The organism is Paraburkholderia sp. OAS925 (assembly GCF_040543975.1).
In the GTDB taxonomy this organism is placed as follows: Bacteria; Pseudomonadota; Gammaproteobacteria; order Burkholderiales; family Burkholderiaceae; genus Paraburkholderia; species Paraburkholderia graminis.
This window is the reverse complement of record NZ_JBEUNO010000001.1, coordinates 976,602-1,091,944: the sequence shown is the minus strand read 5'-3', so window position 1 is coordinate 1,091,944 and position 115,343 is coordinate 976,602. Positions and strand designations below refer to the sequence as shown.

At 62.3% G+C, this 115,343-nt stretch carries 85 protein-coding genes and 7 pseudogenes (1 of these 92 only partly in view); 35 read left to right on the top strand and 57 right to left on the bottom strand.

Annotation, left to right across the window (positions count from 1 at the left end; genetic code table 11):
• Position 1: 1 nt before the first annotated feature.
• The 6 genes and pseudogenes from ABIE53_RS04840 to ABIE53_RS04815 all read right to left on the bottom strand — a co-directional run bounded on the left by ABIE53_RS04840 (position 2) and on the right by ABIE53_RS04815 (position 6,878).
• A pseudogene (locus tag ABIE53_RS04840) lies at positions 2–973 on the bottom strand (SOS response-associated peptidase family protein).
• Positions 974–1,085: 112 nt separating this feature from the next.
• Positions 1,086–1,641: pseudogene (locus ABIE53_RS04835) on the bottom strand (OB-fold nucleic acid binding domain-containing protein); the annotation flags it as partial.
• A 39-nt stretch (positions 1,642–1,680) separates the two neighbouring features.
• Positions 1,681–3,042 (bottom strand): MFS transporter, encoded by a 1,362-nt coding sequence (locus tag ABIE53_RS04830; protein WP_376914709.1) that lies wholly within the window; start codon positions 3,040–3,042, stop codon positions 1,681–1,683.
• A gap of 1 nt (position 3,043) precedes the next feature.
• Positions 3,044–3,598 (bottom strand): GAF domain-containing protein, encoded by a 555-nt coding sequence (locus ABIE53_RS04825; RefSeq protein WP_192700063.1) that lies wholly within the window; start codon positions 3,596–3,598, stop codon positions 3,044–3,046.
• 34 nt (positions 3,599–3,632) lie between these two features.
• Complete coding sequence (locus ABIE53_RS04820) at positions 3,633–5,045, bottom strand: MFS transporter (RefSeq protein WP_192700062.1); 1,413 nt, start codon at positions 5,043–5,045, stop codon at positions 3,633–3,635.
• 48 nt (positions 5,046–5,093) lie between these two features.
• Positions 5,094–6,878: a gamma-glutamyltransferase family protein gene (locus tag ABIE53_RS04815; RefSeq protein ID WP_192700061.1), complete on the bottom strand. Its 1,785-nt coding sequence runs from the start codon at positions 6,876–6,878 to the stop codon at positions 5,094–5,096.
• A gap of 220 nt (positions 6,879–7,098) precedes the next feature.
• Here ABIE53_RS04815 and ABIE53_RS04810 point away from each other — a divergent pair, with 220 nt between their 5' ends.
• Positions 7,099–7,776: a FadR/GntR family transcriptional regulator gene (locus ABIE53_RS04810; protein ID WP_192700060.1), complete on the top strand. Its 678-nt coding sequence runs from the start codon at positions 7,099–7,101 to the stop codon at positions 7,774–7,776.
• Between the two features lie 428 nt (positions 7,777–8,204).
• Here the strand turns inward: ABIE53_RS04810 and ABIE53_RS04805 are convergent.
• Positions 8,205–8,426 (bottom strand): annotated as a pseudogene (locus ABIE53_RS04805) (integrase); the annotation flags it as partial.
• Positions 8,427–9,179: 753 nt separating this feature from the next.
• Between ABIE53_RS04805 and ABIE53_RS04800 the strand changes: the two are divergent.
• The 8 genes from ABIE53_RS04800 (at position 9,180) to ABIE53_RS04765 (ending at position 19,427) form a co-directional block, all read left to right on the top strand.
• Positions 9,180–10,112, top strand: a complete 933-nt coding sequence (locus ABIE53_RS04800; protein WP_192700059.1) for an NADP-dependent oxidoreductase — start codon at positions 9,180–9,182, stop codon at positions 10,110–10,112.
• Between the two features lie 1,153 nt (positions 10,113–11,265).
• Entirely contained in the window at positions 11,266–12,015 is a 750-nt protein-coding gene (locus ABIE53_RS04795; RefSeq protein WP_053858961.1) for an IclR family transcriptional regulator, read from the top strand.
• 85 nt (positions 12,016–12,100) lie between these two features.
• Positions 12,101–12,856 (top strand): transporter substrate-binding domain-containing protein, encoded by a 756-nt coding sequence (locus tag ABIE53_RS04790; protein WP_006047755.1) that lies wholly within the window; start codon positions 12,101–12,103, stop codon positions 12,854–12,856.
• 15 nt (positions 12,857–12,871) lie between these two features.
• A complete protein-coding gene (locus ABIE53_RS04785; protein ID WP_006047756.1) occupies positions 12,872–13,540 on the top strand; it encodes an amino acid ABC transporter permease in 669 nt (222 codons plus the stop codon).
• Positions 13,537–14,313 carry an amino acid ABC transporter ATP-binding protein gene (locus ABIE53_RS04780; protein WP_310074190.1) on the top strand — a complete coding sequence of 259 codons (777 nt, stop codon included), beginning with the start codon at positions 13,537–13,539 and terminating at the stop codon, positions 14,311–14,313. Before ABIE53_RS04785 ends, ABIE53_RS04780 begins: the two co-directional genes overlap by 4 nt.
• Positions 14,310–15,278: a formimidoylglutamase gene (hutG, locus tag ABIE53_RS04775; RefSeq protein ID WP_192700058.1), complete on the top strand. Its 969-nt coding sequence runs from the start codon at positions 14,310–14,312 to the stop codon at positions 15,276–15,278. Before ABIE53_RS04780 ends, hutG begins: the two co-directional genes overlap by 4 nt.
• 677 nt (positions 15,279–15,955) lie before the next feature.
• The gene (locus tag ABIE53_RS04770; RefSeq protein ID WP_192700057.1) at positions 15,956–16,612 is read left to right on the top strand and encodes an arylsulfatase; all 657 of its coding nucleotides are present in this window, start codon (positions 15,956–15,958) and stop codon (positions 16,610–16,612) included.
• A 1,255-nt stretch (positions 16,613–17,867) separates the two neighbouring features.
• Positions 17,868–19,427 carry a phospholipase D family protein gene (locus tag ABIE53_RS04765; protein ID WP_192700056.1) on the top strand — a complete coding sequence of 520 codons (1,560 nt, stop codon included), beginning with the start codon at positions 17,868–17,870 and terminating at the stop codon, positions 19,425–19,427.
• An 818-nt stretch (positions 19,428–20,245) separates the two neighbouring features.
• Here ABIE53_RS04765 and ABIE53_RS04760 read toward each other — a convergent pair.
• From ABIE53_RS04760 to ABIE53_RS04745, 4 genes are all read right to left on the bottom strand, one after another.
• A complete protein-coding gene (locus tag ABIE53_RS04760) occupies positions 20,246–21,583 on the bottom strand; it encodes a dicarboxylate/amino acid:cation symporter (RefSeq protein ID WP_192700055.1) in 1,338 nt (445 codons plus the stop codon).
• Between the two features lie 109 nt (positions 21,584–21,692).
• On the bottom strand, positions 21,693–22,307 hold the full coding sequence (gene leuD, locus ABIE53_RS04755) for a 3-isopropylmalate dehydratase small subunit (RefSeq protein ID WP_192700054.1): 615 nt from the start codon (positions 22,305–22,307) through the stop codon (positions 21,693–21,695).
• Entirely contained in the window at positions 22,304–23,722 is a 1,419-nt protein-coding gene (gene leuC / locus ABIE53_RS04750) for a 3-isopropylmalate dehydratase large subunit (protein ID WP_192700053.1), read from the bottom strand. The genes leuD and leuC overlap by 4 nt, the downstream gene beginning before the upstream one ends.
• Before the next feature lie 3 nt (positions 23,723–23,725).
• Positions 23,726–24,604 carry an alpha/beta fold hydrolase gene (locus ABIE53_RS04745; RefSeq protein WP_006047766.1) on the bottom strand — a complete coding sequence of 293 codons (879 nt, stop codon included), beginning with the start codon at positions 24,602–24,604 and terminating at the stop codon, positions 23,726–23,728.
• A gap of 116 nt (positions 24,605–24,720) precedes the next feature.
• On the opposite strand from ABIE53_RS04745, the gene ABIE53_RS04740 reads away from it, so the two are divergent.
• A complete protein-coding gene (locus ABIE53_RS04740) occupies positions 24,721–25,623 on the top strand; it encodes a LysR family transcriptional regulator (protein ID WP_192700052.1) in 903 nt (300 codons plus the stop codon).
• Between the two features lie 51 nt (positions 25,624–25,674).
• On the opposite strand, the gene dhaK is transcribed toward ABIE53_RS04740, so the two are convergent.
• The 10 genes from dhaK to ABIE53_RS04690 form a co-directional block, all read right to left on the bottom strand.
• Complete coding sequence (gene dhaK / locus ABIE53_RS04735) at positions 25,675–26,664, bottom strand: dihydroxyacetone kinase subunit DhaK (protein WP_029970338.1); 990 nt, start codon at positions 26,662–26,664, stop codon at positions 25,675–25,677.
• A 14-nt stretch (positions 26,665–26,678) separates the two neighbouring features.
• Entirely contained in the window at positions 26,679–27,317 is a 639-nt protein-coding gene (gene dhaL, locus ABIE53_RS04730; protein ID WP_192700051.1) for a dihydroxyacetone kinase subunit DhaL, read from the bottom strand.
• Complete coding sequence (locus ABIE53_RS04725) at positions 27,314–28,360, bottom strand: ABC transporter ATP-binding protein (RefSeq protein WP_192700050.1); 1,047 nt, start codon at positions 28,358–28,360, stop codon at positions 27,314–27,316. The genes dhaL and ABIE53_RS04725 overlap by 4 nt, the downstream gene beginning before the upstream one ends.
• Positions 28,353–29,456 (bottom strand): ABC transporter ATP-binding protein, encoded by a 1,104-nt coding sequence (locus tag ABIE53_RS04720; protein WP_192700049.1) that lies wholly within the window; start codon positions 29,454–29,456, stop codon positions 28,353–28,355. Before ABIE53_RS04720 ends, ABIE53_RS04725 begins: the two co-directional genes overlap by 8 nt.
• A gap of 3 nt (positions 29,457–29,459) precedes the next feature.
• Positions 29,460–29,654, bottom strand: a complete 195-nt coding sequence (locus tag ABIE53_RS04715; RefSeq protein ID WP_192700048.1) for a hypothetical protein — start codon at positions 29,652–29,654, stop codon at positions 29,460–29,462.
• A complete protein-coding gene (locus ABIE53_RS04710; protein ID WP_006047773.1) occupies positions 29,651–30,604 on the bottom strand; it encodes a carbohydrate ABC transporter permease in 954 nt (317 codons plus the stop codon). The genes ABIE53_RS04715 and ABIE53_RS04710 overlap by 4 nt, the downstream gene beginning before the upstream one ends.
• Positions 30,601–31,557: a carbohydrate ABC transporter permease gene (locus ABIE53_RS04705; RefSeq protein ID WP_006047774.1), complete on the bottom strand. Its 957-nt coding sequence runs from the start codon at positions 31,555–31,557 to the stop codon at positions 30,601–30,603. Before ABIE53_RS04705 ends, ABIE53_RS04710 begins: the two co-directional genes overlap by 4 nt.
• Before the next feature lie 71 nt (positions 31,558–31,628).
• Entirely contained in the window at positions 31,629–32,957 is a 1,329-nt protein-coding gene (locus ABIE53_RS04700; protein WP_029970344.1) for an ABC transporter substrate-binding protein, read from the bottom strand.
• A gap of 113 nt (positions 32,958–33,070) precedes the next feature.
• Positions 33,071–34,090: a LacI family DNA-binding transcriptional regulator gene (locus ABIE53_RS04695; protein ID WP_029970345.1), complete on the bottom strand. Its 1,020-nt coding sequence runs from the start codon at positions 34,088–34,090 to the stop codon at positions 33,071–33,073.
• 334 nt (positions 34,091–34,424) lie between these two features.
• The gene (locus tag ABIE53_RS04690; RefSeq protein WP_006047777.1) at positions 34,425–35,246 is read right to left on the bottom strand and encodes a hypothetical protein; all 822 of its coding nucleotides are present in this window, start codon (positions 35,244–35,246) and stop codon (positions 34,425–34,427) included.
• 459 nt (positions 35,247–35,705) lie between these two features.
• Between ABIE53_RS04690 and ABIE53_RS04685 the strand changes: the two genes are divergently transcribed.
• Positions 35,706–36,470: a bestrophin-like domain gene (locus ABIE53_RS04685; RefSeq protein WP_029970346.1), complete on the top strand. Its 765-nt coding sequence runs from the start codon at positions 35,706–35,708 to the stop codon at positions 36,468–36,470.
• Between the two features lie 69 nt (positions 36,471–36,539).
• Here ABIE53_RS04685 and ABIE53_RS04680 read toward each other — a convergent pair whose 3' ends face one another.
• Positions 36,540–37,532, bottom strand: a complete 993-nt coding sequence (locus ABIE53_RS04680; protein ID WP_192700047.1) for an NAD-dependent epimerase/dehydratase family protein — start codon at positions 37,530–37,532, stop codon at positions 36,540–36,542.
• Between the two features lie 78 nt (positions 37,533–37,610).
• Between ABIE53_RS04680 and ABIE53_RS04675 the strand changes: the two genes are divergently transcribed.
• Positions 37,611–38,498 carry a LysR family transcriptional regulator gene (locus ABIE53_RS04675; RefSeq protein WP_192700046.1) on the top strand — a complete coding sequence of 296 codons (888 nt, stop codon included), beginning with the start codon at positions 37,611–37,613 and terminating at the stop codon, positions 38,496–38,498.
• A gap of 57 nt (positions 38,499–38,555) precedes the next feature.
• Here the strand turns inward: ABIE53_RS04675 and ABIE53_RS04670 are convergent, their stop codons facing one another.
• Complete coding sequence (locus ABIE53_RS04670; RefSeq protein ID WP_171800431.1) at positions 38,556–39,674, bottom strand: glycosyltransferase family protein; 1,119 nt, start codon at positions 39,672–39,674, stop codon at positions 38,556–38,558.
• 129 nt (positions 39,675–39,803) lie between these two features.
• The gene (locus tag ABIE53_RS04665) at positions 39,804–40,115 is read right to left on the bottom strand and encodes a hypothetical protein (RefSeq protein ID WP_192700045.1); all 312 of its coding nucleotides are present in this window, start codon (positions 40,113–40,115) and stop codon (positions 39,804–39,806) included.
• Positions 40,116–40,519: 404 nt separating this feature from the next.
• Between ABIE53_RS04665 and ABIE53_RS04660 the strand changes: the two genes are divergently transcribed.
• From ABIE53_RS04660 to ABIE53_RS04645, 4 genes are all read left to right on the top strand, one after another.
• A complete protein-coding gene (locus tag ABIE53_RS04660) occupies positions 40,520–42,082 on the top strand; it encodes a hypothetical protein (RefSeq protein WP_192700044.1) in 1,563 nt (520 codons plus the stop codon).
• 210 nt (positions 42,083–42,292) lie between these two features.
• Entirely contained in the window at positions 42,293–43,156 is an 864-nt protein-coding gene (ypfJ, locus tag ABIE53_RS04655; RefSeq protein ID WP_192700043.1) for a KPN_02809 family neutral zinc metallopeptidase, read from the top strand.
• 377 nt (positions 43,157–43,533) lie between these two features.
• Complete coding sequence (oxlT, locus tag ABIE53_RS04650; protein ID WP_006047786.1) at positions 43,534–44,871, top strand: oxalate/formate MFS antiporter; 1,338 nt, start codon at positions 43,534–43,536, stop codon at positions 44,869–44,871.
• A 175-nt stretch (positions 44,872–45,046) separates the two neighbouring features.
• Positions 45,047–45,679, top strand: a complete 633-nt coding sequence (locus tag ABIE53_RS04645; protein ID WP_006047787.1) for an FMN-binding negative transcriptional regulator — start codon at positions 45,047–45,049, stop codon at positions 45,677–45,679.
• A 76-nt stretch (positions 45,680–45,755) separates the two neighbouring features.
• Here ABIE53_RS04645 and ABIE53_RS04640 read toward each other — a convergent pair whose 3' ends face one another.
• On the bottom strand, positions 45,756–48,038 hold the full coding sequence (locus tag ABIE53_RS04640; protein WP_192700042.1) for a glycoside hydrolase family protein: 2,283 nt from the start codon (positions 48,036–48,038) through the stop codon (positions 45,756–45,758).
• Between the two features lie 1,034 nt (positions 48,039–49,072).
• Between ABIE53_RS04640 and ABIE53_RS04635 the strand changes: the two genes are divergently transcribed.
• Both ABIE53_RS04635 and ABIE53_RS04630 read left to right on the top strand, forming a co-directional pair.
• Positions 49,073–49,729 carry a hypothetical protein gene (locus tag ABIE53_RS04635; protein WP_029970356.1) on the top strand — a complete coding sequence of 219 codons (657 nt, stop codon included), beginning with the start codon at positions 49,073–49,075 and terminating at the stop codon, positions 49,727–49,729.
• Positions 49,730–50,449: 720 nt separating this feature from the next.
• Positions 50,450–50,935 carry a hypothetical protein gene (locus ABIE53_RS04630; RefSeq protein ID WP_310399918.1) on the top strand — a complete coding sequence of 162 codons (486 nt, stop codon included), beginning with the start codon at positions 50,450–50,452 and terminating at the stop codon, positions 50,933–50,935.
• 18 nt (positions 50,936–50,953) lie between these two features.
• Here the strand turns inward: ABIE53_RS04630 and ABIE53_RS04625 are convergent, their stop codons facing one another.
• On the bottom strand, positions 50,954–52,027 hold the full coding sequence (locus tag ABIE53_RS04625) for a glycosyltransferase family 4 protein (RefSeq protein WP_192700095.1): 1,074 nt from the start codon (positions 52,025–52,027) through the stop codon (positions 50,954–50,956).
• Positions 52,027–53,280 (bottom strand): oligosaccharide flippase family protein, encoded by a 1,254-nt coding sequence (locus ABIE53_RS04620; RefSeq protein WP_029970359.1) that lies wholly within the window; start codon positions 53,278–53,280, stop codon positions 52,027–52,029. Before ABIE53_RS04620 ends, ABIE53_RS04625 begins: the two co-directional genes overlap by 1 nt.
• A 370-nt stretch (positions 53,281–53,650) precedes the next feature.
• On the opposite strand from ABIE53_RS04620, the gene ABIE53_RS04615 reads away from it, so the two are divergent.
• Positions 53,651–54,853 carry a glycosyltransferase gene (locus ABIE53_RS04615; RefSeq protein WP_171800422.1) on the top strand — a complete coding sequence of 401 codons (1,203 nt, stop codon included), beginning with the start codon at positions 53,651–53,653 and terminating at the stop codon, positions 54,851–54,853.
• A gap of 81 nt (positions 54,854–54,934) precedes the next feature.
• Here the strand turns inward: ABIE53_RS04615 and ABIE53_RS04610 are convergent, their stop codons facing one another.
• Complete coding sequence (locus ABIE53_RS04610) at positions 54,935–56,083, bottom strand: acyltransferase family protein (RefSeq protein WP_192700040.1); 1,149 nt, start codon at positions 56,081–56,083, stop codon at positions 54,935–54,937.
• 281 nt (positions 56,084–56,364) lie between these two features.
• On the opposite strand from ABIE53_RS04610, the gene ABIE53_RS04605 reads away from it, so the two are divergent.
• Positions 56,365–57,807, top strand: coding sequence for an O-antigen ligase family protein (locus ABIE53_RS04605; RefSeq protein ID WP_192700039.1), 1,443 nt, complete (start codon positions 56,365–56,367; stop codon positions 57,805–57,807).
• Positions 57,804–59,021 (top strand): glycosyltransferase, encoded by a 1,218-nt coding sequence (locus tag ABIE53_RS04600; RefSeq protein ID WP_029970362.1) that lies wholly within the window; start codon positions 57,804–57,806, stop codon positions 59,019–59,021. The genes ABIE53_RS04605 and ABIE53_RS04600 overlap by 4 nt, the downstream gene beginning before the upstream one ends.
• A gap of 84 nt (positions 59,022–59,105) precedes the next feature.
• Here ABIE53_RS04600 and ABIE53_RS04595 read toward each other — a convergent pair whose 3' ends face one another.
• On the bottom strand, positions 59,106–60,839 hold the full coding sequence (locus tag ABIE53_RS04595) for an FAD-dependent oxidoreductase (protein ID WP_192700038.1): 1,734 nt from the start codon (positions 60,837–60,839) through the stop codon (positions 59,106–59,108).
• Between the two features lie 171 nt (positions 60,840–61,010).
• Positions 61,011–61,625 carry a DapH/DapD/GlmU-related protein gene (locus tag ABIE53_RS04590; RefSeq protein WP_192700037.1) on the bottom strand — a complete coding sequence of 205 codons (615 nt, stop codon included), beginning with the start codon at positions 61,623–61,625 and terminating at the stop codon, positions 61,011–61,013.
• Positions 61,626–61,840: 215 nt separating this feature from the next.
• Here ABIE53_RS04590 and ABIE53_RS04585 point away from each other — a divergent pair, with 215 nt between their 5' ends.
• On the top strand, positions 61,841–62,290 hold the full coding sequence (locus ABIE53_RS04585; RefSeq protein WP_370882097.1) for a hypothetical protein: 450 nt from the start codon (positions 61,841–61,843) through the stop codon (positions 62,288–62,290).
• 28 nt (positions 62,291–62,318) lie between these two features.
• Here the strand turns inward: ABIE53_RS04585 and ABIE53_RS04580 are convergent, their stop codons facing one another.
• The 9 genes and pseudogenes from ABIE53_RS04580 to ABIE53_RS04540 form a co-directional block, all read right to left on the bottom strand.
• Positions 62,319–63,650: a glycosyltransferase WbuB gene (locus tag ABIE53_RS04580; protein WP_006047801.1), complete on the bottom strand. Its 1,332-nt coding sequence runs from the start codon at positions 63,648–63,650 to the stop codon at positions 62,319–62,321.
• Positions 63,651–63,711: 61 nt separating this feature from the next.
• Positions 63,712–64,854 carry a glycosyltransferase family 4 protein gene (locus tag ABIE53_RS04575; RefSeq protein WP_006047802.1) on the bottom strand — a complete coding sequence of 381 codons (1,143 nt, stop codon included), beginning with the start codon at positions 64,852–64,854 and terminating at the stop codon, positions 63,712–63,714.
• Between the two features lie 25 nt (positions 64,855–64,879).
• Positions 64,880–65,836 (bottom strand): GDP-L-fucose synthase family protein, encoded by a 957-nt coding sequence (locus tag ABIE53_RS04570; protein ID WP_192700036.1) that lies wholly within the window; start codon positions 65,834–65,836, stop codon positions 64,880–64,882.
• 4 nt (positions 65,837–65,840) lie between these two features.
• On the bottom strand, positions 65,841–66,959 hold the full coding sequence (gene gmd, locus ABIE53_RS04565; RefSeq protein ID WP_006047804.1) for a GDP-mannose 4,6-dehydratase: 1,119 nt from the start codon (positions 66,957–66,959) through the stop codon (positions 65,841–65,843).
• A 56-nt stretch (positions 66,960–67,015) separates the two neighbouring features.
• Positions 67,016–69,251 (bottom strand): annotated as a pseudogene (locus ABIE53_RS04560) (polysaccharide biosynthesis tyrosine autokinase).
• Between the two features lie 78 nt (positions 69,252–69,329).
• Positions 69,330–70,470: pseudogene (locus ABIE53_RS04555) on the bottom strand (polysaccharide biosynthesis/export family protein).
• Between the two features lie 70 nt (positions 70,471–70,540).
• Entirely contained in the window at positions 70,541–71,926 is a 1,386-nt protein-coding gene (locus tag ABIE53_RS04550; protein WP_029970368.1) for an undecaprenyl-phosphate glucose phosphotransferase, read from the bottom strand.
• Positions 71,927–71,978: 52 nt separating this feature from the next.
• The gene (locus tag ABIE53_RS04545) at positions 71,979–73,544 is read right to left on the bottom strand and encodes a sugar phosphate nucleotidyltransferase (protein WP_029970369.1); all 1,566 of its coding nucleotides are present in this window, start codon (positions 73,542–73,544) and stop codon (positions 71,979–71,981) included.
• Positions 73,545–73,585: 41 nt separating this feature from the next.
• Positions 73,586–74,572 carry a helix-turn-helix domain-containing protein gene (locus ABIE53_RS04540; protein ID WP_029970371.1) on the bottom strand — a complete coding sequence of 329 codons (987 nt, stop codon included), beginning with the start codon at positions 74,570–74,572 and terminating at the stop codon, positions 73,586–73,588.
• Positions 74,573–75,374: 802 nt separating this feature from the next.
• Between ABIE53_RS04540 and ABIE53_RS04535 the strand changes: the two genes are divergently transcribed.
• The 4 genes from ABIE53_RS04535 to ABIE53_RS04520 all read left to right on the top strand — a co-directional run bounded on the left by ABIE53_RS04535 (position 75,375) and on the right by ABIE53_RS04520 (position 80,640).
• Positions 75,375–77,339, top strand: coding sequence for a hypothetical protein (locus ABIE53_RS04535; RefSeq protein WP_192700034.1), 1,965 nt, complete (start codon positions 75,375–75,377; stop codon positions 77,337–77,339).
• Between the two features lie 130 nt (positions 77,340–77,469).
• Entirely contained in the window at positions 77,470–77,619 is a 150-nt protein-coding gene (locus ABIE53_RS04530; RefSeq protein WP_006047811.1) for a hypothetical protein, read from the top strand.
• Positions 77,620–77,675: 56 nt separating this feature from the next.
• The gene (locus ABIE53_RS04525) at positions 77,676–78,128 is read left to right on the top strand and encodes a GDP-mannose mannosyl hydrolase (protein WP_006047812.1); all 453 of its coding nucleotides are present in this window, start codon (positions 77,676–77,678) and stop codon (positions 78,126–78,128) included.
• 115 nt (positions 78,129–78,243) lie between these two features.
• Positions 78,244–80,640 carry an RICIN domain-containing protein gene (locus ABIE53_RS04520; protein WP_044020568.1) on the top strand — a complete coding sequence of 799 codons (2,397 nt, stop codon included), beginning with the start codon at positions 78,244–78,246 and terminating at the stop codon, positions 80,638–80,640.
• A gap of 38 nt (positions 80,641–80,678) precedes the next feature.
• Here ABIE53_RS04520 and ABIE53_RS04515 read toward each other — a convergent pair whose 3' ends face one another.
• The 5 genes from ABIE53_RS04515 to ABIE53_RS04495 form a co-directional block, all read right to left on the bottom strand.
• Entirely contained in the window at positions 80,679–81,764 is a 1,086-nt protein-coding gene (locus ABIE53_RS04515) for a glycosyltransferase family 4 protein (protein WP_029970375.1), read from the bottom strand.
• Positions 81,765–82,158: 394 nt separating this feature from the next.
• Positions 82,159–83,640, bottom strand: a complete 1,482-nt coding sequence (locus tag ABIE53_RS04510; RefSeq protein ID WP_192700033.1) for an MFS transporter — start codon at positions 83,638–83,640, stop codon at positions 82,159–82,161.
• Positions 83,641–83,710: 70 nt separating this feature from the next.
• Positions 83,711–84,946: a CaiB/BaiF CoA transferase family protein gene (locus ABIE53_RS04505; RefSeq protein WP_114155818.1), complete on the bottom strand. Its 1,236-nt coding sequence runs from the start codon at positions 84,944–84,946 to the stop codon at positions 83,711–83,713.
• Positions 84,943–85,926, bottom strand: a complete 984-nt coding sequence (locus ABIE53_RS04500) for a hydroxymethylglutaryl-CoA lyase (protein ID WP_044020569.1) — start codon at positions 85,924–85,926, stop codon at positions 84,943–84,945. The genes ABIE53_RS04505 and ABIE53_RS04500 overlap by 4 nt, the downstream gene beginning before the upstream one ends.
• Positions 85,927–86,177: 251 nt before the next feature.
• Positions 86,178–87,071 carry a LysR family transcriptional regulator gene (locus tag ABIE53_RS04495; protein WP_114155817.1) on the bottom strand — a complete coding sequence of 298 codons (894 nt, stop codon included), beginning with the start codon at positions 87,069–87,071 and terminating at the stop codon, positions 86,178–86,180.
• Between the two features lie 226 nt (positions 87,072–87,297).
• On the opposite strand from ABIE53_RS04495, the gene ABIE53_RS04490 reads away from it, so the two are divergent.
• Both ABIE53_RS04490 and ABIE53_RS04485 read left to right on the top strand, forming a co-directional pair.
• Positions 87,298–87,957 carry a LysE family translocator gene (locus ABIE53_RS04490; RefSeq protein WP_006047820.1) on the top strand — a complete coding sequence of 220 codons (660 nt, stop codon included), beginning with the start codon at positions 87,298–87,300 and terminating at the stop codon, positions 87,955–87,957.
• 199 nt (positions 87,958–88,156) lie between these two features.
• A pseudogene (locus ABIE53_RS04485) lies at positions 88,157–88,946 on the top strand (sulfite exporter TauE/SafE family protein).
• Positions 88,947–88,994: 48 nt separating this feature from the next.
• On the opposite strand, the gene ABIE53_RS04480 reads toward ABIE53_RS04485, so the two are convergent.
• Positions 88,995–89,243 (bottom strand): hypothetical protein, encoded by a 249-nt coding sequence (locus ABIE53_RS04480; RefSeq protein WP_006047822.1) that lies wholly within the window; start codon positions 89,241–89,243, stop codon positions 88,995–88,997.
• Between the two features lie 343 nt (positions 89,244–89,586).
• Entirely contained in the window at positions 89,587–89,940 is a 354-nt protein-coding gene (locus ABIE53_RS04475; protein WP_006047823.1) for a BON domain-containing protein, read from the bottom strand.
• A gap of 549 nt (positions 89,941–90,489) precedes the next feature.
• On the opposite strand from ABIE53_RS04475, the gene ABIE53_RS04470 reads away from it, so the two are divergent.
• The 3 genes from ABIE53_RS04470 (at position 90,490) to ABIE53_RS04460 (ending at position 93,970) form a co-directional block, all read left to right on the top strand.
• The gene (locus tag ABIE53_RS04470; protein WP_006047824.1) at positions 90,490–92,040 is read left to right on the top strand and encodes a TAXI family TRAP transporter solute-binding subunit; all 1,551 of its coding nucleotides are present in this window, start codon (positions 90,490–90,492) and stop codon (positions 92,038–92,040) included.
• A 99-nt stretch (positions 92,041–92,139) separates the two neighbouring features.
• On the top strand, positions 92,140–92,784 hold the full coding sequence (locus ABIE53_RS04465; RefSeq protein ID WP_006047825.1) for a 2-hydroxychromene-2-carboxylate isomerase: 645 nt from the start codon (positions 92,140–92,142) through the stop codon (positions 92,782–92,784).
• 232 nt (positions 92,785–93,016) lie between these two features.
• Positions 93,017–93,970, top strand: a complete 954-nt coding sequence (locus tag ABIE53_RS04460) for a LysR family transcriptional regulator (RefSeq protein WP_006047826.1) — start codon at positions 93,017–93,019, stop codon at positions 93,968–93,970.
• 68 nt (positions 93,971–94,038) lie between these two features.
• Here the strand turns inward: ABIE53_RS04460 and xdhC are convergent, their stop codons facing one another.
• The 3 genes from xdhC to xdhA are packed head-to-tail and all read right to left on the bottom strand — an operon-like array spanning position 94,039 to position 98,609.
• Positions 94,039–94,620 (bottom strand): xanthine dehydrogenase accessory protein XdhC, encoded by a 582-nt coding sequence (gene xdhC, locus ABIE53_RS04455; RefSeq protein WP_376915751.1) that lies wholly within the window; start codon positions 94,618–94,620, stop codon positions 94,039–94,041.
• Positions 94,621–94,640: 20 nt separating this feature from the next.
• The gene (gene xdhB / locus ABIE53_RS04450; RefSeq protein ID WP_192700032.1) at positions 94,641–97,007 is read right to left on the bottom strand and encodes a xanthine dehydrogenase molybdopterin binding subunit; all 2,367 of its coding nucleotides are present in this window, start codon (positions 97,005–97,007) and stop codon (positions 94,641–94,643) included.
• A 36-nt stretch (positions 97,008–97,043) separates the two neighbouring features.
• Positions 97,044–98,609 carry a xanthine dehydrogenase small subunit gene (gene xdhA, locus ABIE53_RS04445; protein ID WP_192700031.1) on the bottom strand — a complete coding sequence of 522 codons (1,566 nt, stop codon included), beginning with the start codon at positions 98,607–98,609 and terminating at the stop codon, positions 97,044–97,046.
• A gap of 394 nt (positions 98,610–99,003) precedes the next feature.
• Between xdhA and ABIE53_RS04440 the strand changes: the two are divergent.
• A pseudogene (locus ABIE53_RS04440) lies at positions 99,004–100,216 on the top strand (MFS transporter).
• Between the two features lie 479 nt (positions 100,217–100,695).
• On the opposite strand, the gene ABIE53_RS04435 reads toward ABIE53_RS04440, so the two are convergent.
• From ABIE53_RS04435 to aspT (ABIE53_RS04420), 4 genes are all read right to left on the bottom strand, one after another.
• Entirely contained in the window at positions 100,696–101,919 is a 1,224-nt protein-coding gene (locus tag ABIE53_RS04435; RefSeq protein ID WP_006047831.1) for a pyridoxal-phosphate-dependent aminotransferase family protein, read from the bottom strand.
• A 144-nt stretch (positions 101,920–102,063) separates the two neighbouring features.
• Entirely contained in the window at positions 102,064–103,728 is a 1,665-nt protein-coding gene (locus tag ABIE53_RS04430) for a bifunctional aspartate transaminase/aspartate 4-decarboxylase (RefSeq protein ID WP_053857555.1), read from the bottom strand.
• A gap of 92 nt (positions 103,729–103,820) precedes the next feature.
• A complete protein-coding gene (gene aspT, locus ABIE53_RS04425) occupies positions 103,821–105,503 on the bottom strand; it encodes an aspartate-alanine antiporter (RefSeq protein WP_006047833.1) in 1,683 nt (560 codons plus the stop codon).
• Between the two features lie 85 nt (positions 105,504–105,588).
• Positions 105,589–107,271, bottom strand: a complete 1,683-nt coding sequence (aspT, locus tag ABIE53_RS04420; RefSeq protein ID WP_107707298.1) for an aspartate-alanine antiporter — start codon at positions 107,269–107,271, stop codon at positions 105,589–105,591.
• A 532-nt stretch (positions 107,272–107,803) separates the two neighbouring features.
• Here aspT (ABIE53_RS04420) and ABIE53_RS04415 point away from each other — a divergent pair.
• Positions 107,804–108,826, top strand: a complete 1,023-nt coding sequence (locus tag ABIE53_RS04415) for a 2-hydroxyacid dehydrogenase (RefSeq protein WP_107707299.1) — start codon at positions 107,804–107,806, stop codon at positions 108,824–108,826.
• Between the two features lie 10 nt (positions 108,827–108,836).
• On the opposite strand, the gene ABIE53_RS04410 is transcribed toward ABIE53_RS04415, so the two are convergent.
• Positions 108,837–109,451, bottom strand: coding sequence for a plasmid fertility inhibition factor family protein (locus tag ABIE53_RS04410; RefSeq protein ID WP_107707300.1), 615 nt, complete (start codon positions 109,449–109,451; stop codon positions 108,837–108,839).
• Between the two features lie 94 nt (positions 109,452–109,545).
• Between ABIE53_RS04410 and ABIE53_RS04405 the strand changes: the two genes are divergently transcribed.
• Both ABIE53_RS04405 and ABIE53_RS04400 read left to right on the top strand, forming a co-directional pair.
• The gene (locus ABIE53_RS04405; RefSeq protein WP_107707301.1) at positions 109,546–110,352 is read left to right on the top strand and encodes a crotonase/enoyl-CoA hydratase family protein; all 807 of its coding nucleotides are present in this window, start codon (positions 109,546–109,548) and stop codon (positions 110,350–110,352) included.
• Between the two features lie 165 nt (positions 110,353–110,517).
• The gene (locus tag ABIE53_RS04400) at positions 110,518–111,684 is read left to right on the top strand and encodes an MFS transporter (RefSeq protein ID WP_107707375.1); all 1,167 of its coding nucleotides are present in this window, start codon (positions 110,518–110,520) and stop codon (positions 111,682–111,684) included.
• 68 nt (positions 111,685–111,752) lie between these two features.
• Here the strand turns inward: ABIE53_RS04400 and fahA are convergent, their stop codons facing one another.
• The 3 genes in view from fahA to ABIE53_RS04385 are tightly spaced (at most 58 nt apart) and all read right to left on the bottom strand, a layout consistent with a single transcriptional unit that may run on beyond the window.
• Complete coding sequence (gene fahA, locus ABIE53_RS04395) at positions 111,753–113,066, bottom strand: fumarylacetoacetase (protein ID WP_107707302.1); 1,314 nt, start codon at positions 113,064–113,066, stop codon at positions 111,753–111,755.
• Complete coding sequence (gene hmgA / locus ABIE53_RS04390; RefSeq protein WP_107707303.1) at positions 113,063–114,409, bottom strand: homogentisate 1,2-dioxygenase; 1,347 nt, start codon at positions 114,407–114,409, stop codon at positions 113,063–113,065. The genes fahA and hmgA overlap by 4 nt, the downstream gene beginning before the upstream one ends.
• A gap of 58 nt (positions 114,410–114,467) precedes the next feature.
• Positions 114,468–115,343, bottom strand: partial view of an MFS transporter gene (locus ABIE53_RS04385; RefSeq protein ID WP_053857549.1) — the 3' portion only. Its footprint extends 489 nt past the window's final position; 876 of the gene's 1,365 nt are visible here — the last part of the coding sequence; its start codon lies off the right edge, out of view; it ends in the stop codon at positions 114,468–114,470.

Genomic DNA, 115,343 nt, shown 5'->3' with positions numbered 1-115,343 from the left:
GTCAGGCTGCGAGGCGGTGTTCATAATACGGCCGGTCCCGGTCCTCGAGTATGCCGTGCAATGCGGCAAGATTGTCGGCATCAGGATTGATGCCACGCATCCAGATTCCCCGGCTTGATAGGGATGAGGCAGCGGGTGTGGCCGACTGCGGCTATCTCAGGCGGCGGCTCGTCCGTGATAACTGCAAACGACAGTAGGTCCGGCTCACCCGGCTCCCCGGGCGCCGACCAGTGCGACCACAGGCAGGCGATGAGCATCTCGTGAGGCGGGTCCGGGCGGAATTCGAGAACCACGTCTTCGTCCTTTTCGCCGTCTGCAAGCGCGCGTTTCTCCAGCTTCGCGCAGCTCGCATGCTCATAAAAAGCGCTTGCCACGATAACGCCATGCGAATAGCCAAAAAGCGGCTTCCAATAACCTTCAAGACTGTCGCGGCGCGCGATGTAAGTGGCCCGGTATTTGGCGTCATACGAGGCAGGCTTGCCGGCGATACGGCACTGGTATCGCATCGGCTTGACGACCCGCTGACCGTTTTCCATCACCATCACGGGCGCGTAGTGGGCCGGTAAGATGCGCGAGTCTCGCGGTTGCGATTCAGTGCGGCGGATATCTTCGAGACGGCCCCAGCGTCCATTCGATTTTTTCGCTAGCAATGCGTCTGCTCTGCGTGGCTTTCTTCGTGGCCTTGTCCTCCAGCGACCGCTCTGCTTCCGCGAGCCTGGCGCGATGTTTGAACAGGTCCTGCTCCAGCGGCGCCGTCTCGTCTGCATTGAACCGGTCGATGGCGGCCTTGATTTCGCACTCGGCGTCCGTCTGCGGGGTCGGCGAAAGCAGCCTCCATGGCTTTGGGCAGTTTTGTTCTGCTGCCTTCGGCCCGCTCGAAGAACAGGCGCGCGAACTCCCGGATGGTCATCGTCGCGCCAAACATTCGCACAAACTTGCGATAGTCCGCCTGAATCTGGGCCGAGTAGCACATCGGTCCTCCGGTATCCGTCACATGGGTGGGCTGCTGATGCAGTCGCCTGGTGTTCAAATCTACTTTAGCGCAGGCACCCGGTCGGCGTTGGCAACCGTGAAGCGGCCAAGCGTCAGCAGAAATTCCTGCTGACAGAATGCAGGCCGCCCAGCAGATGCGACACGTCGACGAGCCGCTGCGCCACCAGATGCCGCACCTCACCCTGACACTGCCAGACTCCATAGACCGCCAGCAGCGACGCATTAAGCGCCTCCTTGCGCTGCGTCTCAATCAGACGGCCAGACGATGACGTTCACGTTGCCCGTTTCGTCCTCGAGCGTAACAAACACGACGCCCTTGGCCGTGCCAGGCCGCTGACGCACGGTGACGAGACCACAGCCGCGCGCGAGGCGACCATCCCGATAGGTGCGCAGCGTTGCCGCAGGCATGAGGCGATTGGCGAGCAACTGGGGGCGCAACAGTTCCAGCGGATGGCGACCGAGCGTGAGGCCCACCAAGCGATAGTCCGCCACGATGTCGTTCGCTTCCGAGGGCGCGCCGAGTTCCGGCGTTGCGTCCTCGACCGCCGCGGCGGCAAGCATGTCTTTCTCAAGGACGGCGGCCACGGACTGCCAGAGCGCCTGGCGCCGGTTGCCGGCAAGCGCGGCGAGCGTATTCGCGGCAGCGAGAATTTGCCGTGCTGAAGCCGCGCAGTGTCGAGCAGGTCGTCAACAAGCGTTCTTAGATGTCGCTCCGCCAATGCGCGAGGCCGCAGTCCCGGACACGATGTCCTGTGGCGTGGACGGCCGCCCGGTGTCATACAAGCGGTCCGGAATGAACAGCGCGGTGACGCCGCTCAAAAAGAAAACCGCGCCCACGACAAGAAAGCCAAAGCCGATGGAGAACTGAGTAGCGAGATAGCCGATAACAATAGGCGCTGCGCCCGCGCAAAAACGGCCAACATTATAGGAACCGCCAACGGCAGTACCGCGGATTGAAGTGGCGAAACTCTCGGACATGAAAGTCCCGATCGTGCCGAGCGGAACACCATACAGAAAGCCGAAGAAAAGCATCAGCGCCGCAATGTTCTCCCGCGTATGCCAGAAGATGATGACTGGCAAAAAGAGCGCGGCGCCCGCGCAACCCAGCGCGTATACGCCACGCCGGCTCCAACGGTCGCCCAGCCAGCCGGCGAAGATCTTGCCGATGAAGGCGACCATGTAGGTGCCGATCATGTAGCCAGTCAGCGAGCTGAACTTGATATGCAGTTCTCTTTCGAGGTACGTGGGTAACCAGTTGTTCAAACCATAAAAGCCGGAAAGAATAAAAACAGAGGCGACAGTCCACAGGGTGAACAGCGTGCGCGTCTGTCGACTGCGGAAAATCACGGCGTAGCGGCCGTCGCGCAATCGCGCTCCACTCTGGCCTTGAGTGCCGCTTTCACTCTGGCTTTTGCGGTCGGCTGCCCGGCTCGCCCGCCAGCTGGCCGGCTCGGGTACGGCAAACTTGATCGCGAGCGCAAAGACCACGGGAACCGTCGACACGTAGTACAGCGTGCGCCAGCCATAGTGCGGCAAGATCCAGCTGCTCAGCGCGATCACCACGATGTAGCCGGCTGAAATGGCGGTTTGCAAGGCGCCGAGAATCAACGAACGTCTTTCGGTGGGCACATATTCGGCAACCAGCGTGGTGACCAGCACCATGCAGCCGATTCCCAACGAACCGATGAAGCGAACAATCGCGAACTGCAGAAAGCTGTGAGTGAGCCCGAGCAGTCCCGCGCCGAGCGAGAATAGCGTCAGCGCCCACACGACCACCCTCACCCGGCCCACACGGTCGCTTAGCCAGCCGCCCAGTATCCCGCCCGCGGCCATACCTAACAACGTCAAACTTCCCAAAGCTCCTGCCTGGACATTGCTCAGCCCGAAATCGTCCTTGATTCGCGTGAGGGTCAAGCCGTACATCATCACGTCGGCGCCATCCGCCATTAGCGCGAGATAGGAAAGGATAAAGACCAGCAGCCAACGGCCTTGCGATTCGGCACTTTGCGTCGCCGTCGCCGCTGTCACAGTGCGGAGAGTTGTAGTCATGTCAGAGAGAACCAGAACTGCCGGCGGATACAGTATTGCCCGCGGTCAGAGCGGGAGCGAGGAACGAGCCGATCAGCAAGCCGAGCGTTTCGTGCCGCTCGGTGTACCACCCTTCCTGGTGTGTCAGGTTCATCGTGCCGATGCACACGCCGTTGTACGCGATCGGAATGTTCAATATCGATCCGAGGCCCATGCCGGTCATCACCGTATGGTCGTCGAACGCTTCGAGAATGCCTTGCGGTGTTTCTGCGCGAAATGGCTCAAGGTCGTGCAGAACCTGTCTGGCCCACGCGGTGCCGTGTTTTTTCTTGCGCCCGCCGATTGGATACACCTCTGGCATGTTCGTATAAACGCGCTCGACTTCCCCGCGCCCGGCGTCGTAGGACATGATCGTGAGCAGGCGGAAGCCGATTGCGCTTGCCGCCACCTCATGAACCGCACGAAAAAGCGCCGCCGGCTGACCGTTGAGCCGCATGGCCCTTGCGAGATGTTCCAGATGGGAAATGTCGAGCGTTTGCGGCACGGACGGCGTAGTCACGATCCTGTTGGCTTGCATGGTCTATAAACGAAGAGTTGGCACATCGCGGCCTTCAGCCGCCTAATTCCGTGGAACTGAGGGGACCTCGAACATCCTGTGCACGCCCGAACTCCTCGGCCTCGATATCTTCGAGCGAACGGTTGCGAGTCTCGATACCCAGGCAGAAAACCACGCATGCCCCGACGAGCAGAACTGTTGTGGTCATCGCGAATACGCCCAGAAATCCGAACGCGGGATAGACGAGGCCGACCAGAATCGGCGCGCTCACCGAGCCGATGCGGCCAAACGATGACGACGATCCCGTACCCGTCGTACGAACTGCGGTGGGGAACACTTCCGGGGTGTACGCATAGACGCCCGCGAACGCGCCGTTCATGAAGAACGACAGGCATATGCCCGCAAGCATGATGCCGATTCCTGTGTGAGAGAACGCAAGCGCGATCGCCGCGATACCGCCCAGCAGCATGTACGACGCCACCACCGCTTTGCGTCCGATGCGTTCATTGAGCCATGCGGCCGAGAAATAACCAGGAATCTGCGCCCCATAGATCGCGATGGAATAACCGAAGCTTTTGGTCATGGTGAGCCCCTCCTTGAGGAGCAGACTCGGAATCCACGAGAAGAACGAGTAGTACGCGAACGCGACCGAAAACCACATGAGCCAGCTCACCGCTGTGGTGCGCGCGAGTCGCGGCGACCACAACGTCAACACGTTCTGCAATGCGCGACCCTTTGCCGGTGCCGACACCGGCATCATGCGGACGGAGGCGACCGGCGCAAGATGAATGCCTCGGCCGGTAAACCACGCTTCGATCGTGCTAACGATGCGATTCGCTTCTTCCGTTCGGCCCTGGCTTTCGAGCCATCGCGGCGACTCCGGCAGCGTCCTTCGCCACCAAAGCAGCATGACGACCGGCGACGACGTCACCACGGCGAGATACCGCCAGCCATCGGCAAAGTTTCTTACCACGACGAAGCCGAGAATCGACGAACTCAGATAGCCGAACGACATGAAGCCAACCAGTGCGCCGCAAAACATTCCCCTGTAGCGCCGCGGCACGAATTCCGCGAGGAATGGCGCGATCACCACTGTCTCCGCGCCCGAGCCAAAGCCCGCGACGATGCGCAATGCGAAGAACGTGTGCCAGTCGGTCGCCGCCGCACTCGCGAGCGACGCGACGCAGTAGATCGCCAGCGCCGACATCATGATGCGGCGACGGCCGATAAGATCGGCAAATACCCCCGACAGAAAAGCGCCGAAGAAATACCCGATATAGGTACTGCTGGCAACGAGGCCAGTCTCGGCGCTCGTCAAATGCCACAGCTTGCTGACGACCGGTAACAGGAACGCAAGCGACGACGAATCGAGCCCGTCGAACAGATACCCCAGCCCGCCGATAAGCAAAAGTTTGCGATGAAATCCCGATAACGGGAGTCGTTCAAGACGAGCAGCTACAGCAGACATGGCGAGTTCCCCATGAAGGAAAGAGCGCGTTGATCGGGGGCGCGAAGTTCATCGGCCAATCGCATATGCCTGCATCTGGCGAGGCGTCGCCGCGCCGCGCATCAGGCCATTTCTGATGCCGACCGCGCAGACCCGCCCCAATGCCCAAGGCTCCGCCACGGTCAGATCGTGTCCACGCGCGCGCAATTCGGCGAGCGTGCTTTCCGGGAAACGGGCTTCGGCGGACATCTTGCCCAACTGCATCGCGCGCGGGTAGAACGATCCGGGGAAGTGAGCCGTCTGGAACGACGGCGAATCCGCCGCTGCCTGGAAGTTCATGCCGGCGTGCACATGTTTCAGGAATAGCTGGAGCGACCATTGATCCTGCTGGTCGCCGCCGGGCGTGCCGAATGCCGCGTAGGGCTTGCCCGCGCGGGTAACGAGCGTGGGCGACAGGGTTGTGCGAGGACGGCGCCCAGGACCTAGTGACGATGGCAGGCCCTCTTCCATCCAGAACATCTGCGCGCGAGTGGTGACGTTGAAACCGAGTCCGGGCACCGCTGGCGACGCCTGCAACCAGCCGCCGGACGGCGTAGCCGACACCATGTTGCCCCACCGGTCGACGATATCGAGGTGAACGGTGTCGCCTCGTAGTTCAGGCAACGGCGCGAAGGTCGGTTCTCCCTGCCCGAAGCCCCCAAACTGTTCCTTCCCGGCGAGCGCGATGATGCGCGCGGCGCGGCGCCCGCTGTCGCCCAGCGTTCCCGGACAAAATTCGAGCGATGCCCGCTGCGGGTCGATGAGTCTGCGACGTTCGTCGTTGTAAGCATCGCTGAGCAGCACATCTAGCGGCACATGGGCAAATGCCGGGTCGCCGTAGAAGACCTCGCGGTCGGCGAACGCGAGCTTCGAGCACTCGATAACCGTGTGGACGAAATCCGGTCCCAGCGGATCCATAGCCGCCAGATCAAATCCCTTGAGCAGCGCAAGCTGCTGCAGGAACATCGGTCCCTGCCCCCACGGACCAGTCTTGTGGACCCGAAGGTCGCCGTAGTCGTAGGACACTGGGTCTTCATAGGAGGGCTCCCAGCTAGCGAGATCTTCCGCGGAGAGCAAGCCGCCATTGCGCTGGCCCGAAGTATCGAGAACAGCCGTCGATCGAAAGTACTGGTCGATGGCGTCTGCCACGAACCCGCGATAAAACACCTCTCGAGCCCTTTCGCACTGCTCGGCGCGGTCGCTGCGGCTAGTCGCTTCTCGCAGAATGCGCTTGTAGGTGGTGGCGATCGCCTGATTGGCGAAGAGGTGATTCGGCGCGGGCGCGTCGCCATTTCGCAGCCATTGTTCGGCCGAAGTCGGCCATTCGGTGAGGAAAAAATCCTTGATCGCGAGGATCGACGAAGCCATGCGCGGCAGCACCGGATAGCCGTTCTCCGCGTAGCCGATTGCATAGCTCAACACGTCTTCGAGCGGCAACTGGCCATAGTCGCGCAGCATGGTCATCCATGCGCCGAATGCCCCCGGCACCACCGCCGGCAATAGTCCGGTGCCCGGCACCACTTCCAGCCCTAACTCGCGCATACGTTCGATGGTCATGCTCGCGGGAGTCACGCCCTGCCCGCAAAGCACTCGAACCCGGTCTTCACGGGCACTGTAGAACACCACCGGCAGTTCACCGCCGGGACCGTTCAGATGCGGCTCGACGATCTGGAGTACAAACCCCGCTGCTGCTGCCGCGTCGAAGGCATTGCCGCCTCTTTCCAGCGCGGCCATGGCCGAGGCGCTGGCCAGCCAATGCGTGGAGGCCACCATTCCGAACGTACCAATCAGTTCCGGACGAGTTGTAAACGACATGCCCTGCTCCTCTTGTGAGCGTTACGACCGGCTTCTGAACCAATCGTTATAGGTACCAATTCAGCCACCTAGCGTCGGATGATGTCATCCATTGCGCGATGCTAACCCGAAACGTAACCTATGCATATCCGCCAAAAAAAGCATTGCATGAAAATCACGGCGCCACGGCGCCCTCAATCTGTTATCTTTGACACCAATACTCATTGGTTCGGAAAACGGGATGGAAGAGACCGCATTGAACGGCCTGCTGGGGTATATCGCCAGTCACCAACTCAAAGACGGCGACGCTCTACCGCCTGAAAGAAAGCTGGCTGAAGAGCTTGGCGTCAGTCGAAGGGAACTGCGCTCGGTGCTTGCCTCACTGGAGGCGTCGGGGCGCGTGTGGCGCGGGGTTGGGCGCGGTACCTATCTGGGAGCACGGCCGCTCAAGTTCGGTCCCACGTTGCGCGGCTTGCGCGCCGGCACCAGTCCTGCGGATATCGTGGAAATGAGGCTAGTTTTCGAACCCGCGCTGGCGGAACTCGCCGCGACCAAGGCCAGTTGGGACGATCTGCTCGAGCTGGAAAAGTGCGCGCGTAAAAACGCGGCCGCGAACAGCGACGAGGAGTGGCAGCAATGGGATCACCGATTCCATTTGTTGATCAGCCAAGCCACACGTAATCCGGCACTCATTGCCCTCATGGAAGTGATCAACGGCATGCGCGTCAAGCCGGAGGTTCGCAAGAAAACCGTCAGTCAGCACACCCGGCACCATTTCGCCCAGCAGCATCAGGCAATCGTCAACGCGATGAAAGCCCGTGATGGAGAAACGGCGGCTCGATGCATGCGCGAGCATCTGTCCGCCGTTCAATCACGCTCGTCCAGCCAGACGAGCGACGCATCGGACGCACGCGCTTGACACAGCTCTGGCGGCAAGCGGCTTCATCAGCGGGGAGCTCGGTCCATAAAACGGACTTTCAGGCTCGACGAACGATGAGATCCGGTAGCGAGCAGTGCGGGGAGAATCCTTTAGGCCCTTGACGAAGCCAGTACGCCGCAAAGAACCGTACTGCCGTAGCTAGCAGGACCCGATACAAAAGACCCAAAACCAGCAAGCTCCACTCTGCGGGCCGTTCGTCGAGCGAATGGGCGCATGCGTTGCCCGCTGGAGGAGCCCCAAGTTCTACCGCCTCATTCCACTGCGCGGGGTGTGCGAAATGTCGGCTTGCTTTGTGCCGTCGCGCTGCTGTTAGACCACGGCGGCGATCCTGCTCGCGAGTCCTGAAGCGCCGGGCTACTGCGCGGCCCCGATGCCTTGTTCCGCGTTGGCGGGCCCCATCGAGCCATCCCCATACAAATGTCTTGCACCTGAAGTCGCGTGAGATCACATGCCAGAAGCTTGCTGTCGATTGCCAGATTGAACAGTGCCAGCTCACGCACGTTCGACGACATCTGGAGCCTCGTCCGAATTGCCCAAATTTCGCGTAGCTTCAACGGGGGCTTCTGCCCAGTCAGCCTTCCTTTGTTCCACGGCACCCGACGAGTGCTGGAAGAATTAAGCGTTTCCATGTCGACCTCCTCTTCAATGAAGGGGGATCGATTTTGCGCGCCGGCAACGGTCGCTGCTCGAGCAGCAGCTATCCGCGTAGCGCGTCAAATTGGAACCGAAAGCGTCGCGCTAGCGCACACCGGCACAGCCCCTGCCTAATCGTCACAGGGCACTGTCTGTTCTCCCATTCTTGGTCTGTGAAGACAACCCAAGCGCTGCCGGCGGGTGCTGGTTAGCCGGATGGTATAGGCACACGCCCGGTAAGGAAGGACTCCATTCAGGAAGCAGGTGAACGAGTGGGCCAGCCGCCAGTTTTTCTGCTACGCCATATTCCGGAACCGGGGCGATACTTATGTCGGGGACGGGATCCCACACGAGGTCGATGTCGTCTTCAGGGATGCCGTCCTGTCGAAGAAAGCTGCTTCCATTGGAAAGACTGCCGGACTCGTAGTTGCTTGCTCTGCGGAGACGTACGTCGCGGAAGTTATGGCTTGCTGCCTGATTTGACGGTTACGTTGGCTTCTTAACCATTGGCTGATTAATCGCATGTTGTGCGTCAAGCTGACGTGCGGACTGATAGGGCACTCTGCTACCTCCTGCCGGCGTGCAAAAATTCAGAACACGCCACCGCGATCTGTTGGGCCGTCTCATCGCTTCCACTCCTGCGCTGCCCCCTCGTGGCGTGATCTGCTGGAAAACGAATTCAAGGTTTATGTCAGATGGTTGCTTTGCCAGAATGCACGTGTTCAATGTGCCGATAAGGAGAGCTTGAAATGACAGCATTGATGCAAGCGGTTCAGATTGAAGAGTATGGCGGACCGGACGTGCTCAATTTGCGCCGGTTACCGATCCCGACGCCGATCCAAGGAGAGGTTGTCGTCAAGGTGATGGCAGCGGGCGTCGGTCCGTGGGATGGGTGGATTCGCGCGGGAAAGAGCGTTCTACCGCAACCACTGCCTCTAACGCCCGGTTCCGACATTGCGGGTGTCGTCGTTGAAGTTGGTCCCAGTGTCAACGAATTCGCGGTAGGGGACGAGATTTTCGGCGTGACCAACCGTCGCTTCACGGATGGTTACGCGCAGTATGCGAGAGCCAAGGTCGATATGCTCGCCGCGAAGCCCTCCAGCATGACTTTCGAGGAAGCGGCATCGATGCCCGTCATCGCGGTAACCGCCTGGCAGATGCTTCACGAGTTCGCTAGCATAAAAGCAGGACAGCGTGTTCTTATACTTGGTGGTGCGGGCAACGTCGGAGCATACGCCGTGCAACTGGCGCACCTGGCCGGCGCCGAGGTCGTTGCAACTGCGTCGGACGCCCAGGCGGACCATGTGCGGGCTTTGGGGGCGGACGAAGTCATCGAGCGAAGCATGCGTTGCGTGGACCCGTATACCAGCAGTTTCGACGCCGTCATAGACACTGTCGGCGGTGGAGCGCTCGAGCAATCGTACGCGCTTGTGCTCCCGCACGGGGTCGTCGTCTCAGCAGTGCAAAAGCCCGATAGTACCCGCCTGCCGCAACATGTGCGCTCGGACTTCCTGTTGGTGAACGTTGTCACGCGTACTTTGGAAGCGCTCGTCCGCCTTGCGGCCGACGGTGAGCTGAGGGCCCGGCTAGGCGATATTTTGCCACTTGCCGACGCACGCCGGGCGCATCAAATGCTTGACGGTTCCCACCATCAGCCGGGAAAGATCCTTCTTATTCCCTGATGTAAGAGAGCGACGACGGCACGCTGGTCATGAAAGGCCGGCGCACCGGCAGTCTCTGTGGTGTGGCCTTGACCATCGCATCAAGTCAGGAGATCGCTGCCGGATGAATTCACTTACCGCACGGCTAGACGCTGCGCGGCAGCCGACTGTCACTGGAACATTTGCATAGACCTCGCAGGGGCGGGAAACCAGGTATAGCGCAGCAACGGACGCAAGCATGCTTGGAGCAGTGTTTAAACCGGGCGTCCACCGAAGTTCCGCTCAGCGACGTGGACCGCGGCCCGCACCGCCATGCTCCGATCCGCGTCCAGGCAACGGTCTTTCGGCATGAGCTCTCAATTGCGCATGGTGAGGTCGAGCCGCGCTTCGAAACCGGACAGCGGATTCCGGCATCCGGCGAATTAACTCCTCCACCCATCGCTTTTTTCACATCTGTGTTGCATCGATCTCGCGCTGTGTTCGGCGGCAATGGCACCAGCGCGGTCGGCGCTCATGGGCTGCTCGAGGCTAGAAACTCTGGCGTGTCGCCCGCCTCAGCCGCTCTGCCAACAGCATAAGGGCCTCCGGCGCGAATGCGCAGGGAAGCTAGGCCGGCGCGTCAACGCGCTGGTGGATCGTGCCCGTTGGATCAAAAGTTCGAGTGATCATTTGCAACGGCGCAACATAAGCGGTTACCCGACATCCGGAGTCAGCAACTCACAAAGCTGAGCGTCTCACAGTCGCCGCACAGCGACGGATGGCCGCCCACAGGCTTGGCTATACTTCATTCAAATCCGATCGGGCTCATGTCGAACCGTTGCTGCCTTTCGCCCCCTCACCTGCTGAAGGCAGGTAACAACGGTACAAGTGCCGCTCCAGACGACGCCTCACCCGTAAAACCTCGGCCACTTCGGCCGTTCGCGACGACCGGGCACTTGAGCGCGTCCAATAATTAATTGAGTGGAAAAAGGTTCAGGGCAATAACCCCGTCCATTCTGGATATCGTTTCCTTTTCAACGCCTCGGGCAGTCCAGTGCCAGGACTCTCCGTGCTCCCGATGTCCCGTCCAAGGGAAATCCCTGCCCTTTTATTCCCATTGAGCGGGAATATGATTTTTGAAATTCGAGAATGGTCTGGCATTCTGCGCTCTTGATGGATCGTGGATAGCGTGATCGTGAATGTGGAACAGGGTGTGACAGGGGCCGAACGGGTGTTGCTGGTGCTGGCCGCGCTCGCCAGTCATGGCAAGGCGATGTCGGTCAAAGATCTGCTAGCCGTGACCGGGCTTGCGCAAAGCACACTGTACCGTCAGATCGCGCTGCTCAAGCGCTGGGGTTTCGTCGCCGAAAACGCCGGTTACTACGCGCCCGGTCCGATCAGCTTGCAACTCGCGCTTGGCTTCGATGTGAATTCTCTGCTCGTCGAAGCGAGCCGCACTGAGATGCAGCAGCTCGCGCGCGCGTCGCAGGAAAGCATTGGGCTGGTGGTCGCGGTCAGGCATCAGGTGATGTGCCTTGAGATGGTCGACAGCCAGCATTCGTTGCGCTGCTCGTTCGAGAAAGGCCGCGCCGTGCCGCTCAAGGCGGGCGCCTCGGCGAAATCCCTATTGGCATTCATGGCCGACAGGGCGCGCGCCGAAGTGCTCGACAGCGTGTTTGGCAACGACCCCGTCGGCCGTGCCGCGATCGAAGCAGAACTTCAACAGATTCGAGCCCAGGGCTACGCCGTTAGCGACAGCGAAGTCGACCCGGGCGTGTGGGGAGTCAGCGCTCCGATCTTTCATCACAGTGGACGCAGCGCCGGCAGCAGCGCGTCGATCACGTTGATGGCGCCATCAACGCGCGCCATCGGACGAGAAAGCCAATTAATCGACGGGACGCTACGTACGGCCCGCGCCATTTCCGAGCATATGCAAACCGATTAGCGGGACGAAGCTTTTTCAATTTCATCCGTAAATTGGGCGCTCGAATTAACCGCATCACTTGATAGAACCGCAAGGAGCCTACCCCATGAAGCTGCAACGACTGTTGTCCCTCGCATGCGTGACGTTCGCCGTGACGTTTGGCGGATTTTCCGGCGCGGCGTCAGCACAAACGCCGGAAGTGCTGAACGTCGCCACCGACGCCACTTTCCCGCCGATGGAGTACACCGAGAACGGCGCGCGCACCGGCTTCGACGTCGATCTCATGAATGCGCTCGCGAAAGTGATGGGCAAACGCGTGCAATGGACCGACATTGACTTTAAAGGACTGATTCCAGGTCTGATCGCGCATCGTTTCGACGCTGCGATCTCCGGCATCTACATCACTGACGAGCGCGCGAAAGTGATCGACTTCACCGATTCCTACTATGCGGGTGGGCTGGCCGTGCTGGTCAAAAGCGATTCACCGATCAAGACGGTGACCGATCTGAACGGCAAAAAAGTCTCAGTCCAGGTGGGCACGAAGTCCGTGAACTTCCTACGCGATAACTTCCCGCAGATCAATCGCGTCGAGGTCGAGAAGAACCAGGAAATGTTCGACCTGGTTGGCATCGGCCGTGCAGACGCTGCTGTGACGGGTAAGCCGGCCGCCTATCAAGTTGCGAAAACGCGCACCGGCTTCCGTGTACTCGACAAAACGCTGACGACCGAAGCGTACGGCATCGCCGTGCGCAAAGACGAGCCGCAGCTGAAGGCAGCCTTCAACACCGCGCTCGCCAGGATCAAAGCTGACGGCACGTATGCGGCGATCGTCAAGAAGTGGTTCGGCGCGAGCGCGCAATAAACGGCTGGACACGAAATGGAACTTGATTTCTCGCCGGTGATTGCCGGTTGGCCAGACATCATGCAAGGCGCGTTGGTGACGGTCGAAGTGACCGCCGCGTCACTCGCGCTCAGTTGCGCGCTTGGCCTGTTGATCGGCATCGGCCGGCTGACGCCGCAGCGGCGCATCGTGTACGGTTTCTGCACCGCTTACCTGACGTTCTTCCGCGGCACGCCGTTGCTTGTACAACTCTTCCTGCTGTTCTTCGGCCTGCCGCAATTCGGCATCCTGCTGCCGGCGTTCTTGTGCGGCATGCTGGGGCTCGGTCTGTATTCGGCGGCTTACGTATCGGAGATCGTCCGCGGCGCGATTCAGTCGGTCGATCGCGGGCAGATGGAGGCGGCGCGTTCGATCGGCATGTCGTCGGGGCAGGCGATGCGCGCGATCATTCTGCCGCAGGCCATCGTGCGGATGATCCCCCCGCTCGGCAACGAATTCATCGCGTTGATCAAGAACTCGGCGCTGGTGTCGCTGCTCACGATCGACGATCTGATGCATGAAGGCCAGAAGATCATCAGCGTGTCCTATCGTTCGCTTGAAGTGTATCTCGCTATCGCGCTGGTGTATCTGGTATTGACGCAGGTGACCAATTTCGCGCTGCATCGCGTTGAACGTCGTTTGCGTGTGGGAGGAATGGTGCAATGAATACCGTGGCCAAAGTCAACGAGCCTATCGTTAGCATTCGCGGTCTGACGAAATCGTTCGGCTCGCATACCGTGCTCAACGGCATCGATTTCGACATTCAACCGCAGCAGGTCGTGGTGGTGATCGGGCCGAGCGGGTCGGGCAAGAGTACCTTTCTCCGCTGCTGTAATGGACTCGAACAGGCAGAAGGCGGCACGATCGACATTTGCGGGCATCGGTTAGTCGACCACGGCGAGATGCTCAAAGAGCGTTCGCTGAATGCTCTGCGCACCGAAGTCGGCATGGTGTTTCAGTCGTTCAATCTGTTTCCGCACCTGTCGGTGCTGCATAACATCACCGTGGGACCGCGCATGTTGCGTGGCGCCAGCAAGGCGCAGGCCGAAGCGGCTGCTATGGCGTTGCTGGAGAAGGTCGGGCTCGCGCACAAGGCGCATGTGATGCCGGCGAGTCTCTCGGGTGGTCAGAAGCAACGGGTTGCGATTGCTCGCGCGCTAGCGATGCAGCCACGGGTGATGCTGTTCGACGAGCCGACGTCCGCCCTCGATCCCGAACTGGTAGGCGAAGTGCTGCAAGTGATGAAACTGCTCGCGAGCGAAGGCATGACGATGGTGGTCGTCACACACGAAATGGGCTTCGCGAAGGAAGTGGCCAATGTGGTGGTAGTCATGGACGGCGGTATGATCGTCGAAGCGGGGCCGCCCGCGGAGATTTTTTCTGCGCCATCACAGCCGCGCACACGCGCATTCCTGCAGGCGGTGTTGTCGCGCGCATGAGAGTCCCATTCGATGACAAGGTGTGGGCAGGCCGTTCCGACGACGGCGAACCCGGCGACACACGACGTGTTTTCAATCAGGTGATGCCATTCGGTAACGCTGTGGACGTGCAGCGCGATGCGCCGGTGATCGTCGGCTTCGGCTCCGATGAAGGCGTGCGCCGCAATCAAGGTCGGATTGGCGCAGCGCATGCTCCGAAGGAATTGCGCCGTGCGCTCGCGGGTTTGCCGGCCAAATCGGCGATGGCGGCACTTGCCGACGCAGGCGACGTGGTGTGCGACGACGGCGACCTCGAAGCCGCGCAAGTGGAACTGGCCCAAGTGGTTAGCGAAGTACTGGCGAGCGGTGGCCGGCCGTTGGTGTTCGGCGGCGGTCATGAGGTCGCGTGGGGTACGTATAGCGGTTTGCGGCTGCATCAGCAGCGTGAAACCGACAACGCAGCAACGCCATTGGCATTGCGCAGTTTGCTGATCATTAACTTCGACGCTCATTTCGATTTGCGCCAGAAGCGTCCCGCGAATTCGGGCACGCCGTTCGATCAGATCGCGCTTGACTGTGCGGAACGAGGGGTGCCATTCAACTATGCGTGCTTCGGTATCAGCGATCTCGGCAATACCGCTTCGCTTTTCGCGCATGCGGAGCGACTCGGCGTGCGCTACGTGTTGGACGTCGATATGCAGGAAACGCAATTGCCGCAGCGCCTGAATGAGCTTCAGAAATTGCTGGACACGGCGGACGACGTCTATCTGACGATCGATCTCGACGTGTTGCCGGCCGCCACGGCGCCGGGTGTGTCGGCGCCCGCTGCGCTAGGCGTACCGCTATCGGTGGTCGAAGCGATGGTGCTGCGCGTGCGGGCTTCGGGCAAGCTGCGCGCGGCGGATATCGCGGAGTACAACCCGGCGCTCGATCAGGACAGGCGCACCGCGAGAGCGGCCGCCCGACTAGCGTACCGGTTGCTTTAAATCACGTCATCGCGCTCACCGTATCGCGTGAGTAGAAAAAACGGCTCGCCGGATTCCCGAACTGGACCCACCGAGTTCAACAGTGCCCGGGTGGGCCCAATGGGGCTGAGTTCCGTATCGCACGGGACTCCGGCGTTTCAGTTTGAGCTCGATGCGCTTGCCGACGCATGCAAGCCAATGCGCGAACGTCTGCTGCAGGCCGATAACTATTTAGCCCCCATCCCAGTACGAACGTCCGTTGTTTGGTGCGCATCTGCCGTTTGAATGGCCCGCTGAACGCGAAGGCGAACGGCTGCAACTGGCCGGAAATTGTCCACGATCTAGGCGTTGGCGTCGAATGTCCAGTTCTGGCCGGCTAGTGCCCAACGACCAATGGCGGCTCGTGGCCGCACTGCGTCCAGGTCCGAGAGGGCCGCGTCTGCGAGGCCCGCGTTTCGTGCGAAAGCATGAACAAGCCGGAACGGACTGGCGACGTCACCGCAAGCGGTGGCCATTGATACTCACGGTGTCTGACTATGCTAGTGACAAATGTCGAAGGAGGTATCAGACATACCAGTAGGATGTGTTGCCTTGTTGGTTGGCCGTGACGTTGAAACAATGCTTGTGAGTCAACGGGCTCGATCCCGGTCAGGGAAGCGACGAAACAGACGCGTTTAATTCAACGAGGGAAACTGGCGATGCGCATCTCGTTTTTGCATACGATCAATGACAACAAACGCATATTCGAGGACGCGGCAATAAATCTTGGTTTGCGGACCGATAACCTCCGCCATGAAGTCCGGTCGGATCTTCGTGAGGCTGTTCAACAAGCGGGTGCATTCCCAGCGAGCGTGAAGGAGGAGACGAAACGTTGTCTTCTGGCTCTTGCGGCGGACGCAGATGCCGTCATCCTGACTTGTGCGACGCTTGGACCGGCTGTGGAAGGAATTGAAAGCACGTGGGTTCCGATTGTGAGAGCAGATGTCGCGTTAGCCGCGGCGGCAGGCAAGATTGGTGGAAAGACCGCCGTGCTGTGTGCGGTTGAGGCTTCCGTCGAGCCTACGAGACGCCTTTTCGCGCGGTATGCTAGCCGCTTTGTTACGTCAGTGGACGTCATCCACGTTGAACGTGTGTGGACGCTGTTCAAGAATGGCGACATCGACGAATGCTTCGCTGCTGTCGCGGCATCGGCGGATCAAGCATATGAAGAAGGCGCAACTCTTGTTGCATACGCTCATCCCTGGATGGCCCCGGCGGTGAACCGCGCGCGCAGAGGAAGGCAGCCGCTTGATAGTCCCCAGGCTGCGTTGCGCGCCGTGATGCAGCGAGGCGGTGACCCTTCGCTCGGCTTCTGACATCCGACGGTGGTGCCGATTGTTGGATTGTTGACGATCTTCGCCGCACCTTTGAATGTCTCAAAGTGGCCGACTGTACGCGTTCGTCGCCTGCACCAGATTCGCGTCAACGGTGGACGAACCAAACCGACCCACAAGCGCCGCTGGTATTTTTTTCGGAGCGGACGTTCGACACGGCGAGTCAGCCGTTTAGCTCATGGTGCCAGTAGCGATTTCGACCAATGAAGTCAAATGCTTCTGGCCACGCCCGCCTGTCCCTGATGGGCTGGTGCCTGGGAACGCTGGAGGAAACCGTTCGCTTCTAGCCCAGAGGGCGCCCGGAGGGTGGCGCGAAGAAGCGTCTTTCCTGGCGCATTGCCGCAGTCAGCGACTGAGTAGTGCTGAACCTGAAGTTGTCCTGCATGGCAACCGTGTTAGGTCGCACAACCGGGTGCTGAGCGGCGGGGCAACAAATTGCTCTTGGCATTTCTCGAGCAGCTGCAGTAGCCGAAGCGCTCTATCGGCAGCGGGAGCTTTTCACCAATCGGACCATGGTCCTATTGCGTCTAGGTAAAACTGGAACAGATTATATTGGGATGGGGCGCATTCAACTCGGTGCATGTCCATTCATCTGTGAGCAGTTAGGACTAGCGCAACTGGAATGCTGCGCGAACAGCCCGCATCGTGAACCGCGGTCCTTCAACGATCTGTCGTAGCCGACTTGGAGAGAACAATGAAGATGACCAAAACATTCATGATGTTGGCGGGCCAGTAACAAACTGCTGCTCGGGTCTGCCCCGGCTACGCCGGGTAGATTACTCCCGGGAAAATCCGGGAGCGCGCGCCTTGTCACCTTCGCGTAAGATCGTCGTCAGACGATCACGATCCGGGTGTACCTGCATCTCAACCTTCGTCCGCCCACGATGCACGACAAATGCAAGCGGTTCCGCTCAAAGCAGCATTCGATACCGTGTCTCGCGGTCGCGAAGGGCTCGCGTGAATCGGGGACCGCTGCGTCGCCCCCATTCACGCCTATACGGCCTTTTGATCCGGCGGTGACTACGACGATCTGCGCCGCGGCGGCTTGGATGCCGTGCGTTTGAGGCCAGCCGATCTGTCGATGGTCGTCAGGCGGCTGGCAGCCTTGCTGAAGTCGTCCGGGGCCGCGAGCACGGTGCAATGTATCGCCCCAGTCAGTGGCGCGTCACAGCGCGCGACTTGAAACCGCTGGCGTCGCTCGCTTGTCTGGTCCATCTTCGAATCTGCGGAGAGCGGCATGATGAACCTACGAAGTCTTCTTGCGACGATCGTCGTCGTCCTGCTGACTTCGTGCGCAAGCCTTCCACCGCAAGCCGGCCGCGTGCCCACCCACGCGCTCACCGATACGCAGGCCACGCGCCTCGGCGCAGCGTTCACACCGCGAGACCAGCAGCATCCGGGAGAAAGCGCGTTTCACCTGCTGCCCGACTCCGTCGACGCGCTCGTCGCGCGCGTTGTGTTGATGGAATATGCTGACCGCTCGCTCGACTTGCAGTATTACATCTGGCACGCCGACCTGACCGGCCGTGAACTCGCCGCGGCCTTGCTGAGAGCGGCAGACCGCGGTGTGCGCGTGCGCGTCCTGCTCGACGATCTGGGCACGAATGCGGACGACCAGATGCTGCTGGTGCTCAGTTCGCATCCGAACATTGAGATCCGGCTCTTCAATCCCGTCGCAAACCGCCGGTTCAAGACGCTGGGCACGGCCACCGAGTTTGCTCGCGTCAACCGGCGTATGCATAACAAGGCGTTGATCGCCGACAACCAGGGCGCAATTCTCGGCGGCCGCAACATCGGCGACGAATACTTCGGCGCGTCGAGCACCGTCGCGTTTGGCGATCTCGACGTGCTGGTGCACGGGCCCATCGTACGGAATGTTTCGACGGCGTTCGACGAGTACTGGAATTCGGACGCGTCGTATCCGATCGAGAACCTCCTCGGCCGTCAGGCCGATCCATCGGCGCTAGCGGCTGGCCGCGCGAAGCTGGATGCCTGGCTTGCCTCCAACGAAAACGGTGCGTATGTGCGGCAGGCGAAAGCGCGGCTGACGCAGGTGATCCAGTCACGCGATGCCGAGTTTTCATGGGGCAAGGCGACGCTGCTCTATGACGACCCGTCTAAAATCACGCGCACGCCCAGCGACGCTGAGGGACATCTGATCTCGCAGTTCAGGGCGTTGAAGCTGGAGCCGACCCAGCACTTGCTGATCGTCTCGCCGTATTTCGTGCCCGGAAAGCGCGGCGTGGCATGGTTGAGCGGCCTGACGCAACACGGCGTGCACGTGACGGTGCTGACGAACTCGCTGGCGGCAACGGATGTCGCCGCGGTGCATGCGGGCTATCAGCGTTACCGGAAACCATTGCTGGAAGCAGGCGTGCAACTGTACGAACTGAAACCCGTTGCGACAACCAGCGGCACTGTCGACAAGAACAAGTCAGTGTTGGGCTCGTCAAGAGCGTCATTGCACGCGAAAACGTATGTGTTCGACCGCAAAAGTGTCTTCATCGGCTCGATGAATTTCGACCCGCGTTCGGTGGAGTTAAACACCGAGATAGGTATCTACTGCGAAAGCGAGCGTGCCGCCCGGCAGGTGACCGACCATGTGGAGTCGAGCCTCACCCGCGGAGCGTGGCGGCTCGAACTACGCACCGACGTGACCGGCGCGAGCCATATCGTCTGGAACGATACGGCCGAGGACGGCACCGTCACGGTATTAGATTCCGAGCCGGAAGTATCGGCGCTGCGCCGCGCAGGCATCTGGTTTCTCGGCATTCTGCCGATCGAGTCGCAGCTATGAACTCTGTTCTGGCTGGAAGTCGAACACCATGGAGCCGGTTGCTGGTCGATGAGCGACGGACGCGAACTCGTCGTCCTATATACGATAAGGTCCTCTATCGCATACGGGTCGATCATAAAAAAACAATCTCACTGCTTGCTCTGGTGACACCAGGCCCTGATCGCTTAAATGAAAATCCCCGTCGGGCGTATGGCCCGTCTGCCGAATCATCGGTCGTCGTCGCTTTGCAAAATGGCGGTTCGTCGCTCGTCAACAGACGTTCAGCAACAGAGTTCGGAGGACCATTCTTGGCTGACTATACGCGTTCGTCGCCTGCACCAGATTCGGGTCAACGGCGGACGAACCAAACCGACCCACAAGCGCCGCTGGTATTTTTTCGGAGCGGACGTTCGACACGGCGAGTCAGCCGCTTAGCTCATGGCGCCAGTAGTGATTTCGACCAATGAAGTCAAATGCTTCTGGCCACGAGGGTTCGTGGTCCGCCTCTACGTGAAACGTCACGCCGCCCGAAAAACAAAGGCAAAGTACGAAAGCATCTGTCCGTGTGACAGTGGTCACGGACCTACCAATCAATTCGACGAGCTTGTCGCAGAACCCTGCTGCCCCCCTGCCGAATCAGATTTTCTCCATCTGCAACTGTAGTCTTCCCTTATCTCACCACTCGCTATCCGGAGACGGAAACGGAAATTGTCCACGATCCAGGCGGTGGCGTGGATTGACCGGACGTGCCCCAACCCAAACGCTCCACCAACGCCTACCCGCCACCCGCGCCTCGACGCGACCATCCCTTGTCGCCCCGAAGCGCTCACCACATCAACTCATTTGTCGATAACAGGTTTGCGATCCAAAGCGGCCGTCGTTCTGACCACCGCTGACCGCGAACCGCCTTCCACCCGCTCTCCACCGCCTAACGCCGTCTCGAGCTTCTTTCGATCGAGTCCGCCTTCCCACGCCGACACCACGATCGCCGCCACCCCATTGCCGACGATATTGGTCAAAGCCCGGCATTCGGACATGAAGCGGTCGATGCCGAGGATCAGCACCATCGCGCTCACGGGAACCGTCGGCACGACCGACAGGCTCGCGGCGAGCGTGATGAAACCCGCGCCCGTTACGCCGGTCGATCCCTTCGACGTCAACATGGTGACGAGGAGCAAGGTGATTTCCTGCGCGAACGACAAGTGCGTGTTGGTCGCCTGCGCGAGGAACAGCACGGCGAGCGTCATGTAGATGTTGGTGCCGTCGAGGTTGAACGAGTAACCGGTCGGCACGACGAGCCCGACGACGCCGCGCGGGCAGCCCAGCCGTTCGAGCTTGTCCATCAACTGCGGCAAGGCCGCTTCGGACGTCGAGGTGCCGAGCACGATCAGCAATTCGTCGCGGATGTAGGCGAGAAAGCGCCACAGACTAAAGCCGCACAAGCGCGCGACGATGCCGAGCCCGACTGTCACGAACAGAAATGCGGTGAGATAGAACGCGCCGATGAGCTTGAGCATCGGCACCAGCGAGACGATGCCGTATCGGCCGATCGTGAAGGCCATCGCGCCGAAGGCGCCGATCGGCGCAAGACTGGTGACCATCCGCACAATGCGAAAGAACGCTTTCGAAAGTGTCTCGACCAGTTGCGTGACCGGCGCGGCGGGCGCACCCATCAGCGCGAGCGCGGTGCCGAACAGCATCGCGATCAGCAGCACGGGAAGGATATCGCCCTGAACCAGCGCGCCGAGAAACGTCTCCGGGATCACATGTGCGATAAATCCGGTGATGCCCTCGCCATGCGCCGCCTGCGCCGCATAGCCCGACACCGCGCGCGCGTCGAGCGTGGATGGATCGACGTTGAAGCCCGCGCCGGGCGCGAGCAGGTGCGCGGCAAGCAAGCCGATCGCCAGCGCGAACGTGGATGCGGCTTCGAAATAGAGCAACGCCTTGCCGCCGACGCGTCCGACCTTCCTCATGTCCTGCATGCCCGCGATGCCGGTTACGACTGTGCAAAAGATCACCGGGCCGATGATCATGCGCACGAGCTTGATGAACAGATCGCCAAGCGGCTTAAGCGCGACCGCCGCTTGCGGTGCGAAATGTCCGAGCAGCACCCCTGCGGCGATGGCCGCGAGCACCTGAACATAGAGAATCTGGTAGATCGGCTTGCGTTTCATGTGTCTCCTCCGTTTTCGAGGCAAAGGGACGCCCTTCCCTTCTTCGATCGGAGGGGAATCGGCGGGGTTGAAACAAGGAAAGCCGCCGCGTCGCGCGGCGGATGGGTGCTTACATCACCTGCGCCCAGGGATGCCTGGCGAAATGCCGCTGTTCGAAGGCTTCGATCGCGGCGAGCGAGTCGAGCGTCAGATCGACGGTATCCATGCCTTCGATCACCATGCGCTTGTGGCGCGCGCCGATCGCATAATCGAACCGGTTGCCCGAGCCTGATGTCACCGTTTGCCGTTCGAGATCCATCGACAACAAAGTGCCAGGCGTTTCGCTTGCCTCGCGCGTCAGGGCATCGATCGCGTCGCGCTCCAGTTGCACGAGCAAGAGGCGGTTGTTCATCGCGTTCGAATAGAAAATCTCCGCGAAGCTCGGCGCAATCACCGCCTGAAAACCGTATTGCTGCAAGCCCCACACCGCATGCTCGCGGCTCGATCCGCAGCCGAAGTTCGCACCGCCGATCAGCACGGTCGCGTTCGCGTACGCGTGCTGGTTGAGCACGCAGTCGTCGCGCGGCGCGCCGCGCTCGTCGAAGCGCAGGTCGTACAGCAGACCGTCGGCCAGACCCGCCTTGTCGATGATGCGCAGGAACTGCTTCGGCATGATCTGGTCGGTGTCGAGGTTGTCGATGGGCAGCGGCGCGGCGCTGCCGCGAATGGTCGTGAGTCGGGTCATGATGTGTGCGCCTCCAGCGTGCGGACATCGGTGATGCAGCCGGTCAGCGCGGCGGCCGCTGCCATCGCCGGGCTCATCAGATGCGTGCGGCCGCCGCGTCCCTGACGGCCTTCGAAATTGCGGTTGGTGGTGGATGCGCAGCGCTCTCCGGCGTCGAGCACGTCGTCGTTCATCGCGAGGCACATCGAGCAGCCCGGCTCGCGCCACTCGAAGCCCGCATCGATCAGTGTCCGCGCGATGCCTTCCTGTTCGGCGGCCCGCCGCACTCTGCCCGACCCCGGCACGACCATCGCGCGCACGCCGGGCGCAACCTGCTTGCCGCGCACGATGCCGGCCACGATGCGCAAATCTTCGATGCGCCCGTTGGTACACGAGCCGATGAACACGCGGTCGACGCGCGTGCCGGCAATCGGCCGCCCGGCGGCAAGTCCCATGTAGTCCAGCGCGCGGCGCAGCGATGCGGCGGCCTCGGGCGTCGCTTGCGCGGCCTCGGCGGGGATCGGCTGATCGATGGCGACGGCCTGATCGGGGCTCGTGCCCCAGGTGACGAACGGCACAATGTCGCCCGCGTCGAAGCGATGCTCGGCATCGAAACGCGCGTCGGCGTCGGAATGCAGGCCGCGCCAGTCCGCGAGCGCCGCTTGCCATGCCGCCTCGTCGAGCGACGGCGTGTGGGCCCGCACGTAGTCGAACGTGGTCGCGTCCGGCGCGATCAGCGCGGCCCGCGCACCGGCTTCGACGGTCATGTTGCACAAGGTCATGCGCGCCTCGGCCGACAGCGATGCGATCGTCGAACCGGCAAATTCCACCGCGTAGCCGCGCGCGCCCTGTGCGCCGATCCTGCTGATGATCCAGATAACGAGATCCTTCGACGACGTGCCATAGGCAAGCGCGCCGTCGATGGTGATGCGCATGGTCTGCGCGAGCCGGTACACGAGCGTCTGGGTCGCCAGAACGTGCTCGACTTCCGACGTGCCGATGCCGAAGCCGAGCGCACCGAGTGCGCCGTATGTCGTTGTATGGCTGTCGCCGCACAGCACGACCATGCCCGGACGAATCAATCCGAGCTCCGGCGCGACGATATGTTCGATGCCTTGCAGCGGATCGTCGGCGGCGAGAAGCCGTATGCCGGCGCGTTTGCAGTTACGCGCCAGGTTCTGTGCCTGCAACAGCGACGCCGCATCGCGAATCACGCGCGGCGACTCCGCATGCGTCGGAATGATGTGGCTCACGACCGCGAGTTGCTGGCGCGGACGGCGCACCGCGCGGCCGCGGGCATCGAGCCCGCTGAACGCTTGCGGGCTGGTGTACTCGTTCATCAGATGCAGATCGGCGTACAGCAGCACGTTGTGTTCGTCGATACGCGCTACGGTGTGCGAATCGACGAGCTTCCGGTAGAGGGTCTGGTCTGACATGACTTACTCGCTGAGAAAAGGCAGCACGCGCTCGAGCAGCCGCTGTGGCGCTTCTTCGGGAATGTAGTGGCCGCAAGGCAGGGCCTCGCCCTGCACGTCCGGCGCGTACGCCCGCCACTCGGCAAGCGGATCGAAGCATTGCTCGATCACACCCTGCGCGCCCCACAACGCCATGAACGGGCAGTCAATCCGCTGCTGCGAGGCGAGCGTTGCGCGATCGTGTTCGAGGTCGATCGTCACGCTCGCGCGATAGTCTTCGCAGATGCCGTGCGCCGTCGCCGGATCGGATAGGCAGCGCAGATATTCCGCGTAAGCCGCCGGCGTGAACGGCGCGAGGCCGGCGCTGCGCGCGCCGATGGTCTGCTTCAGATAGAGATCGGGGTTGGCGCGGATCAGCGTCTCAGGAAACGGCGCGGGGCGCACCAGCATGAACCAGTGCCAGTAGGCGCGCGCGAACTCGAACGAGGTCTGTTCGTACATGGCGAGTGTGGGCGCGACATCGAGCGTCACCAGGCGCGTCACGACTTGCGGATGATCGAGCGCCATGCGCGCCGCGACCCGCCCGCCGCGATCGTGACCGATCACCGCGAAGCTCTCGTGGCCGAGACCGCGCATCAGCTCGACCTGATCGAGCGCCATGCGCCGCTTCGCATAGTTGGCGTGAGCCGGGTCGCCGGGCGGCTTGCCGCTGTCGCCGTAACCGCGCAGGTCCGCCGCCACCACCGTGAAACGCTCCGCCAGCGCGGGCGCGACTTTATGCCAGATCGCGTGCGTTTGCGGATGCCCGTGCAAGAGCAAAAGCGCGGGACCGCGCCCGCCCTGAATTGCATGAATGCGCACGCGATCGACGGTTGCCGATGCGTCGCTGAAGCCTTCGAACATGGTTGTCTCCTGATCGCAATCCGAGTCTAATTGATGACTCATGCGATTGGGTTTCCTGAAAAGCATTCCGGCAGTAACTCAGAGGAACGAATCGACCGAACAAAACGGAGCTCGGGATGGATAGCTTTTCGGATCTGAATCTGTTCGCGCTCGTGGCGCGGCATCGCAATCTGGCGGCGGCCGCGCGCGAGTTGGGCGTGACGCCACCCGCGGTCAGCAAACGGCTGGCGCAACTGGAACGGCGCCTCGGCGTGCGGCTGATGAATCGCACGACGCGGAGGCTGAGCCTCACGCCCGAAGGCGAGCTTTATCTGTCGAACGGCTCGCGCATTCTGGACGAGTTGTCGGAACTGGAGCATCTCGTCATGCAGAGCCGGGGCGAGCCTACCGGCCTGCTGCGCGTGAACGCTTCTTTTGGATTTGGGCGGGCCCGCATCGCGCCGGCGGTATCGGAATTCGTCACGCGTTATCCCGCGATAAAAATCCTGCTGCATCTGACGGACCGTCCGATGAGTCTTCAGGACGAAGGTTTCGATCTCGGCATTCGCTTCGGCGAAGTGCCGGATGCGCGCATCAACGCGCGGCTCCTGCTCGAAAACCGGCGCATGGTGTGCGCATCGCCGGGCTATGTGGCGCGGCATGGCCGACCGTCCGTGCCGCACGATCTGACGCGGCACGCCTGCATCGTCTTGCGCGAGAACGAATCGGCCTACGGCACGTGGCATTTTTCGCGCGGCAAACGCTCGGAAACGGTCAAGGTCGACGGCGCCCTATCCAGCAACGACGGCGGCGTCGTCCTGCATTGGGCGCTCGAAGGCCGCGGGATTGTTGTGCGTTCGCAGTGGGAAGTGGAACGGCATCTGGCGCGCGGCGAACTCGTGACGCTGCTGGACGACTGGGCGTTACCGGACGCCAATATTCACGCGATCTATCTGGAGCGCAATCAGCTCTCGGTCAGGCTCAGGGCCTTTGTCGACTTTCTCGGCGAGTTTCTGCGCAGACCGGCCGGCTTGAGGTAGCTACGTCGAGAAGGAAAGCCGCACCGAAACCATTCTCGCACTCAGCGCGCCCTACATCCCCCAACGCAACGACGGCGTATGAACCGGGCTGTCCCAGTGGCGTGTCATTTCGTCGTCCAGCATACATAGCGTAATCGACGCGCCCGCCATCTCGAGCGAAGTCGTCAGCGCACCCACCTGGGCCCGGCCAACCTTCAGGTCGCGTTGCTCAAGCCATGCGCGCGTCGAGTTGAAGAGCAGGTAAAGCTCGCCTAGCGGTGTTCCGCCGAGGCCGTTGATGAGCACCAGCAATTCAGCGCCGGGTTGAGGCGCGAGATCGTCGACGATCGCTTTGAGCAGTTCTCCCGCAATCGCGTCGGCGCCTGCGAACTTTGCGCGGCGCCGGCCCGGCTCGCCGTGAATGCCCACGCCCACTTCGATTTCGTCATCGCCGATCTTGAACGTCAGCGTTCCCGCGGCCGGCACGGTGCAACTGCTGAACGCAACACCCATCGAAGCGGTGCGCTTGTTGATCCGGTCACCGAACGCCTTGCACTGTTCAAGGTCGGCGCCGCTTTCGGCCATGCTGCCCACCAGCTTCTCAACGATCACTGCGCCAGCCACACCACGCCGCCCGGTGGTGTAACTGGAGTTTTCGACTGCCACATCATCGTTGATCAGCACCATCGCGTTCGGGACCTCGGACATCTCCGATGCCATTTCGAAATTCATCAGGTCACCGGAATAATTCTTCACGATGAATAGCACACCCGCACCGGTGTCGACAGCATCGGCAGCGGCCATCATCTGATCCGGCGTAGGAGATGTGAAGACCTGGCCGGGGCAGGCTGCGTCGAGCATTCCATAGCCCACAAAACCGGAGTGCAACGGCTCATGCCCAGAACCGCCACCCGATATCAATGCCACTTTGCCTGGTTTGAGCGTCTTGCGTCGCACGTACACCGGTTCATTGTTGAGTACCACCAGGTCGCTATGCGCGGATGCAAACCCCGCCAGACTTTCGGCGAGGAAATCGTCGACGTGGTTGATGAATTTTTTCATGGCCTGGCCTCCTTTCACACCGGGTTGCGCGCCAGATGCGCGCATACGGCAGCGATCATGATCTGACTGGAACGCGCACCAGGGTCGATATGACCGCGTGAGCGTTCGCCCAGAAACGACGCCCGCCCTTTGGTCGCGAGCATATCGCGGGTGGCGAGCATGTTCTGCTCGGCCACCTGCGGCAATTCATCCAGCACCGCTTTTCGCAACGCAGGTGATTCGACGGCCGCAAGCTCTTTAAAGCGCGCGGCAACGGGAATCAGCACGTCCATCATCGTCTTGCTGCCTACGCCCGTCTTACCCCGCTGCGCGACCGCTTCGACGCCCGCCGCGAACATGAGCGCAGTGCCCGCAATATCCAGTGGAGTGTTCGCCGATGCTTTCGCCATCCCGTGCAGCAGCGAAAAGAACAGCGGCCCGGACGAGCCGCCGACCGTCGACAGCACCTTGTTCGCCGCGAGTTCCAACGCGGCCCCAAATGTTTTCCCTTCGATGTCCGCACGCAAGGCAAGCAACGCCTCCATGCCGCGCAGCAGATTGAAGATGTGATCGCCATCGCCGATCTGCTGGTCGAGTACGGCTATTTCGTCGGTGTGTTCCTTGAGCGCTGCATATGCGGCGTCGATACACTCCATGACCGTTTTGCCGTTCATGTCGGGATCCTCCTGCCGTCTGCACGGAAATATAAGAGGCTGCGAGCGGGCAGCGACACGCCCACGGACTGCCCCGGGCTGAAATTGCGCTCGACCATCGTGGTCGCCACAACCGCGGTTCCTGCATGCTCCAGAATCAACAGATGACGCAGCGGCGAGTACTCGAGCACCTTCAGGTCGAGTGCGTCACGTGGATGAGGGGCGCTGGGTGCATCACGCGCGTTGCCCTCGTGCAGCAGCACGTCTTCAGGACGAATCGCCACGGTTGCCGTACCGGTCGGCACCACTGCCGAATCGAACAGCGTTGGCGGCAACAGGTTGATCGGCGGCGAGCCGAGCCGCTGCGCCGCACTCAATGAAACCGGATTGCCGTAGACCTCGCGCGGTGTGCCGAGCTGCACCAGACGGCCGTGTTCAAGAATGCCGATGCGGTCGGCCAAGGTGGTGGCTTCCACCTGATCATGCGTGACATAGAGAATCGTCGCGCCAATCTTACGATGCAGGCGCTTGAGCTCGATACGCAATTCCTCACGCAGTTTTGCATCGAGCGATGACAGCGGTTCGTCCATCAGAAAGACTTTTGGCTCGCGCACGAGCGCACGCCCGATCGCGACGCGCTGCATTTCGCCGCCCGACAAATGCGTTGCCATGTTGTCGAGCTTCGCCTCCATGTGCAGCATCTGCGCGACCGCATGCACCCGCGCGCGCACCTGTTCCTCGCTGCTGCGACGACGGGGCGAACGCAGTGGAAACGCGAGATTGCCAAACACACTCAGATGCGGATACAACGAGTATTGCTGAAAGACAAACGCGACATCGCGTTCGGAAGGATGCACGCCGGTGGCGACCGCACCGTCGATCAGCACGTCGCCGGCATCGGGACCTTCCAGTCCTGCAATGAGGCGCAGCGTAGTGGTTTTGCCCGCGCCGCTCGGCCCGAGCAGCACCACGAATTCGCCGTCTTTGACGTCGATCGACAGGTCGTCCACCGCAACGATGTTGCCGAAGCGCTTCGATACATTGCGTAGCTGGACTTCAGCCATGACCGACTCCGTTGACGGAAAGCGTGGAAGCAGCGCCCGGCAGCAGGCGCTCAGTAGTGGCGTCATAAAGCAGCGTGCGTTCTTTCCGAAACGACAGACCGACGCTCGTGCCCGCGGCAACGCCATCGTCTTTGCTGACGCGCACGCGCACGACGCCGAGCGCCGTTTCAACCGCCAATACCTGATGCGAGCCGAGGTATTCGTCGGCGATCACCCGACCGCGCAGCGGCCCGTGCTCGTCGATCACGACGTGCTCCGGTCTGATTCCCAGCAATACGCGCGCGGCAGCGGCATCGCAACGCGGCACGGAAACCGGCGCGCCATGCAGACTCACCTGCTCCTGACCTGCGGTCACCGCTTCGTCGACGGGCAAGAAATTCATGGGCGGACTGCCGATGAAGTTGCCGACGAACACGGTCGCGGGGAAGTGATAAATCTCATGGGGCGAGGCCGCCTGCAACACTTCGCCCTGATTCATCACGACGATATCGTCCGCCATGGCCATCGCCTCGCTCTGATCGTGTGTGACGTAGACCGTGGTGGCAGCGAGCGCGTTGTGCAGTTTGCGTAACTCCAGGCACATCAGTTCACGAAAGTCGGCATCGAGTGTGCCGAGCGGTTCGTCCATCAGGAATGCTTTCGGTTGCCGCACGATCGCGCGACCGAGCGCGACGCGTTGCCGGTCGCCACCGGACAGGCCGCCGGTCTTACGATCGAGAATGTTCTCGATGCGCAGCATATGCGCCGCTGCATCGACCCGCGCGGCAATCTCGCTGCGTGACACGTGTTCGTTCTTCAGCGGAAACGCGATGTTATTGCGCACCGTCATGTGTGGATACAGCGCAAACATCTGGAACACGAAAGCAATGTCGCGTTGCCGGGCGCGCAACGCAGTGACATCCTCACCGTCGATCAGGATCTGTCCGGAAGTCGGCAGCTCGAGCCCCGCGATCATCCGCAGCGTTGTGGTCTTGCCGCAGCCTGACGGTCCGAGCAGCACGACGAAGCGTCCAGCGCCGATGGTCAGGCTGGTGTCGCGCACCGCGACAAAATCGTCGAAGCGCTTCTGAAGATGAGCGAGAACGATCGTGGACATGATTCAGTCTGGAAAATGGCTGGTGACGACGAACGCGAGCGCGCCCACCAGAAGCACCGGAAACGACCAGGTGAAGAGCGCGAGCGAAAACGGCTGCACGAGCATCGCCGCACCCAAGCCGATCAGTACCGTCGACGCACCCTCGCTGTATCTGCGACGTAACAGCCAGCGATACGGAGCAATGTCTTCGCGTTTCATTTGCGCACGGCTCCGAAGGTGATGCCGCGCAACAGATGCTTGCGCAGCAGAACGGTAAAAAAGAGAATCGGCAGCACGAATAATGTCGTTGCAGCCGCAACGGCCGGCCAGTCCTGACCGCCTTCTCCGATGATGAATGGAATGAATGGCGGCATGGTCTGCGCATCGCCGCTTGTCAGCAGCGAAGCAAATGCGTATTCGTTCCATGCAAAGATCAGGCAGAAGATCGCTGTAGCGGCAATGCCCGTCGTCGCTTGCGGCAACACCACTTTCACGAAGGCCTGCAAACGCGTGTAGCCATCCACTAGCGCGGCTTCTTCATACTCGCGCGGGATCTCGTCCATGAAACCTTTAAGCAGCCACACCGCCAGCGAGACATTCACCGCCGTATACAGCACAATCATGCCGACATAGCTGTCGCTCAAACCGAGCGCGCGATACATCAGATAGATCGGAATGGCGACGGCAATGGGCGGCATCATCCGTGTGGAAAGAATGAAGAACAGCAGATCGTCGGACAGCGGCACCTTGAAGCGCGAAAACGCGTATGCCGCGAGCGTGCCGAGAAATACCGCGAGAAACGTCGAGCCAAATCCAATGACAAGCGAATTCATGAAGCGCGGCACAACCTTCGAAGGTCCGGCGATCACCATGTTGCGCTTGCGCACCTCACGCTCATACCAGGTTCGCGCAGGCGGCAGGCTCGCAATGAACTCGGGCGTCTGCCGCGACCGGATCGTGAGCAGGTTCACATAGCCTTCCATGGAAGGCTGAAACAGCACGACGGGCGGATACGCTATCGCATCTTCCTGCGTCTTGAAGCTCGTCAGGAAGATCCAGACCATCGGTAACGTAGCTATCAGCGCATATGTGATAACGACCGCAGCCGCGAAGCGCCTGGCGCGCGGAGATGACGCCACCACGGAATGTTGTGTCGCAGTCGGTCTCATCGCTGTTTGATCCGGTTAAGTGCCTTCACATAAATATTCGCCGCACCGAATACCGTCACGAACAGAATGATCGCGAGCGCGGACGAATAACCTGTCTGCCACTTTTCGAAGGCGGCACGCTTGAGCGTGATCGATACCGTTTCGGTAACCGAGCCCGGCCCGCCCGATGTCAGTAGGTTCACCATATCGAACATCTTGAAGTTTTCGATGCCGCGAAACAGTACCGCGAGCATCAGGAACGGCATGGTCATAGGCAACGTGATCGACCAGAACTGACGCCACGGCGTCGCTCGGTCCACTTCCGCGGCTTCGTAGATATAGTCGGGAATCGAGCGCAGGCCCGCGAGGCAGATGAGCATGACGTACGGCGTCCACATCCACGTATCGACCATCACAATGGTCCACGGCGCGAGCGCCACGTCGCCGATCATCTGGAACGACGCCGGCGCGATGCCGGTGAAGAAGCTGACGATATCGTTGAAAAGCCCCGTCTGCGGTTGCAGCAGGAACGTCCAGAAGTTGCCCACTACAGCAGGCGAAAGCATCATCGGCAGCAGGATGAGCGTGGTCCAGAAGCTATGTCCGCGGAACTGCCGGTTGATCAGCAAGGCAAGACCGAATCCCAGCAGCACCTCCAGCCCGACCGACCAGAACACGAAACGCGCGGTCACCTGCATCGCGTACCAGATATCTTCGTCGGTCAGGATGTCGACATAATTGTCGATGCCGACAAAACGCGCCGGCACGCTCGGCATGTTCGACTTGAAGTTGGTGAACGACAGGCGAAGCGCCCAGATCAACGGAAAGATGTTGATCGCGAGAAGCAGCAGAATGGTCGGGAGGATGAAGAGCCACGCGATGGTCCGATCCGACAGTCCACTTAACCGCTTCGCTATGCGCGTCGACGCTCCCGCTTCGAGACTCGTGGGAGAAAAAGGCTTATCTGCCAACATGCCTGGCTCCTTTAAGCGGACCGGAGACAGGCCGTTCGGCCGCCGCCGGTCCAGTCAAGCCCAGCTAAAAACTACTTTCCTTCTTGCTTGAAGACCTTGGTCCAGTCTTTCACCAGCAGATCCAGCGCATCTTTGGCCGTGCCTTTATCGGCCACGACGTAATCGTGCACACGCTTTTGCATGTCGAGCAACAGCTCCGCATAAGCCGGCTCTGCCCAGAAGTCTTTGACGATTGCCATCGACTTCAGGAACGCGGGTGCGAACGGCGCGCTATTCGGGAAGTCCGGTGCGTCCACCACTGATTTAGCTGCCGAATAGCCACCCAGTTGCCACCATTTCTTCTGCACGTCGGGTTGCGCGAACCACTTGATATATTCGAGCGCGTCTTCTTTATGGTCCGAGTACGAGACGACCGAGATGCCCTGGCCGCCCAACTGAGTGTATTGCTTCGTCTCACGCGGATTGACGAAGAAGCCGATCTTCTCGCCACCGACATTCGGGTCTTTATAAAGCCCTGGGAAGAACGCAAACCAGTTCATCTGCATTGCCACCTGACCCGACTTGAACGCGTCGAGCCCCTCCTGCATGTACGCGTTGGTCATGCCTGGCGCCGTGCAGCACTTATAGAGCGCCTTGTAGTACTCGAGCCCCTTCACCGCGCCTGGCGAGTTCACGAAGCCGTCGAGGTGATAGGGCTTCTTGGGATCCTGATACTCAAAACCGAAGTTGTATAAGGCATTGGTCGCGCCCATCGTGATTCCCTCGGAGCCGCGCTCCGTGAAGATATACACGCCATAGACCGTCTTGCCGTCGATCTTTCGACCCTGGAAGAATTGCGCAGTCTGCTTGAGTTCGTCGAGCGTAGTGGGCGGCGCAAGCTCACGGTTGTACTTCTGCTTGAATTCCGCGCGAAGTTCCGGGCGCGCAAACCAGTCCTTGCGGTAGGTCCATCCAACCGCGTCAGCCATCGCAGGTAAAGCCCAATAGTTCGGCGTATTCTTTGGCCACTCCGAATATCCCACCACCGTTGCAGGCACGAAGTCGTTCATGGAAATCTTGTTCTTCGTGAAGAAGTCGTTGAGCTTCACGTAATGTCCATTGACCGCCGCGCCGCCAATCCACTGACTGTCGCCAATGATCAGATCGCACAGCTTGCCGTGCGAATTGAGTTCATTGATAAAGCGGTCGGCGTAACTGGTCCACGGTACGAACTCGAACTTCATCTTGATGCCGGTCTTCGTCGTGAAATCCTTCGACAGTTCGACCAGTGCATTGGCGGGATCCCATGCCGCCCAGCAGAGTGTCAACTGCTTGTCCTGTGCCTGCGCGCCCGTTGCAGTGCCGAGCCCCAGCGATATGAGGGTTGCCGCCACTACCCTCGCTGACGTTAGACGTACCATGTCTCTTCTCCTTGTCTTTCTCGCGTCTCCAACCTCATGACATTCAGCGCCCATGCGCCGGGCACCGCATTTCGGCTCTGGCAGATCAGAAGTCGATCCGCGTGTCGCGAGCGTCAGGCATGCGCATTCTCACGAAGATAAATCCGGGTTTCCGGCGTGGGGATGGCAAGCGCTCCCCGAACGTCGTTAAGAAAATTAATCGCGGCGAGCCCGGCCCAATGAACAATGCCGCGCACGTCCTGACCGAGTATCACGTCGATCGCGCGTTCCGAGAGTTGGGTGCGGGTCTCCGCAGTGCATTCGTGGCCAATCAGGACGAGGTGAGCCTTATCGCCGGACTCCTGCAATGCCGCTGCAATGCCAGAGATGCCGCCACCCGTCACATACACGCCGACCAGATCCGCATGGCGCGCACGTAGGCCCTGTACGGCGAGTCCGGCACCATCGTCGTCTTCGGCGAAGTCCGGTTCGGCGATCCAGCGCAGGTTGCGGAAGTCCTCCTCCAGCACTTGCGAAAAGCCGGTGCGGCGTTCCACCTGGTCATGCAGACGCGACGATCCCGATAGCACGGCTACCGTGCCGAGCTTCGCGCAAAGGAAGCGCCCCATCAGCAGTCCTGCCGTGCGTCCGGCAATCCGGTTGTCGACACCCACGTACGCGGCCCGCCGGCTCGCGGGTAAATCGGAGAACACGGTGACGACGGGCACCTGAGCGTCGCTCATCTCTTCGATGAAACGCTCAACCCACGGATAGTCGAGAGGCGCGAGCACGAGCGCGTCGTAGTCGATCACTTCCGCGGCGAACGCGGCGGTCTCGCGTTGGCTGGAAAAATCGCAGCGGTAAAACGAGGGGATGATGCGGTGCTCGCGAAAGAAGCTCGCCGACAGCGCAATATCGCGCTCGACGTGATCGAGGAAGCGGGAGTTCACTTGCGGCAGCACGAACGCGACCCGGAACGAGTTGACCTTTGCCGGCCGGCCACGGCTCGCCCGCTCGTCACGCAGATTCGCGAGTGCAAGATGCACGCGTTCGGCCGTTTCCGGACGCACAGCCTGATCGTCGCGCAGGACACGATCGACCGTGGCCACGCTGACGCCAGCCCGACGCGCAATCATCGTACGAGTAGCCGGCATGAGTCTCCTCCGGTGCCGAGCGAAAGAATTATTTTGTTTTACTGAAGGTAGTTTTTCCCACGAAAAATGCAAGCTTTTTCGCCGTGAAAAAAGCGTCATTGTTTTGATGGACATAAAACACGGTGGTGCCCGGTAGCGCCAGCAAGTGCGACGGACGACGCAGCGGGCCTACAGATCGGGGATCGCAGGGAGAGTCGATGGCGTGGGTCGGCTATTAGCGCCCGAGGAGAACCCCGGCCAACTGTCGTGTCGACCGCGGTATGGGTATTGGGTGAGTGCTTAGAAAAAGAGAAGCTCTCGGTCGTGAGTCAGGACTCATCCTGCCTTTAGGCTTTTAATCGCCGGAGCCATTTCGAACTTCGCGAACCGGACGTCCGACACGGTCGGACGGCGCGGAATTCCTGTGATGAGCCCACTCACGCAGCTTATCCAGTGCGCCGCCTGAATGCGGGTTAGCAAAGTGAAACAGGACGGTCGACCTGACGCTATGCGGCAGACAAGCCTGATTCGCGTGGAGCGATCGCATTCCCCAGAAAAAATACATGTTGCCTGGCTCGAGCGGTACGACGCGTGCGCCGAGCGCGCGCTGCACGCTTTCGGCTGCAAGTACCCGGCGCACCAGCGAGTTTTGCACTACGGCTTTCTCGACAAGGTTGATCACCGATGAAGAGCGGATCTTGCGCAGATTCGGATACATCACGAGGTCGCCGCGCGGCTCGTTCGGGCCGTTTGGAATGATCAGCGGCAAGAGCGCGGTGACGACGTAGGTGTCGTAGTGGAACAGGTTTGATGCCTTGAGTCCGAGATCACCCGACAGCACCCGAAGCGCGGAGACGATATCGATGTCGGGCACGGCTCGCCCGGTGCCGCGCCGGTACAGTCCGGCGAGTATTCGGCGCAGGTCGGGCGAATCACCGAATGCCGCGAGCGGCGAGGCGTCGAGCCAGGGATGGCCGGCATAGATGAAATGCTGGCGCTGATGCTTGTCCAGTTCGCGCTGGACATAATCGCTCGCCATTGCAAGTTCAACGGGTGAAAGGACATCGTGAAGTGCGCTTATGCCGACCGCGTCCATCTCACGGCTCAATGCGTCGAGGCTTTCATCGGTCACCTGCTTCAATCTGGAGTCCAGAATTTGATCGGGCGGACTTTCCATGATTCCTCACACAAGGTTGTCGCAGGATAGATACGTCGTGTTTTTTCCGAATCGTCCAATTTTGCCTACAGTGTGTCATGCGCCGACTATGAGTTATGTGCGGCGGAGCATATGGCGGTTCACGTTCACATTAAAGAACATCGCGTTCTGCGACTAGTTTTGCGCCCGTGTGCTGAAGGTTGCTTGCCAGGAGCATTCCCGCACGGTGAACTACCGGATAGCCGGCACCGATGCTAAGCACGAGGGGAATGAGATCCAGGCTCCTGAAGCCGACAATAGTGGCGGATGTGAATTCCGTTCATAGCTCTTTCGGTTCTCGCCACACGCTGCCCGAATCGCTCGGCATATTCGCGCAAAGTATTGCGCGCCGACACGCTCTTTTATTAGCGATAGCCCGCGATGTGATCTAAGATCGAAAGAACGTGCGTGCTAAACAGCCTTCTCAATAGGAGATATCCAATGGCAGCATTCGTCGATCATCCGGCGATTTTGTTTCTGGTTCTCTTTGTTTTATTCATTGCGGCAGTTGCATTCGGGGTGTTTGTCTTGCGCCGTCTATCTCCATTGCATGAAGACGAACGCGACGATTTCAGCGCTGTCCAGGGCGCCACGCTCACGTTGTTGGCTTTATTGATCGGTTTCAGTATTTCCATGGCGGTGAACCGCTATGACCAGCGAAAAGTCCTTGAAGAAGCAGAGGCAAACGCGATCGGTACGGAATTCGCAAGGGCCGATTTGACGGAGCCAAACATCCGCGACGAGATGAAGGCCGCATTGGTCCAATACACCCGCTTGAGGCTGACAGAGTTTCGGACCCGCGATCACGCCGAGCGCAAACAACTCGACGGTGAACTCGCAGCGCTACAGTCGAAATTGTGGCTGCAGGCAACCCACGTTGGAAAAAGTCAGCCCACGCCCATCGGGGCGCTCGTCGTTGCGGGCATGAATGACGTGCTCAATTCGCAGGACTATTCAGAGGCCGCCAGGATTAATCATATTCCGCTCGGCGCATGGGTTCTGATGATCGTGATCGCGGTTTTCGGATGTGCGGTTCAGGGTTATGGCGCCAAAGGGAAGCGCCGTACTGCGCTGCTCATGACTATCTTGCCCGTGACGATCTCATTGTCACTCGCCCTGATTGCCGACATAGACAGTCCGCGCGGCGGGATCATCCGCGTGCAACCGCAGAACCTGGCGAGGCTTCTCCAGTCGCTGGAAAAGTAATGGCTGGTTCTGACAGCCTGCTTATTCAGATTGGAATGCGATAACAAGTAGTACCGCTGGTTCGTGCTATTAGCTAATGCAGCCCAAACCCGCAAGCGTCGTTTCCACTGCCTCGTCGATTGGCGTATTCGGCTCGTGCCCTAACGTAGCGATCAATCGGATGTTTTGCATCCGGACAGGTGTTTGCCACAAATAGCGCATCTCGCTCAATTCGCGAAACGTCGCATTAAACGGTGACGCGAGCTTGACGAGCGCCCACGGAAATCCGCCGACGCCCGGTTCTCGCCCCGTGCGCCGCGCCACGACTCTGCGAATGGCCGCCACGAGTTGAGTACCGTCCTCGTCCCAGTGGCCACCCATATGAAAGCGCGCGAAAGGCTCCAGCGTCTCGCGCCGCGCAAGCAGCTCGAGCATCGTACGCGCTACGTCAGGCAAATATGACCACTGATGGCCAACCCCGCGCGCCCCCGGATAACTGATCTTTGCGACGGGCTTTCCCGGTTTGACGAGACCCTGCGAAAACCAGTTATTGCGCGCTCGCGGGCCGAAGAAATCACCCGCTCGCACAATCAACGCGCGCAACCCTTCTGTGCTCGCGCGTTGCAGCCGAGCCTCCATTTGCACGCGGATTGCGCCTTTCTTTGTCACTGGATGCTGAGGCGCATCTTCATCGAGCAGCGCAAACGCGTCCGGCCCAAAGTTGTACACCGTGCCCGGCAGCACGATCGTTGCGCCTACCGCTTTCGCGGCCACGATGGTGTTATCCAGCATCGGCAGGACAAGCTGTTCCCAGCGCCTATAACCCGGTGGATTAACCGCATGCACGATGACCGACGCGCCTTGCGCCGCGCGCAGCACGTCCGCATGATTCATCGCGTCGCCCTCCGCCCATTCGATACCGTCCGTGCGCGGACTTAATGCACTCGACGCACTCGACGACCGCTGCATCGCCCGCACATGCCAGCCTGCTGCAAGCAGTTGCCGCGCAAGTTCCCCGCCGATGCCGCCCGTCGCGCCGAGTACGAGTACCGTTTCATGTGCCACGTCAGTTGCTCCATTCATATTTCGATGAAGCCATTCTCCGATTTTTACTGGCACAATAAAACTAGCGAACTCCGTTGACCCGATATACAAAATTGCATGGCTGATAACATCGGTTGGGAACTGTATCGCACGCTGCTTGCAGTGCTGCAAGAGGGCTCATTGTCGGGCGCTGCGCGCTCGCTCGGCATCACGCAGCCCACGGCGGGCCGTCATATCGAAGCGCTCGAACGCGCGCTGAAAGTATCTCTATTCACGCGCTCACAGACGGGTTTGCAGCCGACCGACATCGCCCTCGCCCTGCGGCCGCACGCAGAGACGATGCAGAGCACGGCGGCGTCGCTGGAGCGCGCGGCGAGAAGCGACGCCGCCCAGGTGCAAGGCGCGGTGCGTGTGGCTGCGAGCGAGGTCGTCGGTGCGGAGGTGCTGCCGCCTATCATTGCGGCGCTTCGCGAGCGCTATCCGCAACTTGTCGTCGAGCTGGTGCTGTCCAATCGCGTGGAAGATCTGCTCAAGCGCGAGGCCGATGTCGTCGTGCGCATGGTGCGGCCAAAGCAGACGCAACTCGTCGCGCGGCGCATCGGCAATATCGAGCTCGGCCTGCATGCGCGGCGCGATTACCTCGCGAAACACGGAACGCCGCGCAACGCGGCTGCATTGTGGCAACACGCGATCATCGGCTACGACAGGCCGAGCGCGTTCGTGCGGGATGCCAGCAAGGCCTTTCCAGGGTATTCGCGCGCGGGTCTGTCGATTCGCACGGACAACGACCTCGCGCAGCTCGCACTGATTCGCGCGGGTGCCGGCATCGGTGTGTGTCAGGTCGCGCTTGCGCGTCGCGACAAGTCGCTGGTTCGCGTGCTGCCGAAGCTCGTCGCGCTACGGCTCGATACATGGGTGACCATGCACGAGGATCTGCGCAGCAGTCCGCGTTGCCGCGCGACGTTCGATGCGCTCGTCGAAGGACTCACGGGCTATGTGCGGTAGTCCTTCGAGGCGCCGGGATTGTCATGCGTTATGGGCAAGCAACCGCCCGGTATAAGCTCATTCCGTTACCGGCTTTTCCACCGCAGCCGCCTGTCCGCCGACGGTCTCCAGATAGTGTCCGTAACGCCGGCAGCAGGTTTTCCAGCCGAACTCGTCGAGTGCCTTGCGATGACTCGCATTGTTGGCATACGTCTGCCACGACTCGTTGACCGAGCGCAGGATTGCAGGCAGTTCGCTGGCGTCGTTAAAGAGAAGCACGTTGTCGAACTTTCTTGCTGCCCATTTCATGAACGGTGTGGAGCGCGCGATCAGAACCGGTACTAGTCCAATAGCCTCGAAGAAGGCGCCGCTGACCAGCATCGAGTCGGCCGAGTGCGGGAGAATCAGCACGTCACTGTCGGCGATGCTTTGCGCAAACTCGGCGTCGGTCAGAAAGCGGGATTCAAGGCGCACCGCGTCTCGCAACGACTTTCTATCGATGATCTCGTTCAGCGTGGAGACGTAAGCGTCAGTGCCGTGCCCCGCTATATGCAACTTGCAATCTGCCGGCCAGACATCGAGCACCGCATCGATCTGCTTATACGGACGGATCACGCCGAGCATCGTATAGAGCGGCGCCGATCGTTCCGGCCTTGCGTTACGCGGCTGATGACCGGGCGAGTCCCAATACAGCGGATGAGGCAAATACTGGGCGCGGTACTGCGCCTGAAAGTCCGGCGCGTGCACCACGCGAAAATCCGCGAGACGTCGCACGAATGCAATGATCCGCATCGACAGGCGCCGGTTGAATCCCTCCGTATCGTGTACGGCCTGGTCGTGCACGAAGTACACAACCTTGGCTCGCCCGAGCAGCATCAGAGAACAATAGAAAGCGAAAAGCAGTGAGCCGCCGAAGCTCAGTTGCGCAGTGCCCTTCTGTCGCCTGAACGGCCGGTACTCGAGCCAATGAAATACGAGAACATTTTCCGGCTTGAACAGATCGGCAAAGCCGCCCTTTAACAAGCCCTTGATCGACAACGGAGCAACATCGTAGCCGACCGACCTGTACAGATCTTTTTGAATCTCTATATAGCGGTTGGTCGGATTCGTAAAAGGACACATCAGCACGCGTCGCCGCGGCCGTTTCGCTTCATCGCTTCCATGAGCGCTACTGGCCTCGTGAATAATCTGCGACATTCGACAATCTCCGGTCAGAGTGCACTCGCGGAACAATAGGCGCGAACGTAATTCCGACGTCTTCAATTCCCGTCGTTATGAACGCTTCCAGCGAATATCGAGTGATTTAATCAGTATGTTCAGTCGAGCTTAGCATGCAAAAAACGGCATTGTGTGGCCGCAATCACCTGAAAACGCGCCAAGTTGCGCCCGCGCCGCCGATTCGATGTCCGAAAGTGTGGACTGAAGACATGCGCCCCGGGTCACCCGGATAGCCCCGCCGCCGCTCCAAAAATCGGCACTTGACGAAAGCGGAAAAAACGACTTGCTGCTCTTGGGGTCAAAGCGCAAATAATGCAGGGCGTCCAGTCCCCATACATCAGGCGAAAGCGTAATTTTTTTGGGATACGAGCGTTGATCGGAAACGATCCTGCTTTCTGGCGGAATACGGCTATTTTTCATTTTGAGCCGATGCGGTTCCGGGTAAGATCTACCCCGTTCGCAATAGCAGTCCGCAAAATTTACGCGGTCCGCACGATTCCCGGACAAACGTTTGCGTGAGCGTCCCTGCATGTCGTGGGCCGCGCACGGTGACGTCGGTTGATTTCCTCTGTTGATTGAACCCGTTGGCGCACGCGTCGTGCACGAGCGTTCCTGCCCGTGCGCGCGCTGAATCAAGGTTTATTCCGGCGGCTTTAACCATTCGATAAAACAACCAGCAAGACGCCTTAAAAGCACGCGGATTTCCTGGACGATCAGTAGTGCCAATAAAAATAACGTTTCGAGTTTCGCAATAAGCAATTAACCAATATAAGAACACAACTTATCTTTATTCGGGGATCTTCTCGATAGTGGAATAACTCATAATGTTGAAACGACGGCAATTTATTGGTGCGCTGGGCGCACTCGGCGGAAGTGTGATTTTGAGCGCCTGCGGTGGCAGCGGCGCGGAAGATGCAAGCGCAACTACTTCTGGCGCCAGCGCGCAGAAGACAAGCGCGACTGCAAAGAGCGCATCTGCAGACGGCTCGGCAATGCCGCCGGCCGCGTCCCTGATCGATGGCGCGGGCGCTACCTGGACTATTTCGGGCGGTGTGGTTTATCGCAACGGCGCGAAAGCCGGGATCAACTACAACGTCTCGCTCGTGCTGTGGGTCAGCGGCGCGATCTATCACCAGAACACCAGCGGTCAGTTCTATCAGTGGACCGGATCGGCATGGCAGTCCTCGAGCGATCCGCGGCTCGGCACCACGTCGCCGGATGGCACGACGATGCCGTCAGCCTCACGCATCATCGACAAGACCGGCGCAGTCTGGACGCTCACCAATGGCGTGATTTCGAAAAACGGCAAGGTGGTGGGCAACAACTACAACGTGTCGCTCGTGCTCTGGTACGGCGGCAAGATCTATCACCGCAATACGAGCGGACAGTTCTACGCCAATGCGGAAGTCGCCGCTGAATGGCTCGCTTGCAGCGATCCGCGCACTCCCGTCGCGGCGAGCGCGGGCAGCTTCTTCGGCATGAACGGTCACTTCGATTACACGTACACGCCCGCACAGGTCGTGTCGATCCTGAAGGGCCTGGGTTGTACCAGCTACCGCGTCGGCTGCACGGCGGACCCGGCTCAACTGAATGCCGTGGTCAAGCTCGCGCAGGCGTTCCAGTCGGCCGGCATGACGCTGCTCGTATTGCTCGACCTCGGTCTTCGCGACAGCAGCGGCAAGCTTCTGGCCGGCGAATCCGCCGCCTACAACGCCACTTATGGACCCGCCTTCACGGTCGCCAATACGCTGAAGCAATACGGCGTGACGTTCTATGAATGCGGCAACGAATTGACCCGTGACCGGGCCATCATCATCGATTCGACGAACGCAGGGACCAAGGCACTCGACTTCAACAACGCGAACTGGCCGGTGATGCGTGGCGCGATGCGCGGCATGATCGACGGCGTGAAGGCGGCTCAGCCGGGCGCCAAGTGCGGCGTCAACTTCTGCGTTGCGGATGTCGGTGCGTCGGATGCGTTGTGGGACGGCACGCAACCGGACGGCAGCTTCGGCTATCCGAAGGTGCGCTGGGACATTACGACGTGGCACAACTACGAGGTCTACGGCGACATCTTCAACATCGGCACCGATGGCGCCGGTCCCGGCTTCGACCTGCCTACCTACTGCAAGGCGAGGTACGGCGTGCCGTTCTTCATCACCGAGTGGAATACGGGCCCCGAACAGGCGCAGTCGTACCGCGCGAGTTACATCACTTCGCAACTGGGTTCGTTCTACGCGGCACGCAAGACGCACAACATTCAGACCGTGATGTACTACGTGCTCGATAGCGGCAACAACACGTTCGGCATTATGACGAACGGGACCGCGTTGAATCCGCCGTATGGTGCGTTCACCGCTTTCACGTCGAGCCACGTCGATAGCTGATACGGCGAATTCCTCGCATCTATACTGCGAATCTGGCCTCCCGCTGCACTCCGGCGGGAGGCCATTTTTTTGCCCGGAAGTGAGCGCAGATCAGCGTCGGCACACGCGGCCCATGCACACCGGCACGCGACGCAGGTATGCTTACTGCTCCATTGCGGCAGTAGACCGCAATGCGTCACAGCCTGTCGCTAGAGAACACGGAGAAACGCCATGCGCCTTGATGATGAAGTGGAAAGCCAGAACGTCGAAGACCGGCGAGGCGGCGGTATGCGGGTAGGCGGCGGCATCGGCATCGGGACGATCGTCATCGCGCTGGCCGCGTCGTATTTCTTCGGCATTAATCCGCTGACGATCATCAACGGCGCGCAGGTGCTGCAAGGCAATGCGCCGCAGGCGAACGCACCGACCAACGCGCGCCCCGCCGACGATGCCGGCAGCCACTTCGTGCGCCGCGTGCTCGGCAACACCGAACGCACGTGGCAACACATTTTCCGCACGCAGTTCAATCAGGATTATCCGGCGCCCAAACTCGTGCTGTTCAGCGACGCCACACCGACGGCATGCGGCACGGGCCAGTCGGCGATGGGTCCGTTCCACTGTCCGCCCGACAGCACCGTCTACATCGACCTGTCGTTCTATCGCGAGTTGCGCGACCGCTTCGGCGCGAGCGGCGACTTCGCACAAGCCTATGTGATCGCGCACGAAGTCGGGCATCACATCCAGAAGGTGCTCGGCATCTCCGACAAGTACGAGGCCGCGCGTGCACGCATGTCGCAAGCGCGGGGCAATGCGCTGTCCGTGCGCCTCGAATTGCAGGCGGATTGTTTTGCGGGCGTATGGGCCGCGGTCGCGCAGCAGATGAATGCGAAGCTGATGGAGCCGGGCGACTTCGAGCAAGGGCTGAATGCTGCGGGCGCAATCGGCGACGACCGGTTGCAGCGGCAATCGCAAGGACGCGTGGTGCCCGAAGCATTCACGCACGGCACGAGCGAGCAGCGGCAACGGTGGCTCAGGCGCGGCATGACGAGCGGCGACATTCGCCAATGCGATACCTTCTCGGCGCAATCGCTATGAGTTTGAGCGCCGGCTAACCAGGAAATACCCGTCGGTGCTATCCCTACAAACAAAAAACTAACATTACATTTCACTTTCGACTATAAAGGCAAGGCACGCGGTGAACAGCCTTGTCTCACTGCCTGCCCTCAGCCCGCCGGCCTTGCCGGCGGGCTTTTTTTGACTCTTTCGAATGAGTCGGCAGCATTCCTTCGTTTTCCTTTCTTATCACGAAAGACGTCGTCAGAACGTCGGGTTTCTTTCGCTTGACTTACTTGATATATCACATACTGTATCGATTCGACCACCGACTTCAAGACGCGTTAAAGACGTCCAACGGTTGTCCGCGGAGCGTGGCGCCCGCAATCACAAGACAAGGCATGTCAAAGGAGACAGCGATGGAAACGGATCACCAGAAGGGAGCGTCGTGGGTAGCGTCACCGTGGGTGCAACTCGTGTTCGGCGTCATCTGCATGGCGATGATTGCGAACATGCAGTACGGCTGGACTTTGTTCGTCAATCCGATCAACGAAAAATACCAATGGGGCCGTGCCGCGATTCAGGTCGCGTTCACGATCTTCGTCGTGACCGAAACATGGCTCGTGCCGGTCGAAGGCTATCTCGTCGACAAATACGGGCCGCGTCCGGTGGTCGTCGGAGGCGGCCTGCTGTGCGCGATTGCATGGGCGCTCAACTCGGTCGCCGGGTCGCTGCCCGTGCTTTACATTGCCGCGGCGATCGGCGGCGTGGGCGCGGGCGCGGTCTACGGCACTTGCGTCGGCAACGCGCTGAAGTGGTTTCCAAACCGCCGCGGCCTCGCTGCGGGGATCACCGCCGCGGGCTTCGGCGCGGGATCGGCGGCGACCGTCATTCCGATTTCGAACATGATCAAAAGCAGCGGCTATGAAGCGACTTTCCTGTGGTTCGGTCTCGGCCAGGGAATCATCGTAGTCGCGCTCGGGCTTGCGCTGCTCGCACCGCCGGCCAGTCTGCTCGCGTCGGCGAAGAGCGCCCTCAAGCGCGTCGTCTATAACGCGACGCCGCGCGAAGTGGTGAGCTCGCCAATATTCTGGGTGATGTACCTGATGTTCGTGATGATGGCCGCAGGCGGTCTGATGGCGACCGCGCAACTCGGGCCGATTGCAAAAGACTTCGGCCTGCACGATTCGCCCGTTTCGTTGCTCGGCCTGACCTTGCCGGCGCTGACGTTTGCATTGACGATCGACCGCGTATTGAACGGTCTGACGCGGCCGTTCTTCGGCTGGATCTCGGATCGCATCGGCCGCGAAAACACGATGTTTCTTGCGTTCGCGATCGAAGCGGTCGGCATTCTCGCGTTGTCGAAATACGGGCAGAGTCCGGTCGCGTTCGTCGTGCTGACCGGCATCGTGTTCTTTGCATGGGGCGAAATCTACAGCCTGTTCCCCGCGACCTGCGGCGACACGTACGGCCCGAAATTCGCCGCCACCAACGCAGGGTTGTTGTACACCGCGAAGGGCACGGCCGCATTGCTGGTGCCGTTCACGAGCGTGATCACCGCGGCAACCGGCAACTGGCATGCGGTCTTCATGCTTGCGTCGGGCATGGCGGCCGCAGCCGCGCTGCTCGCGCTATTCGTGCTCAAGCCGATGCGCCGCGCGCATGCCGCGCGGCACGCGAGCCCTGCGACGGAAAGCGTTTATAGCGGCGGCTCATTGATCAGCGAATCGGCGCGTGTGTCTGCCGATGGCGGTTGACGGAAGTTGTATCGAACGCACGGGCGGCATCGCGCGCGTCGGTAACGGCGCGCGCCGCCGCTTTTGGCCCAAGTTTCTGGCCCAAGCTTCTGGCCCAATAAAGTCGACGGAAGCTGGCTCTTCAGGATTGACCCGTTTCGGCGCACACTGCGTGCACGAACTCAACGGAGCAATCATGTACGTCCCAGCCCATTTCAACGAAGCACGCAAAGACGTGCTGCACACGCTCATCGCGCAGAATCCGTTCGGCACGCTGATTACTCACGGCGCGAACGGCCTCGACGCGAATCACATTCCGTTCGAGTTGGCATCCAACGAAGGCGAGTTCGGCGTGCTGCACGCTCACGTGGCGCGCAATAACCCGCTTTGGCAGGACGTGGCCAATGGCGACGAAACGCTGGTCGTGTTCCGTGCCGGCGACGCGTATGTTTCGCCGACCTGGTATCCGAGCAAGCACGAAGCGCACAGACAGGTACCGACATGGAACTACGTCGTCGTGCACGCGCATGGGCGCATCACGATTCGCGACGATGAAAAGTACGTGCGGGGCGTCGTCGCGCGCCTCACGCGTACGCATGAAGCAGGCGAAACGCAGCCGTGGAAGATGGGTGACGCGCCGGCCGAATACATCGACGCAATGCTCAAAGCGATTGTCGGCGTGGAGATCAAGATCACGCGGCTCATCGGCAAGAGCAAGCTCAGCCAGAACAAGGACGCGCGCGATATTCAGGGCGCCGGAGAAACATTGAAGGCACGCGAGAACCGGATCGGCGATCAGATGCTCGCGTGCCTTGCAGAGAAGCCATAACGCTGCCTGCGTGGCGGCACCCTCCGGACACTTGCTTTATTCCGGAGGAGTGTCGGCAGGTTATTTACCCGAACATTTATTGCCCGGTGTAGCCGAGCGGAACCGTCGAGTTGTTCTTCGCCACGGTCGCGTTGCTGGACACAATGTACTGCGGCACTTCGGTCAGCGTCAGCGTCACTGACCCGTTGCTATACGGAACCGTGCTGACGTTCCCGTATCCATCGATCTTCGTCACGTTGCCCGACGTGCCGGCGTTGTCGACCTGCAGCGTATAGCTCGTCGAATACGTCTGGCTGTACACGCCGCCGCTCGTCGGCCATTGCGCATTGCTGTGCGCCCACGCGGCCGTCACCACCTTGCCGTTGCCCAACTGCTGGAACGCGTACGCGAACGTGCCTGACGGCGCGCCCTTCACGCGGCCCAGCGTGTTGGTGCCGTCGAGAACGCGCGTCATCGTCGCGAACGCCATTGCTTCGGGTTTCGGCGAGAGGTTCGTCGCGCCGAACGCACCCTGGGCGTTGTTCAGATCGAAGAACGAGCCGTATCCGACTTCGCCCGGATAATCGGGACCGTAAAAGAGCGTGGTCACTTGCGCTCCGCCGCCGAGCACGATGATGTGCGAGCGCACGCCGACTGCCGCATGAGCGAACAACTGGTTTTGCGACGGCACGTTCGGGCCATAACTGAGGCCCGGATCGTAGCTCGTGCCCGCTTCCGTGAAGAAGAGCTTCATGTTGGGCTTGCCCGCCTGCATCACCGAACGCAGTTGCGTCATCTGATTGTCGAGCGCATTGGCCTGGTTCGCGGCATCCGGATCGGCGTCCTGCAACTCGGGCGGATGTGCCGGATACGTGCCCGCATTCCAGTAGCCGTGCGTCGACACCGCGTCGATGTAATTCCACAGGCCGAGCGCGCCGAACTTCTTCAGATAGCCGGTCGTGCAGGTATCGCAATTGGCGGCGAACGGGTTGCCCGTGCCCATCACGACCGCGTTCGGATCGGTCGAGTGGATGCCTTCGTAAGCGGCCTTGTACATAGCGACGAAGTTCGCGTCGCTATCCGCCCAGCCAAGGCTCGGCTCCCACGTCACCTGATAGTAGTTCTTCTGCTGATTCGGATAGTTGGCAGCCCGAATCGAACTCGTGTTGGTCCCGACGCGCGCCATGAAGTCCTTGAACTCGGTCATGTTCGACGGCGCGTAATAGCTGTCGTTGAACTGGCCCGTCTTCGAATCCCATGCGGGCAGGCCGTCGAGACGCACGATACGCATCTGATCGGGATTGGCCTTATAGAAAGGATCGAGATCGTTCACGCTCGGCGTGTACGTGTACGGCCCATTGGGTTCCATCGTCGATACCTGGCGGTCGTCGATCGTCCACGAAATGCCGAGCGCACGCAGCGCCGCGATGTTGCCGTTGAAGCCCTGCATGCCGAAGCGATGCTGGTCCTGATGCGCGTAGGCCACCGTGCCGATCGCCGAACTCAGGTCAGGCAGCACGCCGAAGGTTGCAATGCCAGTTGGCCGGGTGCCGCTTTTCGGCAGGGTGCCGCCCGCGGAGCGCAACGTTGCAGTCAGCGCGCCGTAGCCGGCCCACGTCGACTTGCACGACAGGGTGTTGGTCTGCACGCCTGAGCTAACCGGGAAGCTGCCCTGCGTCTTGATCGCGCCATTCGAATCCGCGACGGACCAGACGACCGTGTCGGCTCCCGGCGCGTTCGTCGTGATGGCGATCTTGAACGCGGCGTTGTTCGGGAAGACGCGCAGACCATCGCTGGTCGGCGTATCGGCGCTGATGATGCCGTTAGCGGTGCCGCCCGCGGTTTGGGCCGGCGTGCCGCAGGAGATCGCTGCGCTCGTTGCGATGGATTGCGTCGGTGTGGGGGTGGGGGTTGGGGTGGGGGTTGGTGTTGGCGCGGGTGCAGGTGCAGGTGCAGGTGCCGGAGCGGGTGCGGGCGCAGGCGCGGGTGCTGGCGTAGGTGCAGGTGCAGGTGCAGGTGCAGGTGCCGGTGCCGGTGCCGGTGCCGGTGCGGGTGCAGGCGCAGCGGCCGCCCGCATCCAGCAAGCCTTGTCATAGCCATACGCCGGATCAGTTGGCGAAACGGCGCCCATATAGCAACCCACGCCATTGCTGAACGTGCGGGGACTCGTCAGCATCGTCGACGGCGCATTGGGCGGCACCGCACCGAATATGACCGAAGCCGTGCCGAGGAACGAGCACTTGCCGTTCTCCTGCGCGCACAGCTTGTATTGCTGACCCGCGACGGTAACCGTGCTGGCTTGCGCTTGTGCGTTTTGCACACCAAAGGATGCCAGCGCCGTTGTCGCCGCGATCCCAATCAACCTCGAATATCTAACCATTGTCCCTGTCTTGCGAAGAAGAGTTATCCCCGAAAATGGAACGGCATCGGACTGGCCGTGCCGTCTTTGTCTTGTCGGATAAAATGAAAAAGCGTCCCCCCGGACGCAATGCGGTCCGTCTGAACGTGTCAAACGCGGGACGAGCGAAGACCAGCGCGGCTATGTTTTACGCGCTCATTTAGAAAACAGGACTACAAGAACCGTGTGTCTTTCGTTGTGGTTCCAACCATTAGGATGGCTAACTGACAATGAAAGCCAGTTGTTTTCCCGTCATCGATCAATGCTGTTGGTTGGACACACCGTCTGTCACGCGCGACACACCCGGCGACAGACGTCAAGCGAGCGGTAAGAAGAACGCAGGCATGCTGGCCGGCGTCGTTGTTACCAGTACTGCGCGGCACCACGGAGGCGCCGGATGGAAATCTTGCTGAGATTCACCGCGATCCGCGCGCCACAGGTAGTACTTACGGGTGCGCTGGCGGAAGAATTATAAACGTTTCAAAACTGCAACGAAGTGCGCTCGCGGGCCGATAAGTAGCGATCCTGCCCCTGCTCCCGATGCTGAGGCCGGACTTTCGCAAATGCGCGGCTCTGCGAAAAGCCTGCCTCGCGATCGCGGCGAAAAGGTAAAACCTGTAATCGTCGGCGGATAGGCGAATTGGGGACGGCGATAGCGCGCCGCGCACGCCGCTTTCCGCCACTACTTCGCCGGTACTTCGGCAATAGTTCGGCAATACTTCGCCACTGAGTGCCCGCGCGAACGCCGCGTGCCACGCATCGTTCTACTTGCACTATGCTTTTACGAAGGGCGTCAAACACATGCGAACCCCACGGCGCATGTCCTGATTGGACTGCACCATGGCGTTTTCGCGCGTTATGCAACGCACTGACCTCGCGCACCACAGTGGTACGCTGAGGAAAGCAGCCTTCGCGGCAGTGAACCGCCGTTTGTGCGGCGAGATCCACGCAACCAGAACGCACCGCGAAGCGCAATTGCCGGCGAACGGCTCAACATCGCTGCGGGAGCGACTGCGATGGGATACAAAACCTATACCCTGATGACCTTGATGGCGGTTAGCAACGCGGCCTTCGCGTGGCAGCCGGTCATCTATCCGATTCGAAGTCAAAGCGCGTATCAACGCAGCGTCGACAGCGCGATGTGTTACGCGACTGCAAACAAGCAAACCAAAGTCAACATGGCGCACGAAGCCCAGACGCCGCCGCCGAAGCCGGCTGGGACCAAAACATCGTCGACGGGCGCGCCATCGCGTCCGCCGTTGCCTCCCAGTACTTTTTCCGCGACGCCACCCGGCACCGCGATTCCCGACGGCATGGAGCCAGCAGCACCCACTGCGGCTTCCGCTGGGAAGCCCGGTACGGCAACGGCCGCCGCCGCAAGCAATGCGGCTTCCGCGACACCTGCGGCTCCGGCAAGCGAAGCGCCCAGCGCGACCGCGACGGCGACCGCGAATGCCGGGCACACAGCATCAGCGACTGGGCCGGCGTCGGCATCGGCGGCAATCGCGGACAAAGGCGCCTCCGAGCCCGCTACCACGGCAAGCGCGCCGGGCGCCTCGCAACCCGGCATGGCCGCACTGCCGCCTTTGCCCGCGCCCGAGCCGCCCATGACGCGCTACTGGGCCGCCTACGGCGCGTGCATGCAGGCGCGCGGTTACGTCGTCGCACAGTAAGCGTCCGCTGCAAGCATGACTTGCGGCGGCCGCGCACCGGCTGCCGCAAGCGAATCCGACGCCCGCAACCTCGCCATCGATAACGACATGAATACAGACCAGATCAATACTTCGGGATGCGAACAATGTGGAGCGCCGCTCGCCAACCGCATGATGCCTTGCGCGTCATGCCGCGCGCGCAGCACTCCTTCGTACGGTGCGATGGTGCCGACTCTGACCGTGCGGCTCAACGAAACTCGCCCGCTGCCGCCAAGGCGGCTTCCGGCTCGGAGAGTGTGGAGCCCGTCGCGTGCGCTGGCGAATCCGTATGCGACGATCGAAGAAGCGGTCGTGGTCCAGAGCGCTTATCGGCGACTGCGCGAGCCGCTCGTGCTTGCCGCGTCCGCGCTGGTCGTCGCGTCGGCGGTGTATGCGGGCTTCATACACAGTAGCGATGAGGGTGTCGAAGGGGAACCTGTCGCTGTGTCGGGTGCTGTTAAGAGACCGAGTGTCGTGCCGGCTATCGGAGCCGTCGAGCGCCCTACTGCGGTATCTTCAGTGCCTTCGGCTGCCGAAGTCGCTGCGCCGCGTGGAGAGCCGGCGCCCACGCCGTCGGTGGCAGTGGCGGCTGCATCGCCAAGGTCGTTGCCCGTTTCGTCGTCCACGGCATCGCGAGCACCAGCGTCGCCGTCCGCGTCGCCCTCACTCGCCGCGCGTCGCGCCGCGTCTGCGGCTCCAGTCGTGTCAACTGCCGCAACGCCCGCAGCTACGACCATAGCAATCGCCTCCGCACAACCGAAACCCATCCCCAGCGCCCCGCCTCCGCTCACCGCGGAAGAAAAAGCGCGCGCCGATCTGTCGCGGCATCTGCGCGCCGCGCGCGCGAGTCTGCAGAACAACAATCTCTCGGCGACGAAGGTGCGCGTCGCCGCAGCCATGGTGGTGCAGCCTCAAAGCCGTGAAGCGCAGAACCTGCGCGCCGCCATCAACACGCGCGAACAGCAGCGCGACGCACTGCTGAGTCTCGCGCGCGGCTGCGGCTATATCGCGCGTTGGGACTGCGTGTCGCGCAATGCGGGCAGCGCGTTGGAGATCGATTCGAGCAGCAGGGAAGCGCGGCATCTCGTGACACTGGCGATGCAGGAGTCGGCGCTCGCAAGCGTGCAAGCGGTGGAATCCGAGCCGAGCCCTGCGCCCGATACACGCGACATCAACGCTCATCACTGAACGCGCGGCGAACAGCGCCTAACGCGCCGATACCGCCGGGCACACCTGCCGTGCAATCGCGCGGTATCGCTCGGCCGTGTCTCGCAGCGTGAGTCCCACGAGCGATCTTTGCACGCGCTCCTGGCTTAACGCCATGACGATCGCGTCGGCGTAACAACGAATGTCGTCGGTGTCGACGAGTTGCACGCCAGGAAAACTATTCGCGAATGCGAACGCCGGTATCCTGCTCGCGACGATCGGCACGCCCGAAGCCAACGCCTCGAGAAACGCCACGCTATGTCCTTCCGAGCGCGACGGCATCACGAACACGCTCGATTCCGAGAGCACCGTCGCGACGTCGCTGCGCGGACCGGCGACGACGACGCGCTCCCCGATGCCCAGCTCCGTTGCAAGCGCAACGACCGCGCGCTGATAGTCAGGGTCCTCGACCACGCCATAGAGCACGAGTCGTGCGTCCTCGATCCGCGTCAGTACTTCGCCGAAAGCCCGCACAGTAAGCAGTTGATTTTTCACCGACGCATATCGGCCGATCTGCACGATTTGCGGCACGCTGCTCACGCGCTCGCCACCGTCGGTGAATGCGAAGCGCGCGAGGTCGACGCCGTTCGGCACGACCGTCATCGACGGATGCACGCCGATTGCCTGGACATAGTCCATCACGCCTTGCTGCGAGACGCCGATCACGACGCGCGCGCGGCCGGACAGCACATGCTCGACGCGCCTGAAGAGCGGCCGCTCGAAGTCATTGGTCGCGGAATGCATCACGTAGACGACCGGCGCGCCGAGCGGCAACGCGCGCGCGTAGAACGACGGAATCGTCGCATGCGCGAAGATGACGTCGGGCCGAAACCGCCGCACCGCGACGAACAGATTCCACAGCTTGCCGAGCGCGTGGTGCCGCTTCGGCGGAAACCAGCACTCCACGCCGTGCGCATGCAATTCATCGGCCAGTGACGTGAAATCGGCATGCGCGGGCAACAACGACGCCATGCACACCGCCATTCCTTCGGAGCACTGATCGAGCGCGAGATCTTTCGCGAGCACTTCGGCGCCCGACAAACGCGGCGCCAGTACGAGGTGGAAGACACGCATCATGCCGTCCTTGCCTTCAAGGTTCTGTAGAGCATCCACGCCGCGGCGCAGCCGAGGCCCAGCGTCATCGACCATGCAATGCCTGTCACGCCCCACCAGCGCACCGCGAGCGGAGCGCTGACGAGCAGCACCACCACCTGAATCGCGGACGCATGCACAGTGGCCTTCGCATCGCCGATTGCGCGCAGATACGACACGAGTACCGCGATCAACGCACCGATTGCCATATTGATGACCAGTATCCTGAAGAGCGGCACTGCCGGCAGCCAGGCTGCGCCGAGAATCAACGAGAACATCGGCTCGGCAATGAGCCGCAGCAGTTCGACAAATGCAGCAAGCCCAACGGCGGCCACAAGCAGATAGATCCTGATGAGCCTGGAAGCCGCCTGCGCATTGCGCCGATGATGCGCGGCAAAAGTCGGAAACAGATACTGCGACATCGCGATCGCCGCATCGGCGAGCAGCATCTGCGCGAGGCGCGACGACATCTGATAGCCGCCGAGTTGCGTCGGCCCGAGCAGTTTGCCGACCACCACCTTGTCGAACTGATTCAGCAGCAGGTTGATGACGCTGCTTGCCCAGATCCATCGGCTGAAACCGACATACTGGCCGATGCCCGACCACACCGCGCGCACCGGCGGGCGCGGCGTCATGGTGACCCACGTCAGCACGCTCTTCAACGTTTCTCCCGCAACGAGACCGATCAGCACCGACGCCGCGCCCGCGCCGAAATAAGCGAGCGTGAGCCCGACAGAACAATCGACAAACGCGGCCGCCACCTCGACTCCCGCTATATGCTGAAAGCGCCGCTCGCGCTGCACCACGTAATAAGCCGGCGATGCAAGCCCGCGCAACAGCGGCAGCAACGCAGCGAGTTGAATCAGCACGAGCGATCCGTCGAGATGAAACTGACTCGATAACAACGGCGCCGACGCAACCAGCAGCAACGAAATCAACACGCCGCGCGCCGTCAGCGTCGTCCATACAGCGCTGAGCTGCGGGCGCGTCGGCGCGTGCTCGCCCTGAATCACCGCTTGCGCGAGTCCCGTGTCGGACAACGCCTCGGCAATCGCAACCGCAAGCAAAGCCACGCTGACGCTGCCGATTGCCGCCGGTCCGAGCATGCGGCCAATCGCCAGAAACTTGATCGCCACCAGTCCCCGCACCGCGAACTGTTGTAACAACACCCATGTCGCCGCGCTCGCGCCGAAGCTGCTCGCTATCGAGAGCGCGGGAAGCCTGATCGCCCGCAAGCTGGTTCTCCGTCGAATTGCAGCGCTGTAGAGCGGTTAGCAGCGCGTCATGACTCGCTGTGAACACCGCCGCGCCGGATTGGATTGAATTGGTCGCGCCAGCCAAGCTGGCAATGGTTCATCTGGAACCGTAAGCATGACCTTACCGCGAGAGATTCGCCGTCAACCGCCATCAACCAGGCCGCTTCAGCCGCGGCCCTTGCGTGGTAGTACGTTTAACCACACAACGCGCGAATCAGGCAGTTTTGCGGTTGCTGGCAGTGCTAACGTTATTCATCTGATTGCATCGCAGAGCCCGCGGCGCGCGTCGTTTCGTCCATGCCGCTTGCACTGATGCAATTCCCCAACCCATGTATGTTGACTCCCGCCTATGCCTACCGACGTGATCGAACCTGACTTTGTCCTGATCGTTGAGCCGAACCTCACCGGTCATCGCTGGCGCTACGCGGAGTGGATCATGCAGGCGTGCGCGGAGGCCGGCTATCCATGCATTCTCGTCACCGAATGCGCGAATGAAGATCATCGGCTCGCGCGGCAGATTACCGCTGCAAATCGCGCCGATCAGCAGATTGCATTCGTCGATCCGGAAGAAAGCCGCACACACCGTTTGCGGGAACGCAATCAGTACTGGCGCTTTCATCACTACTTCGAACGCGCGTATCGCATTCTCAGCCGCGCGCAATCGATCCGGCTCGTCGTCGTGCCGTATGCCGATTACTTCTTCAATGGCCTGCCCTTTCTCGGCTCACCGTTCGGCAAGACACCGTGGATCGGCATCACGATGCGCTCGACGTTTCATCATCACAAGGTCGGCATCAAGGCGCCCGATCGTCCGCTCGTCAATGCGATCAAGGCGCAGCTGTTCAGACGTGCGGTTCGCACGCCGGGTCTGCGCACGTTGTTGAGCATCGATCCGACCTTGCCCGAATGGGCGGCGCACCACGTATCGAAAGGCAGTGCGAAGGTCGCTTATGTGGCCGACCCGTTCCCCGACGAGCGCGCGGAAGATCCCGCGCTTGCGCGCGAGCGACTCGGCCTCGACCCCAGGCAGCGCTATCTGCTCGTCTATGGCGCAATTACCGAACGCAAGGGCATTTACGAACTGGTCCACGCAATGACGCGCCTCGAACACGCGCCGACGCTGATAGTCGCGGGCGAGCAGGATGCAGGCACACGCCACTTCATGCGCAACCATGTGCGCAGTCTCACGCCCGCGCCGGTCGTGCTCGACTCGTTTATTTCCAACGACATGGAGCGCGATCTGTTTTCCGCATGCGATGCGGTATGGCTCGGCTACAAAGGTCACTACGGCATGAGCGGCGTGCTCGTGCAGGCCTATCGCTTTGGCAAGCCGGTGATCGCAACGGAAGACGGTTTGATCGGCTGGTTCAGCAGACGCTGCGAATTGGGACCGATTCTGAGCGACCTGAGTTCGGCGTCGATCGGGAAAGCCATTACCGAAACGTTGACCTCGTGGCCGCACGAACATTCGGCTGCGGCCCCACGCGACAATCTTCTGTCGCAAAACACGCTCGGCGAATTCAAGCAGACTTTGCTGCAGCAGATGGCGTGATTCAAAAGCTCTCAGCGTGACTTGACGTGACGTGATGCGCCGGCTTAAAAGCCGGCGCACGTCATGAATAAGCCCGCGCTTTCAGGACAACTGCCCGCCGGCCACCGGCACTTCCTCGCGCACCGAGCTGCTGCGCTTTTCCGGGAACAGCGCATTGCGCATCAGCATGAACGGATACTCGATTGCGCGCGTGGTCACATAGCCGATCCCGATCGCAATGACGAACTGCGCGGAAAGCGCCACGATCCAGATGATGCTCGGCGCGAAGCCAAGCGCAGTCGCCTTGCGAATCAGCATCTCGCCCGGAGCAAGCGCAAGCGAGTGCCACAAGTAAATACCGTACGAATAGAGACCGACCCACGCGACGCCGCGATAAATCCACGTCGTCCGCAGCGACCCCGAGTACTCCAGAACGAAAACGATGAGCGCGGCAAAACCGAGTGCCTGAATCGTGTAGCCGATGCTTTCGTCGAGCACGATATGTTTCGTGGCCAACGCGAGCCAGGCGCACAGCAGCCCGACGCAGCCGACCAACAGCCATTTGCGCTTCGCGATCTGGTGATAGATGCCGGGCTTCATCCAGTAGATGGCCGAGAGAATCACGCCGATCAGTAAACTGTCGATACGGTACTGCGTGTATGCGAACGCGCCTTGCAAATCCCCATCCGCAACCGCAAAACAACGCGCTATGAGCGTTACCGCACAGATGCCCGACAGTACGCCGATAATCGTCCACGCGCCGAGCCGCAAGCGTGAGAAAAGCAATAAAAGCGCCGGCAGCACGAGATAGAAATGTTCTTCCACCGCGAGACTCCAGGTCTGCGTGATCGACGTGCCGAAATAGTTCTGAAGATGCGTGAGGTTCTGGAAAAGAAATGTATTCCACGGATGCCGCCCGGCGAGCATGTGAAATATGATCAGCACGTAATACGCGGGCCAGATGCGGAACATGCGTCGCACAATGAAGCGGCGTGCGTCGACGTGGCCTGTTTCGGCGTATTGCCGCAGCAGCAGTCCGCCCACCAGAAAGCCGCTCAAGGTAAAGAAGAGATTGACGCCCTCTCGCCCGAAGCTCTTTAGCGGGTACTCGATAATCTGGACTAGAACATTACTGGTGTGAACAGTACGAAAGTGAAAGCCCATTACCGCAATAATGGCGATGCCGCGAACGAAGTCGAGTTCGATCGCCCGTCTGGCTTTCGCGGGTCCCGTCCCGCCAAATAGCTTCATGCTGTTTTCCCCTTTTTCCGTTTTATCGGCCGCATTGTCCTGTTTGCATCATGGGTGGCGGGAAGCAGGTATGAGCGCCAAGATCAAGGCATTCAGCGACAACATCGGCCAGCTTGCGTGCGTCTTGCAGGCATAGCCCTTTCCACTGTCGCCAGAATCCAGGCAGCCGGAGACGAACCGCATTGGCGACGCGCACAAGCATAAGGTTGCGCGCACAATGACCCGACGCGAGACCGTCCGCTTAGACGACGGCAAATGACGGCGACGGGGAGGAAACAAGAATGCGCCATCAGTATGCAACGCCATGGATATGGATCTTTCTTTTACCGCTTGCACTGGACTATAAGGCCACCAACGCAAGCACCGGGCACTTCGCCCAGTTCATCTTTGTCATTCCAGCAATGGCGGCAGGGCTCGCCCTTCTGCTGATCGCACCGCGCTTTCACGAGCGCTCTCCGTTACGCTCGGTCGTCACCGCAAGCATGCTGTTGTGCGTGTTCGGCAGCGTCGTCGCGCAACTGATTCAGGACAACGACAGCGGCAATTATTTGCGCGTGCTATTGCCGTTCATCCTGTTTCTGCTCGGCTACCTGGTCGCGTGCCGGCCGTGGAGCGAGCATCGAATCGCTCAATTCGAAAAAGCACTGTTCCTCGGCAATGTGGTTAGCCTTGTATTCACGTTTGTCTACGGCATTGCAACGGGCGGCGGTCTCGAGGAGGTGCGCTTTCGCATCATCTCCGTGACGCTGCTCGGACTGCAAGGCGTGCTGCTGCATGAGTTCGTCGTCGCCAAACGCTATTCGCTATACACGGTGGCCGTATTCGCGGGCACGGTGATCGTCGAATTGCTGAGCGTCACGCGCAGCCTGCTGGTCGGCACCGTGCTGCTGTTCCTGATCGCGATGGCGCTCAGCGCGCCGTCGGTGCGGCAAATCTGGCGCGCCGTCGGTCGCGGTGTCGTCGTCGCCTCGGTGCTGGCGGGCGTGGCGGGCATCGCGGCACTGGCCGTTCCAAATGTCGCGGAACACTGGACGCAGCGCATATTCTTCTCGGAAGCAACTGTCTCCGGCAAGGACCCGACCACCATCACGCGTCTCGCCGAAATGCGCGATCAGTACGACCAGGTGAGTGCTTCGCCGGAAACGCTTCTATTCGGCGCGGGCTACGGGCACTACTACCGCTACTCGCCGGTCTATTTGCCGGACCTTGCGGGCCAGTTCAGCAAGCAGGACTTTTACGCGATCAACGAATGGGCCGCGGGTCACAACTTCTGGGTCTATCAGTTGTTTGCGGGCGGACTCGTATTCGGCATCGCGATGCCGCTTGCCACGCTCGGCGCGCTCGCGGTGTGTTTCTTCGCCTATCGCTACTGGCGCAAGGTCGTACCCAATGCGCCGATGCTGCCGGTATTCGGACGCGCGATCATGCTGTTTGCCGCATTGCCGGCGACGTCGATCGGCGGCAATCCTCTCGGCCCGCGCTTTTCGGGCCTCGTATTCGGCATTGGACTCGGTCTGATGATCGCCACTTATACGCGTTTGCAGCTCGCGCTGCCCGCACGCGCGAATCGCGTGCGTAGCGCCCGGCGTATGCGGCCCGCCGCGATGCCGGACTTGCCGGGACGCATTCAACCTGGCATGGGCCGCCCGGATCTCGCCGGCACGCTCGGCATGTCGCACACGGCACAACTGCCGGGTTCCAACCGACCGGACATTGCGCGATGAAAATCCTCCACGTGCTTGCAAGCGTCGATCCGCGCGCGGGCGGTCCCGTTGAAGGCGTTCGCCGCAGCGGCATCGCGATGCAGGAAGCCGGCCATGAAATAGAAGTGGCCACTTGCGATGCGCCGGACGACCCGTACCTCGCGGCTTTTCCATTTCCCGTTCATGCGTTCGGCCCGACTTCGAATCGCTATAGCTATAGCGCGTATCTCGCGCCGTGGCTCGCGAATCACGCGAAGCGCTTTGACGCCGTGATCGTTCACGGCTTGTGGCAATACCACGGTTTCGCGACATGGAAGGCGCTGCACGACAGCGACGTGCCGTATTACGTGTACGCGCACGGGATGCTCGATCCGTGGTTCAAGGAAGCGTATCCGCTCAAGCATCTAAAGAAATGGCTTTATTGGCCGTGGGCGGAGTACCGCGTGCTGCGCGACGCGCGCGCGGTGATCTTCACGACCGAAGAAGAGCGCACGCGCGCACGGCAATCGTTCTGGCTCTATCGTGCGCGCGAACGCATCGTGCCGTTCGGCACCACGGTGCCCGAGGTGGACATAGCGTCGGCGCGCGAAGCGTTTTTACAGGCCGTGCCGGGCGCACGCGGCAAACGCATCGTGCTCTTTCTCGGCAGAGTACACGCGAAGAAAGGCTGCGATCTGCTGATCGACGCATTCGCGCGCGTGGCGCAACGCGACGACGCGCTGCATCTCGTGATTGCCGGCCCCGACGAAACCGGCTGGGCCGCGAGCCTGCGGGCTCAGGCGCAAGCAGCCGGAATCGCGCATCGCCTGAGTCTGCCCGGCATGCTGCAAGGCGATCTCAAGTGGGGCGCTTTTTACGCGAGCGACGTGTTCGCCTTGCCGTCGCATCAGGAGAACTTCGGCGTCGCGGTGGCCGAGGCACTCGGTTGCGGACTGCCCGCGCTGATCTCCGACAAGGTCAACGTATGGCGCGAAATCGAAGAAGACGGCGCGGGACTGATAGCAACCGACACAGTCGACGGAACCGAGAAGAGCCTGATTCGCTGGCTCGAGCTCGACGACGCCGCACGCGCAGCGATGCGTGTGCAAGCCGCGCGCACTTTCCATGCGCGTTTCCGCATCGACACCATGGTGAGCGCGTTGACGAGTTTGCTGGAAACGAGAGGCGGCCGCGACAGCGAAGCGAACCGCAACAAGCTCGCCGGGTTGCGCGAGGCGAGCCAGCCGAGCCGCTGAATTGCACGAAAAAAACGGCGCTCGTTCGAGCGCCGTTTGCGTTTGCGGCGGCAGCGCGTTGGCCGCACCGCCTTCTCTTCTACTTCATTGTTCCTTCATCAACGACGTCAATGTAGACGCTGCGATGGGCAACGTCTCGACCGGAGACTGCGCCGGCGCGCTCACGTTATTCGCGGCTTCCGCATGCGTGCCGCCGACGACATGTGGCACATCGAGCTGACGCGCCAGATGTCCGGCGAGCCTGAGCGATAGCGCGGCAATCGTAATGGTCGGGAAGTTTGCGCCGACAGTCGGAAACACCGAACTGCCGCCGATATACAGATTGCTGATGCCATGCACCTTGCAATCGCGATCGACCACGCCTTCGCGCGGCGAATCGTGCATGCGTGTCGTGCCCATGTGATGCCACGTGCCTTCCAGCTTATCGGGCCACGCCCGGCCTTCGAGCGGCGCGTCGAGTTCGACGTCGGCCACGCGGGCCATCTGCAACTCTCTTGCGAATCCGGCGAATGTTTTATCGAACGTGCGCTTCACCTGGTCGCCGAGACGCCACTCCACTTTCACGCGCGGCATCCCGAAACGATCGCGTTTATCGGCGCACAACGTCACGCGGCTGTCCGGATTCGGCACTGCCTCGACGATGGCCTGCAGCGTGACGTCGGTGATGAGTGCGGGCCATTGCAGCAAGCGCGCGAGGCCGTACCCGACCGTGTGCAGCGGATGCGCGACCATCGTCGCGATGTCGGCTGTGAGCCTGCGTCCGGGCTGGTCCTTGAGCATCAGCGCTTCCTTGCAGCGAATCAGCGCCTCCGAGCCCGCACTCGCCTCGCCGTACCAGCGCGAATAGAGCCACACGCGAGAATTGAGCAGTTGTTCGCGCTCCATCATTTCGCGCTTCGGTGCGAACTGCGACGAGATCTTCGTGCCATGCGCCGAGACCGCGGCATTCTGATAGTGATACTTGATGTCGTAGAGCTTGTTACGCGGGACGCCCTGGCGGAAGCGAACCTTTCCGCACATCATTCGCGGATGGTCCATGAAATAGCGTCCGACGAGATCGTTAGTGTTCCCAAGTCCTGCTGCATGCACATTGTTCGAAGCGAGCAACAGTCGCGCGTTCTCGATCCCGCCCGCAGCGAGTACGAAGATGCGCGCCTTGACCGTCATCCGGCGGCCGCTGAGCGTGCCGACCTGTACGCGGGTAATCGTGGTGCCTTGCGCATCGGCGTCGATATTGAGCACGTTCGCGTGCAGAAAGACGCGCACCCGCGTGGAGCGCCCCAATTCCTCGCGATACACCTTGCCGAAGCGCACCGGCGGGCTGAACTGCGCAACGGTGTCGCGCATGTCGCCGGTGCCAAGCGGTAGACGGCGCACGTCGGAGCGGCCAATCTCACGCTCCCAGTATGCGGGGTCGAAGTTCTGTGGACCGAGCTTCAGTAATTCATGCGTGCGCGCGTAGTACGGCGCGAGTTCTTCGAGTCCGAATGGCCAGCCGCTATGCGGAATCCAGTCGCGCTTCTCGAAGTCCCACGGATCGAGCGGACGGCACCAGCCGCCCCAGCAGTTGCTGCTGCCACCGAAATAGCGGCTGCGCGAGCCGTCCGCGAATCGATACGGCAGTCCGGCATTTTCGCCGCGGTACAGGTCGCGCGTTTCTTCGTCAGGCGCAAACCCGCCGCTTTCCAGCAGGCAGGTATCCACCCCGGCGGCCGACATTTCGCGTGCGAGCGTGATGCCCGCGACGCCTCCCCCAATAATGCAGACCGTCGTTTCGATGACCGTATTTTGTTCGACATTGCGAGTATCGATGAACATCCGCAGCTCCCGTGTTCTTCATCATGATTTTTTAAGGCGTCGTCGGCTTGCTGGCCTATGGCCGGCAAGCAACGCGCCCCTATGCCGTGACCGGATGCATCAATTGTCCGGTTGCCACGACATCGGTCTCCTCAGCGTATAAAAGCTGCGGATCTATTTCTGTGCTTCAGGTCACGGAAGAAAACGCTTCCGCAAAAAACGACACGGGTTTCCGCCGTACACGCCGCCGGCTTCGAGCGAGCGATGCACGACGGAGAGCGGTGTGACGACCGCCGAGCGGCCTATCGTCACGCCCATTTGCACGACGCATTTCGACGTGATCCACACGCCGTCCTCGATCACGATCGGCGCGACGCGCAAGTCCATCGTGGTGCTCATATCGTGCGAGCCGGCTGTCAGGAACGTTCCCTGAGAAATGCAAACATTGGAGCCGATGCGAATCGGCGCCTGGTTATAAATCCATACGTCGACGCCGAACCAGCACTTGTCGCCCACTTCGAGATTCCACGGCGCCTTCACCCGCAATGGATGCACGAAGCGGCAGCCAGTACCGATCCGCGCGCCGAACAGACGCAGCAACGCGACGCGCACGGATGAGAGCGGCAGCAGCTTGTTATTGATGACGCAAGCCTCGACTACAAACCATATGAGCTCGACGAGCGCGCCGCGCCCCGCACGATAATTGCCCTTGCCGGCGAGGCTCAGGTCGATCACGCGATGCTCCGCGCCGGCGCTTTCAGTTAGCGGCGCACAAGCGAGCCGCGGATCGTCTGCAATATTGCCCATGATTCTTCTCCATACCGTGCGCCGTACGCGTATGCGCAGGGATACTAATCAATCTCAATGTCTGTCTTTGGCAGACTCGCTCTTCTTCACTACGTGGCCGCGCAGGCAAGCGTTTTGGCGGCTGCGTGCATGGATTTTGGCGCACGATGTTTTCATTGGACTGCATCAACCCGGGGACCACAATGACAACACTGATTCGACACACCGCCCACTGCATGCTTCTTCTCACCGCCGTTTGCGCAGCACCCGCATTCGCGCAGAAGGCCGCGCCGGCCATGACCGCCACGGCGCCGACCGGCTATGGCGCGCCGGCGCCCGCTCCAGTCGATCGCCGCGCCGTTCAGCGCAAGCGCGAACAGAAGCTGCTGGGCGCGCCTGACGGCTACGTCGCCGGCAATCCGCGGGACGCCAATATCGACAACGGGCGCCGTGCAGCTCTGCTCGACGAACAACGCATGACCGTCACCGATGGCGAGCAAGCCGGCAAACCGGGTGCAGCGGGCAAGCGCAAGGCGCCGCCCGTCGCGAACGGCCAGTTGCGTGTCGCCGATGCGGCAGCGCGTCCGCGCGCCGACGACAAGCTCGTGCCGCAAGGCGCCGCCAAGGCCACCTACGCCGATCCGTACACGATGGGTAAGCGTTCCGTCTACCGTTCGCCGTGGTGATCGCGCACTCATGATGGCCGCGGCCGGATCATTCCGGCGCGGCGTCCTCCGTGGTCGCCGGCTTCGCATGCGGCACGACCACCGCTGAAGGCCTGGCGTCGAAGTACGTAGCGCTCGCCTTCAAGCGCCTTCTTCCTGCCGCGCGGCACAGCATGCCGATGCGCTCTTCAAAAGTACTAATCGTCGAGTCCGGCGAAAGCGCGCTCTCCGCGTAGTCGCGCGCGGCCCGGCCGAGCGCCGCGCGCCGCTCGGGGTCGTTGGCGAGAGCGGTGATCGCGCCGACCAGCGCCTTCACGTTATCGGGCGGCACGACGACCCCGCGCGCATGCACCGCTTCGTGCAGCGCGGTGCCGCGCCGCGCCATCGCGATCGTCGCGCGGCCGCTCGCGAACATGCCGGTCAGCTTCGACGGCATGACGAGATCCGCTGCATCGGCGCGTTGCGGCAGCACGTGAATGTCCGCGAGATTGAGCAGTTCGTTCAGGCGCTCCGCCGGTTGAAGCGGCAAGAAGACGCAGTTCGGCAACGTTGCGCAGCGCTTCTCGAGGTTCTCTCTCGCCGCGCCGCCGCCACAGAATACGAACGTGACGTCCGGACGCGACGCGAGCGAAGCAGCGGCTTCGGCAAGCGTTTCGATGCCCTGCTTCGCGCCCATGTTGCCGGAGTACAGCACGACTTTCTGCGCGTCGGACAGATTCAACTCGCTACGGTATTCGCTCGCGCGCGACAGCGGATAAATGGCCGACACGTCGACCCAATTGGGCAGACACACCACTTTCGAAGGCGCTACGCCTTTCGCCGACGCGCGCGCGCTCATCTGCCGCGTGATCGACGACACCGCGTCGAAGCGCCGCAACAACTGGCTTTCGACCCAGCGCGCGATTCGCGCCGCGCGCGAGCCTTTCAGAAGGCCGAGTTCGAACGCCGCGTCGACTTCGTAATCCTGAATGTGCAGCCACGCACTGGCGCGCGCCACACGAGCCAGTGCAAGGCATGCCGGCGCGCATATCAAGGTCGGCGCGATCAACACGACTGCGTCGGGGCGCCATAACGCCTGCAAGGCGAGCACAGGCAGCGAGGTCGCCGCAAAGCTAGCCAGATGAATCATCCGCTTCAGGCCGCTCGGTCGCGACGGCACCCATAGCGGCGCGCGCCAGATCGCGACGCCGTCGCGCTCTTCCCGCCGATAACGCCACGACGCATAGCCCGGCGAAACCTGCCATTCAGGGTAGTAAGGCGGAGCGCATACCACCCGCACCTCGTGCCCTCGACTTGCGAGCAGCGCGGCCATTTCAGCCGTGTACTTGCCGGTCCCCGTGAGCTCGGGCGCGTAATTGAGGCCGTAGATCAGGATCTTCATTGTGCGTATCTAACGTGTTAAAGCTTCCATGCCCGACCTCGCGGCGGCGCCGCGACACCCGTCAATCGCTCAGCATCAGCGCACAGCCCCGGGCAATATTGGCGGCTGCGGAAGGCGGATCAAACCGGCGAATCACTTCCATGCAACGGTGAGCGGTGCCGCTCGCATCGGCGAAGGCTTCCATTGCTTTTAGCAGCGTGCGCTGCAATCCGGCGACGTCGCCCGCGGTAAACGAATAACCGCTCACGCCGTCGATCACGAGTTCCGGCACGCAGCCGCAACTCTCGCTGACGACAGCCGGACAGCCGTGCGCGAGCGCCTCGTTGACGACGAGACCCCACGGCTCGCTGAAGCTCGGCAGCACCATGCAGGTCGCGCCGTAGTACTCGCGCGTGAGCGGCTCATCCTGCAAGCTGCCCGCGAACGTCACGGCGTTCTCCAGGTGCAATTCGACGGCTTTTGCACGCAATGCGTCGGCCATCGGCCCCGTGCCGACAATGCGCAATTGCGCAGCGGGTACGCGTTTTTGCAAACCGGCAAACGCTTCGATCAACGTGCCGACGCCCTTCTCTTCCGACAGACGCCCGACGTATAGAAACACTGGCGGGTTGCCGGCACGCGCGGCGACGCGTTCGACCAATGCCCGCTCCGGCGAAAAAGAACCGGGCAGTGCGGCGGCCTGACACGGTATAAAAATCTTCTCGCGCTTCGCGCCGAGCGACAGCAGATACTCGCGGCTGCGCTCGCCGAAACCGAAATAGCCGTCGCACAGCGAGAAAAACACGCGCTTCGGAATAGACGTGAGAAGCTTCTTCGGACGATCGCGTCCGGTCGAATCGCAGAACACCGCGCGCCGCTTGCCGGTCACGATGCAAGCCGCAAGCATCGCCCAATATTCCGGACGGTGATAACCCGGCAGCACGATCAGATCGGACTTCGCCTTCAGCACTTCCCACGTCAGCCGCGCGATCATCTTGATCGTCGGCACGTCTTCGTAACAGCCGTCGAAGAGCTTCTGCATCGGATAACGATGGTATGAATAGTCGACCTCGGAAAAGCCGATGCGGTCGTGCTCGGTATCGGCGATCTGCACCATCCGGTAGCGAATTGCTCCGGATGCCGAAATATTATGCAGCGCAGAAAAGACGACACCTTTGTGACGCGACCATACGACGTTATGGAAGATGGTGACGGATGCACTCATTTTTATGCAGCTCCTCGAAAAGACGTCATTGCACGGCGGCCGCGGTCGGCGACCCGGCATAGGATTCGACGAATTCCCGATACGTCGACGCGATTCCCTGCTCCAGTCCGATCGTTGCCCGCCAGCCCATCTGCGCGAGGCGCGAGACGTCGAGCAACTTGCGCGGCGTGCCATCGGGTTTCGACGCGTCGAACACGAGCTCGCCGTCGAAGCCGACCACCTTGCAAATGCACTCCGCCAGTTCGCGTATCGACAGATCTTCGCCGACGCCCACGTTGAAAAGCCCTTCCATCACGTTGTTTTCGAGCACGAACAGCGTGGCCGCGGCGAGATCGTCGACATGCAGGAACTCGCGGCGCGGTGTGCCCGAGCCCCATACGGTCAGCGTACCGGCGCCGTTCAGCTTGGCTTCGTGCGCCTTGCGCAGGAGCGCCGGCAACACATGGCTGCTCTTGAGATCGTAGTTGTCGTTCGGGCCGTACAGGTTGGTCGGCATCAGCGATACGTACTGCGTGTTGTATTCGCAGTTGTACGCCTCGCAGAGTTTCAAACCGGCGATCTTCGCGATGGCGTATGCGTCGTTCGTCGGCTCGAGCGACGACGTCAGCAGATACTCCTCGCGAATCGGCTGCGGGCATTGCTTCGGATAAATGCACGACGAACCGAAGAACACCAGCCGCTCGACCTGCGCCCGATACGCGGCGTGAATCACGTTCGTTTCGATCACCAGGTTTTCATAGATGAACTCGCCCGGCCGCGACGCGTTCGCAAAAATGCCGCCCACGCGCGCCGCGGCAAGCAGCACGACGTCGATCTTCTCGGCCTCGAAAAAGCGGTTCACAGCGGCCTGATCCATGAGATCAAGCTCGAGCCTCGTGCGCGTGACGACATTCGTGTAGCCCGCTGCGACGAGCCGCCTGACGAGAGCCGAGCCGACCATGCCGCGGTGCCCCGCGACGAAAATGCGTGACTGTTTGTTCATCGCATCACTCGTGATGTTCGAGCGCCGTGAAGCCGGCGAGCGTGACGAGCGCGTCACGACGTGCAATCTGGAAGTCGGAGCGCACCATCTCCTTGACGAGCGCGGCAAACGGCGTGGTGGGTTGCCAGCCCAGCTTCGCATGCGCCTTCGACGGATCGCCGAGCAGCGTCTCGACTTCGGCCGGCCGGAAGTAGCGCGGATCGACACGCACGATCACGTCGCCCGGCGACATTCTGGTCTCGCGCCCTTCCACTTTGTCGACAATGCCGATTTCGTCGACACCGCTGCCTTCAAAGCGCACCGTGACGCCCAGTTCACCCGCGGCATGCTGGACGAACTGACGCACGCTGTACTGCACGCCGGTCGCAATCACGAAGTCCTCCGGCTGCTCCTGTTGGAGCATGCGCCACTGCATCTCGACGTAATCGCGCGCATGGCCCCAGTCGCGCAACGCCGACAGATTGCCGAGATAGAGCGTCTTCTGCATGCCGACCGCAATACGCGCAATCGCACGCGTGATCTTGCGCGTCACGAAAGTCTCGCCACGCACCGGCGATTCGTGATTGAACAGAATCCCGTTGCAGGCATAAAGACCGTACGCTTCGCGATAATTGACCGTTGTCCAGTACGCGAACATCTTCGCCACCGCATAGGGGCTGCGCGGATAGAACGGCGTCGTCTCCGATTGCGGCACTTGTTGCACGAGGCCGTAAAGTTCGGACGTCGACGCCTGGTAAAATCGCGTCTTATTCTGCATACCTAAGATACGAACAGCCTCCAAAATCCGCAGTGCGCCAAGACCATCGGCGTTGGCCGTGTACTCCGGTTCCTCGAACGACACCGCAACGTGACTTTGTGCCGCGAGGTTATAAATCTCGTCCGGCTCCACGCGCTGAATCACGCGCAGAATGCTGGTGGAGTCCGTGAGATCGGCGTGATGCAGAAAGAGGTGTTGTTCCGGATCGTGTGGGTCTCTATAGAGGTGATCGATCCGGTCTGTGTTAAACAGCGACGACCTGCGTTTGATGCCGTGCACGTCGTAGTTTTTGGCGAGCAGCAGCTCGGCGAGGTACGACCCGTCCTGCCCCGTGATCCCCGTGATCAGCGCGACCTTGCGTTTCATGAAGGCTTCTCCTTGTTAACTTTTCAACACTTGTAGCGAGAAACTCGGCCGCGATTTCAGCCCGCTATGCTGTCATATCCGTAATATCCGCCTTGATAACCCGAGCCGAGGAAAGCCCCTTCCTGCGGCACGTCGGTGAGCAATACGCCTCTGAGTCCAACCCCGCCATTACGAAGACGCTTGGCGGTCTCGGCAATTTCATTCAACGGATGACGGCCGTGGCGAACCACCAGCAGCGTCGTGCCCGCGTGCTTGCCGATCAGCGTCGAATCGGTGACGGCGAGTACCGGCGGCGTATCGATGATCACGAGGTCGTAGCGTGATTTCAGTTCGTCGAGCATCGTCTGGAAGCGCGAGCTCATCAGCAGTTCCGACGGATGCGAGGGCAACGTGCCCTTGGCCAGCACATCGAGTCCGGGCAGCACGTCGCGCTGGATCATCGAAGTCAGGTCGCCTCCGCTCAGCACATCCGACAAGCCCGGTTGATGTCCGATGCCGAAGTGCGAGTGCACGTCGCCGCGCCGCATGTCGCCGTCGATAATCAGCACGCGTTTATTCGCCGATGCGACGAGCGCCGCGAGATTCACCGACAGAAACGACTTGCCTGCGTCGGGCCGCGAGCCCGTAATCATCACGACGTTATTTGCGGCATGATCGAGCGAAAGTTGCAGTGATGTACGGAGATTGCGCACCCCTTCTACAGCAATGTCTTCCGGCGCCTGCTGCGCGAGAACATGCAGACCACGCCGGCGCAGCATGACGTCCTCCTGCAAGCGCAACTGCGTCTGGCTGCGCGGCACCACCGCGAACACCGGCACGCCGAGCACGGCTTCCAGTTCGTCGGGACGCTCCACGCCGCCATACATCGCGCGCTTGAAGAAGGTCAGCATGATGCCGAGCACCAGACCGCCGCCCAGCGCGATGAGGATCGCGATCACGCGCTTCGGACGCACCGGCTCATCGGGTGCTTCGGCGAAATCGACCAACGCGCACGTTGCCGACCTGGCCCGCCTTCGCGACGCGCAACTGCTGCGCGCTATTGAGCAGGTTCGTATACAACTCGGTGTCGACATGCACGTCGCGCAACAGACGCAACGCGGTCTGCTCCGTATCCGGCATCACCGACACGCTGCGGTTCATGTTGACCTGCGCGCCTTGCAGCGCTGCGATCTGCGCATCGAGCGAAGCGACTGCCGGGTGATTCGCCGTGAAGCGTTGCGACATCTCGGCGCGCTGCGTTTGCAGATCGAGCAGCTTCGTCTTGTTGTCGACGATCTGCTGAAGCAGCAGGCGGCTCTCTTCGCCGAGATCGACCGTGCCGTGCGTATTGCGGAACTTGTTGTAGCGCTGCTCCGCCTCGTCCAGTTCCTTGCGCAAGCCCGGCAATTGCTGATCGAGGAATGCGAGCATGTGCTCGGCTTCCGTCGAACGGCTTGCAACGTCCTGGCGCACGAACTCACGCGCCATGCTGTTGACGATCGCCGCGGTCAGCGCACTGTCGCCGCCTTCGAGGCTCGCGCGGATCACGCCGGATTGCAGCGTGGTTTCCTGCACGACGAGCGCCTTCTGCAAGCGGTCGACGGTGCTGAGCGTCGACGCACGCGACAGCTCGAATTGCGAGCCGGCCGCGCCGGTCAGCGCATCGACACGCAACGCGATAGGACCGTCGGCGGTATCCGTCTGGACCGTTTCGCCGACGTGGCCCGACAGGATCGCAATGCCGTTCCTGTCGCGCAGCACGTACGAGCGGTCGTTGCCCGCGACCAGCGTGAAGGTGGTGTCGTACATCTCCTTCGACGTGTCGAAGCGCGACACCGAAATGCTCTCGTTGCCCCACGCATAGCCGGACAGGTTGATGAACTGGGGCAGTTTGAAGCCCCATTGCCCGTTCACCAGCCCGGCAATCAGCCCTCCGATCACCGGCATGTAGCGCGGCGTCGCCGTGATGTCGAGATGCAGCTTCTTGACGGTCTCCTCCGTCACGAGACGCGACTTCAGCAGCTCGATCTCCGCTGCCGTCGACGGTTTCGTGTCGAACATGCCGGTGAGCGGCGGCAAGGAATCCTTGCCGTTCGCGTTGGCATTCGCCGTCTTGTCCTCGACGTGAAACAGCACGTCCGCCCGGTACGTCGGTGGCGCAACGAAAGCGTACGCGCACCCCAGCGCGAGCGCGATCAGCGTCACGGTTGCAATAGTGCGCCAGCCCCGCACGATAGTGCGGAGATAGTCCGAAAGATGCAACTCATCCGCTGCGGACACGTCCGTATAGCGGTTCTCGAAGTTGATTGCCATGTTTGGTCTCACCCAGCATAACCCGCGGTTTTTCTGAACTGCTTTATACGTTTTTTACTTTGCTGCTTGTTTTGCTGCTTACTTCGCTACTACCACGCCGGTCACAGCCGCATTGATCGCCGGCAACAACAGGTTCAGGATACGGTTGAAACGAACCAGCCCGCCCTGGCCCACGTACACGACGTCCTTCGGCTGCAACTCGAACTGGTTCGCAAGGATCATCGATACCGGCGAGCTCGCGTCGAGGTGATAGATCTGCGGCGATTCGCTCGCGGAATTTCGGATCACGAACAATTGCCGCGTGGAAGCCGTAGCCTGGTCGAAGCTGCCGCTGTCCGAAATGGCCTGCGAGAGCGTCAGCGAACCGTTGCGCATCGGCGTGACCGTCGCCGGCTTGTTCACTTCACCCATCACGTAGACACCGCTGTCTTCACGCGAGGCCACACGCACTGCGTCGCCCGCCTGCAGATAGATGTTCGACGGGTTCTGTCCGCGCTTGAGCAGGTCGTCCATGTTCAACTGATACGTGACGCCATTGCGGATCAACTCGACACGGCTGCGGTCCGCGTTCGGGCTGAAGCCGCCGCTCTGGCTGATAGCACTCGTCAGCGACATCGTGATGTCGTTCAGCGACTGCGCGCCCGGCGTGCGCACTTCACCGTCGATGAAAATCTGCGCGTTACGGAAAGAGGCCACGCGCACCGTCACTTCCGGCTTCTGGTACACCTTGCTCAGGCGGTTATACAGTTCCTTCTGGATCGCGCTGACGTCCCTGCCGGCCACGTGAACCGTGCCCGCATACGGAAACTGGATATCGCCTTTCTCGTCGATGAGAAAGCCCGAGGCCGCATCCGAAGACTTGGCGTTCTGCGCCGGTTGGCCGAGCGCCGCTGCGAGTTCGGGGTGATCCCACACGACGATCTGCAGCACGTCGCCAGGGCCGACGCGGTATGGGCCCGGCTTGCCGAAGAGCGCGAGCGTTGCCGGCGGCAACGGGGCACTGGTCTGGTCCGCGTGCATCTTGCGCACGAGCGACAGATTGATGTCCGTAATGGGTATCGTCTGCTGCTGTGACGGTTCGGTGCTGAAATCGCCGCCCGTCTCCTGAAGAGTGGCCGGCGTGTCCATCCGCTGACCGGGCGCGGCAGCGCAGCCCGCGAGCAGTGCAGCGATTGCGAAAACCGAGAGACTTCCCCGTGCGTGTACCAAGCGAGCTCATAACTTTTTCCTCCTTGCGCAAGAGCGAATGTCTCAGGAAAGAGGCACCGCCTTGCGTGCTTTGTTAACAACTAGTAAGCGTTTCGATGCACCAGTCCGGCGACAATCGTCGCGCCGATGATCCGCATGTCGAGTGCAAACGACCAATGCCCCAGGTAGTACAGGTCATGTTCGACGCGACGTTCCATCTTTTCGATGCGGTCGGTCTCGCCACGAAAGCCGTTGATTTGCGCCCAACCTGTAATACCCGGCTTGATCCGATAGCGATTGATGTAGCCCGCGACCACTTTCTGATAGAGGTCGTCGTGCTCGAGCGCATGAGGACGCGGTCCCACGACCGACATGTCGCCACGCAATACGTTAAAAAACTGCGGTAATTCGTCGAGGCTCGTACGGCGCAGGAACGCACCGACTTTCGTCACGCGCGGATCGTTGCGCGTCGCCTGGCTGACGGTGCCCTTTTGCTCCGTATGCATGCGCATCGAACGGAACTTGTAGATCGTGAATACGCGTCCATCCGCGCCCTTGCGCTTCTGCCTGAAAAACACCGGCCCACGCGACGAGAGCTTTACCGCGAGCGCAATAGCAACGAGAAGCGGCGCAAGACAGAAGAGCGCGGTAGCTGCGAACAGGCGATCGAAGATCTCTTTCTTCAGCATCGAGCTCGCCGAAAGAGGCGACGCCACGAGGTTGATTGCAGGCACACCGAGCAACTCGATCACACCGCTGCCCTCGAAAAGCGCGAGACTGCGCACGTCGGGCATGAAGCGAATGTTCACCAGATCGTCGCGAAACTCGCTGACGAGCGAACAGATCAGCGGCTCTTCCGCGAGCGACAGCATCAGCCACAATTCATGAACGTCATTCGTGCGGATGTATTCAGCGAGCGCATCCACGCTATCGAAAACCGGCACACCTTTACTATTCACCGGCGATTGATCCGGCTTCGTGTTGTAGACCGCCGTCGCGCGAAAGCCCGTGGTCGGCGCGGAATCGATGCGGCGAATCAGCGCGTCGCATTGCGAGCCGCTTCCCACTATCGCGACCCGATGCAGATTCATCCCCGCGCCGCGTGCACGCGCAAGTACTGCATGCGTGATGAGGCGATACGAGATCAGCAGGCCGCCGGTCACGGCGGTCCAATACGAAAACCACAAACGCGATACGAAGTCGCTGCGATGCAGCGAATACATCAATACCAGCGCACTGCCCTGCACGATCAGCCACGCGAGCGACACCTGTCCTGCGAGCGCGAGCTTCGAGCGGCCGCGCCATGATTCATAGACGCCGAACGCCGGAAAGATCGCGAGCGCGAAGGCTGCGGCGAACATCACCAGCGCCCAATAGAAACCCGATTGAGCGAGGTAGTCGAAGCGGATCTGCGACGCCACCGCCGCTCCTACGAGCACCAGCGCGACATCGAACATTCGCGCGAGCAAATCCTGAAACCTGCGCATTTTGCTTACCTCGTACTGACCGTTCCTGTCCGCAATCCGCCGCGACCGCTGCTTAAGAGCAGCGGCCGTAGTTGTCGTTGAATCTCACGATGTCGTCTTCGCCCAGATAAGTGCCCGACTGGATCTCGATGATCTCGAGCGGCACTTTCCCCGGGTTTTCCAGCCGATGCCGGATGCCAAGCGGAATGTAAGTCGATTCGTTTTCGCTCAGCAGGAATTGCTCTTCGCCGCGCGTGACGAGCGCGGTGCCGCGCACCACGACCCAGTGCTCGGCGCGGTGGTGATGCAGTTGCAGCGAAAGCTGCGCGCCCGGCGTCACGACGATGCGCTTCACCTGAAAACGCTCGCCGTGGTCGATCGAATCGTAAAAGCCCCACGGACGATGCACCTTGCGATGCGCGTCGGCCTCCGGTGCGTTCTGCGCCTTGATGCGCGACACGAGACCCTTGACGTCCTGCACATGCGAGCGGTCCACCACGAGCACCGCGTCGGCGGTTTCGACCACCACCACATTCGTCGTGCCGACGCAGGCGACGAGGCGTCCTTCGGAATGCGCGTAGCTCGACACCGCGCCCTCGAACGCCACGCGACCACGGCCCGCATTGCCGTTGGCGTCTTTTTCCATCGCGGCCCAGACGGCGTCCCATGAACCGAGATCGGACCAGCCGGCTTCGAGTCGGACCACCACGCCTGCGGGCGACGCATCTTTTGCGCTTGCCTTTGTATCTGCGCTTGCCGTGTCGGCGGCAGCAGCGTCCGCCGCTTCACTCAAGCGCTCCATCACCGCGTAGTCGATCGAATCGGCCGGCGAACTCAGAAACGCATCGACGAGCGGGCGGAAATACCCGTCTTCGCTGCGACCGCCGCTGAATGCGCGCTCGCAAGCCGAGTGCATGTCCGGCTGCAAACGCGCGAGCGTGTCGAGCCAGACGCTTGCGCGCACAATGAAGATGCCGCTGTTCCACCAGTACACCCCGGCTGCGACGTACTGCGCCGCGATCTCTTCCGCGGGCTTTTCCACGAAGCCGTCGATGGCATGCGCGCCGTCGCCGAGCGCGGCGCCGATGCGGATATAACCGAAGCCCGTATCGGGACGCGTCGGCGGCACGCCGAGCGTCGCGATCGCGCCGCGTTCGGCGTAACGTGCCGCGTTTTCGAGCGCAGCCTGCAACGCGTTGACGTCGGCGATCGAATGATCCGCCGGCATCACGACGAGAATTCCATCCTGCCCTTCAGCGCAAGCGAGCGAGGCCGCGAGCGTCAGCGCGGGCGCCGTATCGCGGCGAGCGGGCTCGACAATCAGACGCGCTTCGACGCCATTCTCATGAAGCTGCTCGGCAATCACGAAGCGGTGTTCTTCACCGCATACGATGATCGGCGAAACATCGACTTGCCAGCCCGCGGGAAAGTCGTTCATGCGTCGCGCGGTGGCTTGCAGCAGCGAATCGGAGCCCACCACGTCGATGAGCTGCTTCGGAAAGTTTTCGCGCGACACGGGCCACAGACGCGTGCCGGAACCACCGGCGAGAATGACCGGGACGATGCGCGTGCAACGCGCGCCGCGTGCGTCCTCACCAGCATGGGACGACGTATTATTTCCAGCTCCCTGATTCAACATATCTGCAATCCTTATGACTCTTGCAAAACAACCCGCCGATGCTACTGGCCGACCATGCGGCGGCTCTGTATCCGGAACTCGGTCGGCGAAATTCTCATTCGCTTGCGAAACACCTTGGCGAGACGGTCGCCGTTGCCCATGCCCGTGCGGCGCGCGATTTTGTCGACCGGCAATTCGGATTCGGTCAAGAGGCTGCACGTCACGGCAAGGCGTTCGTGCAACAGAAAACTCGATGGGGTGATGCCCATTTCCATCTTGAAGCGGCGTAGGAAGTTGCGTTCGCTCATCGCCGCGAACTGCGCGGCGTCCGCGATCGAAATAGATTGCTGGCAGTTTTCCTGCAGCCAGCGAGCCGCCGCGCGCACCTTGTCGCCTGGCGTAAGCGCGCCGTCTTCGCTGAGAAGCGGCGCGAGGTTCGAGCACGAATCGGCAAGCAAGCGCTCAGCAACGGTGCGCGCAGCCGCCGCGCCCAGGTCGCGCTTGATCATGCCGAGCGCGCTGCGCATCGACTCGAGACGATCGCCGGCGTCGGCGCCCTGCTCGCTCTGACGCGGTGTTTTCGCCGATTCGTCGCGCAATGCATAGGTGCCGCTTGCGTCGGGCAAGTAGGCCGCGTCGAGCAGCGCGCGTCCTTCCGCGATCGGCCGGATCATGCCGGTGTTGTGCCGCACGCGGCGCAGCCACGCGATCAGGCGCTCGTCCCGCGCCGCCGCGATGGCGCCCTTGCCGCCTGCTACGTACAGCGCGTCGAAGCCGCTGTAATGTCGCGCGTCGAGTCCATCGGTCCACACGCGCAGAGCCGACGACGACGTCACCATGCCGCCATCGGCGGAGAGGAAGCACACGTCATATGAACAGCCACTCGGGCCCGAGGAAGCCAGTTCATTCGCTGCCTGGAACACTTCGGCTACAACGCCGGCGCCTTGCAGCGAGCAGTCGTTGAACATCAGTATCGCGATGCGGCGCATGCCTTTGTTCGGTGCGTGCACCCAACGCAGCATGGCAGACTCGAGACTCGCGCAGGTCATAGCTATCCTCACCAGAAAACGGATTTACTTTCACCATCAACGGCCACGCCGGGGCCGACTCTGAGCAGTGCATCATAGCCACCACTAGTCAAGTATTTAGCCGCCATGACCGATAGTGCTGACATGTTGGCGCATTGACAGGAGTAGCTCGCGGTGATTTTCGGCAATATTCCGCCAACACCGAATTGCACCGAATTAATTGCCGATTCGACATATCATTGAATTGGCGTTGTGCGAATCTTAGTTCAAAGCAGAACTCGATTTCGTTCGCCACCGCACACTGGTTCGCTACTCAAAAAAGGGCGGTTACAATTCGATCCGCACGGAACCAGGGCCAAAATAAAGGCGTTTTCGCCAATGAATGGAGCGGTTGCGCACAAACTCTCCCGCTTGTGGAGATTCCCCCGCGCAACCGCCGCGCAGGTTTCGGCTGACGATAGGAACCGCGCACTTCAATAACGCGAAGCAGTGTCTAATATAGGCACCTTGCACGGCCTTTCGGTTATTTAATTTGTTCTTATTGGGTGCATTCAATATAAATACGGCGATTAATGTTTCAGGCCTGAAACATGGGGAATAACGGCCGTTAAGATGACAGCGCAATTGACGGACCCGCGGCGGATCGCGCGAGACGCGCGCCAGTCGGAAACGGCCAGAAGCTTGCGGAAATGCACTATGCGGTTTCCGCAACATGCAGCAACGGACACTACGTCGCGGCGGCTCTGGCCTGGTGAATTAGCAGTTTGACGACGCTCGCGCGACGAGACACAGCGCGAGCAGCACGGGATACACGGGGGATGGTATGTCGAATTCAAACAGGCATCGCGCAGTGCGAAGCATTATAAGGTCCGTGCCGGGGCGTGCGACTGCACGTGCGGTTCTTTTCGCGGCGCTCTGCGTATCGGCAGTTGAATGCCAGGCAGCGGCGGCGCAGGTCGATACGAAGGCGTCTGACGGCAAGGGCCTGCGTTGCTCGGCGCCTTCGTCGCAAGCAAGCGCAGCGTCCGCAGGCGATTTGATCGAAGCGGATACACCGAGCGACGGCACGCGTCTCTTCGCCGCATCGAAACCGTTTGCGCTTGTGTTCACCACGCGCGCGCCGCAAAACGATACGCTCATCTGGCAGATACGCGACACGTGGAATGTTGTGCGTGCAAGCGGTCGCTTCAGCGTCGCCGCTGGCGCAATGTCATGGACGCTCAATTGCGCATCGCCGATAGCGGGCTATTTCGCCGTGTCCGCGTCGCTCGAACGCGCGCAGGGTGAACTGTCATCGCGCGGCACGCGGCCGGCCGGCATCGCCACTTTCGGCGTGCTGCCCGATACCGCGGCCACGCTACCGGCCGTACGCTTTCCGTATGAAGACCTGCATCGGTTCGGCGGCCAGGGCACCGCGTATCTCGCGCCCGGTCAGCATTGCTGCGACGGCGACGGTTATCGTCCGGTCTATACCGCGCTCGGCCTCACGTGGATAAACGACAACCGCAACTGGTACATGGAAGAGCCGGACAAACCCGGCACCTTCGATCCCGCGACGAAGCAGCTCACGCCCTACCTGCAACGCGGCGATCTCTTGCGTCTGATCCAGCTCGACGGCATCCCCAAATGGGCGAGCACGACGGGCAAGCAAACTCATAGCTATGCACCCACTTCACTCGCGCAGATGAAGGAGTACATGGCGAAGGTCGGCGCGGAATCGAATCGCGTTCGCACGACTTATTTTCCGAAGCAGCGCGACAACTACTATCAGGTCACCTGGGAGCCCGACGCCGACGGCGGTTTGCCGTGGCGCGACAGCGACGCGAATTTCGTCGCGATGTACAAGGCCGTGTGGGAAGGCATCCATCAGACAGATCCGCATGCGGTGGTGATGGGCCTCACGTATTCATCGGTGCAAGGCAACGTGACGTGGATGCGCCGTTTGGGTCCGCTCGGCATCGGCCGCTATATGGACGGCATGACCGTGCACGGCTATTACGACATTGGCGCCACACCGTCGCATCCGCCGGAGCGCGTGGCCGACACGCGCAATCAGGGCACGGTATCGGGCGCGCTCGCTGCGTCGATGCGCGCGTTGCGCCACGAAATGCGGCAATACCTGAAGCCCGGCGCGCCGCTATTCGTGACCGAGACGGGCATCAGTTACGACATCGGCGAATCGTATGGCAAGCGCTATCCGGGCGCTGACGTGCTGTATGCGCAAGCCGCGGTCGTCGCGCGCACGCATCTGATTCTGCTCGGCGAAGGCGCCGACATGACCTACGTGTTCTATCTCGCGGACATGCCGGACGCGGCGCCCGGCTACGGCATCTTCTTCGAACTCGAGCATGCGAAAGGCGCCTATGGTCCGTCTCGCATCAGTCCGAAGCCGGCGGCGCTCGCGGTGGCGGCGATGACGCGCATCGTCGACGGAACGAGCACGCTCGGGCCGCTCAAAGCGTTGCCGAACGGCGTCCATGCGTACGCATTTCGAAGGCTCGGTGGTGGCAAGATCGTGACCGCGCTCTGGACTCACGACAACGACAAATGGAGCGCGAAAACCGGCTTCAACGCGGGGCAAAGCGTCGAATATCGCTTGCGTGTCGACGCGCCCGGCACGAGCGGCGAAGTCACCACGCTCGACATGATGGGCAACGCGGCGGCGGTGCCGTATCGCGACGGCGTCGCAACGTTGAAACTGTCGCCCACGCCTTTATACGTGGTGTCGAGTAACGCCGACGTATTCAAGGACGCTGTCACTACGCCGGAAGGTTACGTCGCCCGCTAGCGTTCCGGCTCGAAGTCATGCGGCGAGAACTACGCGAACTACGAGAACTACGCGAACCGCGATAGCTAGCGCACAGAACACCGCGGCCGCCGCAATTAGCATCTGTATCGACGCGCGGGGGGCGCTAATAATGAACGGGGTTGCGTGGATCATGCTCGTGCTGGCCGCGATAGCCGGTGCATTCGCGTTTGCGGCGGCAGGCACTCTCATGCTTTTGCTGCTGATCGCGGACGTCGCGCAAAGACTGACTCGCGACGACGACAACCGTGGCGACTATTAACACTGCTTGCGCCACGGAAATCACCGTGGCAATAGCGAGCTTGCTCGGGAACCCGCATGCTGACGGAAATCGACTTCCTCGATGTTGTTCGTTTGACGCCGCTCGTCGCGATCGATCTGCTGGTTCGCGATGCAGACGGACGCGTTCTGCTCGGTCATCGCCGCAATCGGCCCGCGCGCGGCACGTGGTTCGTTCCCGGCGGCCGCATCCTCAAGGACGAAACGCTCGACGCCGCTTTCTCGCGCATCGCCGACGCCGAGCTCGGCATCGCGAAACTCGCACGTTCCTCGGCGCGCTTCGAAGGCGTATTCGAACATCACTACAGCGATAATTTCGCGGGCGAGCCTGGCGTGTCGACGCATTACATTGTGCTTGCTTATGCGTTGTCGGTAGCGAGTGCGCAGCCGGTCGGCCGGCCCGATCAGCACAGCGAATATCTGTGGCTCACGCCTCACGAACTGCTCGCGCGCGACGACGTCCATGAAAACACCAAGGCGTATTTCCGTTAGTGTTTCCGCTAGTATTCCCGCTAAGCAGCCACCGTATGCACAGTGTTAGCCCGCCAACGCGGAACGTCAGATGATTGCAGTATGATCGAGCGCACTATAAAAGGCTCGAATGCACATGCGATCATCGGCGGCCCGTGTTGTTCGGAGAATATGCATTGCGCTCGGCGCGCTCTTCGCGCTGCTCGCGTTGGCCGTGTTACCAACGGCAGCGCGCGCGGCGGACTGCAAGGCGGGAACGCTCGTCACCGTCGTTGCGCATCTGGACGACGATCTGCTGTTCGTCGATCCCGCGATTAGCGAGCGTCTCGATGCCGGATGGTGCATCACCACAGTTCATCTGATCGGAGGCGCAAACGGCGCGAGGCTGCCCTATGTGCTGACGCGCGAGCAGGCCTCGCGGCTCGCGTATGCGCGCATGGCCGGTGTGCCCGACGTATGGAACGAGTCGAGCGTCGAGATCGCCGGCAAGCTCGTGCATGAAATGGTGCTGAAAGCCAAGCCGCAGGTTCGGCTGCTCGAACTGCGGCTACCGGGCGGTGGCGTGCGCGGCGGCCGCGAGCCGCTCGGCTTGTTATGGGAACAGCGCGCAACGCTATCCACGTATCCGATCAACGCGGACGGCTCGGGGCGCATGAAGTACGATCGCGAGTCGCTCTCCGCGACACTGAAGACGATTCTCGCGCAAGCCACGCTGATCTACACACTTAATCCGGATACCGTACCATTTGTCGAGCACCCGGATCACATTCTCGCGGCGCGCATAACGCGTCATGTCGCGCAGACGCTCGGCAACAGCGTGCCGATCGTCTACCACGTGACTTATCCCACCGGCGGCTGGCCCGGCAATCTTCCTGCTGCCGAGGTGCAACGCAAGCGCGACATCGTCGCGAGCTATTTTTCCGTCGACGGAAGCGAGTCGTCGCATGTGTTCGGCGAATTCCAGTGGGACGGCAACTGGATCGCGCGACGCTATGCGTTCGCGGACCGCAGCGATCGCCGTGTGCCGGACTTCGTCGCGCGCCCGATCACGCTATTCAACGTGGCGACGAACCGCTGTGTGACCGCGCCCGGCATGAACCAGGCGCCCACACTCGCCGCGTGCAACGGATCGGCCGCGCAGCAATGGCGATGGGAACCGCTCACGGTGTATCCCGGCAATGCACGCAACGCCGCCCTCGTGAGTGTGGCCACGTCGCAATGCATTGCCGAGCGCGACGGTTATCTGCGCGCGGAAAGCTGCGATCAATGGGACCTCGCGCAACGCTGGACGCCTTGGGATTTTGGCCTCGTCTACACGCCGATGCGTCACTGCCTCGGCGAAACGGGCGGCAAGCTGACGATGCGCGGCTGCGCGGCGCTCACCACCCGTTACCGCTGGGCCACAACGCAGCACATTCAGGCCAACGATCTGCGGCTCGCGACCGCCATGTATGCCGACGTGATGGGAACGGGCGACGCATCCGCCGTCTACGTGCAACGGCAGCACGACGGTCCTGGATTCGATGCCTACGTCGCGTCGCTGGAACGCGCCGCGCCGCCGGCGCTGTGGTACAAGGCCGCGGTTCCATTCGATGCACGCGCCACCGCGCCAAGCTGCGCGGGCGACAAGTTGTGCTTCGACAGCGCGCGCTTTCTGCTCGGCGACTTCGACGGCGACGGCAAGGCGGATCTGATGATCGTCACCGCGCGCGAGAACGGCACCGCCTTCTGGCTGCTGCGCAGCGCGGGCGACCACTTCGACGCGCCGCGCCTCTGGCTGCAAACAAGTACCGCATTCAAGCCCGAGCTGACGCAGCAATATGTGGCCGCGGATTTCACCGGCACGCATCGCGCGAGTGTGCTGATTGCACAGAAGCGCGCGGACAGCGGACTCGATTTGTGGCTCGCGTCCTCGAACGGCGCGGCAAGCACTGCTGCTCAGCCCACGCTCGTCGCAGAAGCCAAAGGTCTCACGCAGAATGCGACGCTCTTGCCGTTCGGCAAGGCGGGCTCGCCCTCATCGCTCGTTGCGCTGGAGACGGGGCAAGAACGCGTGTCGCTCAGGGTCATACGCAACGACAACGCGGGCATGACGATCGGCGAACGCAAAATGCTGCCGGCCGGCTTCATGCCAGGCTTCGTGAAGCCCGCGATCGCCTCGCTGCACGGCGAAGATCGCGACACGCTGCTGCTGGTCACGCCGCGCCTCGACGGCACTGACGCCGACGAGTTGATCGACATTGCCGCGCTTGATATCGCCGACCCGGCTGCGATGCCCGCGCATGTCGCTTCGTTGCGCGGCATGTCGTGGTCGGATGTGTTTCCGGCCTACGTTCACGGCAAGCAAGGCGCGGCGCTCGCGCTTTATCGTCGAGTGGACGCGACGCTCGGCGACTTCTACTTCACGGGCGGCGCTCCGGCGCTGTCGCGCTATCCGCTGAAAAACGGCCTGACGCTGGGCACGCCGCAGGATCTCGGCGAATTGCCGGGGCTTTTTTCGGAGACGGTGCGAATCGACCGGCTCGCTCAATAACGTCGTGCGACGCGTAACGAAGCGGCCGGTCGATCCTGTCAGGCGGACATGCGCAAAGGCTCGGCGAACTTGCGCACGATCGACATATAGCGATCCGCCGTATCGTGCAACGTATAACCGGCGAGCTGCCGGTGCGCGCGCGGCGTATTCAGCGCGTTAGCGAGCGCATGGCCGTACGCTTCGACGTCCGTCGTATCGACAAGGCTCACGCCGGGCAGGCTGCTCGCAAAGCCGAACGAAGGAATCCGGTTCGCGACGACCGGAATGCCGGACGCCAGCGCCTCGAGAAAGCCAATGCTCTGCGCTTCGAAACGCGAGGGCATCGCGAACACGCGCGACGAACGCAACACCGCGGCGACGTCCGAGCGCGGTCCGCATACGGTCACTTTGCTCTCGAGCCCAAGCTCTCTGACCAGCGACACCACCGCGCGGTGATAGTCGAGTTCTTCGACCACACCGCAAAGCAGCAGACGTGCTTCGGGTTCCACCTGCAAGACGCGCTCGAACGCGCGAACGGTGTGGAGTTGACTCTTTGCTTCTATGTACCGGCCGAGCTGGACGATCTGCTTCGGCGGCACCGCGCTGTCATGCGCAGGCGTGGCGTCCGGCGCGGCGAATTGCGACGCGTCCACTCCATTAGGAATCACAACCATCGACGGATGCCGGCCGATCTCGCGCATATAGTCGTCGAGATTCTGCTGCGAGACGCCGATGATCGCACTAGCTCGCCGCGACAGCAGGCGTTCGGCGCGCTTCAATGCGCCGTTCTCGAAGTCGTTGACACCCGAGTGCATTACCCATGCGATAGGCGTATGCACCGGCAACAAACGCACATAGAGCGCCGCAAGCGTCGCATGCGCAATGATGAAATCCGGCCGAAACTCGCGCACCACGCGATACAGGTGCACCAGCTTGCCCGCGCGTCCATGACGCACTTGCGGAAAGCGGCACATGACGCCGGCCGCGTTGAGTTCCGCGCGAATGTCGGCGAAATCGTCCTGCTGCGGCAGCAGCGAAGTCATACAGACTTCATGCCCGGCACGCTGATGATGAATTGCAAGCCCTTTGACGAGTACTTCTGCCCCCGACAATCGTGGTGCGTGAACCAGTTGAAGAATCCTCACGATTTATCTCTCTGATGACCGCCCGCTTCACAGCGGCGAGATGATCCGCGCACGTGAGCAAAAACGGCCCACTCGACGCTCTCATCCGATAGTTAGTATGTGGCGCGCATTCGTGACGCGCGTCGTCTCCGAAACCCGCGACTTGCCGATGCACCGGCAGCAGTCGCCAGAAAACGTTACACCCAACATCCTGCAAATTTGCGCCAAGGCCAAGACTTCTTCCGCTGTGAAATGCGCGGTATCGCCCATTCCGGACGCAAATCCGCCGCCGTTGCCGTTGCGATCCGAACGACCGCGCGGCGCCGCGAACTCGTGGCGGCAATCAACGTGCGCTACCGCACATTGCCGGAAAGATTATTGAAGCGCGAGCACGTTTGTTCTCGCGCCCAGTGCGCTACTTCGAGATGTCCTCCAGTGCGACGTCGCGCGTCTTCGGCCCCAGCGTGCCGATAGCGAGCATCACGATCACCATCGCACTCGAAATGAATGCGAACACGCCATTCACTCCAAACTCTCTCAGGCATCCGGCGATCACGAATGCGGAGAACATCGCCGAAAGCCGGCTCCACGAATAGACGAAACCGACAGCGCGTGCGCGAATGCTGGTGGGAAAGAGTTCGGCCTGATACGCGTGATAACTGTAGGAAATGATGTTGCCGGCCAGCACGAGACACACGCCGAGACTCACGAGCAGCACGGTCTCGCGCGCCTGGCTGAACAGCAGCCCGCACACCACGTTGACCGCAGCCATGCAGATGATCACCGTCTTGCGCTCGAAGCGGTCCGCGATCAGCAAGCCGAGCAGCGGTCCGAGCGGCGCGGCCACGGCGATGATGCTCGCATACATCAGGCTCGTCGTCACCGTGATGCCCTGCTTGATCAGCAAGGTCGGAATCCAGTTCGCGAAGCCGTAGTAGCCCATCGTCTGGAATACGTGAAAGATGATCAGCATCAGCGTGCGCTTGCGATACGGCGGCACGAGCAGATCGCGGAACGCAGCGCGCGCCCGCACCGGCTCGGGCAATGCAGGCTCCGGCAGTGCACCTCCATACTCGCGTTCGACTCGCGCCTCGAGCCGCGTCATGATCGCGTCGGCTTCGTCGAGGCGGCCTTTTTGCGCGAGCCAGCGCGGACTCTCCGGCAAACCGAGGCGAATCCACCAGACGACGATCGCGCCGACCACGCCGGTCAATACGACGAGACGCCAGCCGTCGAGACCGAAATATCGATGCGGCACCAGCAGATACGAGAGAAACGCGACGATCGGCACCGCGCAAAAACCCACGGCCTGCGAGCACGCGGACGCGCGGCCGCGCACATGCTTCGGCACCAGTTCGGAGATGTACGTGCCGATCGTCACGATCTCCACGCCGATGCCGATGCCCGCGATAAAGCGCCACAGGTTCAGCCCGAGCGCCGTGTCCTGAAACGCCATGACGATGTTCGCCGCCGTGTACCACAGCAGCGACCATGTGAAGATCGCGCGCCGCCCGAAGCGATCGGCGAGAAAACCGCAAGCCGCCGTGCCGATGAAAAGCCCCGCGAACAATGCGGCGATAAAGCTCGCGACACCGCTCGTGCCAAAGAGACCATGCGTCGTCGCGGTGAGAATGCCGCTCTTCACGAGGCCCGGCGCGATGTAGCCGGAGAACATGAGGTCGTACAGTTCGAAGAAGAGCCCGAGGCTCAGCAACATCACGAGCTTCCAGATGGAACGCGTGGCCGGCAGGCGGTCGAGCCGCGCCGAAATGCGCGCGCCGCCAAGGGCGATTTCTTCGGCACGGCCGCCCGCCGCTGCGCCGGCGCCCGAAGGCAAGCCGAGCGCGCCGGCATCGCCGAGCGCTGTTGCATACACTGTTTGATTCGACGACTTCATCGTCTGTCTCCTTGAATGCCGGTCTGTTGCCGGTTAAGCCTTGGTTGACCGCGTGCGCGACAAGAAACGCCTATGCGGCTTCGCGCGGCGTCTGATTTGAACCGCTCGTCAACGAGGCGATTCGCGCGTCGTCATAGCCGAGTTCGCGCAGCACATCAGCCGTGTGCTCGCCGATCTTCGCGATCGGCTGACGCGGCTGCAAACGCTCACCGTCGATTGAAATGGGCAGCAGCGGCATCGCGGTTTCGCTGCCGTCGTCGAGCGTGAGACGCGCAAGGCCGCCGCTTTCGTTCAGATGCGGATCGTCGAACAGTTCTTCGGGCTTCACGATCGACGCGAACGGAATATGGTCGCGTTCGAACAGCGGCACGAGCGCCGCGCCGTCGAATTCCCGCAGGGTTTCGCCGAGCGTCTGCAACAGCCATGAGCGCGCGAGCACGCGATCGTTGTTGGTTGCGAGACGCGGGTCGGCGAGCAGATCGGCGCGGCCGAGAATCCCGCACAACGCGCGCCATTGACCGTCGCCCGTTGCGGCGATGAACATCTGCTCGTCGCCGGCAAGCGTGAACACGTCATACACGGCCCATGCGCTGATGCGCTCGGGCATCGGCGCAGGCGCCACGCCGGTGGCCGCATACTGCTGCATGTGCTGCGCGGACAGCAGCACGCAGTTCTCGAAGAGCGCGCTCTGCACTTCCTTGCCCCGTCCGCTCGCATGCCGTTCGTGCAACGCGGCCAGCACGCCGATCGCGCCGAACATGCCGCCCATGATGTCGTTGACCGAACTGCCCGCGCGCAGCGGACGGCCCACGGGGCCCGTCATATAGGCGAGGCCGGCCATCATCTGCACGACTTCGTCGAGAGCGAGCCGGTGCTCATAAGGCCCGTTGAGAAAGCCCTTGTGCGAAACGTAGATGAGCTTCGGGTTGCGCTCGCGCAGCGACGCGTAGTCGAGACCGAGGCTCGCCATGCGGCCCGGCTTGAAGTTTTCGACGAACACATCGGCGGTATCGACGAGCTCATGCAGCGCGGCAAGTCCCGCCTCGCTATCGAGGTCGAGCGCGACGCTCTTCTTGTTGCGATTGAAGGTGCGGAAAAAACCCGCGCCGGTGCCGAGCAGGCGCCGCGTGCCGTCGCCGCGCGGCGGCTCGACCTTGATGACTTCGGCGCCGAGATCGCCGAGGATCATCCCGCACGTCGGACCCATCACCATATGCGAAAGCTCGATCACGCGAATGCCGGCGAGCGGCAACGCGCGTTGCGGCGCGTCGGCGGCGGAATTGTCGGTAAAAGAAGAGGCGTTCATTGCGGCACCTGCGAGCACGAAGGAGTTGAAGGTTGGCTGGGTTGGGAGATCGCGAACTGCTTCGGCACACCGGCGCGCGCGAGATAACCGTAGAGCGGCTCGCCCGGCAATGCATCGGCGAGCACGTCGCGCGACGCGATCAGGCGGGCAAGGTCGATGCCGGTTTCATAGCCCATGCTGTTAAGCATGAACACGAGGTCTTCGGTGTTGACGTTGCCCGTCGCGCCAGGCGCATGCGGGCAGCCGCCGAGTCCGGCGAGCGACGCGTCGAATTCGCGGATGCCGTGTTGCAGCGCGATCAGCGTATTCGCGAGGCCCAAGCCGCGCGTGTCGTGGAAATGCAGCGAGCGGAGCTTGTCGCCCGCGACGCCGCGCACGCGGTCGATGATCTCGCCGACCTGACGCGGCGTGGCTTCGCCGGTCGTGTCGCCGAGTGCGATGACATCGGCGCCTGCGTTGACGGCGTCGCGTGCGATCGCCGCGATGTCCGCGTAAGGCACCGCGCCTTGCAGCGTGCAGCCGAATACCGTCGACAAACCGGCGATCAGTTGCACACGCCGCGTGCCTGCGCCTTGCGCGCTGTCGATCGCGTCGCGCATGGTTGCAAACGCATCGATCATTTCGGCGGGCGTCTTGCGGACGTTCGCGAGGCTGTGCGCGGTGCTCACCGAAATCGGCGCGACGATCCGATGGACGCCCGCTTCGAGTGCGCGTTGCGCGCCCTTCAGATTGGGCACGAGCGCGGTCACGATGAGATCGTCGTAGCCGAGTGCGTGAGCGATGACTTCGTCGGCGTCGGCCATCTGCGGCAACAGTTTCGCCGGCACGAACGACGCCACTTCCATGTGCCGCACGCCGGCGGCATACGCGGCATCGATCCAGCGGCGCTTGAATTCGGTGGGCATGGTTCGCGCGATGCTTTGCAGACCGTCGCGCATGCCGACTTCGGTTATGACGACGCGTTCCTTCGTATCGCTCATGTCGCTCATGTCGCTCATGGGTTGAATTCCTGCGGAGAAATGCGGGGAAATGAAGCACGGATCACAGCGTGCCTGCGCGCGTGCGCGTAGCAAAGTCTGCGTTGACGAAGCACTCCATCGCCGTTGACGATGCCCGGCGAAGCAAGCGGGACGGCCGTGCGGCGTCGCAGAGGGGAAACCCTTAAGGGCTTTTCAGAAGGGGCGGGGCGTGCGTGGAGCGTGAGTAGTTAGCGCAACCGCGGCGCAACGCCCTAAACCGCGCGCAGCAAATGATCCAGCAGATGCGACGCGGCAAGTGTCAGCGCGCCGCGGTCGCGCACGCAGATCACGAAGCGCCGCTCGGCCCATGCGTCGCACAACGGCACGGCGACGATGCCGTATTCGTCCGCGGCATGGCGCGGCAGCGCTTCGCCTGGCAGGATCGCCACCGCGAGGCCGGCCTGGATGAAGCGATACGCGGCGTCGAAGGTCGACACGTACGTGCGGTAGTTCAACTCGCGCCCTTTCTCGGCCGCGATCCGCTGCATCAGCGCATTGACCGATGCATTCGACGAGAGCCCGAGATGATCGAAGGCGAGCGTCTGCTCGAAGCCGACGTTGGCCTCCGCAGCGAGAGGATGACCGCGCGGCACGATCAGCGCGAGATGGTCGGCGCGGTACGGCAGCGCGTCGAGACTGCCCATCGGCACGACGTCGCGGCAAATGCCGAGATCTGCAACGCCTTCCTCGAGACCGCGCACGATCTCCGCGCTCACGCGCTCTTCGACATCCACGCGAATCTGCGGATTGGCCTTCAGGAATTCGGACAAGGCCTCGGGCAAAAACTCGACCATCGACGATACGTTCGCCAGCACGCGCACGTGCCCCCGCGCGCCGGCTGCGTACTGGCTGAGTTCGGCCTGCATGCGTTCATGGCCGCGCATGATGAGCCGCGCGTGCCGCAACAGCGCCTCGCCGGCGGCCGTCGCGCGCACGCCGCGCTGACTGCGCGAAAGCAGCGCGACGTCGACGAGCGCTTCGAGATCGGCGAGCCGCTTGCTGACCGCCGAAGGCGCAATGAACTCACGCTCCGCGGCGCGCGCGATGGTGCCTTCCTCGCAAACGGCGATGAACAAGCGCAACGTCACCTGATCGATCTGCCACATGGGAAACGGCTCCGAGGATTTGAGTGCGGAAAATTATGCCCGAGGAGAAGCGGCAGCCGCGCTAGGCCAGGGTATTCACGGTTAGTGACATTGTGGGGAGTGGAAGCTTGCTCGCGGGATGCGCTGTGGCTATGCTGGGCGATGGTCGTGGGAGGCGGCGGGTTGCAGATTTTAGACACACATCGCTCGCCCCGCGCTATCCAGACAACAACCATCGGAACCCGCCATGTCGATGACCAGCCTCTTCTTCACCGCCGCCGGCGTCGGCCTCGCGATTGCCGCGCCGGTCGGCCCGATGGGCATGCTCTGCATTCGCCGCACGTTGACCGGCGGTCCGCGGGCGGGGCTTGCCATCGGCCTCGGCATTGCAACGGGCGACGCATTGTATGGCCTGATCGCCGCGCTCGGCCTCGTCAGCATCTCGCAGTTCATGCTGGCTTATGACCGGCCGCTGCATCTGCTCGCCGGCTTGTTCCTGCTGTATCTCGGCGTGCGCACGCTGCTGCAAAAAGCGCCGGCAGACACGGCCAACGGCGAACCAGACGGCAATGGCAACGGCAACAGCAAGCTCGCGCAAGTGGGCCGCGCCGGCGCGTTGCGTGCCTACGCAAGCTCCCTGTTGCTCACGCTGACGAACCCGCAAACGGTCATCATGTTTGCCGCGCTGTTCACGACGCTCGCGCCGCGCGGCGCATTTTCATCGACGATCGCGCTGACGACCGTCGGCGGCGTGTTCTGCGGCTCGATCGCGTGGTGGTGTTTCCTCGTGACCGTGGTGTCGCTGGCGCGGCATGCGATCGGCAGCAAGCTGAGGCTCGCGATCGACCGGTTCGTCGGCATCATGCTGGCGGCGTTCGGCGTCGTCGAAATTCGCCGCGCGCTGTGAGCGGCGCGCCGCTCACAACCCTCGCGGCACGCCCGCTTCCGCGCATTCCGTACGCTGCGACGTCAGTTTTGCGACAATAGCGGCTTTCGCCGCGCCGGGCGCCGCCTTCTTTCCAGCTTGCCGACCCGCGTCGGCGGTCGAGGCACGCGCGCCGCCCGTGCCCTAACCGTCAATCCACCGACCGCCCGCGGTCTCTTCAATGGCTCTTCCGCATATCGATCTGCTGTACTCCGCGTCCGGCCTGTTCGTCGGCTTTCTGGTCGGACTGACGGGCGTGGGCGGCGGCTCGCTGATGACGCCGATTCTGGTGCTGCTCTTCAACGTGCATCCGGCGACGGCCGTCGGCACCGACCTCCTGTACGCGGCCGCCACCAAGGCGACGGGCACGCTGGTCCACGGCCTGAAGGGTTCCGTCGACTGGCAGGTGACGCTGCGGCTCGCGGCCGGCAGCGTGCCCGCCGCGACCATCACGCTGCTGCTGTTGCAACCGCTACGGGATGGACACGCCGGGCGCGAGCCGGCTGATCCAGCTTGTCCTCGGCGCCGCGCTGCTCGTGACGGCGGTCGCGCTCGTGTTCCGCCCGCAACTCGCCGCGCTGGGCGCGCACCGCCGCCGCACGCCGAGCCAGGGGCGCACGCTTGTGCTCACCATGCTGACGGGCGCGGTGCTCGGCGTGCTGGTGTCGCTGACTTCGGTGGGCGCGGGGGCGATCGGCGTGACCGTGTTGCTGCTGCTTTATCCGCTGCTGCCGACCATGCGCATCGTCGGCTCGGACATCGCGCATGCGGTGCCGCTCACGCTGCTCGCGGGAGCGGGCCATTGGCTGCTCGGTTCCGTCGACTGGTCGATGCTGCTGTCGCTGCTGGTCGGCTCGCTGCCGGGCATCGCGATCGGCAGCATGCTGTCCGCGCGCGCACCCGATGCGCTGCTGCGCAATCTGCTCGCCGCCACGCTCACGCTGGTCGGCGTGCGTCTCGTGCTGGCCTGAGAGCGGCGCTGGGGGTGGTGCTGAGGGTGCCCGCCGCCGTGACGCGAATCATCTGAAGAAGCGGCAGGTGAGATCGGCCTCGAACTGTCTGACCCATTGACCCTGACGGTCGTAATAGGATTGCGCCCAGCCGCCGCGCCGCACGGTGACGAGGCGTCCCTGGGCGGGATCGGCCGGATCGGCGTGAACGCTGACGTCGAAATGCGCGGGCGCGAAGCCGTGCCGCGCGCAGACGAGTTCAAAAGCGGCCCGGTCGGTGATGGGCAGATCGGTATAGCGCAGGAGCGTGGTTTGCATGGCGATGACTCCAGTTCTCCATGCACACAGTACGCTTTGGGCAGCGTCCCAAATGTGTCATTGCGCACAGTCGGACGACGGCGCAGCGCCGCACCGCATCGAGCTATGGCGACGCCATCGTCGCTGCTTGTGAATGATCGCGCGTAATCGCGTGACGAAAAAAAGCTCCGGCAGGATTGCCGGAGCTTTTTCGCATGCATCGAACGGCGCATTGCGTCGGGAGCCGCGCGAAGAGCCGTATAAAGAGCCGTGTAAAGAGCGGCTTCCGGCGCTATCTCGCCCACTCACGCAGCCGGTCAGCGCGCCGTCACGGCGGGCTGACCGATGCGCCCGCTCGTCACGCTTACTGCTGCATCACCGACAGCTTGTTCGACACCGACGTCACGCCCGCGACGCCCTTCGCTGCCTCGCCGGCCGCGTCGATCTGGCCTTGGTCGGGCACCGAACCCGTCAGCGTCACCGCGCCGCCGCGGGCACGCACGGAGATGTTCGACACGTCGACGCCTTGCGTCTTCGAGATCGCGGCGCGCACCTTGCGGCCGAGCTGGCTATTGGCCTTCTTGCTCGCCTTCGCGCTGGCGGCGGGGGCGGCTGTCGTGCCGGTTGCCGTTGCATCGCTTGCCTGAGCATAGACGTTGCATGCCACCACCATTGCCACCACCGAGCCCAGCGTCTTCAGAAAACCGACCGATTTCATATTTCTTCTCTCCTTAGCTTCATATTGGACCGCTTGAATAAGCGGCTTCGTTACGACTACCTGCGGCCAGGGCCGACGCGCGACAATGCGCGCGGCGAGGCAATGGCCGGCTGTGGGCGGCGACACGAGATGCGAGAGGCACAAAGAGAGACCGGCTGCCTATACCGCACGCGCTGACGATACTGACCTGCATGCGATGCGGTACGGAAACCGGCAAGCCGCGAGATCCGCCGACGCGCCCGGTTCTTGTCTGTCGTGCCGGGTCGCGCCGCGCGAGACGTGTGTTCGCGGCAGCGATGCACAATTTAATCTAGCCGGGCCAGAAGCGCAAAGGGTTTAGTCATACGCGATACGGGTCAGTGGCGATTCACCGGCGGGCGCAGTCACCCCGCAGTCACCCGCAGTCACCCGCAGTCACCTTTTGTTACGGCTTTCTCGACACACGCCGACGCCGCGCATTCCGCCGCCGCGGCAATCTCAGGTACCATCGGCGCCACGCGCAGCGCCGCATTCCAGTTCACCTTCGACAGTCGCCGTCCCCGTCATCCGATGAAGCCAGTCCCCGGCCGCCTACGCCCTCCCCGCCTCGTCGCGCGTTTTGTCGCGATCTCATGGCGCGACCTCGCGGTCTCGTTCGGACCCATCTTCCTGATCGCCGTGGCCGCGATCTGGGTCGCCGTGCGCCTGATCCAACCCGCGCCTCCCAGCACGCTGACCATCAGCGCCGGTCCCGAAGGCAGCACCTTCTGGAACGCCGCGCAAAAGTACAAGGAGATTCTGGCGCGCAACCGCATCACGTTGAAGGTGCTGCCCTCCGAAGGCTCGCTGCAAAACCTCAAGCGGCTGTCGGACTCGAACTCGGACGTCGACGTCGGCTTCGTGCAGGACGGCATGGCGCCGGGCACGGCGAGCAACGGGCTGATATCGCTTGGCAGCGTGTCGTATGTGCCGCTCGCGATCTTCTATCACGGCCCGACGGTTGCGCGGCTCGCCGAATTCAAGGGCCAGCGCCTCGCGGTCGGCGCCGAAGGCAGCGGCACGCGACAACTGGCGCTCGCGCTCCTCAAGGCGAACGGCATCGAGCCCGGCGGCACGACGAAGCTGCTGCCGCTTTCGGGCGACGACGCCGCGCAAGCGCTCGTCTCCGGCAAGGTGGATGCGGCATTTCTGGCCGGCGATTCCGCGCAGCCCGCGGTCATGGGCAAGCTTTACCGTACGCCGAATGTGCAGTTCTACGATTTCGTCCAGGCCGACGCGTACACACGGCGCTTTCCGTATCTGACGCAGCTGGAATTGCCGATGGGCGCGTTCGACCTCGGCAAGAATCTGCCGTCCGCACCGATTCACATGGTCGCGCCGACCGCCGAACTGGTGGCGCGCGACTCGCTGCATCCGGCGCTGTCGGACCTTCTGATCGACGCCGCGCGCGAGGTGCACGGCAAGGCGAACATCATGCAGCGCGCCGGCGAATTCCCCGCGCCGCTCGCCCACGACTTCCCGATCAGCGACGACGCCGCGCGCTACTACAAGTCGGGCAAAGGCTTCCTGTACCGGGTGTTGCCGTTCTGGCTCGCGAGCCTCGCCGACCGTCTGCTGGTGGTGGTCGTGCCGCTTATCGTGCTGCTGATTCCGGCGCTGCGGCTCGTGCCGTCGCTGTATGCGTGGCGCGTGAAGTCGCGCATCTATCGCTGGTACGGCGCGCTGATCGCGATTGAGCGCAGCGCGCTCAGCGATCATTCGGCGGCCGAGCGGGCGTCGCTGCTGCAACGGCTCGACGCCATCGAGGATTCGGTGAACGGCCTGAAGATGCCGCTCGCCTATGCGGACCAGTTCTATGTGCTGCGCGAGCATATCGGCTTCGTTCGGGCAAGGCTCACGCAAAGCCGCGATGGCCGGCGCGAGATGTCGGAGGCGTTCGATACCGCGGACGACGAAACCGAGGAAGCGGAAGCCGCGGACATCGAAGCACGCGCCGCCGACCAGGCCGACAGCGCGGATCAAGCCGGCAAAGCTGGCAAAGCCGCCGAAACCGACGCCGCGCCGAACGAAGCCGCCGAGATCGGCGAAACCCGCGCCGACGACCGCCGCAAACCAGATTGACGGTGCAAGCCGCAGCCGCACCGCGTAAGATCATTACAATTCCGACGATCTAGCAGACGCATCCGCCGATCTGTCGGACAGGCAATCCGGGAGACATATATGACCGTTGGCATCGACGCCGCGCAGCCGCTGTGGTTCTACGATTTCGTCTCGCCGTTCACGTACCTGCTGCTCGAGCAACACGACAAATGGCCGGGCTTCGACTTCGCCTTCACGCCCGTGGTGCTGAACGACCTGTATCGCCATTGGGGGCAGCGGCCGGCGTACAGCGTGCCGGCCAAGCGCACCTTCATGTACCGGCACGCGCTCTTTCGCGCGGAACAGCTCGGCATTCCCTACAAGATGCCGCCGGCCCATCCGTTCGACTCGATGAAGCCGCTGTTGCTCGCCACTGCCGCGCAGGCCGACGTGGTGTGCGTGCGCGAAATCTTCCGCTTCATCTGGCGCGAAGGCCGCGATCCTTCGACCGACGAGGCGTTCGCCGAACTGTGCGAGCGCGTCGGCATGCCCGATGGTCCCGAACTCATCAAGAGCGAGGAAGTGCAAGCCCAGTTGCGGCGCAATACGGCGGATGCAATCGGGCTCGGCGTCTACGGCGTGCCGACCTTTCGTCTGAACGACCAGTTGTTCTGGGGCGAGGACGCGTTGCCGATGGTGCTGTACTGCGCGCGCACGCCGAACTGGCTGGAATCGAGCGAAGTGAAGCGGATCAGCGCGTTGCCCTCGGGTGTCGCGGACCTTTGAACGCGGAGCACGCGGCGTGACGCGTGGTGGCCGCAAGCGCGGCATGACGCTCGGTGGCCGCGCTTGCGCGGCTGATGCCGGTCATACCGTGCCCGCTATGGCCGCCGCGATGCAATTGGGCCTAAGGTTATAACCTTTGCGCGATTCATGACCCGCGTGTTGCCGGGCCTGCGCGCGGCTGACTTTCGGGCACCGGGGCACAACGCCCGCTCGCCTTCGCTTGGCTTCTACCATGGACGACACCGCCGCCTCCCTCGACATCTGGCTCGTGCGCGTGCTGCGCACGCTGCTTGTCGAGCGCAGCGTCACGCAAGCCGCGCTGCGGCTCAATCAGACTCAGCCCGCGATCAGCACGGCGCTGCGCAAGCTGCGAGAGACGCTGAACGACCCGATCCTCGTACGCGGCAAGTCCGGCATGGTGCCGACCGAATACGGCGAATCGCTGCTTGCGTCGGCACAACGCGTGCTGCGCGAAGTCGATTTCGTGGCCACGCCGCACGGCGATTTCGATCCGGGCCGCTCGCGCCGCACCTTTCGCGTGGCCGCGCCCGATTATCTGAACGACTTCTTCATGCCGACCGTGATCGCGCAGTTTCGCGAGGCGGCGCCGCATGCGCGGCTCGAAATCGATTCGCTGAATCCGATGCTCGATCATTCCGCCGCGCTCGATGCCGGCGAGCTCGATCTCGTGATCGGCAACTGGCCGAAGCCCGATCCGCGTTTCGAGCGCAGCGATCTGTTCTCGGACACTGTCGTGTGCATGATGCGCGCGGATCATCCGCTGACGCGTGCGCCGCTTACGCGCGAAGCCTATCTCGCCGCGCCGCATCTCGCGCCGACGCCGTATAGCGGCGCGCGCGGCGGCGCGATCGACACGGGTTTCGCGCGCGCGAAAGCCGAGCGGCGCATCGTCGCCACGCTGCCCTACTTCGGCCTCGTGCCGCAGACGCTGCTGCAATCGGATCTCATCTTCACGACGACGCGTCGTTTCGCGACCCACTATGCGAGCATTCTGCCGCTCGCGGTGGTCGAGGCGCCGATTCCGTTTCCGCGTATCAAGTGTTATCAGATGTGGCATCCGCAGCCGGATCGCCCGAGTGATCTCGGCTGGCTGCGTGCGTTGATGTTCGGGGTGTCGGATGGGCTGGTCGCGCAGAAAGCGCGGGGGGCGAGGCGGGCGCGGTGAGTTGTGGCGTGATGGACTCACGCGCTCGATGCGTTTCAGACTGTCCGGGCGCGTTGGACGTTTATCGCTTAGACGCTGAGAGGCCGCTTGTATTCCGCGTCCGTTTGCATCGAAGTACACGCAGCAGCCCGCCGCCCGCGAACCTGCAACAACTCCGCGCACACCGCGACGGCGATCATCGCAGGCGCCTTATCGACGATGCCGGGCACGCCGATCGGACACGTCATCTGCTCAAGCCGTTCAAGCTCCACGCCACGCTCCAGCAAACGCCGCTCGAACTTCACGCGCTTCGTCTTCGAACCGATCATGCCGAAGTAAGAAAAGTCGGTCCGCCGCATGATGCGTTCGGCGAGCGAAAAATCGAGCGCATGGTTATGCGTCATCACGAGAAACCATGCGCCGGGCGGCGCGGCGTCGACGATCGCATCGGGCGTGTCGGTAGCTTCGATCTGCACGTTCGCGGGCGTTTCGTCGGGAAAGAGTTCGTCGCGCTCGTCGACCCACTGAACCACGCACGGCAGATTGCCGAGCAACTCGATCAGCGCATGACCCACGTGTCCTGCGCCGAACAGCACGATGTGCATCGGCGCCGCGCGCGGTGCTTGCACCGCGCTGCGCCGCCCGATCTGAATGGAAGAGCAGTCTTTCATCGCGCTCATCTCTATCTCTGTTAGCGTCGCGCGGCGGACGTGGCCGCCCGCACCGCACCGATTGCCTTGAGGATCTCCTCGCTCGTCGCGGGCGCGTTCAGCGGCGGATTCACCTTGTGATCGCCGACCGCCGAGACGGCGTCGCGAATCGCAAAGAACACCGAAAACGGCAGCAGCAACGGCGGCTCGCCGGTCGCCTTCGAACGATGGATGCTGTCCTCCGCGTTGCGGTTCTTGAAGAGGCGCACGTTGAAGACCGGCGGCGTATCGTTGACGGTCGGAATCTTGTACGTGGACGGCGCGTGCGTCATCAGCTTGCCGCCGGCGTTCCACCACAGTTCCTCGGTGGTCAGCCAGCCCATGCCCTGAATGAACGCGCCTTCTACCTGGCCGATGTCGAGCGCCGGGTTCAACGACGCGCCCACGTCATGCAGCGCGTCCGCGCGCAGCACGCGCATTTCGCCGGTCAGCGTGTCGATCACGACTTCCGATACGGCTGCGCCATACGAGTAGTAATAGAACGGCCGGCCTTGCAGCTTCGCCTGATCCCAGTAGAGCTTCGGCGTCGCGTAAAAACCGTCGGACCACAACTGGATTCGCGCGAGGTACGCCTTCGCGATCACTTCTTCGAACGGCAAGACCGCCTCGCCGACGATCACGCGATCATGCGCGAAGCGCACGTCCGAAGCCTTGACCTCGCCCGCGCCAAAACGCTCGGCGGCGAACGCGGCGAGGCGCTCGCGCAATTGACGCGCCGCGTCCTGCGCGGCTTTGCCGTTCAGATCGGAACCGGTCGATGCCGCCGTCGCCGATGTATTCGCGACCTTGCTCGTATCGGTTGCGGTCACGCGAATGCGATTGAAGCCGACGCCGAGTTCATGCGCGACGACCTGCGCGACCTTCGTGTTCAAGCCCTGGCCCATTTCGGTGCCGCCGTGGTTCACGAGCACCGAACCATCGGTATAAATATGCACGAGCGCGCCGGCCTGGTTGAAATGCGTGACGTTGAACGCAATGCCGAACTTGACCGGCGTGAGTGCGAGGCCTTTTTTGAGCACCTCGTTGTTTGCGTTGAATTCGTCGATGGCCGCGCGGCGCGCGCGGTATTGGCTCGTCGCTTCGAGTTCGTCGATCAGTTCGTGAATCACGTTGTCTTCGACGACCTGGCCATACGGCGTCTGATTGCGCTCGGTCTTGCCATACAGATTGCGGCGGCGCACGTCGAGCGAATCTTCGCCGATGGAGCGCGCGACGTTGTCCAGAATGTATTCGATCGCGAACGCGCCTTGCGGACCGCCGAAGCCGCGAAACGCAGTGTTGGATTGCGTGTTGGTCTTGCCGCAAAAGCCGTCGATGGCGACGTCCGAAAGCCAGTACGCGTTGTCGAAGTGACACAGCGCGCGCGTCATCACGGGGCCGGACAAATCCGCTGAAAAACCGCAGCGCGAAGTCATGTCGACGGCGACGCCTTCGATCACGCCCTTGTCGTCGTAGCCGACTTCATACGTGTAGTGGAAGTCGTGGCGCTTGCCGGTGACCATCATGTCGTCGTCGCGATCGGGGCGCAGCTTGACCGGGCACAACAGCTTCCAGGCGGCGAGCGCCGCGCAGCACGCGAACAAGCCCGACTGCGATTCCTTGCCGCCGAACCCACCGCCCATGCGCCGGCATTCGATCAGCACGTTATGCGATGCAACGCCCAACGCATGCGCGACGAGATGCTGCATTTCCGTCGGATGCTGCGTCGAACAGTAGACGTGCATGCCGTCATCGTCCTTGGGCACCGCGTAGGAGATTTGCCCTTCGAGATAAAACTGTTCCTGGCCGCCGAGCAGCATTTCGCCGGCCTCTCGATGCCCGGCTCGCGCGATCTTCGTTCCCGCTTCGCCGCGCGCGAGCTTCATCGGCGGCAACACGTATTGATTGGCGGCGCGCGCCTGCTGCGCGGTGAGGATCGCGGGCAGTTCCTCATAGACGATCTCGGCGCGGCGTGCCGCGAGCCGCGCGATTTCGTGCGACGTCGCGACCACGATGAAGACCGGCTGACCGACGTATTGCACGATGCCATCCGCGAGAATCGGATCGTCGCCGTGGACGATCGGCGCGACATCGTTCGCGCCGGGAATGTCGTCGGCCGTGAAGACGGCGACGACGCCGGGCGTCGCGCGCACTTTGTCGAGCGACATCGACACGATCTTCGCGTGCGCTTTGGCCGACAGTCCGAGCGCCGCGTGCAGCGTGCCCGCGACCGTTGGAATGTCGTCGGTGTAAGTGGCGCGGCCGCTCACGTGCAGATGCGCCGATTCATGCGGACGCGATACGTGGACCTGCGTGAAGTCGTCGAGTGCCTGAGCGTCTTTCAGGAATGGTTCGGCATGCTGATTCATTGTTGTGTTCTCCGTGTTGCTCGTGGATCGCGCGCGTCAGGCGCTTGCGGCGGCGTTGAGCTGACCGCCGATGTCAACGTCGACGCCGGCAGGCGCGCAGGCTGCTTCGACCGCGCGCACATCGAGCGCGTTTTTCGGCAGCGGATTGTGCGGACGCGTTTCGAGCCAGAAGCGATACAAGGTGTTTTTCGCGGCTTCCAGACGATAGTTGCTGGTCGCGCGCATGTCGGAGAGCGGCGCGTAGTCGTTGCCGAGCGCGAGCATCGCGGCCTGTGCGGTGGCTTCGTGCCATTCGGCATCGCGCAGCACGGCTTCGGCATGCGTCGCGCGCTTCGGCGTTGCCGCCATGCCGCCGAATGCGATGCGCGGCTCGCGAATCAGCTTGCCGTCCGCGATGAACGAGAACGCCGCGCACACGGCCGAGATGTCCGAGTCGAAGCGCTTCGACAGCTTGTACGTGCGAAATTGCAGCTTCTCGCGCACGCCGGTTCTAGTCGGCACCTTCACGCTCACGACGAACTCATGCTCGGCCATATCCTTCTTCTGATAGGCGAGGTACAGGTCTTCCAGCCGCATTTCGCGTTCGATCGCACCGCCGCGCACAATCACGCGCGCGCCCAACGCGATGAGGCCGGGCATCGAGTCGCCGATCGGCGAGCCGTTGGCGATATTGCCGCCGAGCGTGCCTGCGTTGCGGATCGGCAGCGACGCGAAGCGTTGCCACATCTCCGTCAGTTCGGGGTACTGCTTGGCGATCTCCGCATAGGCTTTTTCGACGGTGACGCCCGCGCCTATTTCGATCCACTCGCCGCGCGTTTCGAGCTTCTGCAATTCGGCGATCTGCCCCACGTAGACCACATTGCCGAGCTCGCGCATCTGCTTGGTGACCCACAAGCCGATGTCCGTGCTGCCCGCGAGAATGCGCGCGGCCGGCTCGGCCTCTTTGATCTGCGCGAGCGCTTCGACGGTGCGCGGCGCGTGAAAGCGCTGACCGGCGTGTTCGTAATGGAAGGTGTCGTCGCGTTGCAGTGTGGCGAGCGAGCGCGCCAAGGCGTCGACGTTGACCGGCGCCTTGGGCGCGGGCGCTTCGAACATGCGCACGGCTGCATCGACGATCGGACGATAGCCGGTGCAGCGGCACAGATTGCCCGTCAGCGCATTGCTGATCGTTTCGCGCGACGGCACAGTCCGGTTCGCGCAGCTATGTTCGTGACCGTGCTTTTCATACAGCGACCACATTGACATGACAAAGCCCGGCGTGCAGAAACCGCACTGCGAGCCGTGGCATTCGACCATCGCCTCCTGCACCGGATGCAGCGAGCCGTCAGGCTGGCGCAGGTCTTCGACGGTGAAGAGCGCCTTGCCGTCGAGCGTCGGCATGAACTGGATGCAGGCGTTGACCGTCTTGAAGTCGACGCCGCCCGCTTCGTTGCGCTCGCCGATCACGACCGTGCAGGCGCCGCAATCGCCCTCGGCGCAGCCTTCCTTGGTGCCCGTGCAATGCACGTCCTCGCGCAGATACTGGAGGACCGTGCGGGTGACGGGCGCGTCCTTGATCTCGCGGATCGCGTTGCGGTGATAGAAGCGAATCGGCTCAGTCATGTCTCGTGCTCTCGGTGTTCTCGAATCTCGTGTGCGGCTGCCAGCGCCGCGGGGATGGTTCGAAAACTATCACCGTCAATAAATAGAACCCATAGCGGCAATCGCATGCGGGACATATTCGCAAAGCGATATTGAGATGAGTTTGGCGGGCGGTTGGCTTATGTTGGGGTGGCCCGATTGAGGTGTTTTCCGTACTGACATTGCGTTTCGGACAGTATTTGTGTTTCCCCGCAGTCGTGTTGCTCGGCGAACGGAGCGTTTCACGCGACGTAAGCAGCATTTTCGCGGCGTTTCACGCCCTCTTTCGTCCGATCATTATTAAGCAAACGCTGCACGAGAATCGGTTCCATGGGAAAATCACGCCTTCCCGCCGTTTTCAAGTCTCGTTTTCCCCATGTCCACCGATTCAGCCACACCTCGCAGCGAACTGGCGACGACCCTGCAGATCATTCCGGTCGTCTTTTTCACGTTTCTTTGCTATCTGACGATCGGCATTCCGCTCGCCGTGCTGCCGGGCTACGTCCACGACGACCTCGGCTACAGCGCCGTGCTCGCGGGCGCGGCGATCAGCGTGCAGTACCTGGCGACGCTGGCGTCGCGGCCGCTCGCCGGCCGTTCCGCCGACACGCTCGGGCCGAAGCGCACCGTGTCGATCGGCTTGCTCGGATGTGGCGCGAGCGGCGCTCTGTTGCTGCTGGCCGTGTTGTGCGGACGCTGGCCGGCGGCGAGTCTCGCGCTGCTCGTCTGCAGCCGGCTCGTGCTCGGATTCGGCGAGAGCCTGTGCGGCACCGGCGCGATTCTCTGGGGGATCGGCCGCGTGGGCACGAGCAACAAATGCGCGGGTCATCTCATGGAACGGCATTGCCACGTATGGCGCGCTCGCGGTCGGCGCGCCGCTCGGCGTGGCGATCGAGCGGACGGTCGGTTTCGCGGCGCTCGGCATTCTGGTGATGCTGCTGGCGGCGCTCGGCTTCTATCTTGCGCGATCGATCGCGCCGGTGCCCCTCGTGCACGGCGAGCGCATGTCGTACCGAAGCGTATTCACGCGCGTGCTGCCGCACGGCATCGGCCTCGCGCTCGGCTCGGCCGGTTTTGGATCGATCGCGACGTTTATCACGTTGTTCTATGCGGCGAAGCAGTGGCCGAACGCCGCGTTGTCGCTGACGGTATTCGGCACGCTCTTCATCGGCGCGCGGCTGCTGTTTGCCAACACGATCAAAACCTATGGCGGATTCCGCGTTGCGATTGCTTCGTTTTCGTTCGAGTGTGCCGGCTTGCTGATGCTGTGGCTCGCGCCCGAGCCGCATGTGGCGCTGGCGGGCGCGGCGCTGACAGGGTTCGGCTTCGCGCTGGTTTTTCCAGCGCTTGGCGTGGAGGCCGTCGGGCTCGTGCCGCCCGCAAGCCGGGGCGCGGCTCTGTCGGCTTACTCGGTTTTCCTCGACTTGTCGCTCGGCATTACCGGTCCGTTGGCCGGGTACATTGCTGGCGAGTTCGGATACGGGTCAGTGTTTCTGTTTGCGGCTATTGCGGCGGCGGCGGCTGTTGGGCTTTCGTCCTTCCTTTATCTTCGCGATGCGAGGGTTGGGAAGATGCCTGCGGCGCTTTGAGGTGGGGCTGCGTAGGGTGGTGTTTGACGCGCAACTGCTTGCCTGCCTCCGCGATGCATGACGACTGGGCGCTCGCCGGCTGGCGGCAGCGCTGCGGCACTGCGACGCGACAAGCTTCGGCGGCTGCTTGCAATTGCATAAGCACAGGTCGCCGCTTAGCGCGCTTCGCCTGCCGCTGGCTCCCGTCTACGGAGCGCCTGAAAGGGACCTGTGCGCTTCGGCGTCAACTTCAGGTCAGAGAGTCAGACGCGCCTCGACATGCTGAAGGCCCGTCTGGATTGCGCGCGAGCGTTGCACCGCCTGAGGCAAGTGCAAGCGTCAATAAACACGATGCGTTTGCGCTGGCTTCAACGAGCTCTAAGAAGCGGGCCCACAACAGCAACGGATTCGCGCAGTGTGTACGAGTGATCACGCTTGCGCAAAGCAGTAGCGCTGCCGGCGAGACTCGTCCAAGTTTGGCAAAGACGTGATACAAAGCTCTACTTCCCCTCCGACAATCCCCGCTCCAACGCCGCCACGCCGGCAGGCAAATCGACCTTAACGCCAAGGTCCACCATCGTCCGACCCAACGCATGCACGGTCCTAAACAGATTGTGTTCGCGGCACTGCTCGCCCATCTGACCGATGCGGACAATCGGCAATCCAAACGATCCTGAAATTTCCACCTGATGCTGCCGCGAAATGTGCGCGCACACGTCGCCGGGACTCAAGCCCTCGGGCACCTCGATGCCCACCACCGAATTCAACCGGCACGCCTTCGGCGCATACAACTGCAAACCGAGCGCCGTCACGCCTTCCTGCAACGCGACCGAACACTTCAGATGCCGCGCGAAACGCTTCTCCAGCGTCTCGGCGCACACGAGCCGCAACGCCTCATGCAACGCGAGCACGCCCGACACCGGCGCCGTGTAGTGATACCCCGCGTTGTGCCAGAAGTTTTCCGCGAGCGACGCATCGAGACACCAATGCGCATTCGGCGCGGTGCGTCCCTTCACCCGCGCCCAGGCGGCATCGGAGAATGCAATCAGCGAGACGCCGGGAATCGACGACAAACCCTTTTGCCCGCCGGTGATCACGGCGTCGATGCCCCATGCGTCCATCGCGAGCGGCATCGTGCTCAACGTGCACACCGCGTCGACGATCACCAGCGCGCCCGCCGCTTTCGCCAGGGCAGCGATGTCCTTCAGTTGATAATTCCAGACCGTATTCGACGTCTCGCCCTGCACGACCGTGACGATCTCGGGGCGCTCGCGGCGAATCGCCTCGGCAATCTCATCGAGACTCGCCACCGACTGATCGCCGACTTCGAGCGTGCTCACACGCGCACCGACGCGGCGGCCCATCTCGGCCATCCGTCCGCTGAAAAAGCCGTTCTTGATGCTGAGGACGCGCGTGCCTTCCCACGCGAGATTGGAAATCGCCATTTCCATCGCGGCCGAGCCCGGTCCCGCGACGCCCAGCACCCACTTCGAATGCGTCTGGAACACGTAGCGCGCCATGGTCTTCACCTGGCTGATCACCTTCACCATGGTCGCGCCCAGGTGATTGATCACGATCGTGTTGGCCTTGGCGACGGCGGCGGGAATCGGCACGGGGCCCGCGCCCATCATCAGCAACGGCTCTTCGGGAAGAATGGCGTCGAGCGATTCGACAACCGGACAGGGCACAGCAGTAGACGTAACGTTGAACGATGAAGTCGGCATGATCGGCACTTGAAGGAAACGGCAAACACGGAACGCACAGCAGCCAACGGCCTCGCCAGCAGTGACACTGGCGAGGCCGGTTTTCGATCATTCACCGATCCGCGCAATTGCGCAAGTTTTTTGACCATGCCCGAGCGGGCGGCGTCATTTCACCTTGCTTTTATCGAGCTTCTTGCCTGTCTCCGCATTGAAGCGCTCGACGTATTCCTCGATGAGCCGCCGCATCGCGCGTCCGATCTGCCGGTAGTCCGACTCGTTGAGATTGGCGAGCGACACGCGCCCCGACGCATGCTGCGTGCCGAAGCCGAGCCCCGGCAACAGCACCACCCGCGCCTCGCGCGCGAGCCGGAACAGCAGTTCGGTGGGCTGCGTGTTCTTCAATTGCCACTCGACGAACTCGCGCCCGAACATCCGTTCGCCGAGGAACTCGGCGTCGAGAATCGTGTAGTAATCGACCTGGTTCGGATCGTCGTCCTCGAACGAAATGCCGAGTTCTTCGTAGAGCGCCTGCTTGCGCTTGCGGATCAGGCGCTTCAACGCGTTCTTGTACGCGTCGGGCGTGTCCATCAGCGAGAACAGCGAAAAGAGCACCATCTGCACCTGCTGCGGCGTCGACAAGCCCGCCGTGTGATTGAGCGCGACGGTACGGCTGTCGGCAACCAGACGGTCGATGAACTTGAGCTTCTCGGGCTCCGTCGTGATCGATTCATAACGCTCGTGCAACTGCTCCTTCGCCTCTTTCGGCAACTCGGCAATCAACCTGTCGAGCACATTGTCGCGATGCGTCGCGATGGTGCCAAGACGCCAGCCGGTCGCGCCGAAGTACTTCGAGTACGAGTACACGAGAATCGTATTCTTCGGCGCGAGCGCGAACAGCGACACGAAGTTGTCCGCGAACGTGCCATACACGTCGTCGGTGAGAAGAATCAGATCCGGGCGTTCTTTGACGATGTCGGCAATGTATTGGAGGCTCTCGTCGTCCATCTTCACCGAAGGCGGATTGCTCGGGTTCACGAGAAAGAAGGCCTTGACCTTCGGATCGCGCAGCTTGTCGAGTTCCTCTTTCGAATACTGCCAGTTGCTCTCGACGGCGGCGTGAAGATTCACCACGTTCAACTGATAGTCGTTCAGTCGCGGAATCTCGATGTACGGCGTGAAGATCGGCATGCCGAGCGCGATCGTATCGCCGGCTTTGAGCAGGTGATTCTCGCGCATCGTGTTGAAGATGTATGTCATGGCCGCCGTGCCGCCCTCCACGGCGAACACGTCGAACTCCCCGACGAACGGATGCTGCCCGATCATCTCGCGGCGCAGATACTGGCCGACGATTATTTCGGATAGCTTAAGCATCCGGTCCGGCACCGGATAGTTCGATGCGAGGATGCCTTCGCACATTTCATACAGGAAATCGCCCGCGGAAAGTCCCAACTGATCGCGCACATACGACACCGCGCCGCGCAGAAAGTCGATGCCGGGCACGCCCTTGTTCTCGCGCAGGAACAGATCGAAGCGTTCCTCCAGGCCATCGCGCCGCGGGAATCCGCCGACGCCCTCCGGCATGTACGCGAACGAACGCTCCGACTCGCGCATCGCAAAGAGGCCGAGTTGCCAGAAGCCGTGACGCGGAATCGTCGCGAGAAAATTCGGGTTGCCGCGCCCGGCGTTGAGCATCGCCGCGTTGGCCGGACGCTCGACCGCGCCGCCGCCCGCGGCCTTGATGAGTTCATCCTTCAATTCGAACGGGCTCAGCGCGGCAAGACCCGCTTGCGCCATATCGCCATGTTTGCTGTCGCCCTTCTCTTTTGCCATGATGCGTTCTCCAATGAGCCAGATGAAAGCGCCGCCGCGAGTTGCTCTGCGTGATGCCGCGGCCGGCGCGAAGAGACCGATACAACGCTCCGCTAGACGAGCCCCACCACCAGCGGCCCGAGCAACGTCAACGCGACGTTTGCAATCGCATACGTGATGGCGAACGGCACGGTCGGCACCGCGCTTTCCGCCTTGTCGAGCACGCCGCCGAACGCCGGGTTGGCGCTGCGCGAGCCCGTCAGCGCGCCCGCCAGGATGGCCGCGTTGTTGTAGCGAAGCACGTAGCGGCCGAACAGCATCGTGAGCAGAAGCGGGAACAGCGTGACGAATACGCCGAGCAGGAAGATCGTCATGCCGCTCTGCTTGACGGTCACCACCGCCTGCAAGCCGGAATTCAGGCCGACCACGGCGACGAACGCGGCGAGTCCGAAGTCCTTCAGCAACTGCGAAGCGGCCGTGGGCATCACGCCGTACATCGGATGCTTGCCGCGCATCCAGCCGAACAGTAGGCCGGCAAGCAGGCAGCCGCCGCCGGAACCGAGCGTGAGCGGAATGCCGCCGACATTGACGACGATCAGCCCGATCAGCAAGCCGAGCACGAGACCTACACCCATGTAGATGAAGTCGGTCTTGATGGTGTACGGCAGTTCGTAACCCGCGGCGTCGACGGCACGCTTTGTGTCTTTCGGCGATCCGTAGAACGTGATGACGTCGCCGTGTTCGAGCTTTGTCTCGGGCAAAAGCGGCAGCGGCTGACCGGCGCGCGAAATGCTCTGGATATACACGCCGTGGCGCATGTCGCGGTCCACGATCTCGCGTGCCGCGGCGATTGTGGTGTGGTTCATGCCTTTGCGCGTGAACACGCCTTCGCGCGTTTGCATGACGACGCCCACGTCGCCGATGTCGGCGACCTCGCTGCCGTTCGAGCCGAATTCGACGACGGCTTCGCGACGGCCCACGACCAGCACGACGTCGTCGGGTTCGAGGATCAGATCGGGCGTCGGGTCGAGCGTATGACCGCCGCGCTTGACGCGCTCGATGGTCAGCAGATCGCGATGCAGCGTCTCGACCTCCTTCACGGATTTGCCCGCGCTGACGTCGATCCGGTACGCGCGCCCCACCAGTTCCGGCAACGCGCGCAGTTGTCCCGGTCCTTGCGCCGGCGCGCCCGCTGCAAGCTCGCGTTCGGCTTCGATGGACGCATCGCGCAGGCTCTGCCCCATGAACTTCGGCAAGATGTTCACGCACACGATGATCGCGCCGAGCGAGCCGAACACGTAGGTCACCGCGTAGGCAATCGCGACGTCCGATTGCAGCGCCTTGACCTGGTCCGCTGGCAAGCCGAGGCGCGCGATCGCGTCGCCCGCCGTGCCGATAATCGCCGACTGCGTCAGCGCGCCGCCTGCGAGGCCGGCCGCGAGTCCCTTGTTCAAATGGAACAGCTTCGCGCACACCACGACGGTGATGAGCGCCGTGACCGCGAGAAAGACCGCCATCGCGATTTCGCGCAGCGTCTTGCGGTTCAGCGAATTGAAGAAGCCGGGACCAGAGTCATAGCCGACCGCGTAGATAAACACCGCAAACATCACCGATTTCACGCCGTTGTCGATCGTCACGCCGGCCTGGCTGATGACCACGGCGGCAAGCAGCGAGCCGCCCACGCCGCCCAACTGGAATTTGCCGAAGTTGATCTGGCCGATGAAGTAACCCGCCGCCAGCGACAGAAACAACGCTATCTCAGGTGATTTCTGGAAGATTTGGTGTAGCCAGTCCATCGTGCCCTCGCTTTTTAGTTTGTCATACTAATTACCAGCCACTGCCGCGAGCGCACGAGCGACGCCAGACGGCACTGCTGACTGCCTAACCCAACTTGCCGGCAACGCCGACCACGACCGGACCCATCAACGGCAAAAGGATGTTGGAGAGCGCATAGGTGATCGTGTAGCCGATCACCGGCGTCGAATTGCCGGCCACGCCGACCAGCGCGCTGATCGCGGGCGTGCTGCACTGCTGACCGGCGATCGCGCCGAGCAGCATCGGCGTGTCGAGCTTGAGGAACACGCGGCCGATCCATAAGGACAACAGCCCCGGCACGAGCACGAGCAGAATGCCCGCCGCCGGCAGCGCGAGGCCGTACTCGCGCACGAGCCTGATCGCATCCGGTCCCGCCGACAAACCGACCGCGGCGATAAACGTGGCGAGCCCGAAGTCCTTGAGAATCTGCGCCGCCGCCGAAGGCAACGAGCCGACGAGCGGATAGCGCGAGCGAATCCAGCCGAATAGCAGGCCCGACAACAGACATCCGCCGCCCGTGCCCAATGCGAGCGACACGCCGCCGATGCGCCCGCCGAGATGACCGATCGCCATGCCCGCGAGCACGCCGAGGCCGAGATAGACGAAGTCGGTCTTCTGCGTGGCGACGAGCACATAGCCGAGACGCCGGGCGCCGCGCTCCACGTCGGTCTTCGCGCCGACGAGCGTCAGCACGTCGCCGCGATTGAGTTCCGTGCCGGGCAACGCGGGGATCGTCGAGTCGAGCCGTGTGACGGCCGCGATATAGACGCCGCGTCCCTGCTCCGGGGCCGCGCGTTCGCGCAGTTGAGCGACGGTGAGACCGTGCGCGTCGCGCCGCGTCAGCACGACGTCGCGCGTCTCCGCGAGGACCTGGCCGAAGTCCGCGCCGTCCACTTCATCGCCGAGACCCGGCCCCGCCGCGACGATCGCTTCGCGCCGGCCGCCTACCAGCACGAGGTCGCCGGACGCGAGCGCGAGTTGCGGCTCGACGGGCACGTCCGAGCCGTTGCGCCGCACCTGCTCGATGGTGAGATTGAAGCCGTGCTGCTGTTCGATGGCGAAAACCGTCGCTCCATGAGCGCCGTCGATGCGGAACGCGCGGCCCACCAGCGCAGGCGCGGCGGCGCGCTGTCCGTCGCCTAGTGCGCCATCGCCGCCGAGCGTGCGCCACATTTTTTCCGCCTCGGCGCGCAAATCGATGCGCAACAGCAAGGGCGCGAACTGACTGGTAAAGAGCACGATGGTGATAAGCCCGAACAGGTAACTCACGCTGTATGCAGTGACGACGTTGGCCTGCAGGCGCACCGTCTCAGCTTCCGCGAGACCGAGCTTCGCGATCGCCTCCGACGCTGTGCCGATCACCGCGGACTCCGTTGCCGCGCCGGCCAGCAGGCCGGCTGCGGTGCCGGCGTCGAGCCGCATCACGGCCACCGCGATGACGATCAGCGCGAGCACCGACACGATCTCGATCACCGACAGCAGCCCATAGCGCCAGCCCCGGCCGATATTGGCGAAAAACTGCGGCCCGCCCGTGAAGCCCAGCGCAAAGATGAAGAGCGCGAATGCAATGTTCTTCAAATCGGGGGCGAGCCGCGCGCCGGTCTGACCCAATAGCAGCGCGACGATCAACGTGCCGCAAACGCCGCCCAATTGAATAGGGCCGATACGAAAGGAGCCGATCAAATAGCCGATTGCGAGGCTCGTGAACAGTGCGATCTCCGGTTGAGCCCTCAGCAATTCAGCGATCATGTTGGCCGGCCAATTTATAGGTTCGATTAGCGATCTGCTCAATAACGCCGACTGCAAATTGCGTGACTGCTTTCGTGAAGACTGTTCTGATCTGGGTCAATGGTTCAACTGGACGGTTCAATTAAACGCCATATGACGGAACAGGCAGGCAGCGCAATACGAACGCCGCACTGAACTACTGCGTCATTGAAAAAGACAGCATTTGCAATCGGACCACGCCGATGGCTTTGCAGGGACAAATTGCCACACGTACCGTGCGTGCGGCGCGTTTTACCGTTTCCGCCCAAGACAGCCTCTGGCGCTCACGGGCTTTTTTAAATTATGTAAGTTGAGAAGACCTGTCAATGTTATTTTTTTCGCAGTTGTTCTTGACTTCGCGAATAGCGGACCTATGGAAAGGCACCGTCTAGCCGTTTTATTGCATTGCACCTTTTGATGAATTCCTTATACTCGTTTTCATTGAGCGCTAAAGCGCCGTCTTCATAAAACTGCGAATTGCGCAGCGCCGGTATGCGATTAAATGGAGTGAGCAATGCGCATGATCCTGTTCAGCAGCCGTCAATACGACGTCGAGACTTTCACCGAAGCCAATGCCGCGCATCGCTATGAACTGCATTTCCAGGAATCGCATCTGAACAGCGAAACCGCCGTGCTCGCGCGTGCCTATGAGGTCGTGTGTCCGTTCGTCAACGATCGTGTCGATGCCGCGACGCTCGAACATCTGCATGCCGGCGGCACGCGCATGATCGCTTTGCGCTCCGCAGGCTTTAATCACGTCGATCTCGCAACGGCCGAGCGCCTCGGCATTGCCGTCGCCCGCGTGCCCGCTTATTCGCCGCACGCCGTCGCCGAGCATGCGGTGGGCCTCGTGCTCGCGCTGAACCGGCGCCTGCCGCGTGCGGTCGCGCGCACGCGGGAGGGCGACTTCTCGCTGCATGGACTATTGGGCTTCGATCTGCACGGCAAGACAGTCGGCGTGATCGGCACCGGCATGATCGGCCGCGTGTTCGGACGCATCATGTCGGGCTTCGGCATGCGCGTGCTGGCGTACGATCCCGGCACGCCCGCCGACGATCTGCTCGCGCTCGGCGCGCGCTACGTGACGCTCGACGCGCTTCTCGCGGAATCGGACATTGTCAGCCTGCATTGTCCGTTGCTTCCGGCAACGTACCATCTGATCGACGCGGCCGCGCTCGCCCGAATGAAGCGCGGCGCGATGCTGATCAACACCGGGCGCGGCGGGCTCGTCGAAAGCAATGCGCTGGTCGGCGCGCTGAAGGACGGTCAGCTCGGCCATCTGGGGCTCGACGTCTACGAGGAAGAAGGCGGTCTGTTCTTCGAGGACCATTCGAATCTGCCGCTGCAAGACGACGTGCTCGCGCGTCTTCTGATGTTCCCGAATGTGATCGTCACTGCGCATCAGGCGTTTTTTACACGCGAGGCGATGAACGAGATCGCGCAGACCACGCTCGCGAACGTCGCCGCGTGGCAAGCGGGCACGCCTCGCAACGCGGTGCATGCGAACGACCAGGCGTCGTCGGGCCTGCCTGGCTGAAGCCGGAAATCTACCCGCCGCCCGCGTTCAGCGGAACGGGGCGAATCGCCGTGCGGGCGTCGTCCGGTGCGCCGCATATCTCGCGCAGCAACGCAGCCTCGCGCTCGTGCACTTCCACCGGAAACCAGCGCGCCCCGGCATCGGCGAGATAGCGCGCGCGATGCTGCCCGTTGCGAAACGCCACCACGCCTTCGCGCTCGAAACCGAGCCACCCGAGCAGGCCCGGCGCGCGGCGCGTCGAGATCGTCACGTAGGGCATCTGCGGAATGCGCGGATTGTCCGGATCGAGAAACTCGCGAATGCCGCGCACCTTTCCCGCATGCCATTCGGCAACGGGCTTCAGAACATAATCGGTGTTGTCGCGATCGGCGCACGCGAGCAGCTTGCGCACGTCGACCACGACGACCTGATGCCGCGTGCCGTCGGCGACAAAGACGCGTTTCAGACGCACGTGGTCGTACCATGAATGCCGGTCGAGCGGGACGATCCAGACGGTCTCCGCGCAGGCCGGCGCACCCGCGGACGGTGAATTGGCGAGAGGCAAAGGCAGGCTCGATAAGCTGGCGGCAGCTCGCCAGCGCGTTAAGAGAGCGCTAACGCTACGAGTCGATTGTGAAAGAAGCATGTCAAGCCACGGTATTAACTGCTGTGCATGAGCGCTGCACTGGCGCCCGAACGAATCAACGAACGGGCGAACGCGGACCTTCAGGGAGACGACGATGATAAGCACGCAAAATTTCAACCAATATGTGCGTATCGAAGCTAACCGTGATAACGGCGTAGCAACCATCGTGCTTGAGCGTCCGGAGCGGCGTAATGCGGTCGACCGTCTCGTCGCCGATGCGTTGAGCGCCGCGTTTCAATGCTTCGAAGCCGAGCCCGCGTGGCGCGCAGCCGTGCTGTTCGGCGCGGGCGGCACCTTCTGCGCGGGCGCGGATCTGAGCGCGCTCGCCGACGACACGCGCCGCAACGAGATTCACGCGGACGGCAGCGGTCCCGGACCGATGGGACCGACGCGCATGCATTTCACGAAGCCGGTGATCGCGGCGATTACGGGCTATGCGGTCGCGGGCGGCCTGGAGCTGGCCGCCATGTGCGACCTGCGTGTCGTCGAGGAGGAGGCGGTGCTCGGCGTGTTCTGCCGCCGCGTCGGCATTCCGCTGATCGACGGCGGGACGATTCGCTTGCCGCGGCTGATCGGCATGTCGCGCGCGCTCGATCTGATACTCACCGGCCGCGCGGTGAGCGCGCAGGAAGCGCTCGCTTTTGGCCTCGCGAACCGCGTGGTCGCCAAAGGCGAGGCGCGCGCGGCGGCCGAGCAACTGGCCGCCGAACTCGCGGCCTTTCCGCAGGCGGCGCTGCTGGCCGACCGCCGCTCGGTGCTGGAAAACAGCATGCTGGACGATCTCGCCGACGCGCTGCGGCGCGAAGGCGCCGGCGGCTATGCGGCGGTTTTCGACGAAGGTGTTGCGGGCGCCGAGCGTTTTACGAAGGGCGCGGGACGTCACGGCAAGGCGTCGGATTAAAAACAACAGCCGCGCCGTGCACACGACTGAGCGCCCAGCACTATCGTTTTGACTTAGGTAAAATCCCTAACTGTTTTGCTTTCAGCACGGCGCACGCGCTTTCGCCCCGAAAACGCGCGCCGTCCGCGCGACGTCTCGCGCCGCGCCGATCCACAGTCCGCCGCCATGCCTTTGCCCCTGCTTGCTCTCGCCATTGCCGCCTTTGGCATCGGCACCACCGAATTCGTCATCATGGGGCTCCTGCCCAACGTCGCCCGCGATCTGTCGGTGTCGATTCCGGCTGCCGGCATGCTGGTCTCCGCTTATGCGCTCGGCGTGACGATCGGCGCGCCGATCGTGGCGATCGCCGTCGCCAACATGCCGCGCAAGAAAGCGCTGATGAGCCTGATCGGCGTATTCATCGTCGGCAATCTGCTGTGCGCGCTTGCGCCGGGCTACGCGGTGCTGATGGCCGCGCGGATCGTCACCGCGTTCTGCCACGGCGCGTTCTTCGGCATCGGCTCGGTCGTGGCCGCGGGGCTCGTCGCGCCGAACCGCCGCGCGCAGGCCATCGCGCTGATGTTCACCGGCCTCACGCTGGCGAATGTGCTCGGTGTGCCGCTCGGCACGGCGCTCGGCCAGGCCGCCGGCTGGCGCGCGACCTTCTGGGCGGTGACGGGCATCGGCATCGCCGCGGCCGCCGCGCTCGCGGTCTGCCTGCCGGCGAAGATCGAGATGCAGAAAGCGAGCCTCGTGCGCGAATTCGGCGTGCTGAAAAATCCGCAAGTTCTGATGGTGCTCGGCATCAGCGTACTGGCGTCGGCAAGCCTCTTTTCCACTTTCACGTACATCACGCCGATTCTCGAAGACGTGACCGGTTTCACGCCGCACGCGGTCACGCTCGTACTGTTGCTGTTCGGCTTGGGGCTGACCGTTGGCAGCACGCTCGGCGGCAAGCTCGCGGACTGGCGGTTGATGCCGTCGCTGGTGGCGTTCCTGCTCGCCATCGTCGCGATTCTGACGATCTTCGCCGGCACCATGCATGCCGAAATTCCGGCGATGATCACGATCTTCGCGTGGGGCGTTCTGGCGTTTGCGATCGTGCCGCCGTTGCAGATGCTGATCGTCGACCGCGCGAGCGATGCGCCGAATCTCGCGTCGACGCTGAATCAGGGTGCCTTCAACCTCGGCAATGCGACGGGCGCCTGGCTCGGCGGCATGGCGATCGGCGCGGGCGCGCCGTTGACTACGCTGCCGTGGGTCGGCGTCGCCACTTCCGTCGGCGCGCTGCTGCTTACGCTGTGGTCGGTGTCGATCGACCGGCGTGCACAAAGGATGGCGGTGGCGGGGTGAACGCCAGGAGCGCAGAGTGAGGCCAGCCGGGCGGCCTTTCTGGGCCATAGCCGGCCGGCGCCTCAGGTTCACCCCCGCGCCGCCACAATCTCCCCGACGCAAGCCCCAAAGCCCACGCGATACCCATCGCCCTGACACCATCCGGCGAGCGTCAATTCATCGCCGTCCTCAATGAACGTGCGCGTGCCGCCGTCTTTCAGTTCAAGCGGCTTCTTGCCGTTCCACGTGAGTTCGAGCAGGCTGCCGTACGAGTCTTCGGTCGGGCCGCTGATCGTGCCCGAGCCCATCAGGTCGCCCACTCGCGTATTGCAGCCCGACACCGTGTGATGCGCGAGTTGCTGCGCCATCGTCCAGTACATGTGCCTGAAGTTGGTTCGCGCGATGGTCGTCGCCTGTTTCGCTGCATGAGGCCGCAGCTTCACTTCGAGCGCGATGTCGAACGCATGGTCGCCGTCGTGCCGCAGATACGCAAGCGGCTCTGGCTCCTGCACCGGCTGCGCGACGCGGAACGGTTCCAGCGCATCGAGCGTGACGATCCACGGCGAGATCGTGGTCGCGAATGTTTTTGCATTGAACGGACCGAGCGGCACGTATTCCCATTGCTGAATGTCGCGGGCGCTCCAGTCGTTCAGCAGCACCATGCCGAAGATGTGCGCTTCCGCGTCCGCACATGCAATCGGCTCGCCCAACGCGTTGCCGCCGCCGATCACAAAGCCGGTCTCGAGTTCGATGTCGAGCTTGCGGCACGCGCCGAACACCGGCCGGTCCTGATCGGGCAACTTCAATTGACCATTGGGCCGACGCACCGGCGTGCCGCTCACCACCACCGACGACGCGCGTCCGTTGTAGCCGATGGGCATCTCCGACCAGTTCGGCAACAGCGCATTCTTCGGATCGCGAAACATCGAGCCGACGTTCGTCGCGTGCTCTTTCGAAGAATAAAAGTCCGTGTAGCCGGGAATCTCCACGGGCAAATGAAGCCGCGCGTCGGCCGCACGCACCAGCACTTTGGCGCGCAGTGCCGCGTCGTCGCGCAACGTCGCGGTGTCGCGTGAAAGCAGGTTGCTCAACTGGATGCGCACGCTGCGCCACGCGTCGCGGCCTAGCGCGATGAAGTCGTTCAGCGTATCGCGCGCAAAAACATCGGCGTTCGACGGCAGCTTCAATAGCCCCGCCGCCTGCAATGCGGCCAGATCGACGATCTCATCGCCGATCGCCACGCCCGCGCGGCGCGTGTCGTTGCTCGTGTCGTTGGCCGTGTCGCTGAAAATGCCGAACGGCAAATTCTGGATCGAGAAATCGTGACTCGGCTCGTTGGCCGACTCGACCCAGCTTTTGCGCGACGGATCGAGCGTCGCCTGAAGATCGCTCACTGCGCTCATCGTTGCTCCGGATTGAAGTGTTTCTTGAGACCTTGCCAGCACTCGTAGTAATGCGCCTGAAGCTGCGCGGTTTCGAGCGCAAAGCGCGTCGGCTTGATCAGCGTGCGCGTTTCGAACATGAAGGCCATCGTGTCGCCGACCTTGTTCGGTTTCGACGTGTCGCTATGCGACGCTTTCTCGAAGGTCTCCGCGTCGGGGCCGTGGCCGGACATGCAGTTATGCAGGCTCGCGCCGCCCGGCACGAAGCCTTCGGCCTTCGCGTCATAGACGCCATGCACGAGGCCCATGAATTCGCTCGCGACGTTGCGATGGAACCACGGCGGGCGGAACGTATCTTCGGCGGCGAGCCAGCGCGGCGGAAAGATCACGAAGTCGATCGTATCGACGCCCGGCGTGTCGCTCTGCGATTGCAGCACGAGAAATATCGACGGGTCCGGATGATCGAAGCTGATCGAGCCAATCGTGTTGAAGCGCCGCAAGTCGTACTTGTACGGCGCGTAGTTGCCGTGCCACGCGACCACGTCGAGCGGCGAATGGCCGATGTCCGCGCGCCACAAATTGCCGTTCATTTTCGCGACGAGTTCGAAGTCGCCTTCGCGGTCCTCGTAAGCGGCATGCGGCGTGAGAAAGTCGCGCGGATTGGCGAGACCGTTCGAGCCGATCGGGCCGAGGTCCGGCAAGCGCAGCAACGCCCCGAAGTTTTCGCAGATGTAGCCGCGCGCATTGCCGTCGGGCAGGCTCACCGCGAAGCGCACGCCGCGTGGAATCACCGCGATCTCGAACGGTTCGACGTCCAGCCGGCCCAGTTCGGTTGCGATATGCAGGCGCCCTTCCTGCGGCACGATCAGCAGTTCGCCGTCGGCGCTGTAGAAGAAGCGGTCTTGCATCGAGCGATTCGCCGCGTACAGGTGGATCGCGCAGCCGCTCATCGATTCGGCTGCGCCGTTGCCGGCCATCGTCACCCAGCCGTCGATGAAATCCGTGGGCACGGTCGGCATCGGCAACGCGTCCCAGCGCAACTGGTTGGGCGGCGTCGGCGGGACGTCGGCGAAATTGGCGACGAGCCGCTCCGAAGGCAGCGGCGCGAACGGCTTGTGCACCGCCGCCGGACGGATGCGGTACAGCCACGAGCGCCGGTTGTGGCCGCGCGGCGCGGTGAACGCGGTGCCCGACAATTGTTCGGCATACAAACCATAGGCGACGCGCTGCGGTGAATTGCGCCCTGCGGGCAGCGCGCCCGGCAGCGCTTCGGTCGCGAATTCGTTGGCAAAGCCGGACTGATAACCGGGCTCGATTTCGAGCCGCGAACTGGCGCTATCCGGCTGACGTGTTGAGGTGTCCATGCAAGTTCTCCGTTGACTCTGTATTTCGTCTCACGCGGGTTTCGTCACGCGTGTTTCGTCACGCCGTTTGCGGCTGCGACGGGCGGTTGCGTTGCCGCGTCGCCGCGGCGAGCGCGATCACGAGCAGCGCGGAACACAGCACCGGCACGGCGGCCGCATGAAACAGCGATTCGTTCGACCAGTTCAATGCGATCAACTGGCCACCGACGAGCGGTCCAATCACCGAGCCGATCCGTCCGATGCCGAGGCTCCAGCCGATGCCCGTCGAGCGCAGCGTGGTCGGATAAAAGTGGCCGGCCAGCGCGTTCACCGCCGGCTGTCCGCCCACCACGCAGAAGCCGCCCGCGAACACGACGAGCAACAGCCACGGCAACGCATGCGCGACCGTCCCGATGGTGCCGACGGCGAGCGCCGCGCCCGCAAAGCACACGAACAGCACGCGCACAAAACCGAACCGTTCGATGAACCAGCCGAGCAGCAACGTGCCCACGACGCCGCCCGTCTGCAACACCGTGCCGACGATCACCGCCGTGCTCGGCGAATAACCGGCGTCGCGCATGACCGTAGGCAGCCAGTTCGACAGGAAGTACAGATCGATCAGATTCATGAAGCTGATCGCCCACAGGATCAGCGTCACCGGCGCCCGGCCCGCGCGGAACAGTTCCGCGACCGGCGCACCGTCATTGCCCTTTTCACGCACGACGACGCGCGTGTTGGCGTCGATCGGCAGGCTCGGATCGAATCGGGCGAGCCAGCGCAACGCGCGCTCGCTGCGGCCCTTCAGCACCAGAAATTGCAACGACTCCGGCAGCAAGGCAAGCATGGCGACGGCGAGCAGCAGCGGCACCACGCCGCCGACCCAGAACACCGCGCGCCAGCCGTAGGCCGGAATCAACGCGGCGCTGATGAATCCGCCGAGCGCGGCGCCCAACGT

Coding starts and splice junctions, on each gene's coding strand:
- aspT (WP_107707298.1), bottom strand. CDS start 107,271: ATGATCGCTGAATTGCTGAGGGCTCAACCGGAGATCGCACTGTTCACG.
- ABIE53_RS04405 (WP_107707301.1), top strand. CDS start 109,546: ATGATAAGCACGCAAAATTTCAACCAATATGTGCGTATCGAAGCTAAC.
- xdhC (WP_376915751.1), bottom strand. CDS start 94,620: ATGAAAGACTGCTCTTCCATTCAGATCGGGCGGCGCAGCGCGGTGCAA.
- ABIE53_RS04660 (WP_192700044.1), top strand. CDS start 40,520: ATGTTGAAACGACGGCAATTTATTGGTGCGCTGGGCGCACTCGGCGGA.
- ABIE53_RS04535 (WP_192700034.1), top strand. CDS start 75,375: ATGTCGAATTCAAACAGGCATCGCGCAGTGCGAAGCATTATAAGGTCC.
- ABIE53_RS04480 (WP_006047822.1), bottom strand. CDS start 89,243: ATGCAAACCACGCTCCTGCGCTATACCGATCTGCCCATCACCGACCGG.
- ABIE53_RS04510 (WP_192700033.1), bottom strand. CDS start 83,640: ATGAAGTCGTCGAATCAAACAGTGTATGCAACAGCGCTCGGCGATGCC.
- ABIE53_RS04540 (WP_029970371.1), bottom strand. CDS start 74,572: ATGACCTGCGCGAGTCTCGAGTCTGCCATGCTGCGTTGGGTGCACGCA.
- ABIE53_RS04675 (WP_192700046.1), top strand. CDS start 37,611: ATGGCTGATAACATCGGTTGGGAACTGTATCGCACGCTGCTTGCAGTG.
- ABIE53_RS04530 (WP_006047811.1), top strand. CDS start 77,470: ATGAACGGGGTTGCGTGGATCATGCTCGTGCTGGCCGCGATAGCCGGT.
- ABIE53_RS04495 (WP_114155817.1), bottom strand. CDS start 87,071: ATGTGGCAGATCGATCAGGTGACGTTGCGCTTGTTCATCGCCGTTTGC.
- ABIE53_RS04700 (WP_029970344.1), bottom strand. CDS start 32,957: ATGGTACGTCTAACGTCAGCGAGGGTAGTGGCGGCAACCCTCATATCG.
- ABIE53_RS04590 (WP_192700037.1), bottom strand. CDS start 61,625: ATGGGCAATATTGCAGACGATCCGCGGCTCGCTTGTGCGCCGCTAACT.
- ABIE53_RS04820 (WP_192700062.1), bottom strand. CDS start 5,045: ATGTCTGCTGTAGCTGCTCGTCTTGAACGACTCCCGTTATCGGGATTT.
- oxlT (WP_006047786.1), top strand. CDS start 43,534: ATGGAAACGGATCACCAGAAGGGAGCGTCGTGGGTAGCGTCACCGTGG.
- aspT (WP_006047833.1), bottom strand. CDS start 105,503: ATGGACTGGCTACACCAAATCTTCCAGAAATCACCTGAGATAGCGTTG.
- dhaK (WP_029970338.1), bottom strand. CDS start 26,664: ATGAAAAAATTCATCAACCACGTCGACGATTTCCTCGCCGAAAGTCTG.
- ABIE53_RS04505 (WP_114155818.1), bottom strand. CDS start 84,946: ATGAACGCCTCTTCTTTTACCGACAATTCCGCCGCCGACGCGCCGCAA.
- fahA (WP_107707302.1), bottom strand. CDS start 113,066: ATGAGCGCAGTGAGCGATCTTCAGGCGACGCTCGATCCGTCGCGCAAA.
- ABIE53_RS04610 (WP_192700040.1), bottom strand. CDS start 56,083: ATGAAGCTATTTGGCGGGACGGGACCCGCGAAAGCCAGACGGGCGATC.
- xdhA (WP_192700031.1), bottom strand. CDS start 98,609: ATGACTGAGCCGATTCGCTTCTATCACCGCAACGCGATCCGCGAGATC.
- ABIE53_RS04605 (WP_192700039.1), top strand. CDS start 56,365: ATGCGCCATCAGTATGCAACGCCATGGATATGGATCTTTCTTTTACCG.
- ABIE53_RS04695 (WP_029970345.1), bottom strand. CDS start 34,090: ATGCCGGCTACTCGTACGATGATTGCGCGTCGGGCTGGCGTCAGCGTG.
- leuC (WP_192700053.1), bottom strand. CDS start 23,722: ATGTCAGACCAGACCCTCTACCGGAAGCTCGTCGATTCGCACACCGTA.
- ABIE53_RS04635 (WP_029970356.1), top strand. CDS start 49,073: ATGGGATACAAAACCTATACCCTGATGACCTTGATGGCGGTTAGCAAC.
- ypfJ (WP_192700043.1), top strand. CDS start 42,293: ATGCGCCTTGATGATGAAGTGGAAAGCCAGAACGTCGAAGACCGGCGA.
- ABIE53_RS04800 (WP_192700059.1), top strand. CDS start 9,180: ATGACAGCATTGATGCAAGCGGTTCAGATTGAAGAGTATGGCGGACCG.
- ABIE53_RS04765 (WP_192700056.1), top strand. CDS start 17,868: ATGATGAACCTACGAAGTCTTCTTGCGACGATCGTCGTCGTCCTGCTG.
- ABIE53_RS04725 (WP_192700050.1), bottom strand. CDS start 28,360: ATGGCTGAAGTCCAGCTACGCAATGTATCGAAGCGCTTCGGCAACATC.
- ABIE53_RS04715 (WP_192700048.1), bottom strand. CDS start 29,654: ATGAAACGCGAAGACATTGCTCCGTATCGCTGGCTGTTACGTCGCAGA.
- ABIE53_RS04575 (WP_006047802.1), bottom strand. CDS start 64,854: ATGAGTGCATCCGTCACCATCTTCCATAACGTCGTATGGTCGCGTCAC.
- ABIE53_RS04615 (WP_171800422.1), top strand. CDS start 53,651: ATGCCTACCGACGTGATCGAACCTGACTTTGTCCTGATCGTTGAGCCG.
- xdhB (WP_192700032.1), bottom strand. CDS start 97,007: ATGAATCAGCATGCCGAACCATTCCTGAAAGACGCTCAGGCACTCGAC.
- ABIE53_RS04705 (WP_006047774.1), bottom strand. CDS start 31,557: ATGTTGGCAGATAAGCCTTTTTCTCCCACGAGTCTCGAAGCGGGAGCG.
- ABIE53_RS04580 (WP_006047801.1), bottom strand. CDS start 63,650: ATGAAGATCCTGATCTACGGCCTCAATTACGCGCCCGAGCTCACGGGG.
- ABIE53_RS04645 (WP_006047787.1), top strand. CDS start 45,047: ATGTACGTCCCAGCCCATTTCAACGAAGCACGCAAAGACGTGCTGCAC.
- ABIE53_RS04435 (WP_006047831.1), bottom strand. CDS start 101,919: ATGCCGACTTCATCGTTCAACGTTACGTCTACTGCTGTGCCCTGTCCG.
- ABIE53_RS04415 (WP_107707299.1), top strand. CDS start 107,804: ATGCGCATGATCCTGTTCAGCAGCCGTCAATACGACGTCGAGACTTTC.
- ABIE53_RS04585 (WP_370882097.1), top strand. CDS start 61,841: ATGCTTCTTCTCACCGCCGTTTGCGCAGCACCCGCATTCGCGCAGAAG.
- ABIE53_RS04465 (WP_006047825.1), top strand. CDS start 92,140: ATGACCGTTGGCATCGACGCCGCGCAGCCGCTGTGGTTCTACGATTTC.
- hmgA (WP_107707303.1), bottom strand. CDS start 114,409: ATGGACACCTCAACACGTCAGCCGGATAGCGCCAGTTCGCGGCTCGAA.
- ABIE53_RS04720 (WP_192700049.1), bottom strand. CDS start 29,456: ATGTCCACGATCGTTCTCGCTCATCTTCAGAAGCGCTTCGACGATTTT.
- ABIE53_RS04410 (WP_107707300.1), bottom strand. CDS start 109,451: ATGCTTCTTTCACAATCGACTCGTAGCGTTAGCGCTCTCTTAACGCGC.
- ABIE53_RS04810 (WP_192700060.1), top strand. CDS start 7,099: ATGGAAGAGACCGCATTGAACGGCCTGCTGGGGTATATCGCCAGTCAC.
- ABIE53_RS04710 (WP_006047773.1), bottom strand. CDS start 30,604: ATGAGACCGACTGCGACACAACATTCCGTGGTGGCGTCATCTCCGCGC.
- ABIE53_RS04770 (WP_192700057.1), top strand. CDS start 15,956: ATGCGCATCTCGTTTTTGCATACGATCAATGACAACAAACGCATATTC.
- hutG (WP_192700058.1), top strand. CDS start 14,310: ATGAGAGTCCCATTCGATGACAAGGTGTGGGCAGGCCGTTCCGACGAC.
- ABIE53_RS04400 (WP_107707375.1), top strand. CDS start 110,518: ATGCCTTTGCCCCTGCTTGCTCTCGCCATTGCCGCCTTTGGCATCGGC.
- ABIE53_RS04745 (WP_006047766.1), bottom strand. CDS start 24,604: ATGTTCGAAGGCTTCAGCGACGCATCGGCAACCGTCGATCGCGTGCGC.
- ABIE53_RS04830 (WP_376914709.1), bottom strand. CDS start 3,042: ATGACTACAACTCTCCGCACTGTGACAGCGGCGACGGCGACGCAAAGT.
- ABIE53_RS04545 (WP_029970369.1), bottom strand. CDS start 73,544: ATGTTGAATCAGGGAGCTGGAAATAATACGTCGTCCCATGCTGGTGAG.
- ABIE53_RS04640 (WP_192700042.1), bottom strand. CDS start 48,038: ATGGTTAGATATTCGAGGTTGATTGGGATCGCGGCGACAACGGCGCTG.
- ABIE53_RS04665 (WP_192700045.1), bottom strand. CDS start 40,115: ATGAAAAATAGCCGTATTCCGCCAGAAAGCAGGATCGTTTCCGATCAA.
- ABIE53_RS04595 (WP_192700038.1), bottom strand. CDS start 60,839: ATGTTCATCGATACTCGCAATGTCGAACAAAATACGGTCATCGAAACG.
- ABIE53_RS04490 (WP_006047820.1), top strand. CDS start 87,298: ATGTCGATGACCAGCCTCTTCTTCACCGCCGCCGGCGTCGGCCTCGCG.
- ABIE53_RS04475 (WP_006047823.1), bottom strand. CDS start 89,940: ATGAAATCGGTCGGTTTTCTGAAGACGCTGGGCTCGGTGGTGGCAATG.
- ABIE53_RS04790 (WP_006047755.1), top strand. CDS start 12,101: ATGAAGCTGCAACGACTGTTGTCCCTCGCATGCGTGACGTTCGCCGTG.
- ABIE53_RS04690 (WP_006047777.1), bottom strand. CDS start 35,246: ATGGAAAGTCCGCCCGATCAAATTCTGGACTCCAGATTGAAGCAGGTG.
- ABIE53_RS04815 (WP_192700061.1), bottom strand. CDS start 6,878: ATGTCGTTTACAACTCGTCCGGAACTGATTGGTACGTTCGGAATGGTG.
- ABIE53_RS04430 (WP_053857555.1), bottom strand. CDS start 103,728: ATGGCAAAAGAGAAGGGCGACAGCAAACATGGCGATATGGCGCAAGCG.
- ABIE53_RS04550 (WP_029970368.1), bottom strand. CDS start 71,926: ATGCGCAGGTTTCAGGATTTGCTCGCGCGAATGTTCGATGTCGCGCTG.
- ABIE53_RS04525 (WP_006047812.1), top strand. CDS start 77,676: ATGCTGACGGAAATCGACTTCCTCGATGTTGTTCGTTTGACGCCGCTC.
- ABIE53_RS04680 (WP_192700047.1), bottom strand. CDS start 37,532: ATGAATGGAGCAACTGACGTGGCACATGAAACGGTACTCGTACTCGGC.
- ABIE53_RS04520 (WP_044020568.1), top strand. CDS start 78,244: ATGCGATCATCGGCGGCCCGTGTTGTTCGGAGAATATGCATTGCGCTC.
- ABIE53_RS04500 (WP_044020569.1), bottom strand. CDS start 85,926: ATGAGCGATACGAAGGAACGCGTCGTCATAACCGAAGTCGGCATGCGC.
- ABIE53_RS04760 (WP_192700055.1), bottom strand. CDS start 21,583: ATGAAACGCAAGCCGATCTACCAGATTCTCTATGTTCAGGTGCTCGCG.
- dhaL (WP_192700051.1), bottom strand. CDS start 27,317: ATGAACGGCAAAACGGTCATGGAGTGTATCGACGCCGCATATGCAGCG.
- ABIE53_RS04825 (WP_192700063.1), bottom strand. CDS start 3,598: ATGCAAGCCAACAGGATCGTGACTACGCCGTCCGTGCCGCAAACGCTC.
- ABIE53_RS04685 (WP_029970346.1), top strand. CDS start 35,706: ATGGCAGCATTCGTCGATCATCCGGCGATTTTGTTTCTGGTTCTCTTT.
- ABIE53_RS04780 (WP_310074190.1), top strand. CDS start 13,537: ATGAATACCGTGGCCAAAGTCAACGAGCCTATCGTTAGCATTCGCGGT.
- ABIE53_RS04785 (WP_006047756.1), top strand. CDS start 12,872: ATGGAACTTGATTTCTCGCCGGTGATTGCCGGTTGGCCAGACATCATG.
- ABIE53_RS04740 (WP_192700052.1), top strand. CDS start 24,721: ATGGATAGCTTTTCGGATCTGAATCTGTTCGCGCTCGTGGCGCGGCAT.
- ABIE53_RS04670 (WP_171800431.1), bottom strand. CDS start 39,674: ATGTCGCAGATTATTCACGAGGCCAGTAGCGCTCATGGAAGCGATGAA.
- ABIE53_RS04600 (WP_029970362.1), top strand. CDS start 57,804: ATGAAAATCCTCCACGTGCTTGCAAGCGTCGATCCGCGCGCGGGCGGT.
- gmd (WP_006047804.1), bottom strand. CDS start 66,959: ATGAAACGCAAGGTCGCGCTGATCACGGGGATCACGGGGCAGGACGGG.
- ABIE53_RS04625 (WP_192700095.1), bottom strand. CDS start 52,027: ATGCGTGTCTTCCACCTCGTACTGGCGCCGCGTTTGTCGGGCGCCGAA.
- leuD (WP_192700054.1), bottom strand. CDS start 22,307: ATGACCCGACTCACGACCATTCGCGGCAGCGCCGCGCCGCTGCCCATC.
- ABIE53_RS04470 (WP_006047824.1), top strand. CDS start 90,490: ATGAAGCCAGTCCCCGGCCGCCTACGCCCTCCCCGCCTCGTCGCGCGT.
- ABIE53_RS04460 (WP_006047826.1), top strand. CDS start 93,017: ATGGACGACACCGCCGCCTCCCTCGACATCTGGCTCGTGCGCGTGCTG.
- ABIE53_RS04570 (WP_192700036.1), bottom strand. CDS start 65,836: ATGAACAAACAGTCACGCATTTTCGTCGCGGGGCACCGCGGCATGGTC.